We start from the raw sequence: 83685 nt of genomic DNA on the forward strand, positions 1-83685 counted from the left end.
TGGAGCGGCTTACGAGGCTCGAACTCGCTACCTCCACCTTGGCAAGGTGGCGCTCTACCAGATGAGCTAAAGCCGCATTTTTCTCGCCGCCTTCTCAAGCGGCGAGATTTATTTTACCTGATTTTCTTCGTTTTGTCAACACTTTTTTCCAATTATTTTTCAGCTTTTTTCTCCAGCGACGAAAGAAGCACTTTCAGGTCGATTTTGTACGTCTTATCGCAGAATTGACAAGATACTTCCGCTGTGGACTGCTCTTGTGCCATTTTCTCCAATTCAGCTTTACCAATGGAAATCAAAGCGCGCTCCACCCGCTCTCGCGTACAATCACAATGATAGCGTGTATTATGCACATCCAACACCTGGGGTGCAAATCCAAAAAGTGCACGCTCCATCATATCTTCCAGGGTCATCCCTTGCTGAAGCATCGATGTAACGCTGCTCATCTGCTGTACGTTCTTTTCCAACTGCGTGATCTCTTCTTCGGTCGCTCCGGGCAGAAGCTGAAGCAAGTAGCCGCCCGCATGCAAAATGGACAAATCACGGTCTACAAGTACACCAAGAGCACAAACTGTTGGAATTTGCTCACTTACCGCGTAGTAAGAGGTAATGTCTTCCGCAACCTCTCCGCTGACGAAAGGAACCTGCCCTACATACGGTTCTTTCAAGCCAAGGTCTTTTACAACGCTCAGCATTCCATCGTGCCCGATCGCACCGCCCACGTCCAATTTGCCATCCGCCCGAAGCGGCAATTCTACAATGGGGTTTTGTATGTATCCTTTTACCTCGCCGGCTCCGTTTGCAACAGCCAATACCAAACCGGCCGGACCGTCCCCTTTCATGCGCAAAGTAATGGAATCCGAGGCTTGTTTTAAAGTGGCGCTCATCAAACTGGATGCGGTCAAGAGACGGCCCAGCGCCGCAGAGGTGACTGCACTGGTTTTGTGAATACGCTCCGCCTCTCGTACAATTTCGGTGGAATCCACCGCATAAAAAATTATGCCACCATTCTCAGAAATGGCACGCAGCAATCTTGACATAAAATTACTTCTCCCTTTTTATTGCGGTAATCAAATACCGTTCGCTGTCATTCCGCAATGGTCCAAAACGTTCTCCATCACAGATTTCGAGAATCTTCAAGCCGGCAGCTTCACAGGCGTTCCGAATTTCGTCCATTGTGTAGTAATATTCCTGAAAAGACTCACTTTCACGAACACCGGTGTCCTTGTCCAGAAGATCAATGGTGATTTGTGTCAGGCGCGCTTTTTCGTCCAACTGGTTGCTCCAGGTGCAATAAACATCTTCCGCTTCCAGTTCAAAGACTTGATTCTCCAGCACGTGTTCATGTTTGTAGGGTGTATTCATATCAAACAGCATCAGGCCGTTTGGCTCAATAAAAAGAGCTGCTCGCTGAATCGCTTTGCAAAAATCTGCATATGGCCCGATATGATTCAAGGTATCAAAAGTGGAAACAGCTGCGCGCACTGTCCCATACAAATCCAAATCCAACAAATTCTGGCACAACAAAAGCAAATTGGAAACATTCTGCTCCTCTGCTTTTTCCCGGAGAATACAGAGCATTTCATCGGAGAGATCCACTCCGATCATATCATAGCCATCCTGCGCAAGGAGAAGGGTCAAATCGCCCGTTCCACACCCAAGGTCGACAACAATGCCGTCATTTACGCCGTGGGCCTTTAAGCGGCTTTTAACAGCCTTGTGCAGCGCATAATAATCTGCATCTTCATTGAACGCATCATAAACGTCCGCAAAAACGCCATACGCCATTAGCCGCGCACCTCTTCCACTGCACTTTCCAGTAAGTTCTGGAGCCTTTCAATACCCAATCCGGTACTTGCGCTTGTGAGCACGACGTCTCTGCAGCCAAACGGGAAACACTCATCTGCAAAATAGGCTGTCACCTTTTCATACTCACTTTTCTTCAGCTTGTCCGCTTTCGTAAGGGCAGCTACAAACGGAATTTGATGGTGCGCCAGATATTCCAGCATCATTCGGTCATCGGCGGATGGAGCATGCCGACTGTCCAGCAGCTGAATCAGCAGCGCATTTTTCCGTGCCTGTTCAAAATAGGTGTTGATCAAACGATCCCAGCGCTGCCGTTCAGCCTGGGCCACTTTGGCATATCCGTACCCGGGCAAATCCACAAAATAGACAGAATCCACCGTATAGAAATTGATTGTCGCCGTTTTGCCCGGCGTGGCGCTGACCCGCGCCAGACTTTTTCGATTGCACAGCTTGTTAATCAGCGATGATTTTCCGACATTGGACCGCCCGGAAAAGATAATTTCCGGGCGGTCACTTTCCGGCAGCTGTGCAGAAAGGCCGTAGGAAGCCTTAAAAGCTGCTTTTGCGTAATTCATAAATGCTCCTTTATTGCGGAATTGCAAGGGGCTGCTCCGTCTTTATTTCAGGAACAGGATGTTGTACCTTTTTCTCCGCTTTTTCCGGATGTTTCGCTTTTTTCTTATCTTTCAGAAGAGCAAGGCTCAAAACTTCCTCCAAACTGGAGACCGGATGGAATTCCAGAGCCTGTTTGACCACCGGATCCACTTCGTACAAATCCGGTTCATTGTCCTTTGGAATCAACACCATCGACATATGTTCCCGATAAGCCGCCATGCTCTTCTCTTTTAACCCGCCGATGGGCAGAACCTGCCCATGCAAGGTAATCTCACCTGTCATTGCCACATCGGAACGAACCGCACGGCCCGACAGGCAGGAAATCAACGCGGTTGTCAGAGTTACACCCGCCGAAGGGCCGTCCTTTGGGATTGCGCCTTCCGGTGCATGAATATGAATATCCGCGTTTTTGAAGACATCGGCAGCGTATCCATATTCGCTTGCATGAACTTTTGCATAGGTAATTGCCAGTTTGGCGCTTTCTTTCATGACTTCGCCCAAAGAACCCGTCAGTTCCAGTCGGCCGCTTCCGCCCGGCACCACCTGCACTTCAATGGGAAGGATCTCACCGCCCACACTGGTCCAGGCCAATCCATTTGCCACGCCAACCGAATCTTTTCGACTGTGAAACGCAGGTTTGACCCGCTTGGGTCCAAGAAGTTCTTCCAACTGGGAAGCGCCGATCGTCATGGACTCTGTTGTCCCCGCAGCGATTTGTTTTGCACATTTGCGCAAAAGCTGTGTGATGGTGCGCTCCAGATTCCGAACACCTGCCTCCTGGGTGTAACCATCGATGATACCGTAAATCGCGCTTTGATTCAACTTGACTTTGCCTTTCAGACCAGTAGCGGCAAGCTGTTTTGGCACAAGGTGTCTTTTGGCAATTTCAAATTTTTCTACACGAGTGTAGCTGGAAAGCTCGATTACATCCATACGATCCAGCAAAGGTCTGGGAATGGTATCCAGCGTATTGGCTGTCGTAATAAACAAAACATCGCTCAAATCGAACGGGATATCCAAATAATGGTCTTTGAAAGAAACATTTTGTTCCGGATCCAAAGCCTCAAGCAGCGCTGCCGCAGGATCCCCGCGGAAATCACTGGCCAGTTTATCTACCTCGTCCAGCAACAACAAGGGATTGGAACTTTTAGCCGTGAGGATGGCATTGATAATCTTTCCCGGCATTGCTCCGATATAGGTGCGCCGATGTCCCCGGATTTCAGCTTCATCCCGAACACCGCCCAAGGACATCCGGGCGTATTTGCGTCCCAAGCACTGGGCAATGGAACGCGCAATCGACGTTTTACCCACACCCGGAGGCCCGACCAGACAGATGATCTGCCCTTTTACATCCGGCGCAAGCTTACGCACCGCCAGAATTTCAAGGATTCTCTCCTTCACCTTTTTCAGGCCGTAATGTTCTTTATCCAAAAGCGCCTGCGCCTTCTGAATATCCAGATTATCCGGTGTAAAAACGTGCCAGGGCAAATCAAGGCATGTGTCCAAATAGGTGCGAATGACAGAGGCCTCTTGCGTGTTCCCCTGCATTTTATACAGACGGTCGGCCTCTTTGCGCAGCTTTTCCGACGCTTCTTCCGGCAGTTGGAGAGCATCAATTCTTGCCCGGTACTCCTCAGCCTCTTTGCGCGTATCTTCCGAGTCATCCAGTTCATCTGAAATCACACGCATTTGTTCACGCAGATAGTAATCTCTCTGATTTTTATCCATCTGCTCATTTACTTTTGTCTGAATATCCTTTTCAATGCGCAGGATCTTTGTTTCCCGGCGCAAAACCTCAAGAATTTTTTCCAACCGGCCAAGCAACGTGCCCTCATTCAGCAAAAGCTGTTTATCGGTATATTTCAGAAGCAGATTGCCCGGAATATAGTCGCACAAAAAGGCGGCGCTGTCGCTGGTGATAATGGTATATACCACATCTTTCGGCATCCGGGTATTCAGGCCGATATATTCTTCAAAGGCTGTTTTGATGCTGCGGAACAAAGCCTCTATGCGCGCGGGATCACTGCTTTTTCCACCGCGCATGGCAGATGCTTTGGTGGATGCCAACAAAAAGCGCCCGCTGGAATCCAGCGTCAAAAGCTTTGCACGATATTTCCCCTCAACCAAAACTTTGACCAAGTCATCGGAAACACGAAGGACCTGCTTGATTTCAGCCACAACGCCATAAGGATACAAGTCCTTGAAGCCGGGGTCCTCCACATCCATGTCCTGCTGCGCCGTCAAAAACACCGCATTGTTATTATTCATCGCCCACTCGATCGCTGCGATGGACTTGGGGCGTCCCACTTCAAAGTGAATGACGTTTCCCGGAAATACAACCAGTCCACGCAGCGCAATCGCCGGGAGCCGAAGGATATCTGCATTTTTATCCAAAATAATTTTTACCTTTTCTGACATCACGGAGCCTCCTAAATCCAATGTTGTGATGATAAAGGTATGTATCGTTCAACTTATCGCCAGATTTTGAATCGTGCAACAAGCGATGGGGTTACTATACCAATTGAGTTACTATTATATCTTATAAATGTGAATTTTTCAATCAATATGCAAAAAAGCGGGTGATTCCACCCGCTTTTTTTATTCGTTGCTTCCCGGATTTGTGTCCTGATAACGAACGCGTGCCATTCCGTGCTCAATTTCCGGCTTTTCGCCTTCAATCGTCGCCGCTGTTACCGTCACTCTGGTGATGGTAGGATCGCTGGGGATATCGTACATGATCCCGATCAAGGCTTGCTCCATCACACTGCGAAGGCTGCGCGCGCCACTTTTCAAAGCAATGGCTTTCTTCGCAATGGCATGAAGCGCCTCATCGGTAATTACCAATTCTGTATTATCCAGTTTGAGCAGCGCTTCATATTGTTTTACCAAGCTGTTTTTGGGCTCTTTCAAAACCCGCACCAGTGCATCTTCATCCAAGGGATCCAGAACTGTAACAACTGGAATACGTCCAATCAGTTCCGGAATCAGGCCATAGCGCACCAAGTCGTGCGGTTCCACCAAACGAAGAAGATTTTGACGTTCTTTTTCCGCATCAACTTTCAGTTTGCCGCCAAATCCCAATGAAGAGGTATCCGTGCGTTTTTGAATATGTTTTTCCAGCCCCTCAAAAGCGCCGCCGCAAATAAACAAAATGTTTTTGGTGTTTATTTGAATAAATTCCTGCTGAGGATGTTTGCGTCCGCCCTGCGGCGGCACATTGCTCACAGTCCCCTCCAGAATCTTCAAAAGCGCCTGCTGCACGCCTTCTCCGCCAACGTCACGCGTGATGGAAGGATTCTCACTCTTTCGAGTGATCTTGTCAATCTCATCGATGTAGATAATTCCTTTTTCTGCGCGCTCAATGTCAAAGTCCGCCGCCTGAATCAACTTCAGAAGGATATTCTCCACGTCTTCGCCAACATAGCCGGCTTCCGTCAAAGTGGTAGCGTCCGCAATTGCGAACGGAACATTCAGCATCCGTGCCAACGTCTGCGCCAGCAATGTTTTGCCGACACCGGAAGGGCCAAGCAGAAGCACATTGCTCTTCTGAAGATCCACATCCAGAGAATCTTTACTGAGAATTCTCTTATAATGGTTATAAACCGAAACAGACAAAACCGTTTTTGCTGCATCCTGTCCGATTACATATTGATCCAGTCCAGCTTTGATCTGCGCCGGAGTGAGAATGCGAACTCCGGCATTTGTGTCCGAATGACGGGCGGAACGCCGCCGGGGGGCTGCCTCTTCTTCATCACCCATCATGGAATGGCACAGTTCAATACACTCGCTGCAGATATTCACACCGGGGCCAATGAACATGCGCTCCACCTCATCCTGTGACTTTCCGCAGAAGTTACAGATGAGATGCTTTTCTTTATTATTTTGATTTGCCATATAACACCGCCGAAATTATCGTTTCTCAATTACAGCGTCAATCAGGCCGTAATCAAGTGCTTCCTGTGCACTCATATAATTATCGCGTTCCGTATCCAGTTCAATCTGAGACAGAGGCTTGCCCGTGCGCTCAGCCAAAATATGATTCAAACGGCTGCGGATGCGCACCAGATGATCTGCATGGATCTTGATATCTGTGGCCTGGCCAGTGAGTCCGACCTGTCCGCCGATCAAGGGTTGATGAATCATAATTTCACTGTTGGGCAGCGCCAAACGTTTCCCCTTTGCGCCGGCCGCCAGCAGAAAAGCCCCCATGGATGCAGCCATGCCCATGCAAATGGTTGAAACATCGCACTTGATATAATTCATCGTATCATAGATTGCAAAGCCATCGGTGATGGAACCGCCGGGGCTGTTGATATAAAGGCTGATATCCTTTTCCTGATCCTGACCTTCCAGATACAAAAGCTGCGCCACAACCAAACTGGCGGTCGCAGAATTCACCTCGTCGGAAAGCACAATGATGCGGTCGTTTAACAGGCGGGAAAAAATATCATACGAACGCTCACCGCGCGCAGTTTGCTCAACTACATAAGGAACTAAACTCATTCTTTTGCCTCCTTTGTCCTATGTATGAAGTTGACCGATACGCGCATTCGCTGCGCATATCGGTCAACCATCGCATTCATTCGACAGGAATCCGCTTTTTACTCAGCTTTTTCCTCGCTGACTGTCTCCGTGGTAATCTCTGCGTTGGACTTCACAAAGTCAATCGCCTTATTGACAGCCAGGTCTTTCTTTACTTCCGCTTCCGGAACGATGCCGCGCACTTTTTCCTCTTCCATCTTATAGGCTTCGGCAATGCGCTTTACTTCGTTGTCAAAATCTTCCTGAGATGCTTCGATGTTCTCGGCCTTTGCCACCGCTTCCAGAGCAAGGCGAATCTTCACCTGTTTCTCAGCCTGCTCTTTGAAACCGTCGCGGAACTTCTGAACGTCACCGCCCATATACTTCAGGTAATCCTGCAGACGCAGGCCCTGCTGCTGGAGACGGTACTCAAAATCGCGAACCATTTCATCGATGCGGGTCTCGATCATAACGGGAGGAATTTCGCCCTCCATCGTGGCAATGACCTGATCCACCAGATCATTCTCCACTTCCAGCTCGGCTTCTTTTTCAGCCTGCTCTTCCATGCCTTTGCGAATGCTGGCTTTCAGCTCATCCAGCGTGTCGTACTCAGAAACGTCTTTCGCAAACTCATCGTCCAAAGTCGGCAGCTCTTTGTGCTTGACCTCGTTCAATTTCACCTTGAACACAGCAGCCTTGCCGGCCAGCGCTTCCGCCTGATACTGCTCGGGGAACGTCACATTCACGTCGAACTCTTCACCTGCGGAATGGCCAACAATCTGATCCTCAAAGCCGGGGATAAACTGGCCAGAGCCCAGGGTCAGCGGGAAGTGTTCGCCCTTGCCGCCTTCAAATGCAACACCGTCTACAAAACCTTCAAAATCAATATCAGTGATATCACCGTTCTCGGCAGCCCCCTCACGGGTGATGATGCGGCTGTTACGGTCCTGCATACGTGCGATTTCAGCGTCCACAGCACTGTCTTCCACAGTGTGGACCTTTTTGGTTGCTTTTAAACCTTTGTAGGTACCGATTTTCATCTCGGGCTTTACGGTCACGACCGCTTTCAAAACAACACCGTCATTCAGGTTGGCAGAAACAACTTCTACTTCCGGACGGTCCACCGGCTCGATACCGCTCTCTTTGACAGCCTCATCATAGGCTTCAGGGAACAGATCGTTGATTGCGGGATAATAGAAAACATCCGCACCATACATTTTTTCGATCATGTGACGGGGAGCCTTTCCTTTACGGAAGCCCGGAATATTGTACTTTGCGACTTCTTTTTTAAACGCTTTATCGACTGCGGCGCTGAAAGTAACCGCATCAATGGAGAACTGCAGTTCGTGGCTGTTATTTTCCAATTTTTCATTTTTTACGAGATTCATTCTGGTTCCTCCAATAAAAGAAAACTTTCAATTGATGATTATATCACATATTTCTGCAAATTGCTACCATCAAAATCAAATTTTATACGGACAAAATCTAAGTGCGTCCGCGCTGATCAAACGATATTCAATTCCGTCCACATTCCCCTGCACCGCGTGCGGGATATAACCTCCGTGCAGATGTCCGTAAAAGCAGCGCTTTACATGATATGTTTTCAAAATTTCGACGACTTGCTGTGCATCTGCTCGCGGGTAAATAGGCGGATAATGCAAGAAGACCACTTTCTCCGCGTCTTTGGCTGCTTCCAGAGACGCAATCAGACGGCCGCACTCCCTCTGCATAATTTTTTCATCATGCGGCTTTCCCTGATCAAATAACCAGCTGCGAGTGCCACACAAAGCAATCCCTTCGCTCTGCACACAATTATTGTGAAGAAAGGAAATGCTTGAAAATTTCTTTTCTTCCAGATAGCGTTCCATCTTTGCCATGGTACACCACCAGTAGTCGTGGTTGCCCTTCAGCAACACCTTTTTTCCGGGCAAAGCATGAAGGAAGGCAAAATCTTCGTCACATTCCGACAGACTCATGGCCCATGATGTGTCACCGGCCAGCACTACGATATCCTCCGGTGAAACCAATGCACGCCAGTTCTTTTCGAGACGCTGTACATAGTCCTGCCATCCAGGGAAAATATCCATCGGCTTTTTGCCGTTTAACGAAAGATGCAGGTCTCCAATTGTAAAAATTGCCATAGAAATCTCCGAATCATTCTTTCTGCATGAGACATACTAGTCCTATCTCATGAAAAGGAGGCTTTGATATGCACAAAGAGGAAAAAGTCCTGCAGGGCATTTGTTGTGAAGTTTCCAATTGCGTGCACAACAACGGCCATTGCTGCTGTACTGCCAAAAGCATCAACGTAAAAAACCGCATGGCTGTTCTGGGAGAAGAAACCATGTGCGAAACGTATGAGCAAGCTTAACTTTGTATATGGAATAGGGCGGTTTCGTCTTGGAAACCGCTCTTTTTCCTTTTACAGCGACAAGGCTACCTGCCGAATTTCTTCTTTGGAAATCACCTGTCCAAAGCGTTCTGTCTGGCCACGAAGAACACGCAGACTTTCCGGAGCGGGCATCCCGCTCTTTTCTTCCAATGTGCGCAACGCCTCAAATTCATCAGCCGGCACACTCTGTCCCAGCGCAGCCAATACACTGGCGGGGAATTTGTACGGACTTGCGGTGGACAAAATCACGCAGGGCTGCTCCGCCGTATTTGTCCGCAGCGAAGCGGCCACATGCCAAGCCACCGCCGTATGCGGATCCATCAGATATCCGTTTTTTTCAAAACAGCGTCGGATCTCCTGGGCACCATCTTCGTCATTGGCACAGCCACATGCAAAATGTTCTTGGATCTGTGCCAGTGTCTCATGATCCACCTGGTAATGGCCCTGCTGATTTAACTGTGCCATCCAGTCAGCAACCTTTTTGCTGTCTCCGGTAATATGATACAGCAACCGCTCCAAATTGGAAGACACCAGAATATCCATAGACGGAGATTCTGTCTTATAGAATAAACGCCGGGCATCGTAAACGCCCGTGGTAAGGAAATCCGTCAGCACATTGTTTTTATTGGAAGCACAAATCAACTTGCCAACCGGCAGCCCCATTCTTTTGGCATAATACCCCGCCAGAATATCACCGAAATTGCCGGTGGGAACGCAGAAATCAACCCTCTCACCATTCTCAATGACTTCTTGCCGCACCAGCTGCGCATAAGCGTAAAAATAATAAACAATCTGCGGGACAAGACGGCCCCAGTTAATCGAGTTCGCGCTGGAAAGCTTTTCTCCTTTTTCAGCCAGACGTTCTGCTACAGCCGGATCTCCGAACACTCGTTTCACGCCGGTCTGCGCATCGTCAAAATTCCCCTGAACCGCATAGACGGCCACATTCTCACCTTTTTGCGTGACCATCTGCAACCGCTGAATTTCGCTGGTCCCTTCATTGGGATAAAACACGGCAATCTTGATGCCGGGCAAATCCGCATAACCTGCCAGGGCAGCTTTACCCGTGTCGCCGGATGTGGCTACCAGAATTTTGGTAACATTCGTATCACCCAAAATTTCTTTGGCTTGGACAAGAAGCTTGGGCATCAGCTGAAGCGCATAATCTTTGAAGGCGCAGGTCGGGCCATGCCAAAGTTCCAGCGAATACATTCCGGAATCTCCAACGGGCGATACATACCCGGCTTTCTGTGCAAAGCGCTCGCCGCCATACGTCTGCTCTGCAGCCTTGCGCAAAAACTCCGGCGCATAATCCGTAAGGAACAAAGAGATTACTTTCTGTGCGGTTTCAGGATAAGACAAATCCAAAACTTCTTCTACAGGCAACGAAGGAAACTGTTTCGGAACAAACAATCCGCCGTCTGGTGCGATTCCCCGCAAAATTGCTTCAGCGGCTTGAACAGAAAGTTGATCGTTTCGCGTGCTGGTGTATTCCATCTTGAACTTCCCCCTCTATTTTACAATGTGCGCAACCAAAAGCGGCGCGCATTTTCAAAAAAGATTCCCTGAAGAATTTTCTCATCGATTCCCTTTTGCAAAAGATAGTGATACAGCGCTGGAATATGAGAAAGATCTGCTACCTCCCGAATGGGGATCGAACCATCAAAATCCGTTCCGAAACTAAGCGCTTGCCCTGCGCCCAACTCCAGAAAATGATTTACATGGCGGTATACCGCATCCATGGAGTCCACTTCCCGTGGGCCGAGCAGAAAATCCGTATAAAGATTCACGCCAATCAAACCACCGCGCCGCGAGATTTCCTGAATCTGACGGTCTGTCAGATTTCTGCAATGGCCGGTTATTTTGCGTGCATTGGAGTGGCTCGCCAGCACCGGGCCGCTATACAGAGAGAAAACATCCGACACGCCTTCGTCAGAAAGATGCGAAATATCTGGAATGATTCCATACTCCGGCAGCGCTTCAACGACTTGCCTTCCAAAAGGCTTCAACGCGCCGCCTTCCGCGCTTCCATATCCTAATTCATTTTCCCCGAACCAAGTGAGCGTAAGAAGTTTTACCCCATCCTGCGCCAGTTCCTGCAGCCGGTCCAAACGTCCCTCCAGTGCGGACCCGTTCTCTACAGACAAAATTGCTGCGCATTTGCCACTTGCAAAGGCATCTTCCATGTCATCGGGGGTTCGGCATTGCAAAATTTTCTCCGGATACTTACGTAAAATGCTCTGAAAAAAATCCCGTTCACGGCAATAGCATCCATACGCATCTCCCGCCTGATTGTCATGAATGAACAATGCAAAAACCTGACCCCAGCGGCGCAATCCAGCCGCTTTTGAAAAACTGACATGCCCGGCGGAAGCAGCCAGATCCTGACCGCTTTTCATAAGCTGTACGACCGTATCGCAATGCAAATCGAAAAAATCCAATACTTCACCCCTATTCTACAGAAAAAGCATTTTCAAAACAAGCTACTTGTGCATTTCCTGTCTCATCCGGGATCACTTCCACTACGTCAAACCTCATGGGGCAATCCCCCAGATCATTTTGCTGGATAAAACTCTGTGCCGCATAAATGAGGCGCCGCTGTTTTTCGCGCGTGACTGCTTCGCGCGGCTCTGCATGCCGACTGGAACTACGCGTCTTTACTTCTACAAAAACAATCAAATCGCCTTTTTCGGCCACAAGGTCAATCTCACCGAAACGAGTCCGATAACGTGCATCCAGAAGAGAGTATCCTCGTTTCCGATAATAACGCGCCGCCATGCTCTCGCCCCAGGCGCCCAGCACTTCCCTTTTCATTTTACGTACCCGCGTTTTTTTAAGAACGATTTTCGATAAAAAGGCTGGATCCCGTATTGGTCCAGAAGTTGATAGTGCAATTTCGTAGGATACCCTTTATGCTTTTCAAGTTGATACTGGGGATATTGCTTGGCCAAATCTTCCATAAAGCGATCTCGCGTTACTTTCGCCAGAATGGACGCTGCGGAGATACTTGCCGATTTCGCGTCCCCTTTGACTACTGCCTGCGCGGGAATGTCTAATTTCGGGCAGCGGTTCCCGTCGATCAGCGCCAGAGACGGGCGCTGAGAGAGTCCCTCGACCGCTTGCTGCATCCCCAGCATGGTGGCTCCCAGAATGTTCAGTTCATCAATTGTTTCCGGTCCGATCAGACACACTTTATACGCCAGCGCACGGCGTACAATTTCCTCAAAAAGAATTGCCCGTTTTTTTTCACTCAATTTTTTGGAATCATTGATTCCCTCAATGGGATCCGAAGGGTCCAGAATAACAGCCGCTACGCTCACCGGACCGCAAAGGGGCCCGCGGCCCGCTTCATCCACCCCACAGATCACTGGAAAATCCGAACCATACGCAAGATCAAACGCATACAAATCTTCGGTCATAAATCCTCCGGCCTTTCCAGTGAAATTCGCCCGATTTTGCTCGCGCGGAACTCATCTACCAGCATAATTGCAGCCCGTTCGGTGTTCACTGCGCCGCCGCTCATCAGCATACCGCGTTTCTTTCCAATCGCCTCCAGAAGATCGTACGGTTCCAGCTCCAAATCCTCCTGTGTCAGACGATAGCGCTCTGCCAATTTTTGAGGGTCGATCGCCTGCATTTCCTCCAAAAGGCCCACTGCAATTTCTTCAATATCCAAAATATCATCCTTGATGGAGCCAATAAAGGCCAGATTGCTGGCAGTTTTATAGGAATCAAATTTCTTCCACAAAACCCCCGGCATATCCAAAAGGTCATAATTTCCTACGCTGACCCACTGCTTTCCGCGCGTAACACCCGGCTTATCCGCCGCTTTCGCCTTCGTGGTACCTGCAAAGCTGTTGATAAATGTGGATTTTCCTACATTCGGAATGCCGACCACCATCACACGAATCTTAGCGCCCGCCATTCCCTTCATGGAACGCCGGCTCAAAAGTGCCTCCAATTCCTGCCCGATCGCAGCTTTCACGCCGGCGATTCCCGCACGGTTTTTACTGGACAGCGCAACGCAGCCATCGCCTTCCCGTGTAAAATACGAAACCCAGCGCGCGGTAACATTGGGATCGGCCAAGTCCGCCTTGTTCAGAACATACAAATGCGGTTTTCCCCGCGTGATGCGGGCAATTTCCGGGTTCAGACTGCTATACGGAATGCGTGCATCCAAAATCTGAAGAATTACATCCACTTGTTTCAGGCTTGCTTCCATCACCCGCAGCGTCTTGGCCATATGTCCCGGAAACCATTGAATTTGACGCTGATTCACCAAATCATTGCTCATGCTATCTTCCCCAATCGATTCAAAGGCGCTATGCGGAACAGCACCTTTCCCAAAATGCTCCGCTCATCGATCAACCCCACCTGTGAAGAGCGACTATCGGTAGAATGCGGACGGTTATCCCCCATCAAAAAGACCTTTCCCTGCGGAACTGTAAGCGGAAATTCCACATCAAAACTCTGCTGTGTGGGCGCCGAAATATAAGGCTCGTCCAGTACTTCTCCATTTACGGAAACCTCGCCGGTTTCAAAATCGATGTCCACCGTATCTCCGCCCACCGCGATGATACGTTTGACCAGCGGATCGCCATACTCAATATAGCTGTCCACCACTACCACATCTCCCCGGTGAGGCTTGTAAAGCATACTTTGGACCACTACGCGGTCTCCGCCCTGTAACGTTGGCTCCATAGAGCTTCCGGATACTACAATAATTCGGCAAACAAACACAAATACAAGGACAATGACCGCCAGTGCAAACACCAGCGAATCATACCACTCAAAAATTTTATTTTCCCGTCTTACCTTTTCCATCCAGGCATCACCTCTATTCCGATCGATATAACGAAAAAAGGGACAATGTACATTGTCCCTTTCGTGAAGCTTATCGGAGCTGTTCTTTGACTTTGGCAGCCTTGCCGGTGCGGTTTCTGAGGTAGGTGAGCTTTGCGCGGCGCACACGGCCCTTGCGAACCACTTCAACTTTCTCAACGAACGGAGAGTTGATCGGGAAAACACGCTCAACACCAACACCGTAAGAAGAACGACGGACAGTAAAAGTCTCCGCAATGCCGCCATGTTTCTTCGCGATCACAGTGCCTTCAAAAGCCTGGATACGCTCGCGCTCGCCTTCCTTGATACGAACGGAAACGCGAACAGTGTCGCCGACGTTGAATTCGGGCTTGTTCTCTTTAATCATGCCCTCGGTCATCAATTTCAATGCGTCCATAATGATCCTCCATGTTTTTTAGGCATTCATACCCGGCGTTGCCGGCAGAGGACTACCCGTTTAATGATTTTTACATTAACCCCACTGTTGGCACAGCGGACATAACGCTAAAATATAATAGCACAATCGGGGCCTTATTACAAGTGTTTCAGCAAAATTTTTCTTTTTGTGCATCCAGCAAATCAATGCGCAGAAGACGAACCCACGCCAGCTCAATCGAGTGATTTTCATGCAGATATCCCAGCAGTAAAGCCGGATTGAGCGTAAAGGTGTTTCCAGTGGGAAAAATGGCCTGCGCAAACAGCCCTTCTTTGCGATGAGAATATTCGATTTTAGGAATGTAATTTTTCAAATCCAATTCTTTGGATTTACCCTTTTTCCCCTGCTTGATTACGATTGCATGTTCTGCCTGGTTATAGGCATCAAAAGCGGCTTTCACTTCTTTTGCATGCTCCGGCGCAACCTGCAAGCTGTAAACAGCATAAGAAATTTCATTGGGACTTCTTTGGGCCGGCTCCAAGCGAACAACGTCGATCCCGCTGGGAAGGCAGGCCTGCAAATCCACTTTGGCCTTCTGCCAGTCCCATTCGTCCGTCTCGCTTTTAAAATCCAGCGATTCCACAAGGCTCTCCTGTCCCAGAGCAAGGGGCGCAGCAAAGGTCATATAGATATGCGGATTAAATCCCTGCGTATACCATACGGGCAGGCGGGATCTTTTAAAGGCGCGCTGCATCACCCGTTGCAAGTCCAGCAGGGAGATGTAAGCCGCCTCACCTGTTTTTGTGAACCACAGACGAATTGTAATCAAAGCAGGCACCTCCCCCCAACAAACTATTGGCACCGCATCCCGCACAGGAACGATTGCAAGGCTGGGTCGTTTTCCCTTCCAGTGCTTTCTGGTATTCGCGGATCAAATAATTTTTCGTCACTGCGTAATCCAGATGTTCCCAAGGTGTTACCTCATCCAGCGCAATGGCTCTGTTGGCATAGAATGCAGGATCAGCCTTCAGATCGCGGAAAACTTCCAACCAGGTGTCATACAAGAAATGATCGTCCCATCCGTCAAAATAACATCCGCGGTGATAAGCCTCCAACAACACCTTGCCCAAACGACGATCACCCTTGGCGAACACTGCTTCCAAAAAGCTTGTCCGGCTGTCGTGATAACTGACACTGATTTTTCGACTGCGTACACAACGAAGCAAATACTGCTGTTTTTCCCGAAGTGTCTCCTGCGTGTCTTGCGGTACAAACTGAAAAGGTGTATGCGGCTTTGGGACAAAACAGGCAACGCTGATGGAAACTTGTACCCCTTTTCCTTTCGGATGTTCTTGGCTGTAATAGAGGTCGACAATTTTTTGTGCGGTTTCCGCAATGCCTGCGATATCCTCCATGGTTTCTGTGGGAAGCCCCATCATGAAATAGAGTTTCACCGCCGTGTAACCGGCATTGAACGCCAGCGTACAGCTGCGCTCAATTTCTTCCCAAGTCACATTTTTATTGATCACATCGCGCAGGCGCTGCGTGCCGGCTTCTGGGGCAAAAGTCAGACCACTTTTGCGTACCCGTGTGGTTTTTTCAACCAGGCTCTGCGAAAAATTATCAATTCGAAGGGACGGAAGCGACATACTCACATGCTCGCTCTGTGTCCAGCTCAGCATATCGTCCAGCAGCGGCTCCAGCTGACTGTGGTCACTTGTAGAAAGAGATGTCAGCGAAATCTCATCATATCCGGTATTATCACACAACTCCCGACCGGCTTCACTCAGCATGTCCGCATTGCGCTCCCGCATAGGCCGATACAAAAATCCCGCCTGGCAAAAACGGCATCCACGAACACAACCGCGAAGAACTTCAATTTGCGCCCGGTCATGAACAGCGCCAATCATGGGAACAACAAAATGTGTGGGGAGCGGCTGGCTGTTCATGTCCTGAATGATCGCTTTGCGCACGACAGCCGGCGCGCCTTCCTTTGCGGTGACTTTCTCAATACGTCCGTCCGGGAAATAAGAGACATCGTACAGAGACGGAACATAAACGCCTTCAATTCGCGAAAGGCGCACAAGAATCTCATGCTTGGAGAGCCCTTCTTTTCGTCCCTGCAAAATGGTATCGCACACCATGGGAAGCTGGACTTCGCCTTCTCCCAGCATAAACAAATCGAAGAAATCCGCAAGAGGTTCGGGATTGCAGGCACAAGGTCCGCCCGCTACAATAAACGGATCCGCCTCTGCTCGCTGCTGCGCCACAGCGGGAATGTGCGCCAAATCCAGCATGGCCAGAATATTGGTGTAAGAAAGCTCATACTGCAGGGTGAACCCAATCACGTCAAATTCCGAAAGCGGATCTTTGCTTTCCAGCGCATAAAGCGGGATGTTGTGCGTTTCCATTGCTTCCTTCATGTCCAACCAGGGCATAAAGACACGTTCGCACCAAACATTCGGTTTCTGATTGAGAATCTCATAGAGGATTTTCATCCCCAAAAATGACATTCCCACTTCATAGGTATCCGGGAAGCAAAATGCAAAGCGAAGGTCAACCTTTTCTTTTTCCTTGTAGACGCATCCGGGTTCACCACCGGTATATCGTCCTGGCTTCTGCACGTCCATCAGGACGGAGCGAAGTTCTGTAATTTCTGGCATGATATAACCTCTTAATCCATAAAAATAGAAACGCGCGACTCAAAATCGCAAATATTATACCATAGTTTCCATCTGATTACAAACCGGTGCAGAACTGCTGCAACCACAAATAACCAGCTGCCAGAACCGCGGCCATTTTTGCTGTTTCCGGCAGCGGATAAAAAAACACACATAGAAACGTCAGTCCTGGCAGGAAGTATGCGAGCAGCCTTTCCGCGTGCAGAACCTCGTTTTGCCAAGATGCCGGGAAGACGTTCTGAAGAAGCTTTGCACCATCCAATGTCCCGATGGGGAGCAAATTGTACAGACCTGTACACAAGCTGACCGCCGCCAAAAAATATGCTCCGTAGCTGGCATGATGCCGTGCCAGAATATACAGCAGTCCTGCAAGAAAAAAGTTTGCCAGAGGGCCTGCTGCCAGCACCTTGTTTTCTTGACAAGTGTTCATGGAGTGAACCTTTTTCAAAGCGATTCCGCCAACCCGGAATTGCAGCGGCGGGAAACAGCCTGTAATGATCCAGTAAGCGATGATATGTCCGGCTTCATGAAACACGCTGCAAAACAACGCCATACGAAGAAACCCCATGGGATCAAAAAGCAGCCCCGCTGCCAGACACGCACACACAAGCACCGGCTGGACACTGACCGCCCAGCTCATGCAAACAACTCCGGGAAATTGGTTGACGGGTCCATCCGTATGCCATTTACAATCAGTTCGAAATGGAGGTGCGGTCCAGTGGAATACCCCGTTGAACCCACTGTTCCCAAACGCTGCGAAATCGAAACAGTCTCTCCGCCGCGCACAAAAACACAAGACATATGCTGGTAAAGCGTTTGAACGCCTTCCGCGTGGCGTACAATCACGTAATTTCCCCGTTCTGCATTATAGCCCGTTCGCATCACCTGGCCATCCGAAACACACAGCACAGCTGTTCCCTCTTCTGCCGCGATATCCAATCCCGCGTGAAAGTCCTCTTTGCCATTCACTGGATTGTCCCGAAATCCGTATTCGGACGTCAAGCGTCCTTCCACCGGCATTTGAAACGGGAACTGCACGGTATAAGACTCCAGACTCGCCCCTGCCGGTGGTGTTTTTTTTGCAGCGCTCACCTTCCAAATTCCGCCGCGGCCAGTCAGCATATCTCCATCCAGCTGATTCAAAATCTCCTGTGCTTTCCGGCGCAGTTTGGCAATGGTCTGGTCCGCGAAATGAGAAAATGTTGTGTCGCTGGAAAACGAGATCCCATTCTCCAAAACGGATTGATATTCCCCCTGCAAATCCGGCCAATACGGCGCCGACGTGCTTTTGGAAAACAAAAGAAACGCTGCCATTGCCGCACACAGAAGAATCTGAACCCAAAGAAGCTGCTCCGGATTCTTTTTCCCTTTGTATGAAGTTGGCGCCGGCTGCGGATAAAGTTCCTTCTTTTCCTGCTTCTGCTCTGTCTTTTCCGCCTTTTCCCACTCCACGCATCTGCACATCCTTTCATGGAAAGTCTATCTATGTTTATGCCGCCTGTCCAACAAAAAAGAACGGCGGCATAACAGCCGCCGTTCAAAAATTATTTCTTTTTCAACAGATGCAAAATAGAAGAAAAAAGGTCACCCGAATGCCTTGTGGTCGTGCGACGGAATGCTGTCTTTCTCTGAGGCAACGTCTTTTTAGTCGGCTGATTGCGAGAAGGAACCCCTGTGCGGGGCCAGGCATTTTGAAGAACGCGGTACATATCAGCCTGACTGTCCACGCGAGCTTCGTCATTCTGACGACGCACTTTTTGATACGAACCGTCCGCCATCATCTCTTTGGCATTGACATTGTCATTCAGCTGCATCTGCAGCATTTCCCACAATTCGCAGCGAATTTTTGCGCTTCGAATCCGGACACCTACCTCAACACGCCGTTCGGTATTTCGTGTCAAAAAATCACCTGAAGCAATGTAAACGCGCGTATCCGGCCATGAGCCAAAAGCATAAACTCGCTCATGCTCCAAATACCTTCCCACAATGCTCCGGATTGTCACATTTTCTGTTTTTCCGGGAACTCCTGCCTTGATACAGCAAATACCGCGTACAATCATTTGAACCGGCACACCTGCACAAGACGCTTGGGAAATTTTCTCGATGATTTCCCGATCGCTCACGGAATTACACTTCAAAATAATTTGTGCAGGACGCCCCTCTTTTTTCGCTTGAATTTCACGATCCATCTCCTGCAGCAAAACGCTTTTAAAACACAAAGGCGCTACGAGAAGCGAATCGGCTTTCTCCGTAAGACGCTCGATTGCCAGATTATGAAAAATCGCAGCCAATTCGGCACCGATAGCGGGATCTGATGTAAGAAAAGACAAATCCGTATATTGTTCCGAAGTTTTTTCGTTGTAATTTCCTGTCCCAATTTGAGAGATGTACTGAAAACGCCCCTTTTTCTTTTTCGTAATCAACGTGAGTTTGGAATGAATCTTATAGGCTTCAAAGCCGTAAATAACAGTACAGCCCGCCTCTTCCAGCTGCTTGGAAAAATCAATGTTATTTTGCTCGTCAAAACGGGCTCGCAGCTCCACAACTGCCACTACTTCTTTTCCGTTTTCCGCAGCAGAAATCAAAGCCTCAATAATTTTTGATTCATGGGCTACCCGGTACAGAGTCATCTTGATGGAAAGAACATCCGGGTCACACGCCGCTTCATTCAACATTTGAATGAACGGACGCATACTTTGATACGGATAGGACAGCAGCACATCCTGTTTTTCCACTGCACGCGCCAAGTGAAACCCTGCCGGCGGAAGCATGGGGCGACGCACCGGATAAAACAAATCCGGATGATTTCCCTGCGCCAGCTTTGCAGAAAGTTTAAAGCCGACCGACAAGTCCAGCGGCGCGCTCTGCGCAAACACCTGCTTACCAGGCAAAAATAATTTTTCACATAAAAAGGAAACGATTTCTTCGGATGCGTGAAGGGAAGTTTGCAGGCGGACAGCTGCAAGTTTTCTGCGTTTTTTCAAGAGCTCGCTCATTACAGCGCGATAATCCACATCGTGGTCAAACATTCCCTCGTCCGCAGTAATATCCGCATTGCGGGTAATGCGAAACAAACATTTGGCTTGAATTACGTTTTTCCCAAAGACGATCCCGGCAAAATGCTCAATCAGCTCTTCTACCAGAACAAATGTCACCTTTCCGTCTCGCGGAACAAAAACAATTCGCTGAAATTGATTGCTGATGGGGATTAGACCAAAAGAAGGCTGAGATGCCCCCTTCGCCTTGAGCATTGCACCCAGATACATCTCCTGATTCCGCAAAAAAGGGAACGGATGCCTCCGATCAATGATCTGCGGGGACAACAACGGAAAAATTTCGTGCAGGAAATAAGTTTTCCAAAAATGCTCCTGCTTTTTTCCAAGCTTGGAGAAGTCAATTTTTTGGTATCCCAAAGCACGCAGCTTCTCATACAGCCGTTCCACAACTTTGTCGCAGTGCTGCTGCAGTTCTGCCACTTTGAGCATAATTGCATCCAACTGCTGTGCAGGCGTCATTCCGGTTTTGTTTTCTTTGGCGGTTTTTTTCAGCAAAGTACGGTCATACAAAGAACCGACACGCACCATAAAGAACTCATCCAGATTACTTCCGTAAATAGCCGCAAATTTGAGCTGCTCCCCAAGAGGGACCTCTTTCTCGTGGGCCAGAGCCAGTACCCGCCGATTAAATTCCAACCAGCTCAATTCACGATTGACAAAAAGATCCCCCTGCGAACCGTTTTCCATATTCGCCGCCCCTTCCTCCGGCATCAAAACGTGATATCGTCCCGAATTTTTTCCAGAATTCCGTCTGAGATTCCCGTTACATTTTCCAAATCTTCTGCGCAGGAAAACGGGCCGTTTGCTTCACGATAAGAAATAATCGCCTGCGCCCGTTTTTCACCAATACCTTCCAGACACATCAGTTCCGCAGCAGGCGCCTTGTTCACATTGACTCTGTCCTGTTCATTTTCAAAATAAGCCGATACCGAAACGGGCTGTCCATCGGAATGCGGCAAAATGAAAAAGAGAGAACCTGACAACAGAAACAGGCATGCCACAAATACGCATGTCAAAATCTTAGTTTCGCGACGCACTGTCACACTCCCTGGCATATTGCCGAATCAGCCGATACAACACTTCTGCAACTCCTCCATCCATACAGGAGGATGTGATCTCATCTGCAGCCAACTGCACTTCTCCCGGAGCATTACGGACAGCTACAGAATGCCCTGCTGTCTGCAGCAACTCAATATCGTTGTAGTAATCGCCAATGGCAATGGTGTTTTCGACAGGGATTTTCAAATAGCGGCACAAATCCCGTAAAGCCTGCCCTTTGGAAACGCCTTCCGGCAGGATCTCATAGTACATGGAATCTGTCTCAACAAAATAAATTCCCGGGTAATAGCGCGCCTCGACAAAGGCCTTTACACGGCCAAGCAATTCATGATCTCCGGCAAACAAAACTTTATTCCACTCGCAGTGAATTTCCTCCAGCGGAATCAACAAGCAGCTCAACTCTTCCTGGCACAAGTGGCGCTGAACGTATTCGTTCCCACGCACCACATAAAGAAGGCCATCAGCCCCCATTACCTCAATTCCCACTGTCGGAAATTTGCAATAAATATCCTCCAGGGCACGATAAGCGACCGCGCGCGGCAATACTTCATTTTTAATGCGCTCACCTGTAGAAAAATCGCACAAAACACCACCGCCGCCCGTGATGGCCGGCGCGGAAAGAGTCAAATCCCCCAAACGCTGCTGAACCGATTCCACAGTCCGCCCGGTAGCGACCGTGAATTTCCCGCCCAGCGCACAGAAAAGCTGAATGGTTGCCTTGTTGACACTGGGAATGCCTTCCGTTGGTGTGAGCAATGTATTATCAATATCGGAAACAACCAGAATGTCCCGCAACGATTCAATCATAGTGCAATCCCTTTACTCTTTTTGGATTTGCTTTAAAAAATCCGTAAAATAAAGCGGAAGTTCGCTTTGAAATTCCATGTACTTACCTGAGGAAGGATGAATAAATCCCAAAGTTCCCGCATGCAGGCACTGCCCCTGCAGCTGAGTCAGAACCTTATGAGGCCCATAAACCGCATCTCCCGCTACAGGATGTCCAATACTGGCCATATGCACCCGAATTTGATGCGTCCGACCTGTTTTCAGACGAACGGACAAATGCGTAAAGCCGCGAAAACGCGCTTCCACATGATATGCTGTGTAAGCATATTTTCCGTTTTTATTCACAACAGCCATACGCTTTCGATCCACAGGATGGCGGCCGATCAAACCTTCTACGAAGCCATCGTCTTCCCGAAAGCCTCCATATACAACCGTTTGATAAACACGGGTAATGCTGTGCACCGCAAATTGTTCTGACAGCGCCAGATGGGCCGCATTGTCCTTTGCCACCACCAACAATCCACTGGTGTCTTTATCGATTCGATGGACAATTCCGGGACGGATTTCCCCGTTGATTCCGGACAAATTTCCATGACAATGGTACAGAAGCGCATTTACCAATGTGCCGTCTGGATTGCCCGGCGCAGGATGTACTACCATTCCTTTCGGCTTGTTGACCACCAGTAAAACATCGTCCTCATATACGATATCAAGCGGGATGTTTCGCGGAATAATTTCTGTGTTCTGGGGTGGCGGAATTTCGCATACGACTGAATCACCAACAGCAACTTTCAAGCTCTTGGCCGCCTTTTTTCCGTTGCACAAAACAAGTCCCTGCTCAATCAGCTGCTGCGCGAAACTGCGTGTCACATCCGTCAGATTTTCCGCGAGCACCTTATCGATGCGTTGTCCCGCCAACTCGGGCGAGACGGAAAATTCATGCCTGATCATTCTGATCCGGGGTGGTTTCAGAAACAGAAATCGTCTTTTTGGCTTTCGCTTCCTCACGGAACACGCTGAAAATCAGCAATACCACGCCCACTGTTACAAAGCAGTCAGCTACATTGAAAACAGGGAAATCGATAAATGTTGTGGCAAAAAAGTCGACAACAGCGCCATTCAGCAAGCGGTCGATAAAATTCCCCAAGCCACCGGACAAAATCAAAATCAAGGAAATGCGCTCCATATATTTTGAAGGCCGCTTGATCAAAAGATAAGCCGCAAAGCATACCAAAACCACACCGGTTACAACCAGCAATATCACTCTGGCATCGCCACCTGCAAACATTCCAAATGCCACTCCGTCATTCAAAACATAACGCAGATCCATGATCCCCGGGATCAGAGTCACAGAACCGATCGGAGCCAGATACGTAGTTGCCAAAAACTTTGTAAGATGATCCAGCAACACAAGAAGTACAGTTGTCACAATGACAGAAAACACGTGGTCTCCCCCTTTTTGAAATCAAAACAAGCGGCGCTGGTACGGCGCGCAAACTATTTCTGCGCGCCTGCCACAAACGCCGCTTGTCGTTTTAGTCTTCGTCATCAAATTTGATGCCATGATAGCTCTCAAAATTCTCATCGCCGTCCGCATTATCATCCTGCGGCATTTCAGCTTCAAAGTCGAACGGTGTACGGTCCATCTCTCGCGCAGGCTCTTCAGGAAGCTCCAGAATATCTTCCTTCTCTTCTGCCTCCGCAGCTTTCTTCTTATTCTTTTCCGAAGAAGCTTTTTCACGTCTGCGAGGACGGCTCTTTTTCTCTTCTTCCTGTTGCTCTTCCTTCTTCGTCCGTTCTTCGCCCGGAACAGCGCTCAGTGACTCAATGTGCTGACGATACAGCATGAGGACATTGCTCTTGAACTGTGCCACTTCCGTTTTCAGGCGCGCCAGTTCCTGCTCCATCTCCGCCACATTATCGGCAGCTTCCTGTTTGAGCTGATTGGCCTTGGTATTCGCATCATACAAAATGGTTTCAGCTTTTTGACGCGCCTCATGAATCACGCTTTCTCCCATTCGCTGTGCATTCAGCAAAGCTGTTTTCAGCGTTTCTTCATCGTTGCGATACTGGTCAACCTTCTCCGCCAGGATAAAGAGTTTTTTCTCATTGTCCTCTTTTTCGGCCTGAAGTTTTTCCATTTCGGCAGCTACCTGTTCCAAATAGGCATCTACCTCTTCTGACCGGTAACCACGCATCACTTTGTCGAAAGTGACATTGCGGATATCATCAGCATTCATCAAGATTGCCCCCTGTCAATATTGTAGATAGGATACAAATGTTCGGCCTTTCCGACTCTGTTCTCCAATTTTTTGCAAACGAAACTTTCCATAACCCCGAACGCTGAACGTGTCTCCTTCATAAACGGGTTCATGGGGCTTGGTGCTCGGTATGTGATTGATCTCTACCGCGCCACCGCGAATCAGCTGCACCGCATTGGAACGGCTTGTATGAATCATTTCCGCCAAAAGTGCATCGAGCCGCATCGACGCAAGACTGACGGTAAATTCACGTCCCGCCGGCGCCGAAACGCTCTCTGTCTGCGCGTATGATACATGCACATGGCAACGCCCGACTGACGACAATTCTTCCAGCACAAGCCCGGATTGTTTTTCCAAAACAAAGCACTGTGCGCCATCTTCTGTGACCAAAATATCCCCGACGCATTCTCGCTTTATACCAAGTGAAAGTAATGCTCCCAAATAATCCCGGTGTGACAGAGTCTTGTCTTTTTGCAGCACTTCAATATTGAGACATCGGGCCGGAAAAGGTTCTTCCGGCTTTTCACCGCTGTAAATGCAAAGCAGTTTTCGTTCCGCTGCATCGTATCCGCCGCTGAACACATACTCGGTCCACTTGCATTTTTGCAGAGCAGAAACAGCCAGAGCCTGTTCACGATCACTGAGAAAGGACGTACAGCGCGGACGATCCGAATATTCTACCTGATGGACCCATTCCGTCACACGTTTCATCAACAGTTTTTCTTCGTCATTTTGCGGCGGGATATATCCCCGCTGTTTCGCCTCAGAAGAATACGCCATTGCTCTCCAGCTCGTCCAGGAGATCGCCCATAATGTCTACATTATAGGGCGTAATAATAAACGTGCTGTTCGCTACACGTTTGATCTGCCCGTTGTTGGCATATGCAACGCCGGACAAAAAGTCAACCAGGCGGCGCGCAATGTCCTTGCTGGTAGACTCCAGGTTCAGCACAACCGTGCGCTTGGCATTCAGATGATCCGCCACTGCGCTGGCATCGTCAAATCGCTCCGGCTTGACCAGAACGACTTGAAGCTGCATGGTTGAATTGATATTTACAACCTTATTGCGCTTGGGACTTCCGTCCGAAGAACCGTAATTGTCCTGCATATTATAATCATTATAATTGTCGGTATCGTCGACATTCTGCATCATGTCAACGCCTTCATCCTCATAATCATCATCATCGGGCACGCCCATCATACCTTTAAGTTTATCAAACATACTCATAAATTGCTTTACTCCTTTTGAAACAATCTGATGTTGCAACCGTTTTTGAAAGAGGGCATACAACCGCATAATACATATATGCTAATATTTTTATTATCTTCATTTTGCCGCTGATTGTCAATCTTTTTGCGAAAAAAGCGGCTGTTCCGCACATCTCTTTTTTACAAAAGGACCTTATCTTCGGACAGGCTGCCCGCATCGGTTATGACCTCATCAAACATTTTCAGGTAAGTTTTTTCGGAAGTATCCTCGCTGTCGGGCGAAACCAGAATGTAGTTCTGATCCTCAAAAATCACGTCAATATAACGTTTTTGCGCAGTATTTCCGCGTTTAATATAAACATAGTCCTCGCCTTCGCTCACACGGCGTGCAGCGGCATCCACTCGCAGCCCTTCGTAAACCTGAAAAGTGATCAAAGCGGATTCTTTTTCCAGCATTACCACGTCTTCATTGATGTAATCGCAGGATAATTCCACTTTGGCCGCATTGTTTGCCTCATCCACCGTTACGCTGATGACCTCTGCCGGAAAAGAATTGTCGGAAACCCCGGGGAAAGAAATCTGCACACTTTTTCCCTCTACAAACTTAGCCGCCTGTTTGGCATCCACAAGAGCAAAATAGCGCCACTCATAATCTGTAATGATTTTTCCGGCTACATTGCTGTCGTTTTCTTCCAACGGTTGTTGACAAGCCTGTGCAAATTCCACCGGAGACATAGCAGAAAGCTCTTCACCGGTATACACACACTTGGTACTGTCCTGCGCTGAAACAAAATATCCCGCAGTATTTGCCATAATGGAAGAAGGGTTTTCCACGGAAATCGCATCCCGCTGCGCGGTCAAATCCTGAATTCTCTGCGAGAAATCGGATACCGCACCGGTATTAATCAACAAGCGGTTCTGTGCTGTCAAAATCTCTTCTCTGGCATCCGGCACATCCATATAATTCCCGCTCTGCACATCGGCTAATATCTCATAGATTCCTGTCTTCGTCTGTTTTAAAAGCGCGTCAACATTGACAGTGACCGAAGAAACAGTCTGGGATTTCTCCACAAGTTCGATTTCCTCATTTAACATTTGAATCTGCTGGTAGGCCGATGCCTGCTGTGCATCAGAAAACTGCTGTGCAACCGCAGTTCCGGCAGACACGCGTTCCCCGTCCTGTGCGATATAGCCCAATACCCCGGTTCCATCGTACGTGATATCTGTTTCACTCAAAGAGACGTACCCCTGGCAGGAGAGTGTGTCTGCCATTTCGTAAAGCACTGCAGTTTGGGTGTCATAGGAACGGTTGACCTGCCCGAACAAAATTAAAGCCAGCTGCACCCCAATGTAAACAACCGGGACCAGTAAAAGAACAACAATCCCCCAACGAATGCTTTTCCCTTTTCCTTTTTGCTTCATGGTATTTTCTTTTAATCCATCCTGTTCCAGTATTCAAGCGCCTGTTCCAAAACATCCGCATCCTCCGGATGCAGCCAAAGCACATCCGGCATTCTGCGAAACCAAGTCAACTGACGTTTGGCGTAATTGCGCGTCGCCTGTTTCAACGCCAGCACGCAGCTTTCCAACTCGCTCGCTCCTTCAAAATAAGGAAAAAACTCCTTGTATCCAATGGCTTGTGCAGCCGTCTTATACAAAGCGCGATGCTCGTAAACATCCCTCGCCTCTTCTAACAGGCCACTCGCCATCATTTGGTCCACACGTGCGTCGATACGCGCATACAGCATTTCTCTCTGGCGCGGACACAGGCAGATCACGCGCGCATTGTACGGCCGCTCTGCCGGTACTGACTCACTTCTTTGCTGCGTCATTGTTTTGCCCGTCTGCCGATACAGCTCCAGAGCACGCAGCACACGCACATGATTGTTCGGATGAAGCGTAGCTGCATACTCCGGATCAATCCGACACAACTCCGCATACAAAGGGCCGATTCCGTTTTGTTCCAGCTCTTGCTGGAGCAGCACCCGCTCCTCAGATACCGGTTTGGCTGGAGAAAAACGTACACCATCCAGCAAACTTGAAAGATACAATCCAGTGCCGCCTGCCAAAATCGGGACACGCCCCCGTCTTGCAATGGACTCAATGATCCGTCCAGCCTGCGCCACATAATCTGCCACCGAAAATGCCTGGTCCGGAGATAAAAAATCCATCAAATGATGCGGGATTCCACACATTTCCGCATGATCCGGCTTTGCGGTTCCCACAGAAAGCCCTTTGTAAATCTGCATCGAATCTGCCGATGCAACTTCCCCGTTTAGTTGCCGGGCCAGCTGCACAGCCAGTGCAGTTTTCCCGGAGGCCGTCGGCCCACAAACGGCCAGAACTTTAACCTTGTCTGCCAAACTGTTTCTCAAGCTCCTTCAATGTCAAACGCAAAATCACCGGACGTCCATGGGGACAAAACGGCGGAATTTTTCCATCCATTACTTCCTGCGCCAAACGCATCAGTTGAGCAGCATGCGTTTTATCTCCTGCCTTGATTGCTGCACGGCATGCGATGGAATGCAAAACCCACTCTGTCTTCTCTCCGACTGTGTAACGCGGATTTTCCCGCAGATGACTGGCAAGTTCCACCACCAGATTCTCCACATCGTCCGGCGGCACATCGGCTGGAACAGCGCGCACCACAACGGAACTGCCGCCGAAATCTTCAATTTCCAAGCCGCTGTCCGCCAAAATCTTCTCGTGCTGCATCAGGGCATTTTTTTCTTCCCCGGACAGCCGAATGGTTGCCGGGACCAAAAGCATCTGGCTGCTCACTTGGCCATAATGCTCCATTAAACTCTCATAGATGATTCGTTCATGTGCAGCATGTTTGTCAATAAAGCAAATTTCTTGACCGCGCTGTGCAATGATGTAAGTATTAAATACTTCTCCGACAAAACGAAGTTCCTGCTTTTCAGGCTGTATTCCCGGAAGAACTGTCTGCTGAATTTCTGCCTTTGCTTCTGCCGCCGGCACCTTTGTTTCACAAGCCGAAACAACCGGAGCACTCGCTTCTTTTTCCTGAGCAGCGGGAACAAACGGAGCCGGCCTTTTAGGAATCTCCACGACAGGAGTATCCGGCTCTTTCTCATAAACCGCTCTATACGGAACCGGGCTCACACTTGCGAGACGCGAAACCATATTGTCGTAGGCGCGAATTTGTTCTGCGGCGGGCTTGGTCGGCCGCACAGGGGCCGCTGCCGGCGCCGGATGTGGCGTTTCCATTGGCCGGGAGACACTTTTTTCTTCAAAAGCCAGCGCTTTCGAAGAAGATTCCGGTGTGATCAAAACAGATTTCACTGCAGAATACACCGCATCAAATACTTCTTTCTCCCGTGCAAAACGCACTTCCGTTTTAGCCGGATGAACATTTACATCCACGAGCTGCGGTGGCATGGTAACTGTGAGCACACATCCGGGAAAGCGCCCCTGCATCAGAACACCTTTGTATGCAGCCTCCAAAGCAGCCATCATGGTGCGATTTTTGACAAAGCGCCCATTGATGAAAAAATGCTGCATGGAACGGCTGGCACGACCGCTTTTGGGCGGAGTCACCAGTCCACTGATTTGATAATTTCCGTGTACATGTCCCACTTCCAGCAAGTCTTTGGCAAAGTCTCGGGAAAGGACCGCATAAGCTGCACTCAGCAATTTTCCATCACCCGGTGTCTGAAACTGTACCTTCCCCTCACGAACAAATTTGAAAGAAATCTCCGGATGAGACAGCGCCAGCTGACTCACCACATCGCTCACATAGTTGCCCTCACTGGCATCTTTTTTCAAAAACTTCATACGGGCAGGGGTATTATAAAACAAATCGCGCACTGTGATGGTCGTTCCCTGAGGACGTGCCCCGGGTTCGATGCCCTCCTCTTCACCGCCGCTGATACGATAACAATAGGCATACTCGTCCTGTTCTGTTTTCGTCAGCAATTCCACACGCGCCACACTGGCAATGGAAGCCAGCGCCTCTCCCCGGAAGCCCAGCGTATGAATGTTTTCCAAATCATCTTCTGACTGAATTTTGCTGGTAGCATGCCGCAAAAATGCCGTGGGGATACTCTCCGCTTCGATTCCCGAACCATTGTCTGCAATCTGAATCATAGAGATTCCGCCACGCTCAATTGTCACCGTCACAGCTGTGGCACCGGCATCGATCGCATTCTCCGTCAGTTCTTTGACGACCGATGACGGACGTTCCACCACTTCTCCCGCCGCAATCAGCTCCGCCGTATGTTTGTCCAAAACATGAATCTTAGCCAAAATCCCCCACCTCTTTTCTCTTATCCTTCCGCAAGTGTTTTCTTGAGTTCATAAAGAAAATTCAACGCTTCCAGCGGCGTCAGCGTTTCCACATCCACCGCCTCCAAACGTTCCACCAATGCACTGGGCACCGGCTTTTCCGCAAATTTTTCAAAATTATCGAAATTCAGCTGCGTCACACGGTCCGCATTGGGTGCACTGGCTTCCAGCACTTTCAAAACTTCCTTTGCACGGCTTGTCACCTCATCCGGCAACCCAGCCAGCTTTGCCACTTCGATTCCGTAACTGTCATCTGCCGGTCCGCGCACAATCCGCCGCAGGAAAGTAATATCATCGCCGCGTTTTTTGACGGCAATGTTGTAATTTTTGACACCATCCAAAGAATTTTCAAGATCCGTCAACTCGTGGTAGTGGGTGGCAAACAAAGTTTTGCACCCAATGCCCGTTTCACGGTCTGCAATATGCTCTACTACCGCCCGCGCAATGCTCATTCCATCGAAAGTAGATGTACCTCTTCCGATCTCGTCAAGAATCACAAGACTCTTGCGTGTGGCATATTGCAAAATCTCTGCTACCTCTGTCATTTCCACCATAAAGGTAGACTGCCCCGCTGCCAAATCGTCCGACGCACCCACTCGGGTAAAAATAGCATCCACCACACCGGTCCGGCAACTTTTTGCCGGGACAAAGCTGCCAATTTGCGCCATCAGCGCAATCAAAGCAGTCTGCCGCATATAAGTGGATTTTCCGGCCATGTTGGGACCTGTAATGATCAGCATGCGGTCGTCCCCACAGTTCAACATGGTATCATTGGGGACAAACAGCGCGCCGCGCAGCATCTGTTCAATGACCGGATGCCGGCCTTCCACGATTTCCAGTTCGTCGCCTTCGTCCACCTGTGGTTTGACATAATTGTTCTTTACGGCCACTTCCGCCAATGCGGCCAGTACATCCAGCCGTGCCACACCGCTTGCTGTACGCTGAATGCGTGGCAGCTGCTCGGAAATGCTGTGCAGCAAATCCTCAAACAGCTGACGCTCCAATACCGCCAGGCGTTCATTGGCGCCCAGAATTTTGTTTTCCAGCTGCTTAAGATCTTCTGTGATATACCGCTCCGCATTGGCCAGTGTCTGCTTGCGCACAAAATTCTGCGGCACCTGATCTGTAAAGGACTTGCTGACTTCAATATAATAGCCGAACACACGGTTATAACCGATTTTCAAAGTGCGAATTCCGGTTTCCTCTTTGAGTTTTGCTTCCAGCGTGGTAAGATAGCCCTTTCCGCCGTGCACAATGTCACGGAGCTCATCTACCTCGCTGTTATATCCGGGCTTGATGACGCCACCGTCTTTGAGAGAGGCCGGTGCATTTTCATCAATGGCGCTCAGAATCATCTCCTTGATATCCGCCAGTTCATCAATATCCGCAACAATTCCAACCAGCTCCGCACCGTGGAAAGAACCGGCCAATTGTCGAAGCTGCGGCAGCTGCTGACACGTTACCGCCAAAGAATAAATTTCGCGCGGAGATGCAGAACCGTATACCGTACGGGTCATGAGCCGCTCAATATCAAAGATTGGAGCCAGCGCCGCAATGATTTCTGCCCGTGTGACCGAATCACCAAACAATTCCTCCACGCCATCCAGGCGATCATCGATCGCATTCACGTTTACAAGCGGCTGCTCGATCCAGTTCCGCAAAAGACGTTTTCCCATCGCTGTCTGCGTTTTGTCCAAAACCCAAAGCAATGTTCCCCGCTTTTCACGTCCGCGCATGGTTTCCGTCAATTCCAGATTGGCCCGGGTAACAGGCGACAGCTGCATATACTGGGCTTCGGCATAGTTATGCACGGTCTTCAGGCGTTCTACACCCTTCTTTTGGGTTTCCTTCAAATAGGAAAGCAAGACCGCCAAAGCATAGAAAGCCGGCGAACCACATTTCAGCCCTGTGTTTTTTTCACAATCTTCTCCAAACTGAAGCTGCATCTCATGTGTGCATTCTTCCGATTGGTAGCGGTCATCTTCCATCAGTTCGACTGCACAGGCCAGCTGCTGTTTGATATAATGCGTGACGTCTTTGTAGTTCAGGATTTCCGAGTTGAACAAAATTTCACGCGGCGCAAAACGGCACAACTCGGAAATAATTTCTGCTCCGAGCCGTTCCCCGGTCAGGCAAGTGGTATGAGCAGTACCGGTAGACACATCCGCAAAACAAACACCGGCACATCCGTCTTTTATATAAATACTCGCTATGTAATTGTTTTTGTCATCCTGAAGCATGCTGCTCTCAATGACTGTACCAGGTGTGACCACACGAACAATGTCGCGTTTGACCAACCCCTTTGCCAAAGCGGGATCTTCCATCTGCTCACAGATGGCAACCTTATACCCCTTGGCAATCAACCGTGCAACATAACTTTCATAGGAATGGAACGGAACGCCGCACATCGGCGCACGTTCCGCCTGGCCGCAGTCACGCCCGGTCAGAGTCAGTTCCAATTCCTTCGACGCAAGAACCGCATCGTCATAAAACATCTCATAAAAATCACCAAGACGGAAGAAAAGGATCTTATCCGGATGCTGATTTTTAATTTCAAAGTACTGCTGCATCATGGGAGAAAGCGCCGCCATGTGTACTACACCCTCCTGTTCTCACTTTTTCCCGATCAATGGCAGCCCGAGCAGGAAGCGCAGCTGCCGCTGCAACCGGCCTGCGGCTCTTCCACTGCCATGGGATCGCCGCCATTTACAGCCGTATTAATAATCGCATTCACGTAGTTCATCAGAGCTTCCAGCTCATCTTTGGCCTCATTGTAAGCAATCATATGCTCATTGGCCATAATGTCATTGTAGAGCTGGTTAACTTTCAAATTCAGCTGATTCACACGCTCCTGATCCTTATCGGCAGCTTTGGAAAGTTCGCTGTTCAAATCAATGCGTGCCAGATTAAAATCTCCAATCAGAGTCTGAAGAGCTTCGTCCTCGTCATTTGCCTTACGGGTGCCTTCCAAAGCCAGATAAGCCTCTTCTTTCTGCAGCTGCTGCGCAGCCTCTTTAAACATGGTAATTGCATCTTTTGCCATAATCTATCGTTCCTTTCTCTTTTTACTTTATAAGATTTCCCTTCAGCACTGCGCCCTTTGCGCTGGTGAGAAGGATCTGTGCAAATTGACCTTCCGGTGCATCTCCTTCGAACTCGACAACCATATTATTATCCAGCCGTCCGGTGAATACACCTTCTTTTCGTCCCGGTCCTTCGACCAAAACCTTGACCGTTGTGCCAAGCATTTTCTGTGTCAGCTTGTCCACAATTTCATCCTGAATCGCAATCAACCGTGCGATTCGATCCGCTTTCTCCTTGTGCGGAGTATCATCCGGCAGTGTTGCTGCCACTGTTCCGCCGCGCTTGGAATAAATAAATGTAAACAACTGCATATATTCCACTTCGCGAACCAAGGCTTCCGTACGGCGAAAATCCTCTTCCGTTTCCCCGGGGAATCCCACAATGATATCACTGGAATATGTCATGTCCGGCACGCGCTCTTTGGCATAGTGGATCAGGTCCAAATAACTTTCCACCGTATATTTCCGGTTCATCTTCTGCAGAATTTCGTTGGAACCAGACTGCACGGGCAGATGAAAATGATGGGAAATGTGCTGACTCTGGGCAATGGTATCCACCAGCTGATACGTGGCATCCTTGGGATGACTGGTCATAAAACGAATCCGGTGGTCGCCAGGAATCTGATCCAGCATTTGAAGCAGTCTCGAAAAATCGATCTCCTCGTCCAGGCCCTTCCCATAGGAATTCACGTTCTGCCCAAGCAGCGTGATATCTTTATAACCTGCATCCACCAGCTGGCAAAACTCCGCCAAAATATCTGCACTTTTCCGGCTTCTCTCGCGGCCGCGCACATACGGTACGATGCAATAGGAACAAAAGTTATCACAGCCATACATAATGGGAAGAAACGCCCGATAGCTTGAATCGCGCCGGATTGGAATCTCCTCTACAATATCACGTCGCTCAACGGGCTTCGGAAGCACCCGTTTGCGGTCGGTCAGTTTTTCCAAGATCAACCCGGGGAGCAAATCGATGCCATTGGTGCCGAACACAATATCAACGTACGGATAGCTCTTTTTCAGCTTTTCCACAACGCTTTCCTGCTGCGTCATACAGCCGCACACCGCAATCAGCAGATGGGGATTTTTCTCTTTCAGAGTCTTCAGCGCACCGATATTTCCAAACACCCGGTGTTCTGCATGTTCCCGCACCGCACAGGTATTGAACACAATCAAGTCCGCCTGTTCCTCTTCTTCGCAGACACCGAAGCCAAGGTCCACCAGAACGCCCGTAATCTTTTCTCCGTCATTTACGCTTTGCTGACATCCGAAACTTCGGGTAAACACATAAGGGCGCCGTCCATAGTATGTTTGGATGGCCTGTGCCGCAGCCTCATTTTTTTGAAAACGAATGGGTTCCATTTTACACCTCATTTACAGAGCACCGCCCAAAAGGCGCACCTCTGAATCATACATACTGTTCTAGTATACTACAAAAACGTCTTCAGTACAAGCAAAAACGCCGCCAGAAAAGGCGGCGTTTTTTACAGCAGCGCGTCCATAATCAATTTTTAAAACTCAGAAAAAAGACACCTGGCTGGTACGAGGCAAATCACCCAAAGCGCCAATCTCATACAGATTTTCCATAATGGTGCTGGAAGCTCCCGTCGCAGCCTGAAGTTCTTCGGCAGACAAATACTGTTGACCGCCCATTGTCGCACGCTCCAGTTCATTGGCGACCGACTCGCCTAACCCTTTCATCGCCATATACGGCAATCGGATTTTTCCATCCTCTACCACATACACCTTTGCACGGCTTTTGCCGATTCGAATCGGGGCAAATTCGTAACCGCGCTGAAGCATCTCATTGACCATCTGAAGCGCGGCAAGAATATTTTCATCCTTTGGGTTCTTTTTATCGCTTTCACGAATACGCTGATTTACTTCCTTCATGTGCTGCCGTGCCACCTTGACCCCGCCGACAGCCGCTTCATAGTCAATATCCTCTCCGCGTACGGTGAAGTGTGTGGCATAAAATTCCAGCGGATGATAGACTTTAAACCACATCAGGCGCACAGCTGCCATCAGGTAGGCGACCGCATGTCCTTTCGGGAACATATATTTGATTTTTTTGCAGCTGTCCAAATACCATTCGGGGACATCATGCTCCCGCAGCATATCCTCAACCCCTTCAGGGAAACCGCCCTTGGCCACCTTTCCCTTTCGGGTAAGCTCCATAATGGTAAAGGCCTGTTTGGGCTCGACCCCTTTATACAGAAGGTAGGTCATGATGCTGTCACGGGTGCCAATTACGTCGGAAATAGTACACACACCGTCTTTGATCAGATCCTGCGCGTTGCCGCTCCAAACGTCTGTTCCGTGAGAAAGGCCTGAAATTTGAATCAGGTCGGAAAAACTTTTGGGCTGCGCTTCAATCAACATGTTGCGCACGAAGTTTGTTCCCATTTCGGGAATTCCGAACGTGCCGGTCTTGCTGTCAATCTGCTCTTCCGTCACGCCCAGTGCCTCCGGAGATGTCAGCAGAGAAATCACCCGCTGATCGTTCATCGGCACATCTTCCATCTTGATGCCCGTCATATCCTCAAGATATTTGTACATAGTTGGAACGTCGTGCCCCAGCTCGTCCAGTTTGAGGATCGTATCATGCAGATATTTGAATTCGAAATGAGTGGTGATCAACCCTTTTTCCTTATCATCCGCAGGATGCTGAATCGGGCAGAAATCAAACACATCGTAATTGCTCGGCACAACGACCATGCCACCCGGGTGCTGTCCGGTGGTGCGCTTGACACCCACACAGCCCTGCACCAGCCGGTTTTCCTCTGCACGATTGACGGTTTTGTCGCGTTCCGAGAGATATTTTTTCACATAACCGTAGGCGGTCTTATCCTGCAGACCGGAAATGGTTCCCGCCTTGAAGACGTGGTCCTTGCCAAAAATGTCTTCTGTATAGCGATGAATCCGGGACTGCACATCACCGGAAAAGTTCAGGTCAATATCCGGTTCCTTGTCTCCGTCGAACCCCAAAAACGTTTCGAACGGAATCTCGTGGCCGTCAACCAGGCACTTGGTCCCGCAATGAGGGCAATTTTTATCCGGCAAGTCGAATCCGTCCGCAACCGAGCCATCTGTATAAAAATAGCTCCATTTGCACTTGGGGCACAAATAATGCGGCGGCAAACTGTTCACTTCGGAAATACCGGAAAAATGCGCGACCGCAGAAGAACCTACCGATCCTCGGGAGCCGACCAGATAACCATACTCTTCGCTCTTTTGAACCAGCTTCTGCGCAATGACATACAGAACGGCAAATCCGTGTTTGATGATTGAATCCAATTCACGATGAAGCCGCGTTTCCAAAAGTTCTGGAAGAGGATCTCCGTAACGGGCCTTTGCATTGTTCATTGTGTCCTGACGCAGCGTATCATCCGCGCCTTCAATGGTGGGCGTATACAATCCTTTCGGGATGGCGCGCACCTCTCCATCAATCATATCGGCAATGCGATTGGGATTGGTCACAACGATCTCGTAGGCCTTTTCCGGCGGCAAATAGCCGAACTGTGCCAGCATATCATCTGTCGTACGGAAATACAAAGGCGCCTGATTATCCGCATCTTTAAAGCCGTTCCCGGCCTGCAGAACTGCGCGGTATATGGCGTCTTCCGGCTCCGTAAAGTGCACGTCACCGGTCGCAACTACCGGCTTGTGCAACTTCTCGCCAATTTCAATAATGGTTTTGTTGAACTCCTGTACCTTTTCGATGCTGTCCACCATATGTTCCCGCACCATAAAGGCATTGTTGCCCAGAGGCTGCACTTCCAAGAAGTCGTAATAAGATGCAATTTTGCACAGTTCGTCGAAGCTTCTTCCTTCCAAAATTGCACGGTACAACTCGCCGGCCTCACAGGCTGACCCAATGATCAGGCCCTCCCGATACCGGTTCAGCAAACTGCGCGGCACACGCGGCACTTTAAAGAAGTAATCCATATGTGCCGCCGATACAATCCGATATAAATTTTTCAAGCCTGCAGAATTCTGCACCAGAATAATCAGATGGAAGTTCTTTTTGGCCAGTGCTCTTGTGCCGCCCAGCCCCGTATTGACCTGCTCCAGCGTTGTCACACCACGCAGCGCCAGATCTTCAATTTCCTTGACAAAAATCTGTGCTAAGGCACGAGCATCGTCACAGGCACGATGATGATTGAACGGCGGGATCTCCAAATATTTTCCAATGGTATCCAGCTTGTAATTACGCAATCCGGCATAAAGCGCCTGCGATAAAGGAAGCGTATCCAGATAAGTATTTTCAAATGGAATGCCGTACCGTTCCGCAGCTGCTTTCAAAAAACGAATATCAAAGCCATGTGCGTTGTGCGCTACCAGCGGTCTTCCTTCGACAAATTTTAAAAATGCACGAACAGCCTCTTCCTGACCCGGAGCATCCGCCACCATTTCATCTGTAATTCCGGTCAGCTGCACCACTTTCTCCGGAATATGACAACCGGGGTTGGCAAACGCATTATAGCTCTCGGTGATTTCGCCGTTTTCCACGACCACCGCGCCAATTTCCGTGATAAAACAATCCTGTGGAGACAAACCGGTCGTTTCCAAGTCAAACACGACAAAAGACTGATGCATATCACCGCCTGCCGAACCGTATACGACCGGGACCATATCATCCACGAAATAAGCTTCGCATCCGTAAATCAGTTTGAAATCCGGATCTTTTTTGTGAATGCCGTCCACAGCCAGCATCGCTTCCGGGTATCCCTGCACCACGCCATGATCTGTGATTGCAACAGCACGATGTCCCATTCGGTGCGCAATCTTAACAATTTCGCCGGGGGAGCAAAAGCCGTCCATGCTGCTGAGTTTTGTATGAAGATGCAGCTCCACACGCTTTTCCTTCGCCGTATCCTGACGCTGCTGGCGCACTACCTTAAACACATCATAAGGATAAATAACATAATCGCCTTCGTACTTGTCAAAAGTGCAATTTCCCTTTACAACCAGAGTGTCACCTGCCGACACCTCATCCCAGGGCACATTGGTCTCGTCCGCCTCCATGCGAATCTTCAAGTTGATCGATCCCGTATAATCGGTAATGGAAATGGAATAGATTTTTTTATAGTTCCCCTTGATCTCCGTAAAGAAGACATCGCCCCAAACGGTAATCTTATTGGAATCCGGACCGATATCTTTCAAGGCCGTCAAATCAGTCGGCTGGAAATGATGCCCCACCAAAAGCTTTGCCGGAGCTCCCGGTTCCAGCGCAAGTCCCGGTACCTTCAGCGAATCCAGTTCATCCTTTTTCTTGAACTGAACAACAGGCACTTTCTCCATAACGCTCTTTTCCAGCTCCTCAGCGGAAATCACGTCACTGCTGGAAAGTGTGACGGTCGGGCGTGTCCCCGTGCGCTCTGCGATCAAGTCTTCTAATTTCGAGTGAAATTCAATCTCATTCAAAATCAAGACGCCGTTTTTCACCTGAATATGAATGCGCGTTCCATCCAGAGACACAACAGCACCGCTTAAAAAGCCGTTTACCGGCAAACCGTATTCTTTTAATTCTTCTGCAAAATCCAGCACAGACTGTGCCGTGATCATTGCATAAGGAAAATGGCCCTGCAACTTAATTGCAAAGCCTTCAAAGAGCGGCTCCAGTGACACTGCAAGCCGCTCTTTCATCTGCCGTTCAACCGGCGCACATGTACTGTAAACAATCGTTACCGTTCTTTTTTTTCGGTCGGCAACCACGCGCTCCACCAGCGCACCGGCAAAACCGGCAGCAAAGTCCGGGTCCGCATTAAACTGCGGCCATAATTGCGTTAATAAAGGTTTCATGCTTATTGTTACACCAGTTTTTCAATTTCCGCACAAAGCTGTCCTACAATATCGCCCTGAAGCATTCGAATCTGCTTGCCTTTGACAAACAGCATCGCACAGTCTTTTCCGCCGGCGATTCCGATATCTGCTTCTTTGGCTTCTCCGGGGCCATTGACTACACAGCCCATCACGGCAACTTTCAGCTGCTTTTTACAGCCGCGAAGGCGCCGTTCCACCTCATCGGCGATCTGAGCAACAGCAATGTTGGTCCGTCCGCAGGTGGGACAGCTGATAACTTCCGGCCCCGCAACGAAATGTCCGGCTGCCCGCAAAATATCATAACCCGCCTGTACTTCTTTTTCCGGATCATCCGTCAAAGAAACGCGCAGCGTATCTCCAATTCCTTCCATCAGCAAGCCGCCAATTCCCATAGCTGACTTAATCAAGCCCATACGATACGTTCCTGCCTCAGTCACGCCAATGTGAAGCGGATAATCGCATTGCTCGCTCAGCAGTCGGTACGCCTGCATCATCACCGGAACATTGGAGGATTTAATGGAAATCACAATATCGTGGAAATCATGCTTTTCCAAAAGTGAGACATGATACATCGCACTCTCTACCAGGGCTTCCGGCGTCACCTTTCCGTACTTTGCCAGGATATCCTTCTCCAAACTGCCGCCATTGACACCGATTCGAATGGGGATGCCGTGCTCTTTACAAGCCTGTGCCACCAAACCGACCCGCTCATCACTTCCGATATTGCCCGGGTTAATACGAATTTTATCGACTCCGGCATCCACACAAGCCAGTGCTGCTCGATAATCAAAATGAATATCCGCTACAATCGGAACATGGACGGCTTGTTTCAATGCCGCAACGATTCCCGCATCCTGCGCAGTGGGTACCGTAACACGAATCAGCTGGCAGCCTGCACTTTCCAGCCGTTTTGCCTGCTCTACATTTCCCTGCACATCCGAGACCGGAACATTCAGCATGCTTTGGACTGCAATCGGACAATCTCCTCCGATGGCCATATTCCCTATTTTAACAACCCGTGTTTTTTTACGCATTCGCTTCTTCCCCCTACGGCAAAAGCTTTGTAATATCATTAAATGTTGCAAATATCATCAAACCGATCAGCAAAACGAAACCGGCAGCGTTTACAGCGATTTCGTATTTCTGCTGAATGGGTTTTCTCCGAATCGCTTCCAAAATCAGAAACACCAAACGACCACCATCCAGCGCCGGCACCGGAAGCAAATTGAAAATTCCCAGATTGATGGTAATCAACGCCAGCAAGAGCAAAAGCGGACGCAGCCCCAAAGAAGAAGCCTGCCCAATTGCACTGACGATTCCAACAGGACCGGACAAATTATTCACCGCAATGCGTCCGGTGACTAAATCCGTAAAGCTCAAAATCACCATGCGCGCCAGTGACAGCGTCCAGTTTCCAGCTTCTTTTAAAACATTCACCACGGTCTTTTCAATGGGATAGACCTTAAAATCAATCACAAGATACTGCTGTCCATCCTGCTCTGCGGTTTCAAACACAACATCTTCCAGAGTGATTTTCTCACCATTCCGCAATACGGTGAGGTCCGCAGTTCCTTCCTGTGTACGTGCGAATTCATAACTCACATCATTGGCCACAAAGCATCGACGCCCGTTCACGGCCAGAATGGTATCTCCGACTTGCAGACCGTGCTGCTGTGTCGATGCATTCGGATAAAATTCCGCAACCGTCCGGCTGACGATGCTGCTTTCCATGGAAACCACAACGATCAGGACCAAAAAGCCAAGGATCAAGTTCATACATGCGCCGGCAACTGTCACCAGAATCCGATTTCCCACGGGAGCTTTGGTAAACGAACCCTCGTCATCACTCTCTTCGTCCTCGCCTTCCATGCTGACGAAACCGCCAATCGGAAGAAGGCGAATGGCATAAACAGTGTCCTTACGCTTAAAGCGAAACAGCGTTGGCCCCATGCCAATGGCAAATTCTTCAACGGTAATGCCGCTGAATTTCGCCGTCAGAAAGTGGCCTAATTCATGAATAAAAATAACGATTCCAAATACAAAAATTGAAGCAAGTGCCGTCAGCAGCCAGGAGGCCACACCACCACCGCCTTTCTAAGAATCAAATATGCTCTAAAACATATGCGCGGGCCATGCGATCACATTCGTAAACGTCCTGTACCGTATAACTGCCCGCAAAATTTTCACTTTCTACAATTCCCTCTACCAATTCCCCAATCTTCAGGAATGAAATTTTATCCTCCAGGAACAAACGAACCGCTTCTTCATTTGCTCCATTGGCAGCACAAGGAGCCAGACCGCCCTTGCTGATCGCTTTCTTGCAAGCCGCCAGACAACGGAATGTCTCTTCGTCCGCCACATCGAACGTAATAGATGAAAGTTTTGTAAAATCCAATTCCGGGGCCGGTCCCGGAACACGTTCCGGCCAGGTCAGCGCATATTGAATGGGAATGCGCATATCCGGAACACCCAATTGTGCCAGAATGGAATGATCAGCAAACTGAACCATAGAATGGATAATGCTTTGCCGTTGCACCACAATTTGCACCTTTTCCGGCGGCAGCCCAAACAGCCACACCGCTTCGATCAATTCCAAGCCTTTGTTCATTAATGTAGCGGAATCGATGGTTATTTTATTCCCCATGCTCCAGTTGGGATGCCGCAGGGCATCCTGCCGGGTTGCATGTTGCAGTTCAGCCTTCGTTTTCCCGAAAAACGGACCGCCGGAAGCAGTCAAAAGGATCTTTTGCAAAGTTTTGGCCGAATGAGCATCCTGCAAACACTGAAAAATGGCAGAATGTTCACTGTCTACCGGAAGAAGCCGAGCCTGTTTTCTTTTAGCGGTTTCCGTCACTAAATAACCGCCTGTCACAAGGCTCTCCTTATTTGCCAGTGCCACATCGATTCCCTGCTCCAAGGCAGCCAAAGTTGCAGGCAGACCGGCAATTCCTACCACCGCATTCAGAACAATATCCGCCTGCGGCATTGCAGCCAGTTCTTCCAGTCCCTCTTTTCCGCACAGAAGCTTCGGCGCGTTCGCCATGCCGTCCAGCAGTGTCCGCATTTTTTTAGCTGCTTCGTCATCTACTACAGCCACTACTGCCGGTGAAAACTGCTGAATCTGTTTGAACAGAAGCGACACATTGCTGTGCGCTGCCAGTCCATATACTTCATATCCCTGCGCCTGAATCACGTCCAGACTTTGTGTTCCGATAGAACCGGTAGATCCCAATAAGGTAATTTTTTTTGCCATTACAAACTCCTCTTTTAACCCGGCAACGCTCCCTGGGGCAAATGCATCAGCGTCAGCACCACAAAAGGAGCAACAAACATTACACTGTCAAATCGATCCATAATTCCGCCATGGCCCGGGAAAATGGTGCCATAATCCTTGATGCCGCACTGCCTTTTAACCACAGATGCCGTCAAATCCCCCAGAATTCCAAGCAGCGAACTGATGGCCCCCAACAGAGCTACAATGACGTAATAATGATTTCCCCAGGCGGAAAGAAGTGTCGGCTGATCGTGTGCTGCTGCATAGATAACTGTAATGAGAAGGCCTACAAGAACACTGCCTAAAACACCTCCGATTGCCCCTTCCACCGTCTTATGCGGGCTGACAATCGGTGCAAGTTTGTGTTTTCCAAACGCCCTTCCCGCAAAATAAGCGCAAGTATCTCCACCCCAGGCGAAACCAAGAATCAGCAGCAACACATAAATACTTTCCAGTGAATCTGGGAACATTCCGCGCACGTGCAGAACCGATGCGAAGCATGCGAGGATCACCGCCGAAAAAAGCGTAGTTCCAGCCACTTTGGCAAACGAGAGTGTTTGTGAATGAGAAATCACACAACAAGCCAAATAGGCCATCATCACATAACCGGCAATCCAAATCCAGCGAGACGTCGCTAACGCATCGCTGAACATTACTACAGCCGTCAGTGGAACAAATGCAGCATAGACATAAGGTGCTTTCAATTGAAAAGCGTCATACACCTCATGAATGGCAATCAATACCACCGCCATCAATACAAAGTTAAAAAGAACTGTGTCAAAAAAACACAATACAATCGCCAAAACTCCCAAACCTACAATTGAAGTAATGACACGCACTTTCATTTCAAACTCTCCACTTCTGTCAGATTCCGCCAAAACGCCGGCTGCGGTGATTGAATTCATCTATCGCCCGATCCAAGTCTGCTCGTGTAAAATCAGGCCATAAAACATCCATATCCACAAACTCCGCGTAAGATGCCTGCCAAAGCATAAAATTGGAAAGCCGATGCTCTCCACTGGGACGCAAAATAAAATCCGGATCCTTTTGCCCAGTGGTATACATGCAATCTGACATCAGTTGCTCATTGATTTCTTCCGGCTTCAAGGTCCCCTGCTGCACGCGCCTGGCCAAAATCTGTGCGGCCCGCACGATTTCCTGACGTCCGCCGTAATTGATTGCGACATTTAATGTCGTCCCTGTGTTATGCGCTGTCTTGGTTTCAATTTCTTCCATTTGCGCCTTAAATTTTTCAGATAACGGAGAACGATCGCCCAAAAAGACAACACGGTTGTTTTCCTTCTGATAATCGTATGCCGCTGTCAAATACTCGCCAAACAGCTTCATGATGGCGTTGACTTCCTCCATGGGGCGTGCCCAGTTTTCCGTAGAAAAAGCATAAAAGGTTACACTGGCCACTTCCAGCTCATTGCAATAGCGAGTGATATCCTTAAACACTTCGGCGCCTTTTTTATGGCCGGCCGTGCGGGGAAGTCCACGCTTTTTAGCCCATCTACCATTGCCATCCATTATAATGCCAATGCTGAGTCCCTTTGCAAAATCCGGTCTTCTTTCCATGTAAGAACTTCCTTCTTTGTAAAAATGTGTGCCGCGCGTTTTGCTGGCGCGGCACACTTTTTCGCATACTTTAACAAGCTTGCTCAGATCTCCATGATCTCTTTGGTTTTTGCCTCACAAATCTTGTCGATCTCTTTGGTAAACTTATCGGTGACCTTCTGGATCTTCTCCTCCAGATCCTTCTGGTCATCCTCTGTCAAATCCCCTGCTTTTTTCATGGATTTAAATTTATCCATCGCGTCGCGGCGAATATTGCGAACAGCAATCTTTCCCTCTTCTCCCAAATGCAGCGCATCTTTCACCAGTTGTTTACGGCGCTCCTCTGTGGGAGCCGGGAACACCAGGCGCATAACGCGTCCGTCATTGGTGGGGTTGATTCCAACATCCGACGTCAGAATCGCTTTCTCAATGGGGCGCATCAAAGAAGCATCCCACGGCGTAATGGTCAGGATCCGCGCTTCGGAAACCGCGATTGCAGCCACCTGGTTAATCGGCGTTGCGGTTCCATAATAGTCCACCGTCACCTTATCCAGCACCGCCGGATTGGCACGTCCCGCGCGAATGGCAGCCAGTTCTTTTGTCAGATGACGAATGACGCCGTCCATTTTGTCTTCGTAAACTTTTGTCTCTGCGCTCATGTCAATTCTCCTCTTCTCATTTTTCAGACACAAGTGTGCCGATGGTTTCGCCGGACACCGCTTTTGCAATGTTCTCAGGATGCAAAATATCAAACACCAGAATCGGAAGGCGATTGTCACGGCACATGGTGGCCGCCGTGCTGTCCATAACTGCCAACTTGTCATTTAACACACGGCTGAATGTAAGAGTGTCATACTTCTTGGCATCGGGATATTTTTTCGGATCCTTATCGTATACGCCATCCACCATGGTCGCTTTAAAAATAATGTCCGCATTGATTTCTGCCGCACGCAGCGCGGAAGCAGTATCCGTAGAAAAGAACGGGTTACCGGTTCCGCACGCCAAAATAACGATGCGCCCTTTCTCCAAATGGCGAATGGCACGATTCCGAATATACGGCTCTGCCACTTGCTGCATATTCAGCGCTGTCTGCACGCGAACCTCAAGCCCCAAATGCTCCAAAGCATCCGCAACCGCAAGCGCATTCATCGCAGTTGCAAGCATACCGATCTGATCTGCGCGCGTGCGCTCCATCTCACCGCTGGAACGTCCACGCCAAAAGTTTCCGCCGCCTACAACAATCGCAATCTCGGCTCCCAGTTCATGTGCAGCTTTAATTCCGCCGCAAATCTCTTGAATCGTATCCACATCAAGGCCAAAGCCTGTCTTTCCAGACAATGCCTCACCACTCAGTTTCAAAAGAATCCGTTTGTATCGCACCGCCATCACAGCATCACACCTTACTGATATTTTCGTACCTATTTTACATGATTTCCACTATAAAGTAAAGATGAAAAAACAGAAACAGCCCACCGAGCCGTTTCTGTTTAATTCAATCCTTTGAAATCATTTTTAACGATATTGCGAAACAGGAAGGAATTCGCACAGCTCCGTTTTGACGCGTTCAGAAAGGACTTCTTTGCGAATCGCGCCTTTGTGGCTCGTCACCACCGGGAAGCTTTTTGCACGAATCGGAACGCAAAGCGTAAAGCACGCGCCCTGCTGAGCGCTTTCCGCCCAAAGCTTTCCACTCAGCTGTCGCGCCAGTAAGGAAGACAGATACAATCCCATTCCCGTTCCTCGCAGTTCTCCATTCGAGTCCGAAGGTTGCCAGAACTTTTCGAAGACATGCGGCAAATCTTCCCGTGCGATCCCCACGCCATTATCTCTCACCGTCACGACCATCTGTTCTTCCCGTACCGCAGCCGTGACATGGATCTCTCCGCGTCTGCCACATCGTCGGCAGCCCTTTATTGCGTTGGACACCAGGTTCAACAGAATCCGTTCTATGTATTCCATATCGCTGACCACAATTTGCGGATTGCTCAATGTATTCTGATAAAAGAAATCCACTGATTCATTCATAGTGTACGGCATTACCTGTTCAAAAAGTTCTCTTAAAAAGTCATTCAGGTCAAACGCCTGCCACTCCGGTTGCGCATAACCGCTCTCTAACCGCCCCACTTCCAAGACGTTGTCCGATACTCGAATGGCTTTGCGAAGATTTTGATCCAACACCTGCAAAAGGCGCCTGCATCGTTCTTCCAGCTCAGTCTGTTGTGCATAATGCAATTTTGCCTCAACAGTCTGTGCCGCTGCGCTCGCAACCGTCAACGGAGTTTTAATCTCCTCTGCCAACAAAATCAACGCATCTTTTCGGAGAAGATTCAGCGCCGTATCTCGTGGAGAAAGTTTTTCCAGCATGGGAAGAAGCTGCTGCGCTAAAAGCATTGTCAATTTTTCTGAAACTGCGAGGCACTCTTCCTCTACACCGCCTTCCACTGGAGAAAGCGCCACGACACCCCAATGAAAATCACCACAAAACAGCTTCAGCAAGAGCACATCCGAAAACAGCCGTTGCGTCTGCAGCTCGCGCAATAGCCCGTCCGCTTCATTGGAAAAAGGCATTGCCTGTTTTTCAAAACGTATTTCGTCATTCTCAGCTGACTTGATCCGAATCCAATTCTCCCCATTTTTGACCCAATAAGAAACCACTGTTCCAGGAAACAGACGTTCCCAGGCACGATTTGCACACTCCAACAAGGATGCTATATCCTGCGCCAGCACAACGGTTTCCATATAGTTGCGCAGTGTCTCTTTTGCCAACGAAGCTTTCTGCATGAGATGGTCCTTTCTTCACAATTTATATTTTATCTGTACGCCCGCAGCAAGCATGAACAGGAAATCTGCATTGGCCAGATGTTTGGTTCCTTCAATATGGGACAGGCGCAGCATCTCTTGCAAAGATTCACTGTTTTGTTGAAAAATTCGTTTGATCACTTTGCGCATAGCACTTTCGACGCATGATTCCGTAGTATTATGTCTTTTTGTGAGGATTTGATAAAGCTCTTCCATCCGAGGATAAGGCTTTCCCTGCGACAAAAGGATCAATAATGCGTCCGCAAGATAAGTACATCCCAATAATTTCATTCCCACTTCAAAGGACAACACCACTTGCGTCACAAGTGTCTCCAAATCGTCACGAAGCGGTTCCCGCTGCTGCGCTACGCGCCGGATGCGTTCCATCAAGTAAGAAAGATTGACCGGGCGAGGCACAAAGCAGTCTACGCCGCAACGAGTGAACTCTTTGCAAATCTGGTCACGCAAGTCTGAACAGCCCACGATCACGTGTACAGATTTTGAAAATGGCATTTTCCGAAAAGCATCCAAAAAATACGTCCACTCTTCATAAGGAGCATCCAGACCAATCAGCAAGACATCCGGGCTCAGTTGTTCCAGCTGCCCCAGCGCCCTCTCTGCACAAGACGCACTCCCACAAAGTTCAATACCATCCTGCTCTTGCAAATACTCCGGAAAAATCATCCTCATCATTGGATTTGCATCAAGCAAAAACACGCGAATCGGAGATCCACCTACCTCTTTCACTTATTACTCCCTCTCATTTCCCTGCTCAAGTTTCTCCAAAAGTCCCTGACTGCAGATATCTTGCATGATGCTTTCCAAATGCACAGGCAAAACAGCATTCTCATACAAAAAGCAAAGAAGCCGTCGACATTGCTGCCTCGTTGCACACAACGCACTGCAACGCGCTTCATTCACACGTCCCCGCATCGACTGTGAAATTCTGACACCATAACGCCGCGCTCCGCTATGTGCATCATCCAGCATATACCGCAATTCGCTCGATGACTGAAACGGTTCCAATTCTGTCAGCGTGCGTTCATACACGACCTCACAGCACTCCATTTGTTATTCCTCCACTTGCACCAAATTCGCCGATAAACGACTGATTTTAGTGTACGAAAACACTCGAAATATGTGCAAGTGGAAATAATCGACTTTTTTCGGCTCGAGATTTTTGAGTCACAAAAGCTTTTTTCTATTTTAACATATCAGCCGTACGTGCAAAAGAGGCATCAAAAAACTTTTGTTTTTACGCAAAAAAAGCTTGACATTCACTCTCGAAAGGAGTAATCTATATAAGCAATCTGTTTGGACAGACAGATGAGGGCCCGTAGCGCAGCTGGGAGCGCGTACGGTTCGCATCCGTAAGGTCGAGGGTTCGATCCCCTTCGGGTCCACCAAAAACGCAACTTTGTTTTCAAAGTTGCGTTTTTTATTTTTTATCAACACAAACAATCCGTTTTGGTAGACACTGATTTCTATTGCTTATATTTTCAGCGCACAACTCACCTGTAAAGTTAATACCCCTTACGCTTTTGTAACCACCTTGCAACATAGCTCTCCCTTTTATAATATACATCACGATTTTTCAAATTAGCCCGTCAATCTGTAAATCGATTTCCCTGTACATCATAATTCGCACTTGATTTGACCTTTTCTTTCTTCTTTTCTATAATAATTATGTAAAACAGGAGGGAAAGCTCATGTGGACATCGGGACTCTTAAAACACAATGCACGTCTTGTGCTTCAAGGACATATCCTGTATAGCATTCTGGCAACCGCCATACGAATTGTGTGCATTCTGTTTGTATTGAACAGCCTGTTTTTTTCAAAATTGTTCCCTCTGATTTGGGAATCGGACACTCTCCTAAAAAACGGAACATATTACACAATAATATGCGGCTCATTGTTTCTCGTGGTGCTCGCACGCATATTGATTTTTAACCCTATTTCAGTAGGCTGCAATCGTTATTTCATGGAGCAGCGGCAAGGTACACCACCCTTTGCCACAATTTTCAGCGTCTTCACAGAGCGCAGCTATTGGAACGTCGTTAAGCAGATGTTCTTTCGAGATCTTCAAATTTTTCTCTTGGCAGTGCTACTGATTGTTCCAGGCATTTACAGAGCCTACCAGTTAAGATTGGTCCCGTGGATTTTAGCAGAAAATCCCACCCTTTCCAAGCAACATACTTTTTCACTCAGCGCCATGTTGGTAAAAAACGAAATCCTTTCCCTTCTTCTTTTGGATTTATCTTTTCTGGGATGGTTTCTTTTAAGTTGTGTTACTCTTGGCATTGGCTTTTTGGGATTGCTTCCGTATTATTGGGCGACAATGGCTGAATGTTACTCTGCTTATCGAATCAAAGCATTCAGCCTAGTAGAGGAAACACGAAAGCATCTGACTGGCTTCGTCTGTTATCCGAGCATCTGATTGTTTCTAAATTGCCAGAACAAAGATGAGAACGAATTGAAAAGGGGCCGATGCAGGATGGAAAAGGATACACGCACAATTAATGCCACTGCCTCATGTCAATTTCTGATTTCACGTACCCAAGCCGCACTTGAAGAAATGCCCTTCCTTGGCCAAGCGGGAATATCCGCCAAGGACTCTGTCTTTTCTGCACTCTGCTTTACATGTCTTTATAATAACACTTCTGTTGTAAATGAACTTTTGTCAAGCTTAAATGAACCTGCTGTGGCATCTCGTGTTTCCCGTGAAAGAGTTTTTGAATTCTATTATGAATTATCAAATAAGTTAAACCAATCCGCCTCATTATCGGAATCCATGCATGCCCGTTGCCACAGAATCGCCCAATGCAGTCTTGCACAGATGGACCTTGACTTAAAGTTTCTCAATGCATATGCATCTTTTCTGGCTTCATCATTTGATCTTTGGCAACAGCTTTTTAGCTCCAATCAGGCGAATAAGCGCTCTGCTATTCATTTTTCTCCCAAATTCTTTCTGGCGATTTCCTGCGCCATCTTATGCATCGCTGCTATTCTCCTTTTTAAAACGCTGCAAACAGAGCCTGCTGCTTCTGCAAATGGCATCTCTTTTTCAGTTTCCATTGACTCGGGGGAGGATCTTTCTGACAGTCAGACTGCCCCTTCGTTCAGCCAAGGAAGTTATGAGTACTACGTAGACTACTACCAAAAAGAACACCAGGAAATGTCAGAACGAAGCAATTCGCTGATAGAGGAAAAATATTATGAGCGTCTGGAAAATGCAGACTTACCCGTATACATACAAGAGGGAGACTCATATTATCATCTTTCGGAAACCTGTCCTCAACTGCAAACTGAGCACATTTCCTGCACATTAAATGAAGCTGCCAAAAGTGGACACCCTTATCCCTGTCCTGAGTGTACCCCATAATCAATATTTTTTCATAAAATGCAAAAGCCCCGAGCTAAGTTGCTGCTCGGGGCTTTTTGCAAAGCATTATATATGGTTCAAAAGTGTGGTCAGAGAAAAATGAGAAGCCCGCAAAACCTGAGTTTTGCGGGCTTTTTTATGGTGGAGATGAGGGGAGTCGAACCCCTGTCCGAAAAGAAGTCTACGCTAGTATCTCCGGGTGCAGTTTATCTACAACATTCCCTCGGCGTCAAGCGGATAAACACGCCGGCGCTTCGGTAGCTTCATTCAGTCATGACGGCCCGCAAAGCTTAAAGCCGTTCACGTTCAGCACCTAAATGATGCCCTGGCCCCACACGGTGCTGGAGTGGGCAGGACAGCCGCCTTTAATTAGGCAGCGACAGCTAATTTATTGTTGTTAGCTATTTTTTTGAAGGAGTTTTAAGTGTGTCCCTCGACCACTACCCGCTGCTTTCGCTTTCCTCTCCCCGTCGAAACCTTTACATCCCCATGAAAAGGCTTTGGTAAAAGCCTTTTTAACGATTTTGAGATTTCAACGCACGATCAATGTCACGTTTTGCCGCACGTGCCGCCATATCGGCACGCTTGTCATAAAGCTTTTTGCCTTTGCACAAACCAAGCGCCACTTTCACTTTTCCTCGCTTGAAATAGAGTTTCAGCGGAACAATGGTATATCCTTTCAGCTTCTTTTCATCGGCCAGATGACGAATCTCCCGACGATGAACCAAAAGCTTTCGTTCCCGCAATGGATCCCGGTTGAAAATGTTCCCCTTCTCATAGGGGCTGATATGCATACCATGAACAAATAACTCGCCGTTTTCAACTTCTACCCAGGAATCCTTCAGATTTACCGTTCCAGCACGAATGCTTTTCACTTCGGTACCAACCAGCTCAATGCCAGCTTCCAGAGTTTCCATGACAAAATAGTCGTGTCGGGCTTTACGGTTTTCCGCAATCAATTTTTCAGCTGTCTGCCGCACTTCCATTTTATCACCTCCGGTGCTCTGATAGGCTATAAGAATACCTTTTTCAAATGCTTTTGTCAAGCAGAACAGAGCGAAATCTGTTCTGAATCACAATTCTTTCCGGTTGGTCAGAGAACTTCCCAACGTAACTTCATCCGCGTATTGGATATCACTGCCGACCGGAAGGCCATACGCAAGACGCGTCACCTTTACGCCCAAAGGCTTCACCAGCTTGGCAATATACATTGCCGTCGCCTCACCCTCGACCGTGGAATTCGTAGCCATAATCAATTCCTGGATTTCCCCGTCTTTCAAACGATCGAGCAATTCTTTGATACACAACTGCTCCGCCGTAATGCCGTCCATGGGAGAAAGCAGGCCATGAAGCACATGATACACCCCGCGAAAGGCACGTGTACGTTCGAACGCCGTAACATCCCTTGGGGACTCCACAACGCAAATTACACTGTGGTCCCGCCCCGCATTGGAACAAATGGCACAAATTTCATCTTCCGTGAAATTCTGACACACTTTACAGCGCCTTACCTTTGTATGCGCATCTTGAATCGCCTGCGCAAACTCCATCGCATCCTGCTTGGACATGCTTAAAACCTGATATGCGTATCGCGTGGCGCCTTTACGTCCGATACCCGGCAACTTTGCAAACTGTTCAATAAGCCGCTCCAGCGGCGCCGCCACATAAGCCATGTTTCATTCTCCTCAGAATTAAAGCCCGGGAATATTCAAACCGCCCGTCAACGCTGCCATCTCTTTATCAGCAGCCTCATCTACAACGCGGACCGCTTCATTGACAGCCGCAGCAACCAAATCTTCCAACATTTCAATATCATCCGGCTGAACAACATCCGGGTTCAATTTCAAGCTGGTGACCTGATGATTTCCTGTCATCGTCAGCTCCACCATACCGCCGCCGGCTGTAACACTGTATGAAGTCTGCTCCAGTTCTTCCTGTTTTTTCTTTACATTTTCCTGCATCTGCTGTGCCTGCTGCATCAGCTGTGCCATACTCTGTTTTCCATATCCCTGGGGAAGTCTCGCTTTCATTGATAAAACCTCTTTCCTGTTATTTTACATTTCATCCTCGTAGATTACTTCTACGCCATGCTGTTCCAAAGACTGAAGCGTTTGCTGCGCAATATTCTGTGGATTTGCCGCCTGCATATTCTTTTTCTTATATGGCCCGATCGCATAGCGAATTCCGGTAATCTCTTGAATTGTTGATTTGATCAGATCGGTCGAATACTCGTTCTGACGCATAAACTCCAAAAAAAGCTCGCTCCCGTCAATCAGAATACGCCGACCGTCATAGTAAGCCTTGGTCCCGCGCATATTGACAAACAACATCGTATCCTTCGCCTCCATCGCCTGGATCACTTCGTTCCACTGCGAGAAAGGCTGTTCCGTAACCCCTTCCGGAAGTTTCGGCAAAGGCTTGCGTGCTGTTTTGACCGGTTCATCCTGTCTAGGTGCCGCCTTCGCTTCCGACTTTGGAGATTCCGAGGTCGTTTCCGGCGAAGCAGATACGTCTTTTGATGTCTCCCATGGTGGCGGATCCTGCGACACAGTCGGCTGGGTCAATTCTACCGGCGGCACTGTCTGCAATACCGGTGCACTCGCAAAAGGTCTCGGGCCGCTCTGAACGGAAGTGGAAACTGACGCCACCGGCGCTGCACTGGATACCACCATCGGTTTCTCATCTTCGCATAAACTGAACAGCGCCAATTCCAACTCAATCCGCGGATCGGTTCCCTTTCCCATTTTATCCAGCGCTTCACACAATCGGCGAATAGCGCGAATCGCCATTGACTGAGGTACCGAAGAAGCCATTTCCAAATACCGCTTCTCGTCTTCTTCACTCACACCAATCAGCAGCTGCGCACCGCCCGGTACATTTGCCAGAAGAAGATTTCTATAATGCAGGATCAACTCATCGCAAAGGCGCTTGATATCGATGGATTTTTCGCGCAGCTGTGCCACTAAGACCAACGCCTGTGTAGCATCTTTTTCAGCAATCGCACGGCACAGTTCAAACAAATAACTTTTGTCCGTTACACCGGCCATTCGCCGTACCACATCGATATCCACATGGTCTGTCACACCAGCGCATGTATCCAAAATGGAAAGCGCATCCCGCATCGCACCATCTGCCAATCGCGCAATCAGCCCTGCTGCCTGTGGTTCCAAATCAATTTTTTCCTGTCCTGCGACGTACAGCAGTCTTCCCTCAATGTCTTCCGGAGAAATACGCGTAAAATCGTACCGTTGGCAACGGGATAAAATAGTAGCCGGAACTTTATGAATCTCTGTCGTTGCCAAAATAAAAATCACATGAGCAGGCGGCTCTTCCATAATCTTCAGCAAAGCGTTAAACGCCGCTGTGGAAAGCATGTGCACCTCATCAATGATATATACTTTGTACGTACATTCACTGGGCGTGTAAGCTGTTTCATCACGCAGATCGCGAATATTATCCACGCCATTGTTGGAAGCAGCGTCAATTTCCACCACATCCATCACACTGCCGTCATCAATCCCTCTGCAAATTGCACATTCGCCGCAGGGATCTGCCTCCTTACGGGAAAGGCAGTTAACGGCTTTCGCAAATATCTTGGCGCATGTAGTCTTACCCGTTCCTCTCGTGCCCGTAAAAATATAGGCATGACCGACTTTATCATGCAAAATCTGATTTTTCAGCGCAGTAGTAATTTCCGTTTGACCGACTACATCTTCAAACGTTTTCGGACGCCATTTGCGATAAAGAGCACGATACAAAGTCCGGCCACCTCCCTGCACGTAAAAAAATAGACAGGCCACGGCGTTCCACGCCCCGTATGCTGTTGGGTATACAGAGGACAGGAAACCTGCGGCGCACAGAACATGCCACTTAATGCTGCTCGGTTCCCCGCCTGACATGGTTCATGGAGTCCCATCGCACAGGGCCCGCCCTCTGTATACCGAACAGCACACATTTCGCCTGTCCAGTAACCAGTAACAAATTGTATTATACTATAGACTTATTCAAAATGCAAGAAAAAGCAACGATTGCCGTCAATCATGAATCACAACTGCACGACACCCCATAGCCGAGAACATCTGCTCAAACTCTTCCTTTTCCAGCACTCTTTCGCCATCCAGCGGATCTGCGAGCACGCATTTTGTTTCCCCCAAGGCAGTCAGCACTACACAATGTACATTGGCCAAACCTAAAATGGTTTCTCCTGTACTCAGGTCAGTCCATTCATAATTGCTGTAGCGGGGCATTTCTCCGTCTATTGTAATCCACACAATGACCGGAACCCCATCCGACAAATACTGACGAAGCCCTGCCTGTGTTACTCCGGTGATATCATAGGCATATAGTGTGCTTTCCTGCTGCTGCAAATAAAGATTGGCTCCTTCTGCAAGAGGCTTGGCAAAGCAGTAAAATCCGATACCTGTCGCAGGATCTCCCGGATACGCCTCGTTCGGGTCCACTCCATAACGGATTCCATCCTCTTCCCAAAAATCCACACGAGGAATATAGCCATAGGCCAAATCCAACTTATCAACAGAATAGCCATAAAATTGAAGGACAGCGGCCAGGCTTGCTGCCTCACACCCATTGGGAAGTTCCGGAAGCTGCATTACCGGCTCAACCCGAATCGGTTCCAAAACATATCCTTCCATCACTAAAAAGCGCCCTAAACCAATCGTCAGCAGGGCCGTCAGAACTGCAGCTGCCACCAGCTGCTTCAAGCGGAATCGCGCACGTCTTTCTGTACGTTCCCTTTGCGTGTTCGGTTGATGAGTCATCGTTTTGCGGTATAAAACAGCTGTCATCCTTCTTCCCTCCTTACAACTGCATTTTATCCCCCCCTTGTTACAAAACTGTATCTGTTTCAAAAAAAGAGCGGCAGTAATTACTGCCGCTCTTTTTTTGCATAGAACGATTCAGCGCAAGATCTCGCCGCTGTTCGGGCCGCCCGCCGCATTGCTTTCATCTGTATCAATGTGCATGGCAGTGGCAAATTTTTCGCTGACGCGAATGACCACATCGTCAAATACGACCTTGCGGCCTTCATTGCCGGTGGCAACCTTGACGATATCCTTGTCTTTAACACCTGCTTTTTCCGCATCTTCCGGAGTCATATGAACATGGCGTTTTGCCGCGATAACACCTTCAGAGATTTCAACCTCACCAGCAGGGCCAACCAATTTGCAGCCGGCAGAACCAGCAATATCACCGGATTCGCGAACCGGAGCAACAATTCCGATGGAGCGGGCATCCGTCAAGCTCAATTCTACCTGAGTGGCAGAACGAACCGGCCCCAAAATGGACACATTAGGCAGAGCCTTTTTCGGACCCACCACGGTCACACGCTCATTGGACGCATACTGTCCCGGCTGAGACAGCTCTTTCTTTACAGTCAGTTCATAGCCCTGACCAAACAGTTTTTCCAAATCTTCTTTTGTCACATGAACATGACGAGCAGAAGTTTCTACCAAAATCTTCATATACATACATCCTCCTTTAAGGTTCATCTTTATTTTAGCAACCTGCGTTCCAAACTGCAAGGGAAATATGCTATAATTAAAAAAAGAGCTCGAAGAAAAGGATGATTTCATGGACTTTGAAACACTTCGAAAAAATTGCCTTGATTGCCGCAAATGCGGTCTTTGCGAAACCCGAACCAATGTAGTATTCGGCACCGGAAATCCGCATGCGGAGATTATGTTTATCGGTGAAGGACCGGGCCAGCGTGAGGACGAACAGGGGCTTCCTTTTGTGGGACGTTCCGGCCAATTATTGGATCAATACCTCAGCGCGATTCATTTAAGCCGCGAGAAAAACATTTTCATCACCAATATCGTCAAATGCCGTCCCCCGCAGAACCGTGATCCCCTTCCCAACGAGTGGGATGCCTGTATCCCCTATCTCCGGGAGCAGTTCCGACTGATTCAACCCAAAATCGTGGTGTGCCTTGGCCGAATTGCTGCCCAGCGTATTATCCGGCCGGATTTCAGCGTTATGAAAGAGCATGGAACCTGGACCGAAAAAAACGGGACCTTTTTTACAGCCACACTGCACCCTGCTGCACTGCTTCGAAGCCCCGGGAACAAGCCGCTTGCTTTTGCAGACTTTGTTTCCATTCGTGAAAAAATACAAGAAATCTGCGCACACACATATCCGGCAGACGAAGAGTTGTAAGAAATCAGATTGCGCTTTTCTTTTGGTAGCATTTTCTCCGGTTCCACATATGATGGAACAAAAGGGGTGTTTGCTATGCAGGGAAAAGCGCTTGATTTTTTTCTGGGGTCACTTTCCCCCAGCGGATTTCACAGTTATTTTAAAAATGCTTATCCACAGTTGGAGCACGGCACCGTCCTTCTTTTAAAGGCCGGCCCCGGCTGCGGAAAATCTCAGTTGCTTTCACGCATTGGGCAAAAACTTCTAGATTGCGGAGAAACTGTCGAAAGAATTCACTGTTCTGCACATCCGTCTTCTCTGGACGGTGTCATTTGCCAACGGCTGCATTTCGCTGTATTTGACGCCACAGAACCGCACATTCTTGAGCCGGACTATCCCTTGGCGTTTGAACGAGTCATCTCTCTCGATTCGTTTTTAAATCCTGCCCTGTTAGCGCAGAATCGTCGCCAAATTGCAGAAATTTCCGAACAAAGTCATCGTGCATCGGAGCGTTCCGTACGCTACCTTTCCGCCGCCGCCTGTCTTCTTCAGGACACGGAACGCACTGTGTTCGGCTGCACCGATACAGCTAAAGTAAAGCAATTTGCGCACACGCTTGCACGTCGGTACTTTTCACAGCCCGGTTCGGGCGCGTGGGAAGACATTCGCCTGTTGAGCGCCATAACTCCTGACCAAATCACCCTGTTCAAGCAAACCGTTTCTCAACTGGCAGAAAATATTGTTGTTCTGGATGATCCGTATGGTGCCGCCGGGCGATTGCTGATGCAAGAGCTGCGCCAAATTGCGCTTTCTTCTCAAAACCACATCATCACCTGTTATTGCCCTTTTGAACCATACGGAAAAATTGACCATCTCTTCCTTCCGGAACAGAATACGGCTTTCGTACTTTCCAGCGCTTATCTTCCGCTGGAGTTTGATTCGCAGCGAACGATTCACGCCACACGTTTTATGAATCACAACGGATTGATGCTTCGCAAAAAGCGCATTCGATTCAACCAGAAAGCGACACGGGATCTAATTCGGCAAGCCTGCAAACTCTACCGCGAAGCACAGCAGGCAAGGTCTGCTTTAAAAGCATGTTATGCGTCAGCTTCCCGTCAGGAAGAATTTGACTGCGAATTGTCTCGTCTAGAAAAAACGATTCTTTCTTCCCTTTAAAAAATCCCCGGGATACTCCCCGGGGATTTTTTCATCCGTTCACCGTCTGGACAATGTTGAAGCCCGCTTTTGCCAATTCCTGCTTGATTTGTTCCACTTGTGCATGGTCTCGGGTTTCCATTCCAATATGAAGATAGCAGCTGGTGATGCGCATATTGGTATCCGCCTGGCTGTAATGAACACTGACTACGTTTCCGCCGCAGCGACTGATGACCTCACTGACTCCCTGCAACTGGCCGGGTTTGTCCTCCAAAGCAATGGTCAGCGTGCTGGAACGGCCTGCCATCATAAGGCCGCGTGCGATAACACGACTGAGGATATTCACATCAATGTTTCCGCCGCTCAGCAAGCAAACTGTCTTCTTGCCTTTGATATCCACCTTATTATACATAGCTGCAGCCACAGCAACCGCACCAGCGCCTTCTGCAATCAGTTTCTGGCGTTCAATCAGCGCGAGAACGGCCGCTGCCGTCTCATCATCTGTTACGGTAACGATTCCGTCTACATACTGATTGACCAGCTCATATGTCAAATCGCCCGGATGTTTTACCGCAATTCCATCAGCAAATGTCGAAACGCTGTCCAGTGTGAGCATCTGATGCTGTTCCATGGACTCCTTCATGCTGGGAGCCCCCGCCGACTGAACGCCATATACCTTGCATTCCGGGCGCAAGTGTTTGATTGCATAGGCAACGCCGCTGATCAGACCGCCGCCGCCTACCGGAACCAGCACCACATCCACCTCCGGCAACTGATCCAGAATTTCAAGGCCAACGGTTCCCTGACCTGCAATTACTTCATCATCATCAAACGGATGAATAAATGTATATCCTTTTTCCTTTTGCAATTTACAGGCATATTCATATGCCTCATCGTATGCCCCTTTTACAAGACATACTTTCGCACCGTAGGATTTTGTCGCTTCCACTTTACTGATGGGCGCACCATCCGGCATGCAAATTGTGCAGGGAATCTTGTTCTCCTGCGCAGCCAGCGCCACGCCCTGTGCATGGTTTCCCGCGCTGGATGCAATAACGCCCTTACTTTTTTCCTCTTCGCTCAATTGGCTGATTTTGTAATAGGCACCGCGCACCTTAAAACTGCCCGTCACCTGTAAATTTTCCGTTTTCAAAAAAATATTGCTCTCTGTATTCAATAATGGCGCAGCAATCATGTCCGTTTTTCGCGCAATTTTTTTCAAAACGTAGGCTGCATGGTAAATTTTATCCAGCGTCAGCATAGTCTTCCACTCCCACTCTTTCGCAATATAAGAAATATTTTAGCACTTCGCCGATACTTTGCCAAGCAAAAACATTGCGAACACGACAGTTTTTGCTGTATACTGATAAAAAGTATTTGAAAAGAGGGTTTTCCATGACCAGTGAAGTGCTTCAAACCAAGCTCCACAGTTTGGTGATTTTCCGAAATCTCCTGCAAAATCCCGTCATTCAAAAACTGGACGTTCTTTTGTGTGCTCCTTCTGAAAACACATTAAAACTGGCTGATGCATACGGAGCGTTTACCGCAGCCTTATTCACACATACAACCGATTGGAGTCAATTCTTGATGGACAGTGTGTTAGAGGATGAAAACCTCTATATTCATGCTTACTGTCAAAACCTTTCGGCCGACAAAGCGCTGCAGGATTGTCTGGACTGGGAACTTGACTTCTTGCAGGAATTATCTCTTTTTTCTCCTGAGCAAGTCCCATTGGAAGACAAACCAGCCCTCTGGTCTACACACACCATTCCTTTTGCTGCTACCTATCATCAGCGCTTGAAAGATTTGCCGCAGCGCGGCTATGGAATATTTGCCCGCCACCACGTCTTCACCGTCAACAACGGCGAGCTGGTGCCCGTCAAACATCCCGACCCTCAATCACTTGCCCAGCTTTCCGGCTACGAACAGGAACGCAGCCAGGTTATTGCCAACACCCGCGCACTGTTGGCCGGGAAACCCGCCAGCAATGTTCTCCTGTACGGAGATGCCGGGACCGGCAAAAGCAGTACCGTTAAAGCAATCGCCAACGAATTTGCGTCTGAGGGCCTGCGCCTGATCGAAGTAAAAAAAGCTCAATTGTACCAGATCCCGGACATTGTAGAACGATTGAGCCTAAATCCTCTCAAATTTATTCTGTTCATTGACGACCTCAGTTTCTCCTCAAACGACAATGACTTTTCTGCTTTGAAGGCGATTTTGGAAGGAAGCGTTTCAAGCCGGGGTAAAAACCTTGCTATTTACGCTACATCCAACCGCCGTCATCTAATCAAGGAAAGTTTTGCCGATCGGGATGGTGACGAGATTCATCTGGCAGATACCATGCAGGAATTGCTCAGCTTATCTGCACGATTTGGCCTTACTGTTACCTTCTCGCGCCCCGATAAAACACTGTACCAACACATCGTAGAAAATCTTGCCGTGCTGTATGACCTCTCAGTGCCCAAAGACCAACTGCTGGCACAGGCAGAAACCTTTGCTCTTCGTGCCGGCGGCAGAAGCCCGCGCACTGCCAAGCAATTCATTGAACAGCTGAAAGCACGGGAAAACACTTGACCTGAATCCTGACCGCCTGCCCGCTTTCGGGCAGGCGGTCTTTGAATCACCAGGAAACATATAAAGAAACAGGCAGCGGAAGAGAACCGCTGCCTGTTTCTTTTTTGAGTCGCTTATTTGTGCAGCCAGCTCATCATCTTGCGCAGTTCAGCGCCGACGCCTTCCACCGGATGCTCCGCCTCGCGACGGCGGGTCGCCAGGAATTTCGCTTTGCGGCCGCCCGCCGAGCTCATTTCCTGCATAAATTCACTGGCAAATGTGCCATCCTGAATTTCGGTGAGAACCTGCTTCATCTCCTTGCGGGTTTCTTCCGTAATCAGGCGCTTGCCGGTACGATAATCGCCATATTCCGCAGTGTTGGAAATGGAATACCGCATTTTGCCGAAGCCGCCCTCGTTGATCAAATCAACGATCAGCTTCATCTCATGGATGCACTCAAAATAAGCCATTTCCGGCTCATAGCCAGCTTCTACCAGCGTGTCAAAGCCGGCATGCATCAGTTCGCATACACCGCCGCACAGAACTGCCTGCTCACCGAACAGGTCCGTCTCTGTCTCCTCACGGAAGCTGGTTTCCAAAATACCTGCACGGCCTGCACCAATACCACAAGCATACGCCAAGGCAATATCTTTTGCCTTTCCGGAATAATCCTGATGTACAGCAATCAGGCTGGGAACGCCTTTGCCCTCCACATACTGGCTACGGACCGTGTGGCCGGGGCCTTTGGGAGCAACCATGATAACATCCAGGTTTTTAGCCGGCTGCACAAAATTGAAATGAATGTTGAAGCCGTGCGCGAACATCAGGACGTTGCCCTCTTCCATATAAGGAGCGACCTGCTTGTTGTAAATGTCAGCAGCCAGTTCGTCAGGCACCAGCATCATCACAATGTCGCCAGCCTTTGCGGCCTCTTCAATTTCCATTACTTTGAAGTTCTCGTGAGTCTGTGCGAAGCTGGCCGCCTTGTCCCAGTGGCCGCTGCCTTTGCGCAAGCCGACAACCACGTTTACTCCACTTTCGGCCAGGTTCATGGAATGTGCATGTCCCTGGCTGCCAAAGCCGATTACCGCGACCGTCTTGCCATCCAGCAGACTCAGGTTGCAGTCACTGTCATAGTACTTCTTGATCATAACGCATTACTCCTCTATTTTAAATTTTTTTACCAAAGGGCACGGTTTCCCGTACCGGAAGATACTTATTTCACGCGCGGATGCTTCTGAATCCCGCCGCGCTCCAATGCCGTGACGCCTGTACGGCACATCTCCAAAATTTTGTACGGAGAGAGCACGTCCAGAAACCCGTCGATTTTATCCGGTTCTCCAGTCAATTCCATGACCATGCTTTCCCGAGACAAATCAATAATTTTGGCTTTGTAAATCTCTGCAATCTCACGTACTTCTGTACGGTTTTTTTCATCTGCTTCAATTTTTACAAGCAGCAACTCCCGCAGCAAGCTGTGTGAAGCATCCAAAGAAAAGATCTGCTGTGTCTCTTCCAGACGCGCCGTCTGTTTGATAATCTGCTCCAAAACCTTGGCATCGTCATGGACCACAATCGTAATACGGGACGTCTTCGGGTCATCGGTCGTGGATACGGTCAAGCTGTCAATGTTAAAGCCGCGGCGGCCGAACAGTGAAGCGACGCGTGTCAATACGCCGGAATGGTTGTCTACCAAAATACTCAATACTTCCTTCTGCATCTTACCGCCTCCCTTTAATCCATAATCATGTCTTCGATGGTACCGCCCGCCGGAATCATGGGAAGAACCTTCTCATCTTTGTCAATCACACATTCAATCCATACAGGGCCTTTGCTTTTCAGTGCCTGCTCGAAAGCCTGTGCAAATTCAGCTACGCTTTCGCAGTGATATCCTTTTGCACCAAATCCCTCGGCCAGTTTTACATAATTGGTTTTACGGTGCGGATCGGTGCTGGAATATCGTTTCTCATAGAAAGCAGTCTGCCACTGACGGACCATTCCCAAAACCGTATTGTTAAAGATCACGGTAATAATCGGCAACTCATAACTGACTGCAGTGCATGCTTCATTCAGATTCATATGGAAGGAACCGTCACCTGTCAAATGAATCACAGGACGATCGCCTACAGCCAATTTGGCGCCGATTGCTGCACCGTATCCGAAGCCCATGGTCCCCAAACCGCCGCTGGTCAGAAAACTGCGGGGACGAATATGCCGGATATATTGAGCCGCCCACATCTGATGCTGTCCCACATCCGTGACATAAACGGCATCCGGACCCGCCAGTTCACAAATTTTCCCAATCAGCTGGTGCGGAGTGATCCGAGTAGAACTGTTTTTCGGATGATAATCCTGCGCCTGCCAGGATTGCACCAATGCCATCCAGTCGGGATGTTTTGCCGGTTTCACCAAAGGCAGCAACTGCTGGAGGACTTGTTTTACATCTCCCACCAGGCTGTGATCCACTTCCACATTTTTGTTAATTTCACTCGGATCGATATCAATTTGAAGAATCTTGGCCCTCTTGGCAAACTGGTCAGGATTCAATGCAACACGGTCCGAGAAACGTGTTCCAATTGCCAAAACCAAGTCTGCTTCGTTGACTGCCCAGTTGGTTGTTCGATTTCCATGCATTCCCAGAAGGCCCATATTCAGCGGATCACCATATCCAAGTACTCCCGCCGCCATAATGGTATATGCCGCCGGGATTTCCGCCTTGCGGGCAAGTTCCAGCAGTTCTTCGCCAGCCTGAGACGCCGACACACCGCCGCCGAAATAAATCACAGGGCGCTCCGCCGCATTAATCATCTCTGCTGCCTGTTCCAAATCCTTCTGCTCAATATAAGTATGCATCTCCGGAATTTGGGGCTTTTTCGGCACAAATTCCGCCTTGGCCGATGTTACATCCTTCGGGATATCCACCAGTACCGGTCCTTTTCGCCCAGTTTGAGCAATGCGGAATGCATCCCGCAGAATGTCGGCCAACTCGTCTACTTTTCTTACTACAAAATTATGTTTGGTGATCGGCATGGTAATACCGGTAATATAAACCTCCTGAAAACTGTCACGTCCGATCAAAGACGTTCCCACGTTTCCTGTGATCGCCACCATAGGGATGCTGTCCATATACGCCGTGGCAATTCCGGTCACTAAATTTGTGGCGCCCGGTCCGCTGGTGGCCAGAACCACACCGGTCTTACCGGTAGCTCGGGCATATCCATCCGCTGCATGTGCAGCCCCCTGTTCATGCGCCGTCATTACGTGGTGAATCTTATCACGATAATGGTACAGTGAATCATAAAGGTTCAGCACCGCGCCGCCTGGATAACCAAACAGCGTATCTACTCCCTGTTCCACCAAAACTTCTGCAAAAATATCCGCGCCTGTCAATAACATCAGATACGCCCCCCTCTTACAAAATAAAAAAGCCCATGTCTCCTTACAATCAGAGACAAAGGCCGTTAAAGCACTCTGCGGTACCACTCTGCTTGCTGCCTTTCGACAGCCGCTCACTGCGCGCCCAGACACGCGCCCGCCCGATAACGGTGGCATCCGTCTTTCCCTACTGGCTAAAAGCGTTCGACAAAGCTGCTATGGAACGAGATTCACATGGTCTGTATACCGCACTTACACCGCCGGCGGCTCTCTTGAATACAGGTGGACATGCTACTGCTTTCCGTCACTGCATTTGGTGTTATTGTGGTCCATTATAACGAAATGTTGTTCAATTGTCAAACACTTTTTCTGAAAAAGAAAAAGTTTTCTTGCCGCCCCGTTCACCGCATGGTATGCTTAAAGAAAAAGTACGCGCAAATGCGGTTTTCACCTTGGAGATGTAGTCATGGAAGAAGTCAGATTATCTGTTCGGAGCCTTATAGAATTTGTACTGCGCTGCGGCAGTATCGACAGCCGTTTTTCCGGATTTGACCGCGCCAACGAAGGAAGCCGCATTCATCGAAAGCTTCAAAAAGCTGCAGGCCAACAATATCATGCGGAAGTGTTTTTCCGCTCTTCCCGTCAGGTGGACGGAATCCACTATCTGCTGGAAGGGCGGGCCGACGGAGTGATTGAGGAAGAAGAATTTTACGTAGTCGATGAAATTAAAACCACAACCGCACCCACGGAACTTTTAACCGAAGATTTTAATCCCATGCATTGGGCGCAGGCGAAATGCTACGGCACATTTCTTTGCGAGGAGAAGCAGCTGGCAGGTGTTATGATTCAGCTGACTTATTATCAAGTCGACACTTCTGAGATCGTACGTCATCGAAGATATTTTTCCAAAACGCAGCTTCAGGATTTTCTTGCTGATACGCTTCATCTTTATACGCCTTGGGCCAAAATGGAACAACAGTGGCGCATCCAACGCAATGAAAGCTTAAAATCGCTTACTTTTCCGTTTTCTGACTACCGTCCCGGACAATACCGGCTCGCACGTGCCGTCTACCTGACTATTTGCGAAAAAAGCCGGCTGTTCGCTGCCGCACCTACCGGAATCGGAAAGACCATGTCCACTCTGTTTCCCGCATTAAAGGCTCTGGGCGAGGAGCACGGGGAGCGCATTTTTTATCTGACAGCAAAAACCATTACACGGCAAGCAGCAGAAGACGCATTGCACCGTTTGCGCGATCACTCGCCCGGTTTGCACGTCAAAACGCTGACACTCACCGCCAAAGATAAAATCTGTCCCATGGAGAATCGGGAATGCACACCAGAGGCCTGTCCTCTTGCCAACGGCTATTACGATCGCATCAACGGTGCACTGTTCCGGTTTCTGTCCTGCGAAGATGCCTTTACAAGAGAAAACATCCTTTCTTTCGCGCAAGAAAACGCACTGTGCCCTTTTGAGCTTGCGCTGGACCTGTCTAACTGGTGCGACTGCATCATCTGCGATTACAATTACCTCTTTGATCCCGTTGTCAGTTTGAAACGCTTTTTTACAGATGGCGGCGACTTTATTTTTCTGGTTGATGAAGCACACAATCTGGTCGATCGCGCCCGAAGCATGTACTCTGCCCGCTTATGCAAATCCGACTTTTGGGAAGCCAAAAAAGCGCTGGGAAAAGGCGGTGGAAAACTGAAAAGCGCACTTTTAAAACTGAATCGTGAGTGGATTTCTTTGCGCCAGCAAATTCAGGAAAGCGAGGAGCGTTTTCTCCTTTGCAAGGAAGGCAAAGTGGAAATTGCCCGTGCTCTTCCCGCATTCTCTTCCGCCGCAGAGGAATGGCTGGAAGAACATCGGGAAGGTGCATTGCACGACACAATTTTGCAGCTGTATTTTGATGTCTGCTTTTTCTTAAAAATTTGGGAACTTTACGATGAACACTTCACTTCTCTGCTGACACTCTCGGGAACAGAAATATCTCTGGAACTTCTGTGCCTCGATTCATCGATTTTTTTGGATGAATCTATGAAGCTGGGACGAGCCAGTATTCTGTTCAGCGCAACGTTGACACCAGTCGACTATTTTATACAGACACTGGGTGGTGGAGACGATTCCAAACGAATCCTTCTGGAAAGTCCTTTCCCCAAGGAAAATCTTTGCCTTTTGAGCGCCGATTCCATCAGCACCAAATACGCGGACCGGCACGCAAGCATAGATGCAGTTTGTGAAATGATTGCGACCTGTGCAGAGGCACATCGGGGAAACTACTTTATCTTCTTCCCATCTCACCGCTATCTGGCAGAGGTGTGTGAACGATTCCAGTCACTTTTTCCTCATTTAAATGTTATTGCACAACAGCCTTCCATGGAAGAAAGCGAAAAAGAAGCCTTCCTTTCACATTTTACAGCGGAAAGCTCTTTTCTCGGTTTTTGCGTTCTGGGCGGTATTTTTTCTGAAGGAATCGATTTGCCAGGGAAACGACTGGTCGGCTGTGTAATTGTTGGAGTCGGACTCCCACAGATTGGGGCTCGGCAAGATGCTCTCCGGCTTTACTATGAAGAAACCTTGGGCGAAGGATTTGCATATGCGTATCAATATCCCGGTATGAACAAAGTTTTGCAAGCCGCCGGACGCGTTATTCGAACGGAAACAGACCGCGGCGTCCTTCTTTTGATCGATACGCGCTATCGAACTTCCAACTATCGCAAACTTTTCCCATCGCACTGGTCTGAAATGCAGTCAATCCACTCAAAAGAATCATTAAAGGAATCACTGAATCGCTTTTGGAGCCTCTGACAAGCCAACCGCTTTACACAACGCTTTGCCCGCAAGCGCATGTAAAGCCAGTTGCCATTACACCAAAAAACAGGACGCACAACGGAATGTGTGCGTCCTGTTTTTTTATGTCGCTATCTTTCTGCGCAAAATGGAATACGTTGGAATCTGAATGGCAGACGGAATGGAAAAACGCATCATTGCATGTGGAGTGGAATCAATTTGCTGCCCTTCCTGATCGCAAATCCAATCCGGACAAAATCTGACCACATCACCAGAGGGGGTCAGCGCTTCCAGCGGGTCGCCCAAATTCCATTTCCCGCGCTGTGTACAAAAAGCCGTGCCATCTTTCCAGTCATCTACCACGGCTACTACTTCCCAATCACGAATATACCCGCCGGCCTTCACATTTTGTATGGCGTCTTCCTTTCCAAAATAGAAGCCCGGGGAATATCGCCGATGAGAAATCTTTGTCAGTTCTTCCAGCACTTCTTCCGGACATATAAACTTCTGCGAACTTCTCAAATAAGCATCCAAGGCCTTTCGGTAAGCTGCTGTGGTACTGGCAACATAATAGAACGTCTTCGCCCTTCCTTCGATTTTCAGGCTGTCAACCCCCGCCTCACAAATCAAATCCAAAAACGGCGCCGTACATAAATCATCTGCATTTAAAATGTAACTGCCCTCTTCCGTTTCCCCGATGGGGAAATGGCGATCCGGTCGGTGTTCCTCCACGAGATTCCACGCCCAACGGCAAGGCTGTGTACACTCTCCCCGGTTGGCATCTCTGCCCGTAAGATAGTGAGATAAGAGGCATCGACCGGAATAAGACATGCACATGGCCCCATGCACAAAAGCCTCCAATTCCAATTTTTCCGGTGTATGATCCCGAATGACCGCAATTTCCTGCAAAGACAATTCCCGCGCCAAAACAACACGCTTTGCCCCCAGCTCATAGGCCATATTCGCCGCCATGTAATTGGAGATGCCCACTTGAGTAGACAAATGAATCTCTACATCGGGAGCATATTTTTTTACGATTGCCAATACACCCAAGTCCGCCACAATGAACGCATCGATGCCCGTAGACGCCGCCTGACGAACAAAATCAGGCATCCGCGCGACCTCTTCATTGGTCGGCACGGTGTTCAGCGTGAGATAGACCCGGCATCCATGTTCGTGGGCAAATAAAACACCGTCACGCATTTGATCGACGGTAAAGTTTTTCGGCGCACTACGCATTCCAAATTCCGTCGCACCGATGTAAACAGCATCCGCGCCGTATCGAACCGCAAAGCGCAGACGCTCCAAATCACCTGCCGGACTCAACAATTCCGGTTTATTCAAAACTCTCAGTCCTTCCACATAAAAAGCGGCGCTTCAAAGCGCCGCTTTTGTTTTTTAGCCGGGCATCGTGCCTTCCGCTTTTTGCTTGTCCACTTGTGCCTGATGCTCTTCAGCGGTCTTATTAAAATAGTAGTTCCCCAATGTGTCCGTTACAAAGAAATAATAATCACCATAATACGGACTCTCCGCATATTTCAAAGTATTGGTCATCGCCTCCAGGCCAGGGTTGGAAATCGGGCCGGCCGGAAGCCCCGCCACATTGTATGTGTCGTAATTGTCGATGATATTTTGCGGAATATTATCCCATCCGCCGTAATACGGTGCAATGGTATTGTTGATATAGTTGTTGTCATTGTCGTTTTTAATATAACTGGCACAGTTACTTTCCAAACGCGGTACAGGAGAATTCTCAGCCAATCTGTTCATAAAGACCGCAGCCACATCTGCCTGATGTTCGGCTCCGCCCGCTTCTTCCTGCACAATCGATGCCAGCGTTACAAACTCAGACAACGTGAATCCCATTTCATCCACTTTCTGGTACATTTCCTCAGTGAACTTTTTGTCGAATTCTCCGTAAATTTTGGCCACCATGTTATATACATCGTCGCCCACGAAGAAATCATACGTATCCGGGAACAAATAGCCTTCACAAGCCATAAACTGATTCGGATTTTCGTCACGTTTGTTCCAGAACGTAAATTGACTGAAATCTCCGTTATTGGCTACATCCAAAAATTCCTCTGCCGTGCACAGGCCCGCCTCTTCCATCCGCTGTGCAAACTGAACAGCCGGGATTCCTTCCGGGAATGTCACACGCACCGTATCCCGATTATCCTGGGGCTGCTGTAAAACCTCCAAAATCTCATCATAAGTCATATCGGAGCTCAGCTCAAAACTGCCATACTGCAAAGCAGGTGCGACGCCTTCCAACTTGACATACAGCCGGAAAATCTGTGCAGATTGAATGATGCCAGCTTCCTCAAGCGCTTGCCCGATGGTCAACGGGCCGGCCCCCTGCTCTACCTCTACCGTTGCTTTTTCAATGACCTGTCCCCGGCTTCCATTCAGTTCCCGCAAAACAAGTGTTCCACCCAAGCCAATCGCCGCAAAAATAATCACCAAAAGCAGGAGCAGCACAATAAAACAGCCACGCCCTTTCTTCTTTTTCTTCTTGGGCGGTTCATCTTCGTACTCTTCCGGCTCCTCCGGCGAATCTTCTTGCGTCTGCCATTGCTCCTGCACTTGAGGCTCCGGCTGCAGCGGTTCTTTCTTCGGTTCCGAAGAGGCCTGACTCACCTTTCCTTTCGCACGTACTTGCTGTGCAAGCTCGTAAAGTTTTTCATCATATGCCTGCTTCTGTTCCGGCGTAAGGCGATCCAGTCTATGCCGAAGCTCCTGAATCTTTTCCGCATATTCTTTTTGCTGCTCCGCCGGGAGCTGAGCCAGCGCAATATATACCTGCGCAAGCTTTTCCACATACTCCTGCTCTTTCGGAGACAAACGCTTTTCGTCCATTTTGCACCTCTGTTCTCAGATTTCAATCAACTTGCTTTACCAAAGTTTGGATATCTTTCTGAATCTCCTCTTTTGCACGCATCTCTCCATTTTGAGAGCATTGAATCCGTTTCCATCCAAGTGTTTTCACACAATATTGTGCCGCAGCACGGCTATGTTCCAGGTAATGCAAATTCTGCTCGTGAATATCTTTTTTCTTTTCATCGCCGCCGTACCGTTTCGTGAGCAATTTTTGTGATACATCCGGATCCACATCCAGATAGATCACCTGATCCGGTTTGGGAATTCCGATTTTATTATATTCAAAATCGAACAGCCAGTAAAGATATTCGTCCCATTGTTCTTTCGGCAGTTTTGCGCACTGATGAACCGCATTGGAAGTAGTATAGCGATCCGCCAGAACGATTCCACCATTCTGATAAAAATCCCACCAGTTCATGCGATAGCTCGCATAACGGTCTACCGCATAGAAACTGGAAGCGGCATATGCGTTTACGCTTTCAGCGTCTGTTCCAAAATCCCCCGCCAGATACATTTTGACAAGCGAACTGGAGGGGCTTTCATAGTCCGGGAACGTAACTTTTTTTACTGCATATCCCTCTTGTGTCAGTGCATTCCACAAAAGTTCTGTTTGGGTCGCCTTGCCGCTCCCGTCAAGTCCTTCCAGAACAATCAGTTTTCCTCTCACTTTTTTCGCCCCTTCTCCGGCTTCTTCAAACTTTTTTCAGCGGTGCATAATTCGCCATGGTCTTTTTCACGCCAGCCTTTTCAAAGCGAATCTCCACAATGGTATCTCCGGCCACGGGCGTGATCTTCTGCACCACTCCGCGACCAAACACCTTGTGCTCCACAAGATCGCCCACTCGGAAATTCTTATCTCCATCTCTCGAAGGCACCTGTTGCTGCGGACGTGCTGCAACACTGCCCGCCTGAATGGCCGAACCGGCCTGAATCCCGGAAGTCAATCTCGTTCCGGTTTGCCGCGGTTTGATCGTAATATTGACGCCTGTCGAATTGGCAGGTACACGATTATACTCACGATTCAGATATACTCCGGAATTATTGGAAGGATAACCGCCTCTTGCATCGCTTTGATAACGCTGCCGCACCATTTGCATCTGCCGTGCAACCGGGCTTTGCTCCACCGTAAGAAGGTCAGGATCAATCTCATCCAAAAAGCGTGAATGCTTATTTCGCTTGGTTTGGCCAAACATCATACGCGAATTAGCGCTGGAAAGATACAGCTCTTTGCGCGCACGCGTAATTCCCACATAGCACAACCGCCGTTCCTCTTCCAAATCCTCATTGGAATAGCGGCTCATTTCGCTTGGGAAAATTCCCTCTTCAAGGCCGACGATGAACACATAATCAAATTCCAGCCCTTTAGCTGCGTGCATTGTCATCAAAACGACCACATCGGCCTGATCATCATAGCTGTCAATATCGCTGATCAGCGCAACCTCTTCCAGGAACCCTTCCAGAGAAGCTTCCGGACCCCGCTGATCAGCATATGTTTTCACACTGGAAACCAGCTGGCCAATATTTTCCAGACGTGTCTGACCTTCCTCGCCCGCCAATTCCAACATGGCCCGATACCCTGTAATGTCCAGCAGTTCTGTTACAAAGGCATCCAACGGCAGAGTTTCATATACTTTTATCAGCTGTTCGTAAATACCGTAAAACTTCTGCAAAGCGCCGACCGCGCGCCCAAGAGCGGGGTATTCACCGCAATGCTCGATAACATCCAACATCGGTATTCCCAGCCCGCTTGCAATATCCGCCGCATTCTGAACAGTAGTCGCTCCAATTTTTCTTGCCGGCTCGTTAATGATTCGGCGAAGGCGCAAATCATCCTGTCGATTGGCAACAACGGCCATGTACGCAATAATATCTTTGATTTCCTTGCGGTCATAAAAGCGCTGCCCGCCTACAATTTTATACGGAATGCCCGCACGGGCAAAATAGGTCTCAATCGGTCCTGACTGCGCATTCATACGGTACAGAATAGCATGGTCGCGCAGTTTGGCTCCTTTGCGAAGATTCTGGCCGATTACCGTAGCAACGTGGGCTGATTCCTCCATTTCAGAATCTGCTTCATAATAAAGGATCTTATCGCCCTGGCCATTGTCTGTCCACAGAGTTTTGCCTTTTCTCGCCTGGTTATTCTGAATAACACAGTTCGCCGCATCCAAAATTGTGGAAGTGGAGCGATAGTTCTGTTCCAGACGTATCACCTTTGCGCCCTGAAAATGCTCTTCGAAATTCAGAATATTTTCAATGGTAGCGCCACGGAAACGATAAATACTTTGGTCATCATCTCCTACCACGCACACATTGCGATGTGCGCCTGCCAAAAGATACACCAACTGGAATTGAGCTACACTGGTATCCTGGTATTCGTCCACCAGCACATATTGATAGCGCGACTGATAAAATTCCCGCACGTCTTCGCACTCCTGAAGCAGACGAACGGTTTGATAAATCAAGTCGTCAAAATCCATGGCACCAGCATGAAGCAGCCGCTTCTGATAGGCATCATAGATCTTGGCAATCAAGCCTGCGCGCGTATCGGCCGGAGCCGCCAATGCCTGTTTTGGACTGATCATTTTATCTTTCAAGCGCCCGATATTTGACATTGCCGCTTTTATTGGAATAAATTTATCATCCACATTCAGCGATTTATAGACCTCTTTCATCGCCCGCTGCTGATCGTCCGTATCATAGATGGTAAAACTTTTGGGATAACCCAGCCGTTCAGCATCACGCCGCAAAATTCGAACACATGCTGAATGAAAGGTGGATGCATGAACATCCTGTCCGGCTTCTCCAAGCATACTGGACAGTCGATTTTTTAATTCGCCCGCCGCCTTATTGGTAAAGGTAATCGCCAGTATATGATAAGGCCATACGGGCCGCTCAGCCAGAAGCGGAGCCAGCTCCGGAGATGGAGTACCTTTTTCACGGAGCAATAGTTCCAGTTCATCCACCAGCTCCTGAGACACTCCAAAAGGCGCCTTCTCTGTCTGATAGGCGTTTCCGAAACGAATCAAATTGGCAATTCGATTGACCAGAACGGTGGTCTTTCCGCTTCCGGCACCAGCCAAAATCAACAAAGGCCCTTGCGTATAAAAAACGGCCTGCTTTTGAACATCATTCAATTTTCCAAACTGAGATGCAATATAGTTTCTTCGCAATTCTAAAAACTTATTATCCAACGATTGACTCATGAAGTTCCCCTAGCTGATAAATTTTATCTGTTCACTCAAAACACGTACAGTATACCATAAATGCATTATAAAAGAAAGAAAAGCTGCTCCTTTTTGGAGCAGCTTTTCAAAAAATTCCTTCTGAATCAGATGCAGCCTTTCAGCATGTTGATCAGGATACCAGCAGCTACCGCACTGCCGATAACACCAGCCACGTTCGGGCCCATCGCATGCATCAGCAGGAAGTTCTGCGGATTTTCTTTCTGACCGACTTTCTGAGAAACACGCGCAGCCATCGGAACGGCCGAAACACCTGCAGAACCAATCAGCGGGTTCACCTGACCTTTGGTAACCCAGCACATTACACGTCCCAGCAGAACGCCGCCAGCTGTACCAAAGCAGAACGCAAGCAAGCCCAGCGCAATGATATAAGCCGTCTGCAAATTGAAGAAAGTATCTGCGCTGGTCGTGCAACCGACCGATACGCCCAAGAAAATCGTAATGATATTCATCAGTTCGTTTCCAGCGGTCTTATTGATACGATCCACAACGCCAGACTCTTTCATCAGGTTACCCAGCATCAGCATACCTACCAGAGGTACAGCCGTAGGCAGAATCAGACAAATGATGATCGTGCAGATAATCGGGAACAGAATCTTCTCCGTTTTGGAAACTGTACGGAGCTGTTTCATAACGACCTGGCGTTCTTTCTTTGTCGTCAAGGCCTTCATGATAGGAGGCTGAATAATGGGCACGAGCGCCATATAACTGTACGCTGCTACCGCAATCGCGCCCAGCAGATGCGGAGCCAGCTGGCTGGTAACAAAAATAGCCGTAGGACCGTCGGCGCCGCCGATGATACCGATGGAAGCCGCCTCGGGACCAGTAAAGCCCAAGAACTTTGCGCCAATATAAGTAGTGAAGATACCCAGCTGTGCCGCAGCACCCAAAAGCAAACTCTTCGGGTTGGAAATCAACGGACCAAAGTCCGTCATGGTACCAATGCCCAAGAAAATCAGCGGCGGATAAATTCCAAGCTTAACGCCCAAATAGAGCATATCCGCCAAACCGCCTTCGTTCAAGACGCTCACAAAATCCGGGTGACCGGACTCCGTCAGGAAGAATTCCATGTGGATAATGTCGCCAAACGGAAGGTTTGCAAGCAGCATACCAAAGGCAATGGGCAAAAGAAGCAACGGTTCAAATTGTTTTACAATCGCCAAATACAACAACACACAGGCGATGATAATCATAATGAGATAACCGGGGTTCTGGAAAATCCCCATGAAACCCGATTCACTCGCAATTCCAGTAACAGCGTCTAAAAAGCCTTGCATGTTTCACACTCCCCTCAGTTAAAACGGATCGGTATAAGAAGCAACACCGGCCTGAGCCCATGCATTCCGTCCCGTTTTTACACGTTTCAGCGAGCGCAGCGTATAACGGTTTCCGCCGTCCATGCACGCAATGGAAGCTACGATAGCTGCCACAACCTCGCCGGGAATTCCTGCTTCCACAACCGGAGCTTTCACAGCCGGCTGCACTGCAGGAGCCTTGGGCGCCGGAGCAGCATTCTGCGCTTTCGCAGCCTGAACCTTTTCTGCTTTCTTCTTATCGATTGAAGAAAAGATAACGCCTTCCAGTGTAATGATCAGGTACAACAAAATCAACACACCAAAGACAAGCACCAGACCTGTTACGACTACAACACCCAAAGACGGTTCGCCCTCCAGGTTGTTCATCGCCGCCGCAACGGTCAGGAATGGAGCAAAGTCCATAAAACTACCTCCCTGTTTTTTCACGATATCTTTTTATATTATAGTGGAAAACTCCCTCACTTGCAACCGTATTTTTTCATTCTTGTTAAAAAAATCGCAATATTTTTTCTCTTTAAACTTCTTTTTCTTCTATCCACAAAAAACTGCGGAACACATGTCCTTTCAGAATGTTCCGCAGTTTATTTTCTCTTCTTTTCTCTTGGTGTTCATTTCTTGATTTGTGTGAATTTTAAACAAACCTGTGCAATTTTTTCAGGGGCAGCCTGTTGAGAAGCACTCCATTCCCGCTTTTTCATTTCACCATGCAACTCAAACAGCAGATCCTCCTCTTCACAAAGAATTTTCATCAACTTATCTTTTTTGAATCGCACATGGCCGCATTTTCTTCATAACAACTCGAAAGCGCTTTTTGAAAGCTTGCAATTTCAGATATACGATTTTTTTCTTTCCCGTCACACATCATCTTCTCTCCTATTCCTGCAGTTCCTTCAATAGTTCCAGATAATGTTCTCTGTGTCTCTGCGCCATATCCTCGTACAGTTCCTTCAAGGCCAAATCTGCCGAATCGCGCGCGCCCTCTTTACAAATGTCAATGATCCCCGCTTCTCTGGTTAACAAATCCGTCAATCCCTCAAGTTCACTTATCGTCATGGAATAACCACCCACTACTGTTTTTTCTACTATTCCCCTTTCAGCAAAACATTATACATATAAATAAAAAGGGACCTGCGGGAGAATCTCCCGCAGATCCCTTTTTTAATACGATTGTACCATTCAGGCAACAAATTAATACATGCCGCCCATACCGCCCATGCCTGCGCCCGCAGCAGCCGCAGCAGCGGCCGGCTCTTCCGGCTCATCTGCCACAAGGCTCTCCGTGGTCAGCACCATGGAAGCAACGCTCGCTGCGTTCTCCAAAGCAGAACGAGTCACCTTAGTCGGGTCAACAATACCCGCAGCAATCATATCGCCATATTCCTCAGTCTGCGCATTGAAGCCATAATTGACCTTGCCAGAAGACACGATTTTATCGATGATCACGCTGCCTTCCAAGCCAGCATTCTCAGCGATCTGACGCAGAGGAGCTTCCAGCGCCTTACGCACAATCTTGGCACCAGTGCGCTGATCTCCATCCAGGCTCTCGATCACCTTATCTACAGCAGGAATTGCGTTGATCGGGGCTGTACCGCCGCCGGCTACAATTCCTTCTTCCACAGCTGCCTTTGCAGCGTTCAGCGCATCTTCAATGCGAAGCTTCTTGTCTTTCATCTCTACTTCTGTAGCAGCACCAACTTTGATAACCGCCACACCGCCGGACAGTTTCGCCAGACGCTCCTGCAGTTTCTCTTTGTCGAAATCGCTGGTGGTAACATCCATCTGCGCACGAATCTGTGCAATGCGAGCCGCAACAGCTTCTTTATCGCCCATACCATCCACAATAGTGGTATACTCCTTCGTCACTTTGACCTGACGAGCACGGCCCAGCATCTCCATAGAAGCATCTTTCAGCTCATAGCCCAGCTCTTCGCTGACAACTGTACCGCCGGTAAGGATTGCGATATCCTGCAGCATTTCTTTGCGGCGATCACCAAAGCCAGGCGCTTTCACAGCCACAACGGTAAAGGTACCGCGCAAACGGTTTACAATCAAAGTGGACAGCGCTTCGCCTTCCACATCCTCTGCGACAATCAGCAGCTTTTTGCCGGACTGAACAATCTGTTCCAGCAGCGGCAGGATGTCCTGAATCACACTGATCTTTTTATCCGTGATGAGCACATAAGCATCATCCAGAACAGCTTCCATGCGCTCGGTATCGGTGACCATGTACGGTGTGATATAACCACGGTCAAACTGCATACCTTTTACGACCTCGGAATAAGTCTCAGCCGTTTTGCTTTCCTCAATGGTAATCACGCCATCCGCAGAAACCTTCTCCATCGCTTCCGCGATCAGGTTACCAATGTTCTCGTCACCAGCAGAAACCGTTGCCACGCGAGCAATATCCGCGGTGCCGTTCATGGTCTTGCTGTTGGCCTTAAACGCTTCCACTGCTGCGGAAACAGCTTTCTGCATGCCGCGCTTAACATCCATGGGATTTGCGCCAGCTGCAACATTCTTCATTCCTTCTGTCACCAGAGCCTGCGCCAGAACAGTGGCTGTGGTCGTACCATCACCTGCTGCGTCATTTGTTTTGGTTGCCACTTCACGAACCAGCTGTGCACCCATGTTCTCAAAAGCATCTTTCAGCTCGATTTCTTTTGCAATCGTCACACCGTCATTGGTGATTACCGGGGCGCCAAATTTCTTGCCCAGAACCACATTGCGACCCTTGGGGCCAAGCGTGATTTTGACGGTATCTGCCAATTTATCAATACCAGCGCTGAGCGCTTTGCGGGCCTCTTCGCCCATCAGTAACTGTTTTGCCATGTCAATCGACTCCTTTTTTTGTTCAAACTATAATTATTCGCACACAGCGAGAATATCAGACTGACGAACGATCACGCACTCTTCGCCATCCACTTTGACTTCAGTGCCAGCGTATTTAGCAATCAGGACTTTATCGCCAGGCTTCACTGTCATCGTCACATCATGGCCATCCACCATGCCGCCCGGGCCTACAGCAATCACTTCACATACCTGGGGCTTCTCCTTTGCTGCACCCGTCAAAATAATACCACTCTTCGTGGTTTCCTCTGCTTCAACATTTTTAATGACCACACGGTCAGCAAGAGGTCTGATCTTCATTGCAATTTCCCCCTGAACTCAAATTTTGTTATTTCTTAGCACTCTATTATCTTGAGTGCTAAACATATTTTACCCCATTTTACGGAAAAATCAAGAGGGGAAAATAAAAAATTTTTATGAACAAACACAAAAGACTGCCAGATCTCTCTGGCAGTCTTCTTTAATGCACAAAAAGCGTTTGTCCCTTTTGTTTATTCTGTGTCCAAGAATCATAAACAGGCAGCGGCAAAACAAAGCGTACAGCTCCCGGCATCACCCACGCATCCAATCGCTCTGCCGGCCCACATTCACCGTCGATGTTCACAATGGTATTTTTTTCGTCGACGGGTATAATATGGACTTCTTGGGCATGAAAACAATACAACACATCGCGCAGATCCGGGCACACCGTGCCATCTTCGGCAATATGCGCACCCGCCTTATATTTGGCCAGAACGCTTGCAATCCGCAGCCGACTCATTTTCCGCACCAATACAACTTCCAAAACGCCGTCCTGCAAATCCGCCTTCGGGGCGGCGCAATATCCGCCGCCATAGTAGGAGCCATTACAGATGGTTGCAATCAGGAACTGATCGCAAAACACTTTTCCGTCAATTTCAACGCGCAACTTCTGTCCCAGAGGTCGACACAGGTTTTCCAAAATGGAAAGGTTGTATGCCATAGTCCCGCCACACAACGGAATCCGTCGATATTTTGGAATATTATAAGCCACCTTTGCATCGATTCCCACAGAGCAAATCGCAGCGGAAATCCCTGTTTGTGTACGCATCAAATCCACCGAAATGGCATGACCGTTTATCTGATTTTCCAAGTTTAAAAAATCTTGCGGCTTTCCAAAATTCCGAACATAATCATTTCCCGACCCGCACGGAATACTGGCCACCTCGGCTTCATGATTTCCGGAACGCAACACCCCTTCCAGCACTTCGTTCAGGGTTCCATCTCCGCCGCAGGCATACAGCCGCACAGGATCGCCAGCCTGTGCGTACGCTTGCGCCAGCTGAACCGCATGCCGATGAGCCTGCGTCATTTCAACCCGATAGGAAATGTTGCATTTTTTTGCCTGTTCAATAATTTGCGGAACCAAATACAAACTTGCATCCGCTTTTCCCGATATCGGATTCACAATAAAAACATGTTCCAAGACATCACACCTTTTCCTTGCGTATCTGCTCTTATCATACTTTATTTTTGCTTCGGATACAAATATTTTTTATGCGTATACTATGTTTATCATGTTCGAAAGGAGTTGCCCCATGGAATTTGTTTCCATCATTTTTACAACACTAGGTTCGCTGATAAGCATGTTTCTTTTAACAAAGTTGATGGGACAGCGCCAAGTGAGCCAAATGAGTATGTTTGACTATGTAAACGGCATCACCATCGGCTCCATTGCCGCTGAATTTGCCACCAGTTTGGGCGGCGACTTTCTAAAGCCCTTGATTGCAATGATTATTTATGCTCTGGCTGCTTTGGCTATCGCCGTAGGGAGTTGCAAATCTATGGCACTGCGAAAATTTTTTAATGGAAAACCGCTTGTTTTATTTGAAAACGGGAAAATCTACGAAAAAAATCTTTCCGCCGCAAAAATGGATATCAACGAATTTCTCATGCAATGTCGTATCGGCGGATATTTTGACCTGAACGACTTAGCTTGTGCGATTCTGGAAACCAACGGAGAAATCAGTCTGCTTCCTCAAGTCAAGAAACGACCGGTGACACCGGAAGACCTTAATCTGACTCCCATGCAGGAATACCCACCTGTCAGCTTGATCATTGACGGCGTCCTTTTGAAAGAGAATCTCAAGTATGCCGGAAAAGATGAACAATGGCTCCAAAAAGCATTGAATGCACAACACGTTAAGCAAAAGGATATTTTCTTCGCCACTTGCAATCGTCAAAATAAATTAACAGTATACCCACGTACTGAAAAACACATCCAACACGATATTTTTGAATAACACAAAAAAGTGGGTGCGATCGCACCCACTTTTCATTATTTAAAAAACTTATTTGCCAAAATAGCGGTTCAGCAGACCAGCGAAAGCCTTGCCGTGGCGAGCCTCGTCACGAGCCATCTCGTGAACAGTGTCATGGATAGCGTCCAAGCCCAGTTCTTTCGCTTTCTTAGCCAGAGCAGTCTTGCCGGCAGTCGCACCGTTCTCCGCTTCTACACGCATCTCCAGGTTTTTCTTCGTAGAATCGGTCACAACTTCGCCCAACAGCTCAGCAAACTTGGCAGCATGCTCCGCCTCCTCATAAGCGGCTTTCTCCCAGTACAGGCCAATCTCGGGATAACCCTCGCGATGTGCCACACGAGCCATCGCCAGATACATACCAACCTCGCTGCACTCGCCGTTAAAGTTGTCACGCAGGCCCTGCAGGATCTCGGGATCCACACCCTGCGCCACGCCGACCACATGCTCGGCAGCCCAGGTCATGTCACCTTTCTGCTCCTGAAATTTAGAAGCCGGAGCTTTGCAGATGGGGCAAGTGAAATCAGCGGGCAGGCTCTCGCCTTCATAAACATAACCACAAACGGTGCATACAAATTTAGACATATTCATTTCCTCCATAAAAAATATTTTTCATTTAACTTCCTGAAGCATTTCTGCTGTACTTACTATAGCACTCCAAATTATTAATGTCAAGTATCTATTGAGATTTTTTCTCAATAATATCACAATTTATTTTTTCGAGCGCCGGAAGCAAGGCTTTCAGACTCAGCGAGGTAAGCGATCCCATCACCAAACCGGAAATGAGCAAAACCGGAAGATAGTAAAATGTATAAACAGAACGGGTCAGCAAAAGATTGACAAGGCACAATTGCCCCACATTATGTGCAATCGCGCCACTGACAGATAAAATAAAATACGAATTGCCGCCCGCTACTCTTCTTGCAAGCAACATGACGAAAAGAGCAGCCATCCCACCGCACACACTGAGCGCTCCCGCCACAATGCCACGAGTGATTAAGACAAAAAAAGCTTTCAGCCCCACCAATGTAGCCGCCTGAGATGCTCCCAGAAAAAACAGGGCATACATTACAACAATATTGGCAAGACCCGGTTTCACTCCAGGCGGCAGTCCCAACAAAGGTGTTAGCATTCCCTCTACGAGCGAAAGCACAATAGCCAACGCAAACAACATTCCCACGAGTGCAACCCGATACGCTTTCCCTGTTCTTCCCTTTTTCATTCCACGTACACCACCTGATAATCATCCGTGAGTAGCTCCAAGGAATCTCGAAAAACAGACGAAACATACAACGTTCCCTCTTCATCCAAGAGAATAGCTGAAATGCCTTTTTGCATGTATTCCAGTGCCTTATCCCGTCCCATTGCAAAGAGCGCGGTCGAATAGAAATCGGCCTCTGCACCGTTTTCCATCAGAACCCCTACAGATAGAAGATCACTCTGAACCGGCCATCCAGTCTGCGGATCCAAAATATGCTGGTAGCGTACACCATCCTGTTCAAAAAAACGTTCATATCCGCCGGAAGTAGAAAAAACTGCATTCTGAAGCGAAAAAGAGAGCAACGCACTGCTCTGGTCACCAGCCGGATCGCGAAATCCGATTCGGAATGCCGTCCCATCCGGCTTGGTACCTCTTGCATAAATCGTACTTCCGCCCAGATTCAGCAAAGCGTTTTCCACTTTCATCTCATCGTAGATGGCCGCCGCAGCGTCACATGCAGCACCTTTGGCGATTCCGCCCAAATCCACCGCCTGGCCTTTCTTTTCCAGCACGCCTTGTCCGTCACGCAATATTAAAGCCTGGTCATCCACCAATGGCAAAAGTTCATCGATTTCTTCCTGCGTCGGCACTCTCGGGGAATCTGTTGTGATTCCCCAGGCAAGAGTGAGTGGCGCAATGGTAATTGCAAATGCATCTGGCGCTTGTGCACTCAGCGTCTTAGCCTGCTCCAAAAGCTGATACGTTTCAGAAGACAGTTTCACAAACGATTCTCCTGCTGCTGCATTCAGCCGCGCAATATCACTGGTTTCTTCGTACAAAGATAATTCGCTTTCCATGGATGCGATCCGGTCGGTTACCTGCTGGATCGCCTCTTTCGCACGCGGCCCATACACGTTCTGCTGCATCACGGTATCCATCACAAATGTGGTAGATGACTCCGAACGAGTTTCATAATAGCGGTAAATCCACCACAAGGCCAAAAGGGCCACAACAAGCAATGCCACTCCCACTCTGGCTGCATCAAAAAAATTTTTTCTTTGTTTCATATTCACTCGCTGTTCTTTCATCCAATTGATAAAATGATTGTAAAAGCGATTTCTGCTTCTGTCAAGCAAACTATTTTTTACAAAGGCATAATGCCAAGTGAAAAGGTTTTAGATCTTCCAGTGGATTGTAACACTCTCGCTGGTAGCGTCAATTTGTGATATGAGAATATCAACCACCTTGCGCTTATCGTCAAAGCTCACGGACTCCCAATCATCCAGATAGCCCGTGATGCTGTCAATCTGTGAAGCGGAAACGGAATTAGCGGTGAGATCAGCCACCAGCTTTAGCTGCTTTTGACGTTCCGCGTCCAGTTCCTCAATACGGTTATTTGCGTATTGCAGGAGCAGCGGGTTTGCCCCGGACAAAGTGTCCAGAAGTTTCTCGATCTCGCTCTCTGTCTTTGCAAGGGCAACACGGGCGGCGGTCAGCTTCGGATTATAGCTTTGTTCCTTTCCGCCTTTCAGCGTGTGGAATTTCTGCATCTTCTTAACCATCTCGCCGTACACAAACGCCTCCATGTTTTGCGCTGTCAGCGTACCGGCCCCCTCACAGCTCCCATTTTCCGCCCGCTGTTTGCACCGCAGGTAGGTAACGCCATTTTGGGCTCTCAGAGCAGCCAGCGCATAGCCGCAGCGCCCGCACTTGATTTTCCCGGCCAGCCATGTATTATGGCATTTGCGGCCATTCTGGAAAGAGGTGTTCTGTGACAGCTTGCGCTGAACAGTCAGCCAGAGCTGGGAAGAAATGCGCCCCTGGTGCGGGGCAATCACAAGGATTTGCTCCTCGCCCTCGCGCCCTTGATAGAGATAGCAGCTATTGTCCCCTGTGAACATTTCCGCGGGACTTTCGATTTTTACGCCCTGGGCCTTGAAATATTCGTAGATGTCCATATCAGCCTGGACATAAACGGGATTTCTCAGCAGTTTGGAGATAAAGGCCCGTTGCAGCGCCTTGTCATAGACCTTGATGGAGTGTTTGACAAAGTACCGGGTTATATCGCCGTAGGAATTGCCTGGCTCCGCATACATTTGAAACATGAGCTCGGCAAAATCCATTTCCGCATTTTCCACCAGCTTCTTTGTCTTGATCCCGTCCATAACAATGGGCTCGGTATCAAAGCCGTATGGCGTCCGCCCCCGCATATAGTAACCTTTGGCACACCGGGAATAGAAAGCGTCCTGCACACGCATCTGGATGCTCTCACGTTCAAGCTGTGCAAAGACAATGCAGATATTGAGCATCGCCCGGCCCATCGGGGTGGAAGTATCAAATTTTTCCGTACAGGAAACAAACTCCACATCGTATTGCTTGAACAGCTCCATGAGCTTTGCAAAGTCTACAATGGAACGGCTGATCCGATCCAGCTTGTAGACAATCACCCGCTTAATCAGGCCAAGCCGGATGTCCTGCAAAAGCCGCTGGAAGTCGGGGCGCTCAATGTTCTTGCCGGAATACCCTTTATCTTTGTATTCCTTACCCTCACCGCCTTTTAACTCATATCGGCAAAATTCAAATTGACTTTCAATGCTGATACTGTCCTTTTTGTCAATCGACTGCCGCCCGTAAATTGCATCAATTCTATTATCCATAATTAGCTCCCTTTCTGTTCGTTGGGAGCCAACCTACAAGTATATTATACCTCTGCCGCCCCCCTACAACAAGGATGACTCCGGCCTACCCCCGCTGCCCGGCATACTTGCGGAACACGTCAAACAGCCGCTGCTCAATCTCGCGATTGTGCTTTTCAAGCTCCTGCGGGGAAAAAACGGGGGTGAGATTTTTGACGGTGATCGTCCGATCTCCGAGAACAGCCGTTTTGATTTCACTTTTATATTTGACCTGCGCCTGCATAAAATCCCTCCCATACAATGATAAAATGTGTTGAAACATAGCAAAGGCCAGCACCGCGAAGTGCTGGCCTTTGGCCGGATATGTACCTCTGGACACTTTGTCCAGAAGTCAGTAAGGGCTTTCCTCAAAGTGCTGCTGGGCCTCTTCCAGACTGCAGATGTCGAAAACCTCATAGAGCTCCGCCACCACGCGCCGGATGTCGTTGGGAGAAAACCCGCAGTTCTCCATCGCGTAGATGACGTAGCCACGGCAGGCATTGTTGCTCCACGGCTGGGACAGCATAGCAGCCAACATAGGATCATAGTCCATTCTGTTATCCCTCACTTTCATAAATGGCGGGGAGCGCCGCGCTCATTTTCTTGCCCCGTCATAAGACAGCCATACTCGGCGGCGGCGCTCCCCCACAAAGGGGGGCGGCGACCTGTGGCCCCCGCGCCTCCTTTGCGGAGAGAAAACCTCCTCTCACATACCACCAGAAAAAGAGGGGTGAATGGAGATGGTAACTTAGAAATTTTCCTGCAAATATTTTTTCATGCGGTCAATCCCGCATTTCACGGAGCAGCGGACGGCGCTCTTGTCCACTCCCTCCTCGCGGGCGATCTGACGGTAACTCTTTCCCAGGATCAAATGAGCGTCCACGCGGCGACCCTGGATTTCCGGCAAGGAGTTGAGGGCGTTCCACAGCCGGAAGAACAGCTCCTTGCGATCCATAAGTTCCTGGGGGCTGGGCTCGTGCAGGCAGGCGGAGTATTCGAGCCCATCGTCACAATCCAGGGAATAATAAGCCTTGTTGTAGCGCACCCGTTCCGCATGGGCGGCCTCGCGCCGCTTACTGGCCATGAGTTCCTCGGCTACCTCGTCAGGCACCTCCACCAGCTCGTCCGTTAAGTACCAATAATAAAAATCTTTCAGATTGATCGTTGTCATAGCTTGTCCTCCATTTTGTTTCGGTTGATGTGTTGAGCGGAAACAAAATGGGGAGCTGGCGGGGAGCGGCACCCTGGGGAGCCGCCCCGCACCTCTGGACAAAGTGTCCAGAGGTCGGACAAACAAAATGCGCCTGCGTGACACAAGGCCACGCAAGCGCATGAAATGACAAATTCATTTATGTACTGCCAAATTTCGCATCCACCGCCGGACTGA

The 83685-nt window shown here is 48.8% G+C and carries 80 protein-coding genes, 2 tRNA genes and 2 other RNA genes; 9 read left to right on the forward strand and 75 right to left on the reverse strand.

Annotated features, from left to right (window positions below; all coding sequences use genetic code 11):
- The 9 genes from WMO24_RS14660 to WMO24_RS14700 all read right to left on the reverse strand — a co-directional run bounded on the left by WMO24_RS14660 (position 1) and on the right by WMO24_RS14700 (position 9080).
- Positions 1 to 76, reverse strand: a tRNA-Gly gene (locus WMO24_RS14660).
- Between the two features lie 76 nt (positions 77 to 152).
- A complete protein-coding gene (gene hslO / locus WMO24_RS14665; protein WP_349217121.1) occupies positions 153 to 1037 on the reverse strand; it encodes an Hsp33 family molecular chaperone HslO in 885 nt (294 codons plus the stop codon).
- 4 nt (positions 1038 to 1041) lie between these two features.
- Positions 1042 to 1785, reverse strand: coding sequence for a class I SAM-dependent DNA methyltransferase (locus WMO24_RS14670; protein WP_349217122.1), 744 nt, complete (start codon positions 1783 to 1785; stop codon positions 1042 to 1044).
- Positions 1785 to 2378 carry a ribosome biogenesis GTP-binding protein YihA/YsxC gene (gene yihA, locus WMO24_RS14675; RefSeq protein WP_349217123.1) on the reverse strand — a complete coding sequence of 198 codons (594 nt, stop codon included), beginning with the start codon at positions 2376 to 2378 and terminating at the stop codon, positions 1785 to 1787. The genes WMO24_RS14670 and yihA overlap by 1 nt, the downstream gene beginning before the upstream one ends.
- 10 nt (positions 2379 to 2388) lie before the next feature.
- On the reverse strand, positions 2389 to 4836 hold the full coding sequence (lon, locus tag WMO24_RS14680) for an endopeptidase La (RefSeq protein ID WP_349217124.1): 2448 nt from the start codon (positions 4834 to 4836) through the stop codon (positions 2389 to 2391).
- A 180-nt stretch (positions 4837 to 5016) separates the two neighbouring features.
- Positions 5017 to 6312, reverse strand: a complete 1296-nt coding sequence (gene clpX, locus WMO24_RS14685) for an ATP-dependent Clp protease ATP-binding subunit ClpX (protein WP_349217125.1) — start codon at positions 6310 to 6312, stop codon at positions 5017 to 5019.
- Positions 6313 to 6327: 15 nt separating this feature from the next.
- Positions 6328 to 6921, reverse strand: coding sequence for an ATP-dependent Clp protease proteolytic subunit (locus tag WMO24_RS14690; protein WP_349217126.1), 594 nt, complete (start codon positions 6919 to 6921; stop codon positions 6328 to 6330).
- Between the two features lie 98 nt (positions 6922 to 7019).
- Positions 7020 to 8327, reverse strand: coding sequence for a trigger factor (gene tig, locus WMO24_RS14695; RefSeq protein ID WP_349217127.1), 1308 nt, complete (start codon positions 8325 to 8327; stop codon positions 7020 to 7022).
- 75 nt (positions 8328 to 8402) lie between these two features.
- Positions 8403 to 9080, reverse strand: a complete 678-nt coding sequence (locus WMO24_RS14700; protein WP_349217128.1) for a metallophosphoesterase — start codon at positions 9078 to 9080, stop codon at positions 8403 to 8405.
- A 68-nt stretch (positions 9081 to 9148) separates the two neighbouring features.
- Between WMO24_RS14700 and WMO24_RS14705 the strand changes: the two genes are divergently transcribed.
- The gene (locus WMO24_RS14705; RefSeq protein ID WP_349217129.1) at positions 9149 to 9310 is read left to right on the forward strand and encodes a DUF1540 domain-containing protein; all 162 of its coding nucleotides are present in this window, start codon (positions 9149 to 9151) and stop codon (positions 9308 to 9310) included.
- A gap of 51 nt (positions 9311 to 9361) precedes the next feature.
- Here the strand turns inward: WMO24_RS14705 and thrC are convergent, their stop codons facing one another.
- The 36 genes from thrC to WMO24_RS14885 form a co-directional block, all read right to left on the reverse strand.
- Positions 9362 to 10828, reverse strand: coding sequence for a threonine synthase (gene thrC / locus WMO24_RS14710; protein WP_349217130.1), 1467 nt, complete (start codon positions 10826 to 10828; stop codon positions 9362 to 9364).
- A 20-nt stretch (positions 10829 to 10848) separates the two neighbouring features.
- Complete coding sequence (locus WMO24_RS14715; protein WP_349217131.1) at positions 10849 to 11772, reverse strand: dipeptidase; 924 nt, start codon at positions 11770 to 11772, stop codon at positions 10849 to 10851.
- A gap of 10 nt (positions 11773 to 11782) precedes the next feature.
- Positions 11783 to 12145, reverse strand: a complete 363-nt coding sequence (locus WMO24_RS14720) for a YraN family protein (protein WP_349217133.1) — start codon at positions 12143 to 12145, stop codon at positions 11783 to 11785.
- On the reverse strand, positions 12142 to 12750 hold the full coding sequence (gene rnhB, locus WMO24_RS14725; RefSeq protein ID WP_349217134.1) for a ribonuclease HII: 609 nt from the start codon (positions 12748 to 12750) through the stop codon (positions 12142 to 12144). The genes WMO24_RS14720 and rnhB overlap by 4 nt, the downstream gene beginning before the upstream one ends.
- Positions 12747 to 13625: a ribosome biogenesis GTPase YlqF gene (ylqF, locus tag WMO24_RS14730; RefSeq protein ID WP_349217135.1), complete on the reverse strand. Its 879-nt coding sequence runs from the start codon at positions 13623 to 13625 to the stop codon at positions 12747 to 12749. Before ylqF ends, rnhB begins: the two co-directional genes overlap by 4 nt.
- Positions 13622 to 14155: a signal peptidase I gene (gene lepB / locus WMO24_RS14735; RefSeq protein ID WP_349217136.1), complete on the reverse strand. Its 534-nt coding sequence runs from the start codon at positions 14153 to 14155 to the stop codon at positions 13622 to 13624. Before lepB ends, ylqF begins: the two co-directional genes overlap by 4 nt.
- Positions 14156 to 14225: 70 nt before the next feature.
- Entirely contained in the window at positions 14226 to 14570 is a 345-nt protein-coding gene (rplS, locus tag WMO24_RS14740) for a 50S ribosomal protein L19 (RefSeq protein ID WP_349217137.1), read from the reverse strand.
- Between the two features lie 148 nt (positions 14571 to 14718).
- Positions 14719 to 15378 carry a TIGR03936 family radical SAM-associated protein gene (locus WMO24_RS14745; RefSeq protein ID WP_349217138.1) on the reverse strand — a complete coding sequence of 220 codons (660 nt, stop codon included), beginning with the start codon at positions 15376 to 15378 and terminating at the stop codon, positions 14719 to 14721.
- The gene (locus WMO24_RS14750) at positions 15341 to 17212 is read right to left on the reverse strand and encodes a TIGR03960 family B12-binding radical SAM protein (RefSeq protein WP_349217139.1); all 1872 of its coding nucleotides are present in this window, start codon (positions 17210 to 17212) and stop codon (positions 15341 to 15343) included. Before WMO24_RS14750 ends, WMO24_RS14745 begins: the two co-directional genes overlap by 38 nt.
- 76 nt (positions 17213 to 17288) lie before the next feature.
- Positions 17289 to 17870, reverse strand: a complete 582-nt coding sequence (locus WMO24_RS14755; RefSeq protein WP_349217140.1) for a M50 family metallopeptidase — start codon at positions 17868 to 17870, stop codon at positions 17289 to 17291.
- A complete protein-coding gene (locus tag WMO24_RS14760; protein ID WP_435414161.1) occupies positions 17867 to 18694 on the reverse strand; it encodes a M23 family metallopeptidase in 828 nt (275 codons plus the stop codon). Before WMO24_RS14760 ends, WMO24_RS14755 begins: the two co-directional genes overlap by 4 nt.
- An 80-nt stretch (positions 18695 to 18774) precedes the next feature.
- Positions 18775 to 20997, reverse strand: coding sequence for a polyphosphate kinase 1 (ppk1, locus tag WMO24_RS14765; protein WP_349217142.1), 2223 nt, complete (start codon positions 20995 to 20997; stop codon positions 18775 to 18777).
- Positions 20997 to 21302 (reverse strand): ComEA family DNA-binding protein, encoded by a 306-nt coding sequence (locus tag WMO24_RS14770; RefSeq protein ID WP_349217143.1) that lies wholly within the window; start codon positions 21300 to 21302, stop codon positions 20997 to 20999. The genes ppk1 and WMO24_RS14770 overlap by 1 nt, the downstream gene beginning before the upstream one ends.
- 4 nt (positions 21303 to 21306) lie before the next feature.
- On the reverse strand, positions 21307 to 22152 hold the full coding sequence (locus WMO24_RS14775) for an HAD-IIB family hydrolase (RefSeq protein WP_349217144.1): 846 nt from the start codon (positions 22150 to 22152) through the stop codon (positions 21307 to 21309).
- A 12-nt stretch (positions 22153 to 22164) separates the two neighbouring features.
- Entirely contained in the window at positions 22165 to 23082 is a 918-nt protein-coding gene (locus WMO24_RS14780) for an RluA family pseudouridine synthase (RefSeq protein ID WP_349217145.1), read from the reverse strand.
- Positions 23069 to 23575, reverse strand: coding sequence for a signal peptidase II (lspA, locus tag WMO24_RS14785; RefSeq protein ID WP_349217146.1), 507 nt, complete (start codon positions 23573 to 23575; stop codon positions 23069 to 23071). The genes WMO24_RS14780 and lspA overlap by 14 nt, the downstream gene beginning before the upstream one ends.
- A 91-nt stretch (positions 23576 to 23666) precedes the next feature.
- Entirely contained in the window at positions 23667 to 24371 is a 705-nt protein-coding gene (locus WMO24_RS14790) for a DivIVA domain-containing protein (RefSeq protein ID WP_349217147.1), read from the reverse strand.
- A gap of 15 nt (positions 24372 to 24386) precedes the next feature.
- Positions 24387 to 25172, reverse strand: a complete 786-nt coding sequence (locus tag WMO24_RS14795) for a YlmH family RNA-binding protein (protein ID WP_349217148.1) — start codon at positions 25170 to 25172, stop codon at positions 24387 to 24389.
- Positions 25156 to 25620 (reverse strand): cell division protein SepF, encoded by a 465-nt coding sequence (locus WMO24_RS14800; RefSeq protein ID WP_349217149.1) that lies wholly within the window; start codon positions 25618 to 25620, stop codon positions 25156 to 25158. Before WMO24_RS14800 ends, WMO24_RS14795 begins: the two co-directional genes overlap by 17 nt.
- Positions 25621 to 25781: 161 nt before the next feature.
- Positions 25782 to 27023: a biotin/lipoyl attachment domain-containing protein gene (locus WMO24_RS14805; RefSeq protein ID WP_349217150.1), complete on the reverse strand. Its 1242-nt coding sequence runs from the start codon at positions 27021 to 27023 to the stop codon at positions 25782 to 25784.
- Positions 27024 to 27034: 11 nt separating this feature from the next.
- Positions 27035 to 27964 carry a tRNA (adenosine(37)-N6)-dimethylallyltransferase MiaA gene (gene miaA, locus WMO24_RS14810; protein WP_349217151.1) on the reverse strand — a complete coding sequence of 310 codons (930 nt, stop codon included), beginning with the start codon at positions 27962 to 27964 and terminating at the stop codon, positions 27035 to 27037.
- A complete protein-coding gene (gene mutL / locus WMO24_RS14815) occupies positions 27948 to 29870 on the reverse strand; it encodes a DNA mismatch repair endonuclease MutL (protein ID WP_349217153.1) in 1923 nt (640 codons plus the stop codon). The genes miaA and mutL overlap by 17 nt, the downstream gene beginning before the upstream one ends.
- A gap of 20 nt (positions 29871 to 29890) precedes the next feature.
- The gene (gene mutS, locus WMO24_RS14820) at positions 29891 to 32500 is read right to left on the reverse strand and encodes a DNA mismatch repair protein MutS (RefSeq protein WP_349217154.1); all 2610 of its coding nucleotides are present in this window, start codon (positions 32498 to 32500) and stop codon (positions 29891 to 29893) included.
- Positions 32501 to 32535: 35 nt separating this feature from the next.
- Positions 32536 to 32952: a YlbF/YmcA family competence regulator gene (locus tag WMO24_RS14825; RefSeq protein ID WP_349217155.1), complete on the reverse strand. Its 417-nt coding sequence runs from the start codon at positions 32950 to 32952 to the stop codon at positions 32536 to 32538.
- Between the two features lie 22 nt (positions 32953 to 32974).
- Positions 32975 to 34354 (reverse strand): tRNA (N6-isopentenyl adenosine(37)-C2)-methylthiotransferase MiaB, encoded by a 1380-nt coding sequence (gene miaB, locus WMO24_RS14830; RefSeq protein WP_349217157.1) that lies wholly within the window; start codon positions 34352 to 34354, stop codon positions 32975 to 32977.
- A gap of 156 nt (positions 34355 to 34510) precedes the next feature.
- Positions 34511 to 38797 (reverse strand): PolC-type DNA polymerase III, encoded by a 4287-nt coding sequence (locus tag WMO24_RS14835; protein ID WP_349217158.1) that lies wholly within the window; start codon positions 38795 to 38797, stop codon positions 34511 to 34513.
- 8 nt (positions 38798 to 38805) lie between these two features.
- Positions 38806 to 39852: a flavodoxin-dependent (E)-4-hydroxy-3-methylbut-2-enyl-diphosphate synthase gene (gene ispG, locus WMO24_RS14840; RefSeq protein ID WP_349217159.1), complete on the reverse strand. Its 1047-nt coding sequence runs from the start codon at positions 39850 to 39852 to the stop codon at positions 38806 to 38808.
- 13 nt (positions 39853 to 39865) lie between these two features.
- Positions 39866 to 40897 (reverse strand): RIP metalloprotease RseP, encoded by a 1032-nt coding sequence (gene rseP, locus WMO24_RS14845; RefSeq protein ID WP_349217160.1) that lies wholly within the window; start codon positions 40895 to 40897, stop codon positions 39866 to 39868.
- A 22-nt stretch (positions 40898 to 40919) separates the two neighbouring features.
- Positions 40920 to 42071: a 1-deoxy-D-xylulose-5-phosphate reductoisomerase gene (dxr, locus tag WMO24_RS14850; RefSeq protein ID WP_349217161.1), complete on the reverse strand. Its 1152-nt coding sequence runs from the start codon at positions 42069 to 42071 to the stop codon at positions 40920 to 40922.
- A 14-nt stretch (positions 42072 to 42085) separates the two neighbouring features.
- Positions 42086 to 42937 carry a phosphatidate cytidylyltransferase gene (locus tag WMO24_RS14855; protein WP_349217162.1) on the reverse strand — a complete coding sequence of 284 codons (852 nt, stop codon included), beginning with the start codon at positions 42935 to 42937 and terminating at the stop codon, positions 42086 to 42088.
- A gap of 19 nt (positions 42938 to 42956) precedes the next feature.
- The gene (gene uppS / locus WMO24_RS14860) at positions 42957 to 43670 is read right to left on the reverse strand and encodes a polyprenyl diphosphate synthase (protein WP_349217163.1); all 714 of its coding nucleotides are present in this window, start codon (positions 43668 to 43670) and stop codon (positions 42957 to 42959) included.
- 83 nt (positions 43671 to 43753) lie between these two features.
- On the reverse strand, positions 43754 to 44308 hold the full coding sequence (gene frr / locus WMO24_RS14865) for a ribosome recycling factor (RefSeq protein WP_349217164.1): 555 nt from the start codon (positions 44306 to 44308) through the stop codon (positions 43754 to 43756).
- A gap of 16 nt (positions 44309 to 44324) precedes the next feature.
- Entirely contained in the window at positions 44325 to 45035 is a 711-nt protein-coding gene (gene pyrH / locus WMO24_RS14870) for a UMP kinase (RefSeq protein ID WP_349217165.1), read from the reverse strand.
- Positions 45036 to 45161: 126 nt separating this feature from the next.
- Positions 45162 to 46430 (reverse strand): sensor histidine kinase, encoded by a 1269-nt coding sequence (locus tag WMO24_RS14875; protein ID WP_349217166.1) that lies wholly within the window; start codon positions 46428 to 46430, stop codon positions 45162 to 45164.
- Between the two features lie 15 nt (positions 46431 to 46445).
- Positions 46446 to 47195 (reverse strand): sporulation initiation factor Spo0A C-terminal domain-containing protein, encoded by a 750-nt coding sequence (locus WMO24_RS14880; protein ID WP_349217167.1) that lies wholly within the window; start codon positions 47193 to 47195, stop codon positions 46446 to 46448.
- A gap of 3 nt (positions 47196 to 47198) precedes the next feature.
- Positions 47199 to 47516, reverse strand: a complete 318-nt coding sequence (locus WMO24_RS14885; RefSeq protein ID WP_349217168.1) for a DUF6514 family protein — start codon at positions 47514 to 47516, stop codon at positions 47199 to 47201.
- A gap of 262 nt (positions 47517 to 47778) precedes the next feature.
- Between WMO24_RS14885 and WMO24_RS14890 the strand changes: the two genes are divergently transcribed.
- The 3 genes from WMO24_RS14890 to WMO24_RS14900 all read left to right on the forward strand — a co-directional run bounded on the left by WMO24_RS14890 (position 47779) and on the right by WMO24_RS14900 (position 49831).
- Positions 47779 to 47854: transfer RNA gene (locus tag WMO24_RS14890), tRNA-Ala, on the forward strand.
- A gap of 303 nt (positions 47855 to 48157) precedes the next feature.
- A complete protein-coding gene (locus WMO24_RS14895) occupies positions 48158 to 48886 on the forward strand; it encodes a DUF975 family protein (RefSeq protein WP_349217169.1) in 729 nt (242 codons plus the stop codon).
- Between the two features lie 57 nt (positions 48887 to 48943).
- Positions 48944 to 49831, forward strand: a complete 888-nt coding sequence (locus tag WMO24_RS14900) for a hypothetical protein (protein WP_349217170.1) — start codon at positions 48944 to 48946, stop codon at positions 49829 to 49831.
- Positions 49832 to 49970: 139 nt separating this feature from the next.
- Here WMO24_RS14900 and ssrA read toward each other — a convergent pair.
- The 8 genes from ssrA to pduL form a co-directional block, all read right to left on the reverse strand.
- Positions 49971 to 50320: a transfer-messenger RNA gene (ssrA, locus tag WMO24_RS14905) on the reverse strand.
- Between the two features lie 26 nt (positions 50321 to 50346).
- Positions 50347 to 50817 (reverse strand): SsrA-binding protein SmpB, encoded by a 471-nt coding sequence (gene smpB, locus WMO24_RS14910; RefSeq protein ID WP_349217203.1) that lies wholly within the window; start codon positions 50815 to 50817, stop codon positions 50347 to 50349.
- A gap of 87 nt (positions 50818 to 50904) precedes the next feature.
- Positions 50905 to 51504 carry a recombination mediator RecR gene (gene recR / locus WMO24_RS14915; protein ID WP_349217171.1) on the reverse strand — a complete coding sequence of 200 codons (600 nt, stop codon included), beginning with the start codon at positions 51502 to 51504 and terminating at the stop codon, positions 50905 to 50907.
- 18 nt (positions 51505 to 51522) lie between these two features.
- Positions 51523 to 51861 (reverse strand): YbaB/EbfC family nucleoid-associated protein, encoded by a 339-nt coding sequence (locus WMO24_RS14920; RefSeq protein WP_349217172.1) that lies wholly within the window; start codon positions 51859 to 51861, stop codon positions 51523 to 51525.
- A 24-nt stretch (positions 51862 to 51885) separates the two neighbouring features.
- A complete protein-coding gene (gene dnaX / locus WMO24_RS14925; RefSeq protein WP_349217173.1) occupies positions 51886 to 53589 on the reverse strand; it encodes a DNA polymerase III subunit gamma/tau in 1704 nt (567 codons plus the stop codon).
- Positions 53590 to 53664: 75 nt separating this feature from the next.
- Positions 53665 to 53763: signal recognition particle sRNA small type (gene ffs / locus WMO24_RS14930), an RNA gene on the reverse strand.
- Positions 53764 to 53865: 102 nt separating this feature from the next.
- Complete coding sequence (locus WMO24_RS14935; protein WP_349217174.1) at positions 53866 to 54636, reverse strand: C39 family peptidase; 771 nt, start codon at positions 54634 to 54636, stop codon at positions 53866 to 53868.
- 111 nt (positions 54637 to 54747) lie between these two features.
- Positions 54748 to 55311, reverse strand: a complete 564-nt coding sequence (pduL, locus tag WMO24_RS14940) for a phosphate propanoyltransferase (protein ID WP_349217175.1) — start codon at positions 55309 to 55311, stop codon at positions 54748 to 54750.
- 109 nt (positions 55312 to 55420) lie between these two features.
- On the opposite strand from pduL, the gene WMO24_RS14945 reads away from it, so the two are divergent.
- Complete coding sequence (locus WMO24_RS14945) at positions 55421 to 56005, forward strand: uracil-DNA glycosylase (RefSeq protein WP_349217176.1); 585 nt, start codon at positions 55421 to 55423, stop codon at positions 56003 to 56005.
- Between the two features lie 9 nt (positions 56006 to 56014).
- Positions 56015 to 57163: a hypothetical protein gene (locus tag WMO24_RS14950; protein ID WP_349217177.1), complete on the forward strand. Its 1149-nt coding sequence runs from the start codon at positions 56015 to 56017 to the stop codon at positions 57161 to 57163.
- A gap of 31 nt (positions 57164 to 57194) precedes the next feature.
- On the opposite strand, the gene ilvA is transcribed toward WMO24_RS14950, so the two are convergent.
- On the reverse strand, positions 57195 to 58403 hold the full coding sequence (gene ilvA / locus WMO24_RS14955; RefSeq protein WP_349217178.1) for a threonine ammonia-lyase: 1209 nt from the start codon (positions 58401 to 58403) through the stop codon (positions 57195 to 57197).
- 134 nt (positions 58404 to 58537) lie between these two features.
- Here ilvA and WMO24_RS14960 point away from each other — a divergent pair, with 134 nt between their 5' ends.
- Positions 58538 to 59716 carry an ATP-binding protein gene (locus WMO24_RS14960; protein WP_349217179.1) on the forward strand — a complete coding sequence of 393 codons (1179 nt, stop codon included), beginning with the start codon at positions 58538 to 58540 and terminating at the stop codon, positions 59714 to 59716.
- 113 nt (positions 59717 to 59829) lie between these two features.
- Here WMO24_RS14960 and ilvC read toward each other — a convergent pair whose 3' ends face one another.
- From ilvC to ilvB, 3 genes are all read right to left on the reverse strand, one after another.
- Positions 59830 to 60846 (reverse strand): ketol-acid reductoisomerase, encoded by a 1017-nt coding sequence (gene ilvC, locus WMO24_RS14965; RefSeq protein ID WP_349217180.1) that lies wholly within the window; start codon positions 60844 to 60846, stop codon positions 59830 to 59832.
- Positions 60847 to 60911: 65 nt separating this feature from the next.
- The gene (gene ilvN, locus WMO24_RS14970) at positions 60912 to 61415 is read right to left on the reverse strand and encodes an acetolactate synthase small subunit (protein WP_349217181.1); all 504 of its coding nucleotides are present in this window, start codon (positions 61413 to 61415) and stop codon (positions 60912 to 60914) included.
- A 14-nt stretch (positions 61416 to 61429) separates the two neighbouring features.
- Entirely contained in the window at positions 61430 to 63091 is a 1662-nt protein-coding gene (gene ilvB, locus WMO24_RS14975) for a biosynthetic-type acetolactate synthase large subunit (RefSeq protein WP_349217182.1), read from the reverse strand.
- A 445-nt stretch (positions 63092 to 63536) separates the two neighbouring features.
- Between ilvB and WMO24_RS14980 the strand changes: the two genes are divergently transcribed.
- A complete protein-coding gene (locus WMO24_RS14980; protein ID WP_349217183.1) occupies positions 63537 to 65876 on the forward strand; it encodes an ATP-dependent DNA helicase in 2340 nt (779 codons plus the stop codon).
- A gap of 105 nt (positions 65877 to 65981) precedes the next feature.
- On the opposite strand, the gene WMO24_RS14985 is transcribed toward WMO24_RS14980, so the two are convergent.
- The 11 genes from WMO24_RS14985 to WMO24_RS15035 form a co-directional block, all read right to left on the reverse strand.
- Positions 65982 to 67220: a peptidase U32 family protein gene (locus WMO24_RS14985; RefSeq protein ID WP_349217184.1), complete on the reverse strand. Its 1239-nt coding sequence runs from the start codon at positions 67218 to 67220 to the stop codon at positions 65982 to 65984.
- A 36-nt stretch (positions 67221 to 67256) separates the two neighbouring features.
- Positions 67257 to 68717 carry an endolytic transglycosylase MltG gene (gene mltG / locus WMO24_RS14990; protein ID WP_349217185.1) on the reverse strand — a complete coding sequence of 487 codons (1461 nt, stop codon included), beginning with the start codon at positions 68715 to 68717 and terminating at the stop codon, positions 67257 to 67259.
- A gap of 22 nt (positions 68718 to 68739) precedes the next feature.
- On the reverse strand, positions 68740 to 69405 hold the full coding sequence (locus WMO24_RS14995) for a dTMP kinase (protein ID WP_349217186.1): 666 nt from the start codon (positions 69403 to 69405) through the stop codon (positions 68740 to 68742).
- Positions 69406 to 69430: 25 nt separating this feature from the next.
- Complete coding sequence (locus tag WMO24_RS15000) at positions 69431 to 71944, reverse strand: ATP-dependent helicase (protein ID WP_349217187.1); 2514 nt, start codon at positions 71942 to 71944, stop codon at positions 69431 to 69433.
- A gap of 125 nt (positions 71945 to 72069) precedes the next feature.
- Positions 72070 to 73260: a sodium ion-translocating decarboxylase subunit beta gene (locus WMO24_RS15005; protein ID WP_349217188.1), complete on the reverse strand. Its 1191-nt coding sequence runs from the start codon at positions 73258 to 73260 to the stop codon at positions 72070 to 72072.
- 18 nt (positions 73261 to 73278) lie between these two features.
- Entirely contained in the window at positions 73279 to 73701 is a 423-nt protein-coding gene (locus WMO24_RS15010) for an OadG family transporter subunit (protein ID WP_349217189.1), read from the reverse strand.
- A gap of 206 nt (positions 73702 to 73907) precedes the next feature.
- Positions 73908 to 74051 carry a hypothetical protein gene (locus WMO24_RS15015; RefSeq protein ID WP_349217190.1) on the reverse strand — a complete coding sequence of 48 codons (144 nt, stop codon included), beginning with the start codon at positions 74049 to 74051 and terminating at the stop codon, positions 73908 to 73910.
- A gap of 121 nt (positions 74052 to 74172) precedes the next feature.
- Complete coding sequence (locus tag WMO24_RS15020; protein WP_349217191.1) at positions 74173 to 74352, reverse strand: hypothetical protein; 180 nt, start codon at positions 74350 to 74352, stop codon at positions 74173 to 74175.
- A gap of 135 nt (positions 74353 to 74487) precedes the next feature.
- Positions 74488 to 76128, reverse strand: coding sequence for a chaperonin GroEL (groL, locus tag WMO24_RS15025; protein WP_349217192.1), 1641 nt, complete (start codon positions 76126 to 76128; stop codon positions 74488 to 74490).
- A 33-nt stretch (positions 76129 to 76161) separates the two neighbouring features.
- The gene (locus WMO24_RS15030; protein ID WP_349217193.1) at positions 76162 to 76446 is read right to left on the reverse strand and encodes a co-chaperone GroES; all 285 of its coding nucleotides are present in this window, start codon (positions 76444 to 76446) and stop codon (positions 76162 to 76164) included.
- Positions 76447 to 76606: 160 nt separating this feature from the next.
- Complete coding sequence (locus tag WMO24_RS15035; RefSeq protein WP_349217194.1) at positions 76607 to 77572, reverse strand: diacylglycerol/lipid kinase family protein; 966 nt, start codon at positions 77570 to 77572, stop codon at positions 76607 to 76609.
- A 130-nt stretch (positions 77573 to 77702) separates the two neighbouring features.
- Here WMO24_RS15035 and WMO24_RS15040 point away from each other — a divergent pair, with 130 nt between their 5' ends.
- Complete coding sequence (locus WMO24_RS15040) at positions 77703 to 78407, forward strand: DUF421 domain-containing protein (protein WP_349217195.1); 705 nt, start codon at positions 77703 to 77705, stop codon at positions 78405 to 78407.
- 48 nt (positions 78408 to 78455) lie between these two features.
- Here the strand turns inward: WMO24_RS15040 and WMO24_RS15045 are convergent, their stop codons facing one another.
- The 7 genes from WMO24_RS15045 to WMO24_RS15075 form a co-directional block, all read right to left on the reverse strand.
- The gene (locus tag WMO24_RS15045) at positions 78456 to 79007 is read right to left on the reverse strand and encodes a ferritin family protein (RefSeq protein ID WP_349217197.1); all 552 of its coding nucleotides are present in this window, start codon (positions 79005 to 79007) and stop codon (positions 78456 to 78458) included.
- A 94-nt stretch (positions 79008 to 79101) separates the two neighbouring features.
- Positions 79102 to 79644, reverse strand: a complete 543-nt coding sequence (locus WMO24_RS15050; protein WP_349217198.1) for a Gx transporter family protein — start codon at positions 79642 to 79644, stop codon at positions 79102 to 79104.
- Positions 79641 to 80648: an FAD:protein FMN transferase gene (locus WMO24_RS15055; RefSeq protein ID WP_349217199.1), complete on the reverse strand. Its 1008-nt coding sequence runs from the start codon at positions 80646 to 80648 to the stop codon at positions 79641 to 79643. The genes WMO24_RS15050 and WMO24_RS15055 overlap by 4 nt, the downstream gene beginning before the upstream one ends.
- Positions 80649 to 80798: 150 nt before the next feature.
- Positions 80799 to 82280 carry a recombinase family protein gene (locus WMO24_RS15060; RefSeq protein WP_349217200.1) on the reverse strand — a complete coding sequence of 494 codons (1482 nt, stop codon included), beginning with the start codon at positions 82278 to 82280 and terminating at the stop codon, positions 80799 to 80801.
- 85 nt (positions 82281 to 82365) lie between these two features.
- The gene (locus WMO24_RS15065; RefSeq protein WP_205130636.1) at positions 82366 to 82542 is read right to left on the reverse strand and encodes a hypothetical protein; all 177 of its coding nucleotides are present in this window, start codon (positions 82540 to 82542) and stop codon (positions 82366 to 82368) included.
- A gap of 108 nt (positions 82543 to 82650) precedes the next feature.
- Positions 82651 to 82851, reverse strand: coding sequence for a hypothetical protein (locus WMO24_RS15070; protein ID WP_349217201.1), 201 nt, complete (start codon positions 82849 to 82851; stop codon positions 82651 to 82653).
- 195 nt (positions 82852 to 83046) lie between these two features.
- Positions 83047 to 83469, reverse strand: coding sequence for a sigma-70 RNA polymerase sigma factor region 4 domain-containing protein (locus WMO24_RS15075; RefSeq protein WP_349217202.1), 423 nt, complete (start codon positions 83467 to 83469; stop codon positions 83047 to 83049).
- Between the last annotated feature and the right edge of the window lie 216 nt (positions 83470 to 83685).

The sequence above is a fragment of the Ruthenibacterium intestinale genome (assembly GCF_040096265.1).
Lineage (GTDB): Bacteria > Bacillota > Clostridia > Oscillospirales > Ruminococcaceae > Ruthenibacterium > Ruthenibacterium komagatae.

What these genes read in the sequence shown, in the direction of transcription:
- ispG (WP_349217159.1), bottom strand. Translation starts at nt 39,852, where the DNA reads ATGCGTAAAAAAACACGGGTTGTTAAAATAGGGAATATGGCCATCGGA.
- WMO24_RS14755 (WP_349217140.1), bottom strand. Translation starts at nt 17,870, where the DNA reads ATGAGCTGGGCGGTCAGTGTCCAGCCGGTGCTTGTGTGTGCGTGTCTG.
- WMO24_RS14795 (WP_349217148.1), bottom strand. Translation starts at nt 25,172, where the DNA reads ATGGCGTATTCTTCTGAGGCGAAACAGCGGGGATATATCCCGCCGCAA.
- uppS (WP_349217163.1), bottom strand. Translation starts at nt 43,670, where the DNA reads ATGGAAAGAAGACCGGATTTTGCAAAGGGACTCAGCATTGGCATTATA.
- lepB (WP_349217136.1), bottom strand. Translation starts at nt 14,155, where the DNA reads ATGGAAAAGGTAAGACGGGAAAATAAAATTTTTGAGTGGTATGATTCG.
- WMO24_RS15045 (WP_349217197.1), bottom strand. Translation starts at nt 79,007, where the DNA reads ATGTCTAAATTTGTATGCACCGTTTGTGGTTATGTTTATGAAGGCGAG.
- rplS (WP_349217137.1), bottom strand. Translation starts at nt 14,570, where the DNA reads ATGGACGCATTGAAATTGATGACCGAGGGCATGATTAAAGAGAACAAG.
- WMO24_RS14855 (WP_349217162.1), bottom strand. Translation starts at nt 42,937, where the DNA reads ATGAAAGTGCGTGTCATTACTTCAATTGTAGGTTTGGGAGTTTTGGCG.
- pduL (WP_349217175.1), bottom strand. Translation starts at nt 55,311, where the DNA reads ATGAAGATTTTGGTAGAAACTTCTGCTCGTCATGTTCATGTGACAAAA.
- WMO24_RS15050 (WP_349217198.1), bottom strand. Translation starts at nt 79,644, where the DNA reads ATGAAAAAGGGAAGAACAGGGAAAGCGTATCGGGTTGCACTCGTGGGA.
- WMO24_RS15060 (WP_349217200.1), bottom strand. Translation starts at nt 82,280, where the DNA reads ATGGATAATAGAATTGATGCAATTTACGGGCGGCAGTCGATTGACAAA.
- WMO24_RS14980 (WP_349217183.1), top strand. Translation starts at nt 63,537, where the DNA reads ATGGAAGAAGTCAGATTATCTGTTCGGAGCCTTATAGAATTTGTACTG.
- WMO24_RS14885 (WP_349217168.1), bottom strand. Translation starts at nt 47,516, where the DNA reads ATGGAGTGCTGTGAGGTCGTGTATGAACGCACGCTGACAGAATTGGAA.
- recR (WP_349217171.1), bottom strand. Translation starts at nt 51,504, where the DNA reads ATGGCTTATGTGGCGGCGCCGCTGGAGCGGCTTATTGAACAGTTTGCA.
- WMO24_RS15065 (WP_205130636.1), bottom strand. Translation starts at nt 82,542, where the DNA reads ATGCAGGCGCAGGTCAAATATAAAAGTGAAATCAAAACGGCTGTTCTC.
- hslO (WP_349217121.1), bottom strand. Translation starts at nt 1,037, where the DNA reads ATGTCAAGATTGCTGCGTGCCATTTCTGAGAATGGTGGCATAATTTTT.
- WMO24_RS15010 (WP_349217189.1), bottom strand. Translation starts at nt 73,701, where the DNA reads ATGGACTTTGCTCCATTCCTGACCGTTGCGGCGGCGATGAACAACCTG.
- lon (WP_349217124.1), bottom strand. Translation starts at nt 4,836, where the DNA reads ATGTCAGAAAAGGTAAAAATTATTTTGGATAAAAATGCAGATATCCTT.
- groL (WP_349217192.1), bottom strand. Translation starts at nt 76,128, where the DNA reads ATGGCAAAACAGTTACTGATGGGCGAAGAGGCCCGCAAAGCGCTCAGC.
- WMO24_RS15030 (WP_349217193.1), bottom strand. Translation starts at nt 76,446, where the DNA reads ATGAAGATCAGACCTCTTGCTGACCGTGTGGTCATTAAAAATGTTGAA.
- WMO24_RS14945 (WP_349217176.1), top strand. Translation starts at nt 55,421, where the DNA reads ATGGACTTTGAAACACTTCGAAAAAATTGCCTTGATTGCCGCAAATGC.
- WMO24_RS14835 (WP_349217158.1), bottom strand. Translation starts at nt 38,797, where the DNA reads ATGAAACCTTTATTAACGCAATTATGGCCGCAGTTTAATGCGGACCCG.
- WMO24_RS15020 (WP_349217191.1), bottom strand. Translation starts at nt 74,352, where the DNA reads ATGACGATAAGTGAACTTGAGGGATTGACGGATTTGTTAACCAGAGAA.
- WMO24_RS15075 (WP_349217202.1), bottom strand. Translation starts at nt 83,469, where the DNA reads ATGACAACGATCAATCTGAAAGATTTTTATTATTGGTACTTAACGGAC.
- ilvB (WP_349217182.1), bottom strand. Translation starts at nt 63,091, where the DNA reads ATGTTATTGACAGGCGCGGATATTTTTGCAGAAGTTTTGGTGGAACAG.
- WMO24_RS14920 (WP_349217172.1), bottom strand. Translation starts at nt 51,861, where the DNA reads ATGAAAGCGAGACTTCCCCAGGGATATGGAAAACAGAGTATGGCACAG.
- ilvC (WP_349217180.1), bottom strand. Translation starts at nt 60,846, where the DNA reads ATGATCAAGAAGTACTATGACAGTGACTGCAACCTGAGTCTGCTGGAT.
- WMO24_RS14800 (WP_349217149.1), bottom strand. Translation starts at nt 25,620, where the DNA reads ATGAGTATGTTTGATAAACTTAAAGGTATGATGGGCGTGCCCGATGAT.
- WMO24_RS14875 (WP_349217166.1), bottom strand. Translation starts at nt 46,430, where the DNA reads ATGCAGAAAGCTTCGTTGGCAAAAGAGACACTGCGCAACTATATGGAA.
- miaB (WP_349217157.1), bottom strand. Translation starts at nt 34,354, where the DNA reads ATGGAACCCATTCGTTTTCAAAAAAATGAGGCTGCGGCACAGGCCATC.
- smpB (WP_349217203.1), bottom strand. Translation starts at nt 50,817, where the DNA reads ATGGAAGTGCGGCAGACAGCTGAAAAATTGATTGCGGAAAACCGTAAA.
- rnhB (WP_349217134.1), bottom strand. Translation starts at nt 12,750, where the DNA reads ATGACCGAAGATTTGTATGCGTTTGATCTTGCGTATGGTTCGGATTTT.
- WMO24_RS14690 (WP_349217126.1), bottom strand. Translation starts at nt 6,921, where the DNA reads ATGAGTTTAGTTCCTTATGTAGTTGAGCAAACTGCGCGCGGTGAGCGT.
- WMO24_RS14775 (WP_349217144.1), bottom strand. Translation starts at nt 22,152, where the DNA reads ATGATTGAATCGTTGCGGGACATTCTGGTTGTTTCCGATATTGATAAT.
- WMO24_RS14895 (WP_349217169.1), top strand. Translation starts at nt 48,158, where the DNA reads ATGTGGACATCGGGACTCTTAAAACACAATGCACGTCTTGTGCTTCAA.
- WMO24_RS14720 (WP_349217133.1), bottom strand. Translation starts at nt 12,145, where the DNA reads ATGAAAAGGGAAGTGCTGGGCGCCTGGGGCGAGAGCATGGCGGCGCGT.
- WMO24_RS14750 (WP_349217139.1), bottom strand. Translation starts at nt 17,212, where the DNA reads ATGCCAGAAATTACAGAACTTCGCTCCGTCCTGATGGACGTGCAGAAG.
- mltG (WP_349217185.1), bottom strand. Translation starts at nt 68,717, where the DNA reads ATGGACGAAAAGCGTTTGTCTCCGAAAGAGCAGGAGTATGTGGAAAAG.
- mutS (WP_349217154.1), bottom strand. Translation starts at nt 32,500, where the DNA reads ATGGCGGCGCTTTCTCCCATGATGCAGCAGTACTTTGAAATTAAAAAT.
- WMO24_RS14790 (WP_349217147.1), bottom strand. Translation starts at nt 24,371, where the DNA reads ATGAATGCTGATGATATCCGCAATGTCACTTTCGACAAAGTGATGCGT.
- WMO24_RS15040 (WP_349217195.1), top strand. Translation starts at nt 77,703, where the DNA reads ATGGAATTTGTTTCCATCATTTTTACAACACTAGGTTCGCTGATAAGC.
- ilvA (WP_349217178.1), bottom strand. Translation starts at nt 58,403, where the DNA reads ATGCTGACGCTGGATAAAATTTACCATGCAGCCTACGTTTTGAAAAAA.
- WMO24_RS14825 (WP_349217155.1), bottom strand. Translation starts at nt 32,952, where the DNA reads ATGGCAAAAGATGCAATTACCATGTTTAAAGAGGCTGCGCAGCAGCTG.
- WMO24_RS14670 (WP_349217122.1), bottom strand. Translation starts at nt 1,785, where the DNA reads ATGGCGTATGGCGTTTTTGCGGACGTTTATGATGCGTTCAATGAAGAT.
- WMO24_RS14935 (WP_349217174.1), bottom strand. Translation starts at nt 54,636, where the DNA reads ATGACAGCTGTTTTATACCGCAAAACGATGACTCATCAACCGAACACG.
- clpX (WP_349217125.1), bottom strand. Translation starts at nt 6,312, where the DNA reads ATGGCAAATCAAAATAATAAAGAAAAGCATCTCATCTGTAACTTCTGC.
- frr (WP_349217164.1), bottom strand. Translation starts at nt 44,308, where the DNA reads ATGAGCGCAGAGACAAAAGTTTACGAAGACAAAATGGACGGCGTCATT.
- WMO24_RS14805 (WP_349217150.1), bottom strand. Translation starts at nt 27,023, where the DNA reads ATGAAGCAAAAAGGAAAAGGGAAAAGCATTCGTTGGGGGATTGTTGTT.
- WMO24_RS14780 (WP_349217145.1), bottom strand. Translation starts at nt 23,082, where the DNA reads ATGATCAGGCATGAATTTTCCGTCTCGCCCGAGTTGGCGGGACAACGC.
- WMO24_RS15070 (WP_349217201.1), bottom strand. Translation starts at nt 82,851, where the DNA reads ATGGACTATGATCCTATGTTGGCTGCTATGCTGTCCCAGCCGTGGAGC.
- thrC (WP_349217130.1), bottom strand. Translation starts at nt 10,828, where the DNA reads ATGGAATACACCAGCACGCGAAACGATCAACTTTCTGTTCAAGCCGCT.
- WMO24_RS14700 (WP_349217128.1), bottom strand. Translation starts at nt 9,080, where the DNA reads ATGGCAATTTTTACAATTGGAGACCTGCATCTTTCGTTAAACGGCAAA.
- ilvN (WP_349217181.1), bottom strand. Translation starts at nt 61,415, where the DNA reads ATGCAGAAGGAAGTATTGAGTATTTTGGTAGACAACCATTCCGGCGTA.
- dxr (WP_349217161.1), bottom strand. Translation starts at nt 42,071, where the DNA reads ATGGCAAAAAAAATTACCTTATTGGGATCTACCGGTTCTATCGGAACA.
- tig (WP_349217127.1), bottom strand. Translation starts at nt 8,327, where the DNA reads ATGAATCTCGTAAAAAATGAAAAATTGGAAAATAACAGCCACGAACTG.
- WMO24_RS14705 (WP_349217129.1), top strand. Translation starts at nt 9,149, where the DNA reads ATGCACAAAGAGGAAAAAGTCCTGCAGGGCATTTGTTGTGAAGTTTCC.
- WMO24_RS14760 (WP_435414161.1), bottom strand. Translation starts at nt 18,694, where the DNA reads ATGTGCAGATGCGTGGAGTGGGAAAAGGCGGAAAAGACAGAGCAGAAG.
- WMO24_RS15005 (WP_349217188.1), bottom strand. Translation starts at nt 73,260, where the DNA reads ATGCAAGGCTTTTTAGACGCTGTTACTGGAATTGCGAGTGAATCGGGT.
- pyrH (WP_349217165.1), bottom strand. Translation starts at nt 45,035, where the DNA reads ATGGCGGTGCGATACAAACGGATTCTTTTGAAACTGAGTGGTGAGGCA.
- ppk1 (WP_349217142.1), bottom strand. Translation starts at nt 20,997, where the DNA reads ATGCCGGAGGAAGGGGCGGCGAATATGGAAAACGGTTCGCAGGGGGAT.
- ylqF (WP_349217135.1), bottom strand. Translation starts at nt 13,625, where the DNA reads ATGAGCAATGATTTGGTGAATCAGCGTCAAATTCAATGGTTTCCGGGA.
- WMO24_RS15000 (WP_349217187.1), bottom strand. Translation starts at nt 71,944, where the DNA reads ATGAGTCAATCGTTGGATAATAAGTTTTTAGAATTGCGAAGAAACTAT.
- WMO24_RS14900 (WP_349217170.1), top strand. Translation starts at nt 48,944, where the DNA reads ATGGAAAAGGATACACGCACAATTAATGCCACTGCCTCATGTCAATTT.
- WMO24_RS14960 (WP_349217179.1), top strand. Translation starts at nt 58,538, where the DNA reads ATGACCAGTGAAGTGCTTCAAACCAAGCTCCACAGTTTGGTGATTTTC.
- yihA (WP_349217123.1), bottom strand. Translation starts at nt 2,378, where the DNA reads ATGAATTACGCAAAAGCAGCTTTTAAGGCTTCCTACGGCCTTTCTGCA.